Raw genomic sequence first — 113,466 nt, 5'->3', positions numbered from 1 at the left:
CGCCGCTGGCGGCGAGCAAGGACGCGCTGAAGGAGTCCTACGGCCGCCACGACGAACTGCCCGTCCGGCCCTCCGAGTCGGCCCGGTCCACCGCCCGGGGCACCGACGGCGGCAAGGCCGCGGCCGCCGCCGCGTGCGACGTCTCCGACTTCACCGGCCGCACCGGCAGCGCCCTGGTGCAGCAGATCAAGGCGTCCACGACCGACTGCGTCAACACCCTCTTCAACCTGACCGGCACCGACGCCCGCCAGGCCTTCCGCGAGGAGCAGATGGCCACCGTCGCCTACGCCGTGCGCGACGGCTCGGCGTCCTACCCGGGCGACGGCAGCACCGGTATGCCGCAACTCGTGCTCTACCTGCGCGCCGGCTACTACGTCCAGTACTACAACGCGGACGCCGTCGGCCCCTACGGTGCCTCCCTGCGGACCGCGATCCGTGCCGGCCTGGACGCCTTCTTCGCCGGTTCCCACTCCCGGGACGTGAGCGACGCCAACGGCGAGACGCTGGCCGAGGCCGTCATCCTCATCGACAGCGCGGAGGAGAACGCCCGCTACCTGTACGTCGTCAAGCGCCTGCTGGCCGACTACGACGCCTCCTGGAACTCCTCCTGGTGGATGCTGAACGCGGTCAACAACGTCTACACCGTGACCTTCCGCGGCCACCAGGTACCCGAGTTCGTGACCGCCGTCCAGTCCGACCCCAGTCTGGTCGACGCGCTGTACGGCTTCGCCAAGGGCCACCTCGGCCTGCTCGGCACCGACCAGTCCTACCTGACCTCCAACGCCGGGCGTGAACTGGGCCGCTTCCTCCAGCACTCCGCGCTGCGCTCCAAGGTCCGCCCGCTCGCCACCGGCCTGCTGAAGTCCAGCTCCCTCAAGGGCGCCACCGCCCCCCTCTGGGTCGGCGTCGCCGAGATGACCGACTACTACGACAAGGCCAACTGCTCCGCCTACGGCACCTGCGACCTCCAGGGACAGCTCGCCCGCGAGGTGCTGCCGGTGACCCACTCGTGCAGTTCCAGCATCACCATCAGGGCCCAGCAGATGACCTCGGGCGACCTGTCCGCGACCTGCACCAGCCTGCGCGAGCAGGACGCCTACTTCCACGGCATAGCCCGGGACAGCGGACCGGTGGCGAACGACAACAACACCACCATCGAGGTCGTGGTGTTCGACTCCAGCACCGACTACCAGACCTACGCCGGCGCGATGTACGGGATCGACACCAACAACGGCGGCATGTACCTGGAGGGCGACCCGGCCGCCGCCGGCAACCAGCCCCGCTTCATCGCCTACGAGGCGGAGTGGCTGCGGCCCGACTTCCAGATCTGGAACCTCAACCACGAGTACACGCACTACCTCGACGGCCGCTTCAACATGTACGGCGACTTCGGCGCCAACATCAGCACGCCGACCATCTGGTGGATCGAGGGCTTCGCGGAGTACGTCTCCTACTCCTACCGGGGTGTCCCCTACACGGAGGCGATGACCGAGGCCGGGCGCCGCACCTACGCGCTGAGCACCCTCTTCGACACCACGTACAGCCACGACACCACGCGCGTCTACCGCTGGGGCTACCTCGCCACGCGGTACATGCTGGAGAAGCACCGGTCGGACATGGACACGGTGCTCGGCCACTACCGGTCCGGGAACTGGGCCGCCGCCCGCACGCACCTGAAGAACACCATCGGCACCCGCTACGACAGCGACTGGTACTCCTGGCTCGCCGGGTGCGCGGCCGGCGACTGCGGCGGCGGCGGGGGCAACCCGCCGGGCAACCAGGCGCCCACCGCGGCGTTCACCACGGCCGTCGAGGGTCTGAAGGTCACCTTCACCGACCGGTCCACCGACGCCGACGGTACCGTCACCGCCCGCTCCTGGGACTTCGGGGACGGCACCACCTCCACCGCCGTCAACCCCACCAAGACCTACGGCACGGCCGGTACGTACACGGTGAGGCTGACCGTCACCGACGACAAGGGCGCCACGGCCACCGCGAGCCGGACGGTCACCGTGGGCGGCGGCACCCTCGCGGAGTGCACCGGCACCGACACCAGGGAACTGGGCAAGGACTGCCGGCGCAGCGGCCAGAAGGCCACCACCGGGAACTACGCCTACCTCTACCTCTACGTCCCCGCCGGCACGAGCAGGCTGGAGATCACCACCTCCGGCGGCACCGGTGACGCCGACCTGTACTACGGCCGGGACGGCTGGCCCGGCACCGGCAGCCACACGCAGCGTGCCACGGGTGCCGGCAACAGCCACACCCTCACCGTGAACAACCCGCACGCGGGCGCCCACTACATCAGCCTCCACGCGGTGAGCGGCTTCGACGGGGTCACCGTGAGCACCCGCTACTGACCCGGACACCGGAAGGACGGCACGCCCCGGCCCGGGGCGGCGGGGAGACCACCGCCGCCCCGGGCCGGGGGCCTGTCGTACGACGGGCCCCTCAGGGGTCAGTTCCGGTTCGCGCGGCGCCGGGCGGCCAGGACGAGGCCGGTGCCGCCGGCGAGCACCGCGGCGGCGCCGACGGCCAGCGGCACCATGCCGCTGCTGCCGGTCGAGGCCAGGTCACCCTCGGCGACGGGGGTCGCGCTCCCGTCGGGAGCCGGGGTGTCCGGCGCGCCGGTGGGCGAGGGGGAGTCGGCGGAGGGAGTCGCGGGGGAGGACGTGGTCGCGGAGGGGGTGCTCGCGGGCGTGGTCTCGGCCGGCGGCGTGCCGGTGGGCGTGGCGCTCGGCTCCTGGGGGGCGGGCGGGGTGACGCCGGTCTCGGGGAGGCAGCCGCTGAAGGGGAAGTGGTGCGTCTCCGCGCCGCCCGACCCGTGCAGCGAGGCGACCCAGACGGAGCCGTTGACCGGTGCGGCGGTGCCCAGTTCCAGGTGGGCCCGGGGCGCGAGGACGCTGCCCGGCCAGGCCGCCTTGCTGCTCTTGGTGACCGTGCGGGCCTCGGGGAAGTTCCACAGGAGCTTGGCGCGCACCGCTCCGTCGGCGGCGCTCTGGAGCTTGTCGTCCAGGACGTAGGGGCCGCCGCCGGAGAGGAGGAAGCCGGTGGTGCCCCCCTTCGCCATGTCGTAGTCGGTGCCGCTGACGTTGACGACCGTGGTCGCCCCGGCGGGCACCTTCAGGTAGACCTCCTTCGCCGCCTCCAGTTGGGCCGCGGTCACGGAGAAGACGTTGCGCGTGGTGTCGTCGCCCGTGAGGGTGAGCGCGGAGCCGTTCGCGGTGACCGTGGTGCCCTCCGTGGCCGGCTCCTCGGCGAGGGCCGCGGAATAGGCGCGGAGCTTGGCGAACTCGCCCTCGAAGTCGATCAGGTCGGCCTGCTTGCGGAAGGTGCCGGCGTGCAGTTCGACGGGGCGGCCCCGGACCGCGCCACCGACCACGGCGTCGCCCTTCATCACCACCGTGGCGCCGTTGCCGCTGAGCAGGTCGCCCCGGACCACGAGTGCCGCCCGGCCGGGCAGCGCGGCGACCTCGCTCTCGGACAGTTCGTTGCCGACGCTGAAGCCGCGGCGGAAGTCGGCGTTGCCCCCGACGGCGACCGCGCCTTCCGCGTCGGGTGAGTGGACGTCGTCGCCGAGGACGAACTCGCCGTACTTGCCCGCGACGCCGAAGACGTCGGTGCAGACGGCCGGTGCGGCGGGAGCCGCGTGGGCGACGGGGGCCGCGAGGCCGAGGACGAGGGACCCGCCGAGCACGGCGGCCGCGGAAATACGCATGGGTGGGCTTCTCTCGCAACGGTGGATGTGAACGTTTTGTGAGGGCTGCGCCCATGCTTGCCTGACGGAAAATCATTGGTCAAGACCAATGGGTGACTTGTGAAGTACGCCCGGAGAAAACGGACTTTGTCCGCGTGTCGTGCCGATGGGTAGTCAGCCGACAGCCGTGCGTCCACTCCTGACAGGAAGTCAGTGGCGGCCGTTCTCCGCGCGCTCCCGGATTCGGCTGCCCGGTGCCCCGCGCCCGCGCGCGGGAGATGCCTTCCGGTGCCCGAGGTGACCGTTTCCCCGTGTTTCGTTTGTCGGCCTTCGGCCCTTCGTCCTGTGGATAGCCCCTTCCGTGCACACCCGCTTAGTTTGGCGTCACGAATTCCGCACCCCGCCGCACGCGGGGTCGCGGCGAAGCACACAGGAGAAGACATGACCACGACCGCCCCCGGGCTTTCCTACGAGGAACTCGTCGCGGCACGCCGTGCCAGCGGTGTCGCCATGTTCAACGACAACAAGATGAAGCTCGGGGTCTTCGGCTCGAACTGCAGCCACGGCCTGATGGCGACCCACGCCGAGTCGACCTACGAGCTTTCCTGGCAGCACACCCAGAAGATCGCCCAGATCGCGGACCGGCTCGGTTTCGAGGCGATGCTGCCGGTCGCCCGCTACCGGGGAATGGGCGGCGAGACCAACTTCAACGGCTCGAACTTCGAGACCCACACCTGGGCCGCCGGACTGGCGCAGGCGACCGAGAACATCATGGTGTTCTCGACCACCCACGTGCCGACCAAGAACCCCATCGTCGCGGCGAAGGAATCCGTCACCGTCGACCACATCTCCAACGGCCGCTTCGGTCTCAACATGACCATGGGCTGGTACAAGGCCGAGATGGAGATGTTCGGCGGCACGCAGCGCGAGCACGACGCGCGCTACCGCTACGGCTCCGAGTGGATCACCATCGCCAAGCGCATGTGGACCGAGGGCGAAGGCGTCGACTTCCAGGGCGAGTTCTTCGACATCAAGGACGCCTTCTCCGACCCCAAGCCGATCCAGCAGCCGTACCCGGTGCTCGTGAACGCCGGCAACTCGCCGCAGGGCCTGGAATTCTGCGCACGCGAATGCGACTTCAACTTCATCGCCTTCGCCGACCCGGACGAGGCGCGGGACACCGCCGCCCGGGTGCGTTCCATCGCCCATTCCCACAAGCGCGACCTGGGAATCCTCGGCTACGGCAACATCATCTGCCGTGACACCGAGAAGGAGACGAAGGCACTCCTCGACCACATCCTCGAAAAGGGTGACTGGGAGGTGGCCAAGATGGTCTCCAGCGGACTCGGCTCCGAAAGCGGTTCGTTCGACAAGATCAAGGCCCTCCAGGAGCGCTTCATCCTCGGCTACGGCGGATACCCGCTGATCGGCACGCCGGAACAGATCGTCGAGCAGTTGGCCGGCCTTTCCGAGGCCGGGATCGACGGCATGATGATCGGATTCCTCGACTACGTGGAGGAACTCCAGTACTTCGGCGAGCGCGTCCTGCCCCTGATGAAGGAAGCCGGCCTGCGGAGCTGACCGCGGCAGGGACAGGGAGGTCTGGAATGACGCATTCTTCCGGCACGGACGTGCGGGAATACAAGGCCGTTCTCGGTCACTTCTGCACCGGGGTCACCGTGGTGACGTCGATCGATCGCGGGGCTCCGGCCGGATTCACCTGCCAATCGTTCTCGGCGCTCTCCCTCGACCCGCCCCTGGTGCTGGTCTGCGTACGGAAGGAGTCGGCCACCTGGCCGGCGGTCAGGCGCTCGGGACGGTTCGCGGTGAGCGTGCTCGCCGCGCACCAGCAGGCGGTCGGCGACCGCTTCGCCCGCTCGGGCGTCGACCGGTTCGCCGGCGTCGACTGGCGGCCCTCACCGGCCGGGATGCCGCTCATCGACGGGGCCCTGGCCTGGATCGAGTGCGCGGTGTCCGAGGAGATCGACGCCGGTGACCACACCGTCGTGGTGGCCGCGGTCACCGCGCTGGAAGCCGGTACGGCCCGCGACCCGCTGCTGTTCTACCGCGGCAGGTACCTCGAACACGACCGGAGAGAAGCGGTGACCCGATGAGACTTGCGACCGTCTACGGAAGCCCCACCCCGCCCGGGAAGATGGCACGCGCCCTCGGGCTGATCGAGAGGGAGGTCCGCGAGCGGCACCCCGGCTGGAGCGTGGAGCGCCTCGCGCCCCGCGACCGCGTCGGCCCGGTGGTCGCCACCTGGGACGACGAGGCGGTCCGGCGGATCGGCGAGGCCGACGCCGTCGTCCTGGCCTCACCGGTCTACCGCGGATCGCTCACCGGCACCCTCAAGCTCCTGATCGACATGCTGCCCAACGAGGCGCTGCGCTCGAAGCCGGTGGGCATCCTCACCGTCGCCGCCGCGCCGCACCACTTCCTGTCGGCCGAGCGCCACCTGCGCGACATCCTCGGCTGGTTCGGCGCCCTCACCGCGCCCAACGGCGCCTTCTTCGTGGACACGGAGTTCCGCACGGACGACGTGTCCGACGACGTACGCGCCGCCCTGGGCGAGTTCACCGCGCAGGTGGTGACGCTCGCGGAACGTCTGGACGGCCGGGAGTTCGGCCCGGACCCGCTGACCGTCCGCTACGCGAAGAAGACCGCCGGATGAGGCGGCCGGGTGGTGCGGCACGGCTCGCCGCACCACCCGGCGACCGCCCGGCCCCTTGCGACCTGGAGAAAGAAGGAACGTCGTGACCAGTAACGTCGCCGAGGGTGCGCCCCTCGGCCAGGAGACGGGCCCCGCCCGGCACTACATCGGCGGAGAGTGGGTCGCCTCGGCCACCACCGGCGTCTCCCTCTCACCCGCCGACGGACGGACCCTCGGCACCTACTACGAGGTGGAGGAGTCCCAGGTACGGGACGCCATCAGGATCGCCCGGGACACCTTCGCCACCCACGCGTGGCGCACCGACCGCCAGTTGCGCGCCCGCGTGCTCAACGAGATGGCCGACCGCGTCGAGGCCGCGACCGACGAACTCGCGCACCTGCTCGCCGTGGAGAACGGCAAGATCCTTCCCGAGGCCGGCTTCGAACTGAGCCTGACGCCCTCCAAGCTGCGCTACTACGCGGCGCAGGCCCTCACCGACGCCGGCGGCGGCGGCCGGGTCCGCCCGGGGGTCTACTCCATCCTGCTCTCGGAGCCGGTGGGCGTCGCCGGGGTCATCGTCCCCTGGAACTCCCCGGTGGTGCTGTCCGTACGGTCCTTCGCCCCGGCCCTCGCGGCCGGCTGCACCGTGGTCATGAAGATGGCCGCGCAGACGGCGCTCGTGAACACCCGGCTCACCGAACTGCTCGCCGACTGCCCGTCGCTGCCCGCCGGGGTGCTCAACGTCTTCAACGAATCGGGCAGCGTGGGCGCGAAGACCCTGGTCTCCTCGCCCGACGTGGCCGCGCTCAGCTACACCGGCAGCACCGCCGTGGGCCGGCAGATCATGGCCGACGCCGGACCCACCCTGAAACGGCTCTCGCTCGAACTGGGCGGCAAGACCCCCATGATCGTCTTCGAGGACGCCGACCTCGACGCGGCCGTGGGCACGATCGTCGCCGGGATCACCACCTTCAGCGGCCAGTTCTGCATGACCGGCAGCCGCGTGCTCGTGCAGTCGTCGGTCGCCGACGAGGTGCGGACCCGGCTCGCCCAGGCCCTGAGCGCGGTCACGGTGGGGCCGGGCGACGCCCCGGACTCGCAGATGGGCCCGCTGATCGACATCGCCAGCCGGGACCGGCTGGAGGCGCTGATCGAGCAGTCGCTCGGCGACGCCGAGGTCATCGTGCCCGGTGGCCGCCCCGACGACGAGAGCCTCGCCCGGGGGGCGTACTTCCGCCCGGCGCTGCTCGGGGTGCGGGACACCGACTCGCCCCTCGTCCAGAAGGAACTCTTCGGCCCGGTCGCCACCTTCGAGACCTTCGACACGGAGGAGGAGGCGGTGCGCAAGGCCAACGCCACGGAGTACGGTCTCGCGGCCTCCGTCTGGACCGCCGACGGGGCGCGCGGGCTGCGCCTCGCCGACGCGCTGGAGGCGGGCACGGTGTGGACCAACGGCTGGGCCGTCGTCCTCGACCAGTTCGAGGAGGGCGGCTGCAAGCAGAGCGGCCTGGGCCGGCTGAACGGCAACCGCGCCGTGGCGGAGTTCCAGGAGTTCAAGCACATCGTCCAGGTGGTGTGAGCCCGCCGGACCCCGGCCTGACCGCCTGACCTGACGTATCGCACCCGAGGGCGCCCGCCCCGAATCCGCCGGCCGCGGTTCGGGGCCGGGCGCCCCGCGCGTACCGGGAGCGCCGGGCGGGGCCCGCCCTCAGGAGGCCCGGCTCCGGCGCAGCGTCTCCGACGGGGACTCCGCGTACACCGATTTGTAGAGCGAGGAGAACCGGCCCAGGTTGTGGAATCCGTGCGCGGAGGCGACCTCGGTGACCGTCGTCTCGGCCGAGCGCGGGTGCAGCAGTTCGTCGCGCACCCCGCGCAGCCTGAGGTCGCGCAGGTACTGCGAGGGGGTCCGGCCCAGGTGGTTGAGGAAGTGCAGTTGCAGGGTCCGGGCGCTCACCCCGGTCGCGGCGGCCACCTCGGCGGGGGTGGGGAAGTCCCCGGCGTGGTCGTGGATGTAGTCGAGGGCGCTCCTCAGCGTGCTCGGCCCGGGGGCGGGCTCGGTGCGCTGGAGCAGCGCCTGGTGCGGTCCGGAGGCGGCCATGAGGAGGTTGGTGAGGATCATGGACTCGAGCTGGCGGCGCGAGTCGGCGTTCCGCGCGAGGACCCCGTCCTCGTCCCACTCCGTCCGGACGAACTCGATGCAGCGCAGCAGGCCCCGGCCCGCCCGCGAGTCCAGGTCGACCACGAGGTCGAAGTCGATGGGGCCCCCGACCCGGGCGCGGGTCAGGGCGGCGAGGTGCCCCTCCAGGTCGGCCCGCGGGATCCGCAGGGCGAACTGGGCGGCGTCCGCGGCCCAGGCGATCGTCTGGGCGCGGTGCGGCAGCAGCATCGCCGCGTGGGCCATGCCCCGGGTCATGCCCCGGTCCCCGTTCTCCCGGGTGACCAGGCTGCTGCCGGCCAGCGTGATGTTGATGTGGTACCAGTGCTCGCTGGCCGGGAGGGCGATGTGCGCCTCGGTGCCGTAGGTGAGGTATCCGAGGGTCACGCCGCCGAGCTGCACGGCGTTGAGACGGGCGTCGAGCCCCTTGCGGTCCACCGGGGTGAGCGTGTGCGGCTCGTACACCTCGGCCACCACGTGCTGGGCGACGTCCACGTCACGCGTACGCAGCCGACCGTGCTGCCGGAGCGGTTCGGACGAGGGTGAGAACGACACGGACATCGGGACTCCCGGGCAGACGATCGGCATCCGGCAGGCGGGCTGCTGGTGGTGACTCCTGAAGGTGTGGTCGCTCGCCCGGCGGCGCGGGCGACGGCTCGGACGAGCCCGGCCGTGAGACCGGGCCCTCGACCTCTACAACGTACTCATCGCACGATTCGATCCCTTTCGCCCGCGGCTCCTGGCTCGGGGCGGTTCGTGCCGCTCCGTCCGCCGCGCTCAGCCCACCTCGGCCGGGGTGTCGTCCCGCCGGGCGGCGCCGGGCCCCACGAGGTCCCGGCGGGCCTCGCGGCAGATCCGCAGTAAGCCGTCGGCCAGCGCCTTCGCGTCGTCGGCGCCGGCGCGCACCGTGGGCAGGGCGACGGCCAGGGCGACATGGTGCCCGTCGACGAGGCCGACCGAGGCGCCCAGGGCGGTCACGCCGGGCTCGCTCTCGTCCTGGTTGAGGCCGAAGCCGTCACGGCGGACGGCGTCCAGTTCGCGGCGCAGCGCCGCGAGGTCGTGGACCCGTTCGCCGGGCAGGGGCGGCAGCCCGCCCGCGTGCAGCGCGTCGACGGCGTCCGGGTCCAGGTCGGCGAGCATGGCCTTGCCGCCGGAGGTGCGGTACGCGGGCATCCGCACGCCGATCCGCAGCCCCACCCGCAGCGACCGGACGCCCTCGACGCCGTCCAGGAACAGCACCTCGGTGCCGGTGCGCACCATGAGGTGGACCGTCTCGTTCGTCGCTCCATAGAGGCTCTCCAGGTACGGACGCATCCGGTCGGGCAGCGGTGGCACCTCGCGCGCCCCGGCCGCGTGCCACTGGGGGCCCGGCCGGTACACCCGGTCCTCGCCGCGTACGGCGAAACCCCGGTGGCACAGCGTGGCCAGCAGCCGGTGCGCCGTGGACGGCGCCACGGACAGTTCCCGCCCGGCCTCGGTCACGCTGAGCCGGCCGCGCTCCGCCAGCAGTGCCAGCAGGATCAGCGCGCGATCCACCGCCTCGACGCGGTAGGAGTTCGTATTCTGCTCCACGGAAGCAGAATAGGGAACCATTCCGTCACACGCAAAGATCCGTCGCGCTCGGTACGGCAGGGCGCACCGCGCCCGCACCCTGGCACGGAAGCGGAACGCGCGGTACCGGTCGCGGACACGGCGGAGCCCCGGCCGCGGAAGGTCCGCCGACCGGGGCTCCACCGGCACGGGCACGCGCCCGCCGGATCAGATCACGTTGCCCACATGGGCCAGGGCCTGCTTGAGCAGGACGCCGTGACCGCCCGGCATCTCGCTCTGCACCGCCGGGGACAGCGCCTCCCGCGGGGAGAACCAGACCAGGTCCAGCGCGTCCTGCCGGGGACGGCAGTCGCCGCTCACCGGGACGACGTAGGCCAGCGACACCGCGTGCTGCCGCGGATCGTGGAACGGGGTGACGCCGAGCGTGGGGAAGTATTCGGCCACCGTGAACGGCTGCAGCGAGGACGGCACCCGGGGCAGCGCCACCGGCCCCAGGTCCTTCTCCAGATGGCGCAGGAGCGCGTCCCGGACCCGCTCGTGGTGCAGGACCCGGCCGGAGACCAGCGTCCGGCTGACCGTCCCGTCGGGGCCGATCCGCAGCAGCAGGCCCACGCTGGTGACTTCGCCGCTGTCGTCCACACGTACGGGCACGGCCTCGACGTACAGGATCGGCATCCGGGCGCGGGCCATCTCGAGCTCGTCGGTCGGCAGCCAGCCGGGCGTGGTTTCGGTCATGTCAGCCATCGCTTGATCATACTTTCAGCGTCTCGTTCTTCCTGGGCGTCGCCACGGGACTGTGACCGTCCCCACGTCGCTCAGCCGTCGTCGGTGCTCTCCCCGGGCAGGCGGTAGACCCGCCGCGCGTTGTCCCGTCCCGTCCAACGCGCGATGCGCACCGCGTCCGCCGCGGACAGTTCGTCGGCGTCCACCCGGGCCCGCAGCAGACCCGCCAGCCCGCGCCGGAAGGCCAGGGCGCCGAGGTGGTGGAACTCGGCCGGACCGTAGGCGCCGGAGCCGTAGAGCAGCTTGCGGAACGGGGTGATCTCCAGCGCCTCCGCGAGGACCGCGCCCGCCCGCGCCGGCCCCACGTGGTGCAGGGTGAGGCCGACGTCGAGGTGGACCCGCTCGAAGACCACCGACAGGTACGCCGCCTGGCGCTGGTAGGGCCAGCAGCGCATCAGCAGCACCGGCACCGTCCCCGCCGTCAGCCGCAGCCAGTCGGTCAGCAGCGCGGGGTCCGAGCGGTGCAGGCGCAGGCCGCCGTCGCCGAACCCGGTGTGCAACTGGAGCGGCAGCCCCAGTTCCACCGCCGTCCACAGCAGGTGCCGCACCAGGACCGGCTCGTCCAGCCGGCCGCCGCGCGCCAGCCAGCGCCCGGCCGCCTCGGTCACCTCCGCCTTCCCCGGCCAGGACGGGTCCAGATCGAGACCGGTGCGGTACGCGGCGACCGACCTCACGGCCACCACGCCCGGCCGCCGCACCGCCTTCCACACCGCCGCGCGGAACGCCTCGCCGTACGCGTCCGCCTCCACACCGGCGGCGGCCACCGCCTCCGCCACCGCCTCCAGCCGCACCACCTCGTACGTCTCCGCGCCCGACGCCGCCGCCAGCTCCGCGGGCGTGGTCACGCGGTGCGGGGCGTGCCCCGTGTCCACGCAGAACGTGCCCACGCGCGCCGCGCGCAGGAAGCGCCGGTTCACCTCCTCCGGCCCCAGCGCGGCCCGCCGCGCCAGGTACACGTCGGCCGGCGCGTGGCGCGGCAGGTCCAGCAGCGGCGCGCAGTGCCGGCGCACGGAGATCCCGGCCGGGGTGTCGAACGGGGAGGCGTCCGGCCACGCCCCGCCCTCGGTCAGCAGGGACGCGAAGCCCTCCGGGTCCAGCGCGCGGGTGACGGCCCCGTGGCAGTGGTGGTCCACCAGCCCCAGGCCGTCCAGCGTCTCCTCCACGACGTCGGCGGCCATCTCAGGACACCCGGCCGAGGCCGGCCGTGTCCACGGAGGCGGGGACGAGGCCGTGCACGCCGTGGCCGGAGAGTTCGCCGCCGAGCGCGGTCGGCCGCTCGACGTCGCCGGGGCGCCCGCCCGGCACGGGGTGGGCAAGGGTGGTCATGTCGTCCTCCTGGACGAGGTGCGGCCCGGGGCGGATGCGGCCGGGCGCGGCACGGGTCAGTGCGTCGCGGCCACCGCGCGGGACCGCGGTACGGCCGCCGCGGCGTCGCTCCGCGGACGCCGCGCCGGGCGGGGGAGGGGGCCCGGCGCGAGCGGTCCGGGCCGGCCGGGGAACGCGGCCGTGCGGGTACGGCCGCGGGGGAGGGGCGGGGGTGTGGCGTACGCGGTCCCGTACGCCGCCGGTATCCGCCCTGCCGAGCCGCCCGCCTCGGCGTGGTGCGGGGGGCGCGGCGGGAGGACGAGCCCGCCCGGTGCCCGTACGGCCCGCCCGGCGGTGGGGCGGCGCAGCGCCGGGGCCGGGGCACCGTGGCCGGTGATCCCGGGGCCGGTCGCGTGGGCGTCCGCGCTGTCGACCTGGTGCCGCCGGATGCGCGCGGGGTGGGTGAGCGTGGTGCCGATGCCCCCGGAGCCGGTGCCCGGGATGCCGTCCGACGGGGCGCGGCTCCCGCCGCGCGCGGGCCGGTGCCCCGGGGTGCGGCTCTCGCTCACGTGTCGGCTCCTTCGCGCGCCAGTGGTCTCGACGCGCTCATTGTGCCGCCGGGTGACCGGGCTGTCCGGGTTTCGGCGGAGCTCCACCCGACGGGGTGGGCGGGGAGCGGGGCAGTGGCCCGGAGGAGAGCGGCGTGGCGGGGAGTGGCGCGGTGGGCTCCACTAGGCGTGCCGTCCGGTGTGGATCACGCCGGATCAGCACGTAAGACCTAGTCGGTGGGGGGATGCGGGGAGGGGGTGCGGCCGGCCAGGACGGTCTGGAGGCGTTCGGTGCCCTGCCGGGCGGCCTGTCGGACGGAGTCGCTCTCGCCGCCGTCGAGGCCGCCGCCGGTGACGACGACGGCGTCCGTGCCGACCCGGACGACGGCGACGTCCAGGGTGAGCGTGGTCGGCGTGCCCGCGGAGGTGCCCCGCACGGCGACGTGCACGCCCTGGCGGGCGTCGCCGACGTCCGGCACGGAGGACTCGGTCACCTGGACGGTCCGCTCCCCGCCCGAGGAACCGGTCGCGGTGAACTGGTCGCACGCGCCGGGCAGGGAGCCGAGCCACTTCAGCGCGTCGTCCAGCTTGCCGCGGTCGTGGGCGGCGACCTGTTCGAGCAGCCGGGACTCGCCCTGCTCGAAGCCGGTCACCGCGGACGGCCCGGACGGCTTGCCGAGCAGGTCCTGCGCGAAGAGGCCGTCGAGCAGTCGCTGGCAGTCGGCCGCCTGGGACTTGGCGGTGAGGAAGTCGGCCACGTCGACCTTGCCGACGAGCATGGTGTCCCGCCACTTGTCCGCGTCCGGCACCTGGTTCCACTGGTCCTCGACGTCGCCCTCGGTGATGAGGGCCGCCTTCGCCCCGGCCTCGGTGAGGGTGGCCGGGCTCGGGGACGTACCGGTGACCGGCTCGGCGGCCTCGCGGGCGGCGGCGGTACCGGCCCGCTCGGCGGCGTCCGCGGCGGCCGGGCCGCCGTCCTGCGAGCAGGCCGCCGTGGTCAGCAGCGCGCCCGCCGCCAGTGCGGAGGCGAACAGGCGTGCGGGGCGGGTCGGACGACGGCTCATCGCGGGTGCCTCCCGGGGATGCGACACGGTCTTCCCAGCGCACCACCGTGGGGCGGAGGTCACCAGCGCGGCCGGGCGGTCGGGTGACGGGTGCCGGCGGCCCGACACGCCGGGGCCACGTCCGCCGGGCCGGCGACACGCCGAGCCGCGACACACCGAGCCGTGGCACACCGCGTCGGCGACACGCCGACTCGGCGCGTCGCCGGGCCGTGTGCCGACACACCGTCCCCACCGCGTGCGCCCCGCCCGGGGCCGTTCAGCGCGCGGCGCCCGCCAGGGACTCCCGCGCGACCTCCTTGTCCACCGCCGCCCGCACCAGCGCGGCGGCGAGGACGGCCGGGTCGGTGTCCCCGGCCAGGGCGGCCAGGCGCCGGGGGTCCTCCGGCAGGTCCAGGCGGCCGGCGCCCTGGAGGGCCTTGCGGTCCAGGTACGGTGCCACGTCCGGCCAGACCCGCTGGGCCTCGCGCAGGAAGATGTCCGCGCCGGTCGGCCCCATGCCGGGGAACTCCTGGAGCAGCCGGCGCAGCGCGGACACGTCGCCGTCCGCCTCCTCGCGCAGCCGTCGCAGGTCGCCGCCCCAGCGGTCGTCGAGGAGCCGGGCGGCGTCGCCGAGCTGGGTGGCGGTGCGCTCGTCGTAGCGCCGGTAGCCGCCGCGGCCCAGCGCGTCGACCCGCTCCTGCCAGTCGGCGTCCGCCATGCGACGCGGGTCGCTCAGCCTGGCCTCGTGCAGGGAGCGCGCCGTGGCCACCGCGATCGAGCCGCGGATGCGGGCGCTGAGCAGGTGGGCGAGGACCAGCAGGCGGTACAGCGGCTGCGGGGTGTCCTTGAGCCGGATGCCCGCCTCCTCGGCGTACGTCCCACCGTGCGTGCGCAGCAGTTCCCGGACGACGTCCTCGGCGCGGGTCACGGCTGCGGCTTCAGCGGATCGTGGCCGATGGTCATCAGCCGGTGCCTGCGGCGGGTGTCCTCGGACTCCGGTTCGTTCTCCAGGTCGGCCTGGGTGGTGACCGTGTCCACGACCCGCCACATCACGCGCAGGTCGTCCTCGGTGAGGTCCATGCGCCGCTTCTGCAGGATGGCGAGGACGTGCTGCCCGGTGGGCGAACCGGCCTCGTCGGGCAGCGGTTCCACCTCTTCCCGCGAGTCGCGCACCCGCAGCCAGGAGGCGAGTTCCGCCGAGGTCATGTTGACCACGTGGTGGAAGTCCTCCCACAGCGCGTCCAGCTCGAGGGCGTCGGTCATGCGGTGCCTCCCGGACCGTTCTCGGCGACGAACATCCAGCGCTGCTTCTCCAGCTCCGCCGTGATGGTGATCAGCAGGTCCTGGGTGACCGGGTCCGGCTCGTCGGTGGCCGCGATCCGCTCGCGCAGCCGGGCGATCGCCGTGTCCAGGGCGTCGACCATGGCGGCCACGACATCGTCGTCGCGCACCCAGCCGTCCTTGGGACCGCCCAGCGAGTACGCCGACGCGACGGTCTCCGGCCGTCCGTCCGGCGGTACGCCCAGGGCGGACGCGCGCTCGGCGACCGTGTCGGCGAAGGACCTGGCCGCGGCGACCACCTCGTCCAACTGCAGGTGGATCGAACGGAAGCGCGGGCCCACGATGTTCCAGTGCGCCTGCTTCCCGATCAGGGAGAGCCCGAGAAGATCCACGAGCGTGCTCTGCAACGCGTCTCCGGTGACCTGGCGGGCCGACTCGGGAATCGTGCTCTTCACGACAGTCATACGGTGCTGCTCCTCGCGGCGTCGGTGGGGTGCTCGGTCGGCTGCGGGGCGGCGGCGCGGTGCGGCACGTCCGCCCCACGCTGCGGCGGGTGCCCCGGCCCCCACCCGGCAAACACCGGCGCGGAGCGGCGTCCGTACCCGGTGAGACCCGTCGCCCCCGGCCCGCACCGGCCGCGTGCGCCGCCCGCCCTTCCCGGACCCGGCGGGCGGGGTGCCCTCCCCGGCGGGGGATCAGCGGCCCGAGCCGCCGCGGTCCGCCCCGGCGAGGGCGCCGTCCAGGAACCGCGTCAGCTCCGTGAACGCCGCCGCCTTGCCCCATTCCTGGAACACCTCGTGCCGGGCGCCCGGCACGATCCGCTCGGTGACGGTGGCGCCGAGCCCCTCGACGCCGGGCCGGCTGCCGGAGAGCGGCACCAGGCGGTCCTCCTCGCCGTGGAACCACAGCACCGGGAGTCCGCCCAGGCCGGGGCCGTTCGCCACGGCCTCCAGGGTCCGGACGAACGCCTCCAGCGTCGGCCGCTTCATCGGACCGTGCCACACCAGCGGGTCCGCCGCGTACGCCGCGCCGACCTCCGGATCACGGGACAGCGCGGCCGGACCGACCGGCGTGTCGGGGATCTCCGCCAGGGCGAGCAGCCGGCGCGGCAGCGCCCAGTCGCCGAGGACCGGCCCGGACAGCACCAGCGCCGTGGCCTCGCCCGGGTGGAGCTGGGCGTACCGGGAGGCGATCAGCCCGCCCATCGAGTGCCCCACCAGCACCAGGGGCAGCCCCGGGTGGGCGGCACGCGCGAACAGCGCCGCCGCGTGCACGTCGGCGACCACGTCCTCGAAGTCCTCGATCAGCACCCGCTCGCCCGCCGACCGGCCGTGCCCGAGGTGGTCGGGGGCCAGGACGGCCGCGCCGTGCGCCGCGAGGACCCCGGCGAGTCCCGCGTGCCGGCCGGCGTGCTCCCCGTAGCCGTGCACCAGGAGGGCCACGTACCGGGGTCGGGCGGGAGCGGGCCACTCGTGGACGGCGAGCCGCCCGCGGGTTCCGTTCAGGACGTGCTCGCGGGTCGGGACGTGCTCGCGGGCGTCGGCCATGGGGGTGTCCTCCGGCGGGGTCGGGCGGGTCGTCCGGGATCTGCCGAGACGTCCGGGGATCTTCCCAGGGGGCGGCCCGGCGGTCTATAGTCCAAAACTAGCAGTGCTAGTTAGGGGTCGGGGAAGACCGGCCCCGCCGCGTGGAGCCCGGACGGGCGGCGGTGTGCCGCCCGCAGGCCCAGCGACGACGGTCAGGAGTCCCTCGTGCGTCCCGTCCATTTCGCAGCCGCCCGCCGCACCCCGATCGGCAAGCTCCGCGGCGCCCTCTCCACCGTGCGGCCCGACGACCTCGCCGCCGCCGTCGTCCGGGACCTGGTCGCCGGCGTGCCCGCGCTCGACCCGGCCCGCATCGACGACGTGTACTGGGGCGCCGCCAACCAGGCCGGCGAGGACAACCGCAACGTCGCCCGCATGGCCGCCCTCCTGGCCGGCCTGCCCGACTCCGTGCCCGGCGCCACCGTCAACCGCCTCTGCGCCTCCGGCCTGGAGGCCGTGACCACCGCCGCCCGCACCATCGCCGCCGGTGAGGCCGACATCGTGCTCGCGGGCGGCTCCGAGTCGATGAGCCGCGCCCCCTTCGTGCTGCCCCGCCCCGACGACGCCCTGCCGCACCGCATGGAGACCGCCGACACCCGGCTCGGCTGGCGGCTGGTCAACCCGGCGATGAGGGACCTGCACGGCGTCCTCTCCATGGGCGAGACCGCCGAGGAGGTCGCCGAGCGGTACGGCATCGTCCGCGAACGCCAGGACGAGTTCGCCCTGCGCAGCCACCAGCGCGCCGCGGAGGCGCGGAAGAACGGCCACTTCGACGCCGAGATCCTGCCCGTGGAACGGCCCGACGGCGTGATCGTCGACACCGACGAGTGCGTCCGCGAGGACACCTCGCTGGAGAAGCTGGCCCGGCTGAAGCCGGTCTTCCGCGCCGGCGGCACGGTCACCGCGGGCAACGCCTCCCCGATGAACGACGGCGCCGCAGGCCTGCTCCTCGTCAGCGAGGACGCCCTCGAAGAGCTTGGCCTGGAGTCCCTGGGCCGCTACGTCGCCGGCGGTTCGGCGGGCGTCCACCCCGACGTGATGGGCATCGGCCCCGTCCCCGCCACCCGCAAGGTGCTCGCCCGCGCCGGCTGGAGCGTCGAGGACGTCGTGGAGGCGGAGTTCAACGAGGCGTTCGCCGCTCAGGCCCTGGCCTGCGTCGACCAGTTGGGCTTCGACCCGGACCTGGTCAACCCGACCGGCGGCGCGATCGCGCTGGGCCACCCCCTCGGCGGCTCGGGCGCCCGCATCCTCACCACCCTGCTCCACCGCATGCGGCGTACGGGCGGCGCCCGCGGGCTCGCCACGATGTGCGTCGGCGTGGGGCAGGGAAGCGCGGTGCTCGTCGAGCGGGTGTGAGCGGGTGTCAGCGGGTGTGGACGGAGCCGCCGGGCCGTGTGTCCGGTAGGCGGGGCGGGGCGCCGGCGTGTGCCTCGCCCGTCGGCCGGGCGGGGTGCCCGGGGCGGCACGAGCGGCGGTGGGATCTCGTCCCTTCCCCGCACGGTCGCGCCCCGGATCGGCCGTGAGCGGTGCGGTCGCCCCCGGCGCGGTCGCCCCGCCGGCCGCGCCTTGTGGGAGCCGCCCCCGTACGGCCGCGCCCCGGGCGTCGCGGGGGCTGTGGCCAGGACCATCAGGCGAGACGGTCCTGACGGCCCGGGCCGGATGTGCCTACCATGCGTCTCCGCATGGACACGATGACACTCTGGCACCTCACCGGCTGGGAATTCGCCGCCCTCGCCTTCGCCGCCCTCCTCGTCGGCTTCTCCAAGACCGCCGTGAGCGGCGCCAACACGGTCAGCCTGGCGATCTTCGCGGCGGTGCTCCCGGCCCGCGCCTCCACCGGCATCCTGTTGCCGGTCCTGATCGCGGGCGACCTCCTGGCCGTCGCCACCTACCGGCGGCACGCCCACTGGCCCACCCTGTGGCGGCTCTTCCCCGCGGTCGGCGCGGGGGTCGTCCTTGGCACCCTCTTCCTGATGTGGGCGGACGACGCGATCGTCCGGACGTCGATCGGCGCGATCCTCCTGCTGATGGCGGCGGTCACGGTGTGGCGCCGCCGCGGGACGGAGCCGGCGGCGCGCCCCGCGGACGAGCCGGCCACCGAGGCTCCCGCCGGCTCCGGGGCCGGTCCCGACAGCCCCATCAGCCCCAGCAACGTGGACCCTGTCGGCCCCAGCCGCCCCGTGAACCCCACCGGCCCCACCGGCCCCACCGGTCCCGGTCCCACCGGTTCCGGGGACGGCACCGACTCCACCCGTCCCGCGGATCCCGCGACCTCCCGTTCCGCCCGCCTCACGGCCCGCTCGTACGGCGTCCTCGGCGGGTTCACCACCATGGTCGCCAACGCGGGCGGGCCGGTGATGTCGCTGTACCTGCTCTCCGCGGGCTTCCGGAAGCTGGGGTTCCTCGGTACCTCCGCCTTCTTCTTCCTGATCGTCAACGTTTCCAAGCTGCCGTTCAGCGCGGGCCTCGGCCTGATCGACGGCCGCTCGCTGCTCCTTGACGCCGCGCTCGTGGTGTTCGTGGTCCCCGGCGCGTTTCTCGGCAAATGGGCTGTGAGCCGCATCAACCAGCGTCTCTTCGAGCAACTGGTGATCGGCGCCACCGTCCTCGGGGGCCTCCAGCTCCTGCTCCGCTGACGACCCGTACGCTCGACGCCATGCCCCCGCACGTGCTGATCCTCGGCGGCACCACCGAGGCCCGCCGCCTCGCCGCCGCGCTGGCGGACCGTCCCGGGGTCCGCGTCACCACCTCCCTCGCGGGCCGCGTCGGCACACCGGCCCCCCTTCCGGGCGAGGTACGCGTCGGCGGCTTCGGCGGCGCGGACGGACTCGCCGCCTGGCTCCGCGACCGGCACGTCGACGCCCTGGTCGACGCCACCCACCCCTTCGCCGCGGCCATCACCGCGCACGCGAGCGCCGCCACGGCGGCCACCGGCGTCCCGGCCGTGATCCTGCGCCGCCGCGGGTGGCGCCCCGGCCCCGGCGACCACTGGCACTTCGCCGGCTCCCTCGCGGACGCCGCCGCGCTGCTGCCCGCACTGGGCCGCCGGGTCTTCCTCACCACCGGCCGCCTGGGCCTGGCCGCCTTCGCCCACCTGGACGACGCGCACTTCCTGGTCCGCTCGGTGGAGCCCCCCGCTCCGCCGCTGCCGCGCCACACGGAGACCCTGCTCGCCCGCGGCCCCTTCGACGTGGCCGGCGAGACCGGCCTGTTGCGCGCCCACCGCATCGACGTCCTGGTCACCAAGGACAGCGGCGGGGAGGCCACCGCGGCCAAACTCACCGCGGCCCGCGCCCTCGCCCTGCCGGTCGTCGTCGTCCGCAGGCCCCCGCCGCCCCCGGGCGCCCCCGTGGTCCGCGACGTCCCGGCCGCGCTGGAGTACCTGGAACCCTTCCTGGGCGGGCCCTGACACGCCGCGGGTGCCGGGGTGCCGGGATGCCCGCCGTCAGCCGTCGCCGGGATTGCGGCGCAGCAGGTACGTGTCCATGATCCAGCCCTTGCGCTCCCGCGCCTCGGCACGCAGCCGCTCGATCCGGGGCGCCGCCTCCGCGATCGGGCCCGAGACGAGGATCTCGTCCGGGGTGCCCAGGTAGGCGCCCCAGTAGATGTCGATGTCCTGGTCCGCGTAGCGCCGGAACGCCTGGTGCGCGTCGAGCATCACCACCACGTCGTCCACCCCCTCGGGCAGCCCCTCGGCCAGCCGCCGCCCGGTGGTGATCTGCACCGGCCGCGCCACCCGGTTCAGCCCGGTCCGGTGCCGGGCGACGAGCGAGGAGACGCTGCTGATGCCCGGCACCACGTCGTACGCGAACTCCACCCCGCCGCGCTCCAGGACCTCCTCCAGGATGCCCAGCGTGCTGTCGTACAGCGCCGGATCGCCCCACACCAGGAACGCCCCACTGCCGTCCTCGCCCAACTCGCCGGCGATCAGCCGCTCGTACAGGTCCGCCCGCGCGCTGCGCCAGTCGCCGACGGCCGGCGAGTACGCGGCGCCCCCCGCGGCCCGGTCCCGCTCGGGGTCGCGCACCTCGACCACGCGGTACGTCCCCTCCGGGACGTGCGTCTCCAGCATGTCCCGGCGCAGCCGCACCAGGTCCGCCTTCGCCTCGCCCTTGTCCAGGACGAAGAACACGTCCGTGCTCCGCAGCGCGCGTACCGCCTGGAGGGTCAGTTGTTCGGGGTCGCCCGCGCCGATACCGATGACATGAATCTTCCGCACGCCCCGAGTCTGCCGTACGCCGCCGACGCCGCCCGGGGCGGGCCGCCCCACCGGCCGTCAGCCCCGCAGCCGGGGCGCCCGCGCGCCCGCGTCCACCGCCTCACCGGCCTCGACGACCCCCGCGAGATCCCGCGCCCACCGCGCGACGCCGTCGAGGTCCATCCCGTACGGGCGCTGCCGCTCCGCGCCGGAGCCGGCCCACTCCGTCACGGCCCCGGCGCCGCGTCGCAGCAGCCGGGCCCCGCCGACCGCGTTGCCGCGCGCCGCGTGTGTGAGGCCGACGGCGAGCTGGGCGAGCCCCCGCCACAGCTCCCGCTCGTCCGGAGGGCCGGACTTCCAGGCGTCCTCGAAGACCTCGTGCGCGTGGAACGGCTTGCCCTCGTCCAGCAGGAGCTGCGCCTCGGCCACCGTCCGCTCGGGGGGCCGCACCACGCCCTCGGGCTGCCGGGCGACGCCGTCGGCGCCGTACGGCAGCGGGCGCCCGAGCCCGTCCCGGGGCCGCGCGTTGCGCGCCCGCCCCTCGTCGTCGCGGTCCCGCGGGTGCACCGGCCGGTTCGAGGATGAGCTGTCCATGCCCCGATTGTCCCGCCCGGCGCCCGCTTAGGCGCCACGGGGGGTGTGGGGTAAAGTGCTGTCCGCGTGATCGCGCGGTCCACCCGCCGCACGCACCGGGACGTGGCGCAGCTTGGTAGCGCACTTGACTGGGGGTCAAGGGGTCGCAGGTTCAAATCCTGTCGTCCCGACGGTGCAGAAACAGGTCAGAGGGGCCCTTCGGGGCCCCTCTTGATCGTTTCTGGAGACGCCGTCGCACAATTTGTCACGCACGCGGTTGCTTACGGTCACCCGAGCAGTTTGGCCCCCTCTCCGAGGCCCAACCGGCAACGTCTGCGGGTCGTTCCGTCGCACCTTCGGTGCGCTCATGCTGGGCATCAGCTTGTGTGCCTCGCGCCGGGACTTGTCCGTTTTCCACGGCCCACCCAGGTGGTCCACGAGTACGTATCCGCTCCCGCCGAACGCCCGGGCATATTCCTATGCAAGCAACAAGTGCCCGAAGTCGGCCAGCACTTCGTTCACCTCGGGTACGTCCTCGTACTCCTTCAACCGGTGCAGGACCGTCCGGGCCCGCTCCGCCGTGCGTTCCGAAGAGAGATCTCCAGACATGTCAATGACGCGGCGGGCCTGTTCGGCAGCCTGCTCGGGCTCGTTCGCGTCGGCCAGCGCTACGGCGAGCCACGAGCGGTACAGCGCGACCTCCCGGGCGTGCGCGGCGTCGTAGCGTCCCAGCACGTCCTGGAGCAGCGGCACCGCGCGCAGCGGGCGGCGCAACTCGGTGAACACCCGGGCGTCCATGACCTCCAGCTCCTCGCGGTTCACCCAGTAGGCCCACGTCGGCGCGGGAGGTCCGTCGGTGGTGTCCAGGGCGGCGTGTGCCTGCCCAAGCGCCCGCAGTGCCGGTTGCGTCTCTCCGGCGCGCGTGTGCGCCCACGCCACGCGGTCCAGGAACAGGGCGCGGGTTGCGGCCGGAGCGTCCGGCCCCGCCTCCGTAACGGCTGCCTTCGCCAGCTCCAGCCCCTGCCGCTCTTGACCCGTGTTCGTCAGGTGGTAGCCGAGACTGCCCGCGAGCTGTGCCACCAGCGGCGCGTCCCCGGCCTGGCGGGCGGCCGAGAGCCCGAGCCGGTAGGCGTGCTCCGCGTCCTCACCCCGACCGGCGTCTGAGGCGATCCATCCGGCGATCTGCCCCAACTCCCCGATCTGCACCAGCAAGCCGCGCCCCGTCTCATCGGAGTGCTCGGACTCGCGGTACAGGCGGACGGCGGCACACAGCTCACGGAAAGCGGGGGCGATCAGGTCCCCGCCGGACAGCACATCGTCCGCGAGTCGCAGGCCGTGCACGCGAGCTGCCAAACCGTCCACGGTGGTTGCGCCGATCCGGCGGCCACAGGGGGCCGTCAGCGGCTCCAGCGCATCTCCGTCGGGCAGCAGGTACGCGAGGGTGGCCGCGACCCCGGGAAGGGTGACCTGAGTGTCCCCCCGGGCGTACGCGGCGGCTTGCTCCAGCTCGTGCAACGGCACCCCGAGCACCTGGGCAAAGGTGGGCAGCCACACGTCCGGGATGCGCTCGCCACGCTCCCACCGGGAGACCTCGTTCCGCGTGATCGACTGGGCCCCCGACACGGCGCACAGCACGGCGGCGAACTGCCGCTGCGAGCGGCCGGAGTGCCGCCGCAGACCGGCGAGGTAGGCGCCGAACTCACGGCGTCGCTCGGTGGTGTCGTTCATGGTGACCCCCTTCGGTATCCAGTGTGGCCCCTCCCTGGCCCCCTGGTTGGCTCCTCCGCCTGATCACGCCCCCCGGTTACCTGAACGCGAAGCGCCCCGGCGACCGCGCGAACGGCCCCGGGGCTGGCCGATCTGGAGGAAGCAGACCGACATGCCGCAACCTGCAACCCAGGCCCGCCCGACCGGGCACCCCGGGTATCGCGAGACCCTGCCGCGCGAGCCTGGGAGCGCCGCCACCGCGCGTCGTCTGGTCCGCGTCGCCCTGTCTGCCTGGGGCCTGGAGGAACTGGCCGACGACGCGGCCCTGATCGTCTCCGAACTGGTGGCGAACGCCGTGCAGCATGCCCGGCGGGACTCCATCCGGATCACGATCGAACGGCCCGAGGCGCATCGGGTGCGCGTCGCCGTCGTCGACTGCTCCCGGCGGCACCCCGTACTCCGGGACGCGGGTCCCGAGAACGAGAGCGGGCGTGGCCTCGCACTCGTGGAGGAGCTGGCGGCGGACTGGGGTACCGACCCGCTGCCGTGGGGCAAGCAGGTGTGGGCGGACCTGGAGGGGCGCGGGTGACCACGGGGGAGCTGCCCGGCCGCAGCATGGCCCGAGCCCACCTGTCGCAGTTGATCGAGATGTTCGGTACGGACGGGTGGCTACAGGTGAGCACGACGTCGGCGTCCGGCACAGCCGAAGGAGCCTCGGACGTTGCTCCCGGTGATGACGCCGAGGAGGACGCCGGGCAGACCTGACTGCTCCGCAGGACGGCGAAGCCCCCGCCGGTGAACCTCACCGAGCCCGGCTTCGCCGTCCCACGGCCGTCAGCGGCCCCGGCCCGCTCCGTTGTCGGTTCCTCGACGAGTCGACCGGGCCACCACGGCGCTGCGTGAACGGCCGGCCGCCGCATCAGCTCCGGGGACCGTGACGTCCGCGGACAGGGGCGCTCACTCCGCCACCGGCACCAGTCGGGGCACCGCACGGACGTAGACGACCATGCCGACGACCTCGACCAGGGTCTGGGTGACCACCACGACCGCCGCGACGGCCAGGTCGTCCGGGAGGGCCAGGGCGAGGGGCAGCACGACCAGGGAGTTGCGGGTCGCGCCGGTGAAGACGATCGCCCGGCCGTCGCGGGGGGCCAGCCGGAAGGCGCGGGCCACCGCGACCCCGGCGAACGCCATCACCACGAGGAAGGCCACGTAGAACGGCACGACCGCGCCCACGTCGCCCAGACCGCCGCCGGCGCGCAGTCTGGGCACCTGGGAGGCCACCACCGCGAACAGGGTCGCGCACATCAGCGGCACCATCGCGGTGCCCAGGGCGTCGGCGGTCCGCTGCCCCGCCCGGCGCCGGGCGGCCCACGCCTGGGTCAGCCAGGCGAGCGCCAGCGGGATGACGATCAGGACGACGAACGCCTCGGCGAACGGACCGGCCTCCACCACGTCCGACAGCCCCGAGCCGAGGAACAGCAGCAGGTAGAGCGGGAGCAGGACCATCTGGGCGAGCAGCAGCAGCGGTGTCGCGGCGACCAGCCGCCGGCTGCCTCCGGCGAGCCCGGAGAAGACGATCACGTAGTCGACGCAGGGGGCCAGCAGCACCAGCAGCACCCCGACGCGGACGGCCGGGTCGCCGGGGAGGAAGGGGAACATCGCCGCGACCACCAGCGGCACCACCGCGAAGTTCACCACCAGCGCGGCGGCCAGGAACCGCCCGGCCCGCAGCGAGCGGAACAGCTCCGCCGCCGGCACCTGGAGGAACGTCACGTACAGCAGCGCGGCCAGCACCGGGTTGATCGCGTGCTCCAGGCCGGGGCCCCCGCCGGGAGCGAGCCGGCCTGCCAGGCCACCGGCCACCAGCGCCCCGACGTAGAGGGCGACCTGATGGCGTTCCATGGCCGCTGCCACGGCGGAGACCGGGGCCGGGACCGGGCCGGATGACGACGACAACGGAGAGACTCCTCGTACGGGTGACGGGTGACGGGTGACAGGTGACGGGTGAGGGCGGAGGGGCGACGGCGGACGACTGAGCCCCCGGCGTCCGGACCGGCCTGCGGAACCCGTCCGCCCGTCGGTGCCGGGAGGACCACCCGCCCGCCGGTGCCGGGGGACCCCGCCGGGCCGCCGGTGCCGTGGCCGGGCGGCCCGCGCCGTGCCCGCGCCGTGCCCGTGCCGTCGACGGTAGACGGACCGCCCGGGGCGCCGCCCGCGGGGGTGCCCCGGGCGGTCCGTCAGGGGCCCGGCCGGGGGTCGAGGCCGGTGTGGCCCATGCGTTTGGCCGACCACAGGCCGATGCGGTAGCCGATCCGGTTCTCTTCCAGGTACGGGTCGGCGCCGGTGATCTCGCCGATCTTCAGCAGCCGGTTGCGCAGGGTGTTGACGTGCACGTACAGCGTCGAGGCGGTCGCCGCCGGGTTGGCGTTGTGCTCCAGGAAGGCGTCCAGCGTCGCCACGAGCTGCGTGCGGTGGGTCGCGTCGTACTCGACCAGGGGGACGACGAAGTGCTGGACGAACGGCACCAGCCGCAGGCTCGGCACGGAGGCGAGCAGCGCCTCCAGGGTGTTGATGTCCCGGGCGTGGACCATGCGCGCCCCGCCCCGGGCCGCCCGCAGCGCCTCCAGCGCCTCCGGCACCGCGCGGCTGAGCGCGCCCGCGTCGGGGGCGACGGAGATGCCGCAGTTCAGGCCGGTGGCGCGGATGCGGTGCACCGCCGCGTCGGTGTGCGCGGTCAGCGCCATGACGACGTCGTCGAAGACGCCGACCGCCGCGCCGGTCTCCAGGGCGTCCCGGTGCACCCGCTCGTGCGTCTCCCGCGAGAAGGCGGCCACCAGGACCGGGGTCCCCTCCAGCCCGCCCCGGGCGAGCAGTTCCTCGGTGGGCCGGACGCCGAGGGTGCCCGAGGCGCACCACTTCAGCAGCGCGCCCAGCTCGCGTTCGCGCAGGTCCCGTTCGCGTTCGGCGTCCCGCCAGTTGCTCACCCAGTCCACCAGGGTGCGGAACGGCTTGCCGGCCTCGATCGTCACCAGCGGCAGGGACGCCTGCCGGCAGGCGTCGAGGAGGGCCGGTGGCGGCTCGGCGAAGTGCTCGCCCAGGCCGAGCCCGAGCGCGGTGACCCGGCTGCGGCGCAGCAGCCGTACGTAGCCGTCGATGTCGTCCGCGGCGAGGACGGGCATGCCCACGGTCAGGATCAGCTCGTGGCCCTGGAGGTACGGGCTCGGGTCGTGGAGCTCGGTCGGGTACAGGTAGTGGACGGGCCGGTCCAGGTCGGCGGGGCCGACACTGGTGCGCATGCCGAGGGACCGTTCGCCGACCAGGTCCCGCAGCGTGACCAGGCCGGCATGGGCGGTGTCGGATACCGGAGGCGTGTTCCCGGCCCCCGCGGGTGGCGGCACAACCATGTTCGTTCTCCCTGGCCAGGGCCGTGACGACCCGTGGGGCCGACCAGTCTGGCACATGCCGCCTCCCCGGGGTCAGAGGCGCAGGACGAGGCGTTCGCCGGGCCGGGCCCGGGAGACGCAGATCATCATGGACCGCTGCGCGTCGCGTTCCGCCTCCGTGAGGAGGTCGTCGCGGTGCTCGGCGGCCCCGGACAGCAGCCCGGTCTCGCAGGTGCCGCAGAACCCGCTCTCGCACGAGTACGCGACGTCCGGTAGCACCTCGCGGACCACGTCGAGGACGCTGCGGTCCGCCGGCACCTTCAGGACCTGCCCGCTCTCGGCCAGCTCCACCTCGAAGGCGCCGTCCTCCGAGGAGGCCGGCCGGGCCGGGGCCGCCGCGAACCGCTCGGTGTGCAGCACCAGGTCCGGCCGGCGGCCGCACAGCCCCGTGGCGTTCTCGATCATCGGCGCGGGCCCGCAGCAGTAGACGTGCGCGCCCTCGGGCAGCTCCGCGATCGCGGCGTCCAGGTCGGGCAGCCCCCGTTCGTCCTGGCAGACCACCTCCGCCCGGCCCTGCGGGAGCCGGGCCACCCGGTCCCCGAACGCCATGGCGTCCCGGCTGCGTCCCCCGTACACCAGCCGCCACGAGGGGTGGCCGCGGGAGGCGAGGTGCTCGGCCATGGTGAGGATCGGGGTGACGCCGATGCCGCCCGCGATCAGCAGGTGGTGATCGGCCTCGGCCAGCGCGAAGGTGTCCCGCGGCGCGGACACCTCCAGCAGCGTGCCCACCCGCAGGGTGTCGTGGATCTCGCGGGAGCCGCCGCGCCCGGCGGCCACCCGGAGCACGGCCACCCGGTAGCGGTCCGCGCGGGCCGGATCGCCGCACAGCGAGTAGTGCCGGATCAGACCGGACGGGAGCCGGATCTCCAGGTGGGCGCCGGGGCCCCACGGGGGCAGGGGCGCCCCCGTGGGATCGGCGAACTCCAGGGAGACGATCTGATCGGCCTCGTAGCGGACCGAGGTCAGACGCAGTCTCACGGGCCCGGCCTCCGGGACTTGAGGATGGTGTCGACGGCGAACTTGGTGGCCCGGCGGTAGTTGAGCGTGTAGATGTCCGCCGGGCAGGACACCTCCAGGGCCTGGTCCGCGAGCGGCACCTCGCGCGGGCGCAGCCCCTCCAGGATCGGGGTGTCCTCGTTGAAGACGACCGTCTCCAGGGCGAGGATCTCGTCCACCGAGCCGCCGGTGAAGTCCTGGTCGGTGGCGACGGCCCAGTAGATCACGCACTCGTCGTAGGAGACCGGCGACGGGAAGTCCATCAGGTACCGCTTGCCGATCTCCGGCCCGAAGTCGTACAGGATCGTGGCGATGCCGGGCGCGTAGGAGTGGTAGTGCATCCAGGAGTCGCCCGCGCTGGAGAAGTCGGCGCCGGGCACCCGCGGGTAGTGGTAGGAGGCCCGGACCTCGCGGCCCTCGCGCTCGACGGTCAGGTCGGGCACGACCGGGTTCACCTCGCCCATCGACTCCTCGTGGACGAAGGGGAAGTGGGCCATGTCGCGGAAGTTCTCCGTGGCCGCCATGAAACCGCACTTGGCCGGGATGGGCCGGGCCGCCCGCCACTCCAGGGTGAGGTCGGCGATCTCCGGCGGGTGCGGCAGGTCGAAGACCGGGTCCCCGAGGCAGGTCCACACGTGGCCGAACCGCTCCACCGCCGGGTAGCTGCGCACCGCCGCCTTCGGCGGGATGCGGCCCTCGCCGGCCAGCGAGGGGATGTGCGAGCAGCCGCCGCTCGCCCCGTCGAACCGCCAGCCGTGGTAGGGGCACTGCACGGAGGAGCCGATGACCTTGCCCATGGACAGGTCCCCGCCGCGGTGGACGCAGCGCCGGTCCAGCACGTGCGGGGTGCCGTCCTCCGCCCGGAAGACGACGAGCGGCTGGTCGAGGAGCTGGGCCGGCTGCGGGGTGCCGATGTCCTCGGAACGGGCGACCACGAACCACACGTGCCGGTAGGCCTCGCGCAGCGTCTCGGGGTCGTACGTGGTGGTGCTCATCTGGATGGCTCCTGTTCAGGCGTGGTCCGCGACCGCGGTCTGCGGCCGGGTGAGTGAACGGGGGTCGAGGCCCTGGGCCCGGACGTGCCGGGCGATCTCGTCGAGTCCGGCGATCCAGACGTCGTCGTGCTCGCGGACCCGGGCGATGAAGTCGCGCAGGGCCGCGGCGCGGCCGGGCCGGCCGCTGAGGAAGGGGTGGTTGGTGAGGATCCACAGGCCGCCGCAGGCACGCATGGCGTCCAGTTCGGCCTCCCACAGTTCGATCGCCTTGGCGGGCGTCTCGATCAGTCCGGTGCCGGAGAATCCGGGGACGAAGCAGTACTGCTGCCAGTCGTCCAGCGCCCAGCTCACCGGCAGCTCCACCAGGGACGCGCCGTCGTCGCCGACCGCCAGTTCGTAGGGGTGGTCGGCGTCCATGAGCGTGGAGTCGTACAGGAAGCCGTACTCGTGCAGCAGGCCCGGGGTGCGCCAGTTCATCTCCCACATCGGCGCCCGGTAGCCCGCCGGGCGGCGGCCGGTCAGCGACTCCAGCGCCTCCAGCCCGCGCTCCAGGTAGTCGCGTTCGGCCCGCTCGTCCACCCCTACCAGCGATTCGTGCAGGTAGCCGTGGTGGGCGATGTCGTGGCCGCCGTCGGCGATGGCCCGTACGGCGCCCGGGTGCCGGTGTGCCGTGTAGCCGGGTACGAAGAACGTGCCGGGCACCTGGAGGCCGTCGAGGACGTCGAGCAGCCGGGGCACCCCGACCAGCGGCCCGTACGCCTGGTGGGACATGACGCCCATCCGGTCGGCGAGGGACGGGTCGGTGGACAGCAGGGGCGACTCGGCGTCCACGTCGAAGGTGAACGCCACGGCGCAGCGCGCGCCGCCCGGCCAGGCGACCGGTACCGCCGGGGTGGTCTCCGTCATGAGCCGACCGCCTTCGCGTAGAGGGACAGGAATTCCCAGGTGACGTTGGCCGCGGCCACCGCCGTGATCTCGGCGTGGTCGTAGGCCGGGGAGACCTCGACGACGTCGGCGCCGACCACGGTGAGCGTGGACAGGCTGCGGATCACCTGGAGCAGTTCCCGGCTGGTCATGCCGCCGGCCTCGGGGGTGCCGGTGCCGGGGGCGTGGGCCGGGTCGAGGACGTCGATGTCGACCGAGACGTAGACCGGGGCGTCACCGACCCGGCGGTGGACGCGTTCGATGACCGAGCCGATGCCGTGCGTCTCGATGTCCCGGCAGTGCACGGTGGTGAAGCCGAGCCGTTCGTCGTCCTCGAAGTCGGCCGGGTCGTAGACCGAGCCGCGGATGCCGATGTGGCAACTGCGGTCCGGCAGCAGCAGGTTCTCCTCGAAGGCACGGCGGAACGGCGTGCCGTGGGTCAGCTCGGCCCCGTAGTACGCGTCCCAGGTGTCCAGGTGGGCGTCGAAGTGGACGAGGGCGACCGGTCCGTGCACCGCGTGCACGGCGCGCAGCGCGGGCAGCGCCACCGAATGGTCGCCGCCGAGGACGACCAGCCGGGTCCCGGCCGTGGCCAGCCGGGTCAGCGACTCCTCGATCTGGCTGATCGCGGCCCCGATGTCGAACGGGTTGCACGGCACGTCGCCGGCGTCGGCGGCCTGGCACACCTCGAACGGCTTGACGTTCAGCGCCGGGTTGTAGCCGCGGATCAGCCGGGACGCCGAGCGGATGGCGGAGGGGCCGAACCGGGCCCCGGGACGGTAGGTGACGGCGCTGTCGAAGGGCACCCCGACGACGGCGATGTCGGCGTGGCCGACGTCCTCCAGCCGGGGCAGGCGGGCGAAGGTGGACCAGCCGGCGTACCTGGGCAGGACGGTGGGGTCCTCGGGTGGGACGGGAGACGAGGTGGTCACGTGTCTGCTTCCTAGGTTCGGGTGCGGAGGTGTCCGCCGTTGACGTTGATGCTCTGGCCGACGGCCGCGCCGAGCCGCCCGTCCGCCAGGACCGCGACGGTGGCCGCGACCTGGTCGGGGGTGCCGAGCCGGCCGGTGGGGACGGAACGTCCCGGGTGCTCGCGCAGCGCCGCGGGGTCCGTGCCGAGCCCGGCGGCGTCGCACTCCAGCCACTCCCCGTCGACCAGCCCGGGGACGACGGCGTTGACGCCGACACCGAGCGGGCCCAGGTCACGGGTGAGGGTCTTGGTGAGGGCGACGATCCCCCCGGCGGCCGTGGCGACCGCCGCGAGCCCCGGCCCGCCCACGTGCCACATCGACGCGGTCAGCACGATCCGGCCGCCGCCGTCGCGGGACAGGTGCGGGGCCGCGGCGCGGGCGAAGAGGAACGCGCCGGTGAGGGTGTCGTCGACGTGCGCCCAGAACTCCTCGGGCCCGAGGGCGTCCAGCGGCGCCCGGTGCGGGCGGGCGTGGCAGACGGCGAGGACGTCCAGGCGGCCGAGGAGGTCCGCCGCCCGCCCGACGGCGTCCCGGACCGCGTCCGGGTCCGCGGGAGCGGCGGTGACCGTCCCCGCCAGGGGGCCGGTGTCCCCGGGGGCGGACCCCGGGCGGTGGTGGCCGACGACCCGGACGCCGTCGGCGCCGAGCCGGCGGGCGACCGCCGCGCCCAGGTCGGTGTCGACGCCCGTGACGAGGGCGACGCGTGGGGTGGACATCGTCAGATCACCGTCCCGCTGTTGACCGGCAGCACTTCGCCGTGGGTGTGGACGTCGTCCTCGACGAGGTGGCGGACCAGTTCGGCCACCTCGAAGGGCTGGGCGATCCGGCCGGCCGGCAGCCCGGACACGTACTCCTCCCGCCGCTCCCAGGAGTCGGCCGGCAGCAGCGGCGTGTCGCAGGGGCCGGGGGCGACGGCGTTGACCAGCACGCCGGTGCCGGCCGCCTCGGCGGCGACGCTGCGCAGCAGGCTCAGGGCCGCGGCCTTGGCCGCCGCGTAGTGGGCGTCGTGGTGCCCGCCGCCGACGGCGCGTTCGGAGGCGATGCCGACGAAGCGGCCCGAGCGGCGCGCCGTCATCTGCGGCAGCGTCGCCTGCGCCAGGTGGAGCAGCCCGCCGACGTGCACCCGGAGCATCCGGTGCCACCGCTCGGGGCTGATCTCCAGTGCCGGGATCTCCTCGTAGTGGCCGGCGCAGGCCACCGCGGCGTGCACCGGGCCGAGGGCCCGCCCGATGCCGGCGACGGCGTCGGCCATGGCCCGCGGGTCGGACACGTCGGCGACCGTGGAGTGGTCGGCGTCGGCGGCGGGTTCCAGCGCGATGGAGGCGACGATCCACCCGCGTTCGCGCAGCCGGTGGGCGACGGCGGCGCCGATGCCGCTCGCGGCGCCCGTGACGATGGCGGTCCGGGTGCTCATACGGGCTGCCTCTCCGGGTCGGGATCGTCCTGCTCGGCCTGCTCGGCGGGCCCGTCGTCGTCACTGAGGGTCATCAGGCCCCGGCGCGAGCGCAGGACGAACAGGCCGGCCACGACGAGGGTGCCCATCGCGACGAAGAAGGCCCAGTTGAGGTACCAGTGCTCGGAGACGGTGCGCGGCCAGACGATGTTGGTGAACTCGAAACCGGCCCAGAGCGCGGCGAGCACCGCCACCGGGGTGCCGAACCGGCCGAGGTTCCAGGGGCCCGGTGTCCAGCGGCCGGTGAGCCGCGCGATGACGCTGCCGACCAGCGGGAAGAGGAAGGCCAGGTAGTAGCCGCCCGCGGTGAAGGTGACCAGGACCGAGTAGATGTCGGTGGCGGAGACCAGGTAGACGAACATGCCCACCACGGCGGTCACGAGGATCGCGACGACGGGCTGCGCCTGCGAGACGGTCAGCCGGGCCAGGTGGCGGGAGGCCGGCAGCGCGTTGTCGCGGGCGAAGGACCAGATCACCCGGGACGCCGACGCCTGGAGCGCGAGGAAGCTGGCGAGGAAACCGATCACGAACATCAGCAGCACCGGTCGCACCACCGCCGGACCGAGCGCGCTCTCCAGCACGTAGTAGACCGGATCGCCGACCTCACCGGAGGTGATGGCGTCGAAGTCGGGAACGGCCAGGGTCACGGAGAGGGAGGCGAAGGCGATGACGAAGGCGATGAAGAGAATGGAGAAGATCATGGCTTTGGGAACGCTGCGCCGGGGGTCCTTGACCTCCTCGGCGATCGCTCCCGCGCTCTCGAATCCGAGCAGTGACCAGCCGGTGAACGCGAGCGCCGCGAGGAAGGGCCCCACCAGGTACGACATCGACCAGCCGGAGGTGAGGTCGGCGCCGTGGAACAGCACGCTGAAATCCTGGTGGCGGTGGAAGAGCAGCAGATAGACGCCGAGGCCGAGGGAACCGACGATCTCGGCGGCGATGCTCGCCATCATCAGCGCCTTGAGCAGCCCCCGGCCCCGCAGGTTGGCGAACGAGCCGAGCAGCAGCACCCCCGCCGCGATCAGGCTCTGCTGCACGGCCGTCGGCGAGTCCAGCCCGGTGGCCTGGGCCACGAAACCGGCCCCGGCGTAGGCGACCGTCGCCATGATGATGACCAGCGCCCACATGTAGACCCAGCCGGCCATCCAGCCGACCGCGTCGTTGTACAGCCGCCTGCTCCACTGGTAGACGGACCCCTCCAGGGGCCAGCGGGAGACCAGTTCGGCGAAAGCGAGGGCCACGAGGAGCTGACCGCAGCCGACGGCCACGAACGTCCACCAGAATCCGGGGCCGGCCGTGGACAACGACAGCCCGTAGATTCCGTACATGGCGACGATGGGTGAAATGAACGCGAACGCGAACGCGAACGACGACCACATCGTGAATTCCCGGCGCAACGCTCTCGGAGCGTCGGTTCCGTTTCCTGGCATCTCCACCTCCGTGCAATTTCCGGGGATTATCAGCAGCGTTTTCCGGCCATAACAACGGCCGGGGCGCAAACCCGGTGGGAACGCACAGCGGGGACGAGCCGCGGTTGTGGGCGGGCCCACTCTCACGGGGCGACGTCTTGCGGAAAGCGGCGGGGCACGGGCCATGCGGAACCGACGGTTCGGCCGCGGGGCGGTGCGTGCCGCGGCCGGCGGGGAGGGGACGCGGCGGTCTCCGGCGGGGCCGGTGCGGCGGGGGCCGGGGCGGTGCGGCGGGTCCGTCAGCCTGCGCCGCGGGAGGCGCGCAGCGCCGCGCGCAGGAGGGCGGCGGTCTCCGGGTGGGGGCCCTTCTCGGCCCATGCGAGGGCGGTCAGGCCCGTGCCGTGGTCCTCCCGCAGGCGCGGGTCGGCGCCGTGGTCGAGCAGGGCGCGCACGGCCTCGGTGTACCCCCAGCAGGCGGCCCCGCACAGGGGGAGGCCCTCGGAGCCGGTGCCGCTCTCCGCGTCGGGCGGGGCGCCGGCCTCCAGCAGGATCCGGACGGTCTCCGCGTCGCCCTGCACTGCGGCCTGGTAGAGCGGCGTCGTGCCGTCCGCGTTCGCCGACCCGGCCGGGGCACCGGCGCGCAGCAGCGCGCGGACCCGGGCGGACTCGCCGAGCAGCGCGGCCGCCACGAGCCGCGCCGACAGCTTCTTGCGCCGCCGTCTGTTCACGCCCCGAGACTACCGGTGCCCCGGCCCGTTCGGGCCGGGGCGGGCCGGGGCCGGGGCAGGTCCCGATCCGGAGCCGGGGCGCCGGATCAGGGCCTGACGAGGAGTTCGAAGTCGAAGGAGTAGAGCGAGGCGCGGTAGACGTGGGTGCCGTACTCCACCGGCCGGCCCGTGTCGTCGTAGGCGGTGCGGCGCATCGTCAGCAGGGCCGCGCCCTCCTCCTCGTCGAGGCGGGTGCCCTCCTCGTGGGTGGCCGAGCGGGCGCCGACCGTCTGGCGGGCGCTGTGCAGGGTGACGCCCGCCGCGCGCAGCAGCCGGTAGAGCCCGGTCGACTCCAGCCGGGCGTCCTCCACGTCGAGCAGGCCGGCCGGCAGGTAGTTGCAGAGCAGCGCCACCGGCCGGCCGTGGGTCAGGCGCAGCCGCTCCAGCACCGTCACCTCGGTGCCCGCCGTGAGCCCGAGGGCCGCGGCCGGCCCGGCGGGCGCCGGCACCGTCTCCCGGCGCACCAGCCGCGTCGCCGGTGCCTGACCGGCCGCCTCCAGGTCGTCGTAGAGACTGCTCAGTTCCAGCGGGCGCCGCACCCTGCTGTGCACCACCTGGGTGCCCACCCCGCGGCGCCGCACCAGGAGCCCCTTGTCGACCAGCGACTGGATGGCCTGGCGGACGGTCGGCCGGGACAGGCCGAGCCGCACCGACAGGTCGACCTCGTTGCCCAGGAGGTTGCCCGGGGCGAGGACGCCGCGCTCGATGGCGTCCTCCAGTTGCCGGGCGAGCTGGTGGTAGAGCGGCACCGGGCTGGCCCGGTCCAGGGTGAAGTCGAGCGAGCCGAGCGCGGGGGCGGTCGCGGCGCGTGCGGAGCCGCCGTTCTTCGCCATGGTCGTACCTCCCACGGGGAGCGGACGGGGGGTCAGAGGTGGCGGCGGCGGTCCGCGACCGCCCGTTCGTACCGCGCGCGGGCGCCGGTCGCGGCCTCGCGGGCGGACACCTCGGCCACCGGCACGTCCCACCACGCCTCGGCCGGCGGGGCCGTCGGCGCCGGGTCGGTCTCCACGTACACGCACACCGGCCGGTCGGCCGCGCGGGCCTCGCGCAGCGCCGCGCGCAGTTCGCCGGTGGTCCGGGCCCGCAGCACCGTCATCCCGAGGCTCTCCGCGTTGGCGGCGAGGTCGACGGGCAGCGGTGCGCCGGTGAAGCCGCCGTCGCCCGAGCGGTGGCGGTAGTCGGTGCCGAAGCGTTCGGCGCCGACCGCCTCGGAGAGGCCGCCGATGGAGGCGTAGCCGTGATTCTGGACCAGGACCAGCTTCACCGGCAGTTCCTCCTGGACCGCGGTGACGATCTCGGTCGGGTTCATCAGGTACGTGCCGTCGCCGACCAGCGCCCACACGGGGGTGCCGGGGGCGGCCTGCTGCACGCCGAGCGCGGCCGGGATCTCGTAGCCCATGCAGGAGTAGCCGTACTCCAGGTGGTACTGGCGCGGGGAGCGGGCCCGCCACAGCTTGTGCAGGTCGCCGGGGAGCGAGCCGGCCGCGTTGATCACCACGTCGTCGTCGCCGACCACCTCGTCCAGCGCGCCCAGCACCTGCGTCTGGGTCGGGGCCGAGCCGTCGTCGCCGGCGCGCAGGGCGGCCTCGGCCACCGCGTCCCAGCGCTCCTTGCCCGCGCGGTACTCCTCGATGTACGCGGGCGCCACCCGGTGTCCGGACAACTCCCGGGCGAGCGCGGCAAGACCCGCCCGCGCGTCGCAGACCAGGGTGCGCGCGGCGAGCTTGTGGGCGTCGAAGGCGGTGATGTTGAGGTTGACGAACCGGACCCCGGGGTGCTGGAAGAGGGTGCCGGAGGCGGTGGTGAAGTCGGTGTGGCGGGTGCCGACGCCGATCACCAGGTCGGCGGTGCGCGCCAGGTCGTCGCTGACGGCGGTGCCGGTGTGGCCGACGCCGCCCAGGTCGGCCGGGTGGTCGTGGCGCAGGGAGCCCTTGCCGGCCTGGGTGGAGGCGACCGGGATGCCGGTGGCGTCCACGAGCGCCCGCAGCGCCTCCTCGGCCTCGCTGTGGTGGACCCCGCCGCCCGCGACGATCAGCGGGCGCTCGGCTGCCCGGACGGCCCGGACCGCGTCGGCCAGTTCCGCCGGGTCCGGCTCGGGACGCCGGACGCGCCAGACCCGCTCGGCGAAGAACTCCCGCGGCCAGTCGTACGCCTCGGCCTGCACGTCCTGCGGGAGGGCGAGGGTGACGGCGCCGGTCTCGGCCGGGTCGGTCAGCACCCGCACCGCCTGGAGCGCGGAGGCGATCAGCGCCTCGGGGCGGGTGACGCGGTCGAAGTACCGGGAGACCGGCCGCAGGGTGTCGTTGACGGAGACGTCGCCCGCGCAGGGGTGCTCCAGTTGCTGCAGGAGCGGGTCGGCGGCGTGGGAGGCGAAGTAGTCGCCGGGCAGCAGCAGGACGGGCAGGCGGTTGACGGTGGCGAGGGCCGCGCCGGTGACGAGGTTGGTCGCGCCGGGGCCGATGGACGTGGTGACCGCCTGCGCGGAGAGCCGGTTGAGCTGGCGGGCGTGGCCGACGGCGGCGTGCACCATGGCCTGTTCGTTGCGGCCCTGGTGGAACGGCATCAGGTCGGCGTACTCGACGAGGGCCTGGCCGAGTCCGGCCACGTTGCCGTGGCCGAAGATGCCCCAGGTGCCGGTGATCAGCCGGCGCCGCACGCCGTCGCGTTCGGTGTACTGGGCGGCCAGGAAGCGGACCAGGGCCTGGGCGGTGGTCAGCCGGTGGGTGGGTTCGCGCATGGGGGACCTCACGGGGACGGCGCGGAGTAGAGGGGCAGGCGGGGGTCGACCGGCTGCTCGGGCCACGTCTCGCGGACCCAGGCGTGGTCGGGGTGGTCGCGGATCAGCCAGGCGCGTTCGGGCTCGGGGCCGGCCATGACGTTGAGGTAGTACATGTGGTGGCCCGGCACGGCCATCGACGGACCGTGCCAGCCGTCGGGGATGAGGACGACGTCCCCGTCGCGGACCTCGGCCAGCACGTCCGTGCCGCGGCCCCGGCCGGAGGGGGAGACCCGCTGGTAGCCGAGGCCCGGGACGCCCTCGTGGGCGGCGAACTCGAAGTAGTAGACCTCCTCCAGCACGGACTCCTCGCCGGGGCGGTGCTCGTCGTGCTTGTGCGGAGGGAAGGAGGACCAGTTGCCGCCCGGCGTGAGCACCTCGACCGCGATGAGCCTGTCGCACGCGAAGACGTCGGCCGCGGCGAAGTTGTTGACCTGCCGGGAGCAGGATCCGGTGCCGCGCAGTTCCACCGGCACGGCGGAGGCGGGCACGTACCGTGCGGGCAGGCGGCGGGCGCAGCGGGCCCCGGTGAGCGCGAACCGGCCGCCGCCGGCCGAGGTCACGGTCGTCCGGGCGTCGCGCGGCACGTACGCGAAGTCCGTGACGCCCTCGAACACGCCCGGCCGGCCGGTGAGTTCGAAGTCGGCGGGGCCGTCGACGCCGGTGGTGGCGACGGTGCAGCCGCCGCTCAGCGGGAGGACGATCCACTCGCTGTCGCCGCTGTGGAAGGTGTGTGCGCCGCCGGGCTCCAGGTGGAGCACGCGCAGGCTGGAGTGGGTCCAGCCGGCCCGCTCCGGTGTCACGTCGACGGCGTAGGCGCCGCTCGCCGCCCGGCCCGCCGGAAGGTGGTGGGTCATCTCGCTCCGTCTTTCTCGTATGCCGCGTATGCCTGCGTGGTGTCTCTTCCCCGGCCGCCGCGCCGGGTCAGCCCGGCGGGCCCCGGCCGTACGCCGCTCCGGTGGACCCCGGTGCCGGGCCGGACCGGGGCTCCCGCCCCGGGTACGTCCCTCACAGCAGCCCGACCGCCGTGTCCACCGCCTCCTCCACCGTGCCCTCGGCCGGGTAGAGCAGGGAGCGCCCGACGACCAGGCCCTGCACGGTGGGCAGCCGCAGCGCCTTGCGCCAGCGTTCGTAGGCGGCGGCCTGCCCGCCGGGGCCGGTGCCTATGTCGCCGCCGAGCAGCACGGCCGGCAGCGTCGACGTCTCCAGGACCTCGCCCATGTCGTCCGGGTCCTCGGTGACGGGCAGTTTCAGCCAGGTGTAGGCGGAGGTGCCGCCGAGCCCCGAGGCGACGGCGATGGACCGGGTCACCGCCTCCGCGGAGAGGTCGTTGCGGACCGCGCCCCCGGTGCGGCGGGCGATGAACGGCTCGACGAAGAGCGGCAGTCCGCGCTCCGCCATCGCGTCGACCGCCCGCGCCGAGGACTCCAGCGTGGCGAGCGAGCCGGGGTCCTCGTAGTCGATGCGCAGCAGCAGTTTGCCCGCGTCGAAACGGAGCCGGGCGATGTCCTCGGCGCGGTGGCCGGTGAAGCGGTCGTCCATCTCGAAGGCCGCGCCCGCCAGTCCGCCGCGGTTCATCGAACCCATGACGACCTTGTTCTCCAGCGCCCCGAGCAGCAGCAGGTCCTCCAGCACGTCGGCGGTGGCGAGCACCCCGTCGACGCCGGGCCGCGACAGCGCGGTGCACAGGCGCTCCAGCAGGCCGGCCCGGTTGGCCATGGCGAGCCGGCGGTCGCCGACGCCGAGCGAACCCCGCGCCGGGTGGTCGGCGGCGACGATCATCAGCCGGCCGGAGTCGCCGATCAGCGGGCGGCGCGTGCGGCGGGCGGCGGCCTCGGCGATCGCCTCCGGATGCCGGACGCGGACCGCGGTGAGGTCGGGGATGCTGAGGGACACGAAGGGGCTCCGTTCAGGGAGTGGCACGCGCGAGGAGGTCGTCGATCTCGGCTGGGGTGGGCATGGCGGAGGAACAGGCGAGGCGGGAGGCGACGAGCGCGCCGGCCGCGTTGGCGGCGCGCATGGTGCGCTCCAGGTCCCAGCCGCAGAGCAGCCCGTGGCAGAGCGAGCCGCCGAACGCGTCGCCCGCGCCGAGGCCGTTGACCACCTCGACGGGCACCGGCGGTACCTCGGCCGACGTCCCGTCGCGGTGCACGGCGAGGACGCCCCGGGGGCCCTGTTTGACGACGGCCAGTTCCACGCCGGCCGCGAGCAGGGCCTCGGCGCAGGCCCGGGGTTCGCGCACGCCGGTGGCGATCTCGCACTCGTCGAGGTTGCCGACCGCGACGGTCGCGTGGCGCAGCGCCTCGGCGTAGTACGGGCGGGCCTGGTCCGGGTCCTGCCAGAACATGGGCCGCCAGTCCAGGTCGAAGACGGTGGTGCCGGAGCGGGCGCGGTGGGCGAGCGCCGCGAGCGTCGCCGTACGGCTCGGCTCCTCGCACAGGCCGGTGCCGGTGATCCAGAAGACGCGGGCGGCGGCGATCGCGGCCATGTCCAGGTCCCCGGTGCGGATCTCCAGGTCGGGGGCCTTGGGGCGGCGGTAGAAGTAGAGCGGGAAGTCGTCCGGCGGGAAGATCTCGCAGAAGGTGACCGGGGTCGGCAGGCCGTCGACCGGGGTGACCCAGCGGTCGTCCACGCCGAACTCCTTCAGGGCCCGGTGCAGATACGTGCCGAAGGGATCATCGCCCGTCCGGGTGATGACGGCCGTGGTGCGGCCGAGGCGGGCGGCGGCCACGGCCACGTTCGCGGCCGAGCCGCCGAGGAACTTGCCGAACGTCTCCACCTCGGAGAGGGGGACTCCTGTGTGCAAAGGGTAGAGATCAACCCCGATGCGACCCATCGTGATCAGATCGAAATGCTGCGGTGACTCGGTCATGTGCGACGCTCCTGAGGCTGGGCGGGGCCTGCCGCCTCTCAGGTGTAGGACCCCGGGGCCGACCCTGTCAATAGTTTGTAGTTACATAAGGACATGCTAGTGAAATGATGTCTTGACAAAGTATTGACAGCGGGCGCCTCAAGGGCTTGTATCCGGTCCCAGCGCAACAGCCTTTTTCCCCTGGCACACGGTCTCCCGTCGCACAGTGAGGTACAGGAAAGATGGTCCGCTCGTCGCACCCCCGCTCCCGCCGAATCGCCCCCGCAGTGGCCGTGTTCGCGGCCGCCGCACTCACCCTCGCGGGCTGCTCCAGCAGTTCGGGCGGGAAGAAGTCCGAGGAAGGGGGTTCCACCTCCGCCGCGGGCACGGCGGACACCCCCCGGATGACCGTCGCACTCGTCACCCACCAGGGGCCGGGCGACACCTTCTGGGACATCGTCCGCAAGGGCGCCGAGGCCGCCGCCGCCAAGGACAACGTCAAGCTGGTCTACTCCGCCGACCCCAACGCCGGCAACCAGGCCAACCTGGTGCAGAACGCCATCGACCAGAAGGTCGACGGCATAGCCGTGACCCTCGCCAAGCCCGACGCCCTCAAGGGCGTCCTCGCCAAGGCCGGACAGGCCGGCATACCCGTGGTCGGCCTCAACTCCGGCCTCGCGGACTGGCAGGACCTCGGACTGCTGGAGTTCTTCGGCCAGGACGAGAGCGTGGCCGGCGAGGCGTTCGGCAAGAAGCTGAACGACGTCGGCTCCAAGAAGGCCGTCTGCGTCATCCACGAACAGGGCAACGTGGGCCTCACCCAGCGCTGCGACGGGGCGAAGAAGACCTTCCGCGGCACGCTCGACACCCTCTACGTCAACGGCACCGACATGCCGTCCGTGAAGTCGACGATCACCGCCAAGCTCAAGCAGGACGGCGGCATCGACCACGTCGTCACGCTCGGCGCCCCCTTCGCCATGACCGCCGTGCAGTCGGTCGCCGACGCCGGGAGCAAGGCGAAGATCGCCACGTTCGACCTCAACAAGGACCTCACCGGCGCCATCGAGAAGGACGAGATCGAGTTCGCCGTCGACCAGCAGCCCTACCTCCAGGGCTACTTGGCCGTCGACGGACTGTGGCTGCACAAGAACAACGGCAACTACAGCGGCGGCGGCGAGCAGCCGGTGCTGACCGGCCCGGCCTTCGTCGACAAGTCCAACGTGAAGTCCGTCGCCGAGTTCGCCGCGAAGGGCACCCGGTGATGAGCGTGACCCGACAGCCCGAGCCGGCGGTGACCGCACCGCCGGCTCCCGGCCCGGGGCAGTCCGACGGACGCACCAGGCGGCGCTCGCTGCCGGTGCGGCTGCTCGCCCGGCCCGAGGTCGGGGTCTTCCTCGGCGCCGTCGCCGTGTTCGTCTTCTTCCTGATCGCCGCGCCCTCGGTCCGCCAGGGCGGCTCGATGGCGACGGTGCTCTACCAGGCGTCGACCATCGGCATCATGGCGCTGCCGGTCGCGCTGCTGATGATCGGCGGCGAGTTCGACCTGTCGGCCGGCGTCGCCGTCGTCACCTCCGCCCTGACGGCGAGCATGCTCAGCTACCAGCTCACCATGAACGTGTGGGCCGGGGTGATCGTCGCCCTCGCCGTCTCCCTCGGCGTCGGCGCCTTCAACGGATGGGTGCTCGTCCGCACCGGACTGCCCAGCTTCCTGGTGACGCTCGGCACCTTCCTGATCCTCCAGGGCGTGAACCTCGCGGTCACCAAACTCGTCACCGGCAACGTTGCCACCGACGACATCAGCGACATGGACGGCTTCGCCCAGGCGAAGGCGTTCTTCGCCTCGTCCTTCGACGTCGGCGGCGTCCAGGTGAAGATCACCGTCGTGTGGTGGCTGGTCTTCGCCGCGCTCGCCACCTGGGTGCTGCTGCGCACCAAGTACGGCAACTGGATCTTCGCCGTCGGCGGCAGCCGCGAGTCCGCCCGCGCGGTCGGCGTCCCCGTCACCTTCACCAAGATCACGCTGTTCATGCTGGTCGGCTTCGGCGCCTGGTTCGTCGGCATGCACCAGCTCTTCTCCTTCAACACCGTGCAGTCCGGCGAGGGCGTGGGCCAGGAGCTGATCTACATCGCCGCGGCGGTGATCGGCGGCTGCCTGCTGACCGGCGGCTACGGCTCCGCCATCGGCCCGGTCTTCGGCGCCTTCATGTTCGGCATGGTGAACCAGGGCATCGTCTACGCCGGCTGGAACCCCGACTGGTTCAAGGCGTTCCTCGGTGTGATGCTCCTCGGAGCCGTCCTCATCAATCTGTGGGTCCGCCGCGCGGCGACCCGGAGGTGATCGGAAATGACCAGCACCACCCCCGGCGGTCAGACGGCCGTCCACCCGGCACCCGGGTCCGGGGAGGACGACGCCCCGCCCCTCGTCGAACTGCGCGCCGCCGGCAAGTCCTACGGCAACGTCCGCGCCCTGCACGGGGTCGGCCTCACCGTCCACCCCGGCCGGGTCACCTGCGTCCTCGGCGACAACGGTGCCGGCAAGTCCACCCTCATCAAGATCATCTCCGGGCTGCACCAGCACACCGAGGGCGAGTTCCTCGTCGACGGCGAGGCGGTGCGCTTCGCCAGCCCCCGCGACGCGCTCGCCCGCGGCATCGCCACCGTCTACCAGGACCTGGCGACCGTGCCGCTGATGCCGGTGTGGCGCAACTTCTTCCTCGGCTCCGAGATGACCAAGGGCCCCTGGCCCGTACGGCGCCTCGACATCGCCCGCATGAAGCGGACCGCCGACGAGGAACTGCGCAACATGGGCATCGTCCTGGACGACCTGGAACAGCCCATCGGCACCCTCTCCGGCGGACAGCGCCAGTGCGTCGCCATCGCCCGCGCCGTCTACTTCGGCGCCCGCGTCCTCATCCTCGACGAGCCCACCGCCGCCCTCGGCGTCAAGCAGTCCGGCGTGGTCCTCAAGTACATCGCCGCCGCCCGGGAACGCGGGCTCGGCGTCATCTTCATCACCCACAACCCGCACCACGCCTACATGGTCGGCGACCACTTCAGCGTGCTGCGCCTGGGCACGCTCGAACTGAGCGCGCCCCGCGACCGCATCACCCTCGAAGAGCTGACCAACCACATGGCGGGCGGCGCCGAACTCGCCGCGCTCAAGCACGAACTGGCACAGGTCGGCGGCGTCGACGTCGCCGCGCTCCCGGAGGCGGAGGAGGTGTCCGCGCCCGCCGGGGACACCCCCGGCGCCCCGTCGTCCGCCGCCTCCGCCGCGTCCACGAACGCCGAAGGGAAGCCCTGACATGCCCCCTGCCCTCGACCGCATCCGCGTCGGCTCGGCGCCCGACTCCTGGGGCGTCTGGTTCCCCGACGACCCCCTCCAGGTGCCCTGGGAACGCTTCCTGGACGAGGTCTCCGAAGCCGGCTACGAGTGGATCGAACTCGGTCCCTACGGCTACCTGCCCACCGACCCCGCCCGCCTCGTCGACGAGGTGGCCCGGCGCGGCCTGCGGGTCTCCGCCGGCACGATCTTCTGCGGACTGCACCGCGGCCCCTCCGAGTGGGACGCCACCTGGGAGCAGGTCTCCCGCGTCGCCTCCCTCACCCGCGCCATGGACGCCGGCCACCTCGTCGTCATCCCGTCCTTCTGGCGCGACGACAAGACCGCCGAGATCCTGGAGCCGCCGGAGCTGACCCGCGAGCAGTGGGGCCACCTGACCGAGGGCATGGAACGGCTCGGCCGCCGGGTGAAGGAGACATACGGGCTGGACATCGTCGTCCACCCGCACGCCGACACCCACATCGACACCGAGGAGCACGTCGAACGCTTCCTCGACTCCACCGACTCCGACCTGGTCTCCCTCTGCCTGGACACCGGCCACTACGCCTACTGCGGCGGGGACAGCGTCAAGCTGATCGAGACCTACGGGGAGCGCATCGGCTACCTCCACCTCAAGCAGGTCGACCCGGAGATCCTCGCCGGCGTCCGCGCCGAGGGGGTGCCGTTCGGGCCCGCCGTGCAGCGCGGCGTCATGTGCGAACCCCCGGGCGGCGTACCGGAACTGGGCCCGGTGCTGACGGCGGCGCAGCGCCTGGGCGTGGACCTGTTCGCCATCGTCGAGCAGGACATGTACCCCTGCGAGCCGGACAAGCCCCTGCCCATCGCCGTCCGCACCCGCCGCTTCCTGCGCTCCTGCGGCGCCTGAGAGCGGCCCGGCACGGGCCCGGTGCCGACCGCGACGGCACGGCCCCCGGCGTCGGAACGCCGGGGGCCGTGCCGTGCGCGGGACGCCCGCTCAGAGCGTACGCACCTCCGCGAGGGCGACCGGGCGGCGTTCGCGCAGCGACAGCGCGCACGCCTCCGCGATCCACCCCGCCTCCAGGGCGTCCGCCACGGTGCACGGCGAGGGGCGGGTGCCGGCGGCGACCTCGGTGAACGCGGCGAGTTCGGCCCGGTAGGCGGCGGCGAAGCGGTCCATGAAGAAGTCGTGCGGCACCCCCGCCGGGAACCGCGCACCGGGCTCCACCGACCGCAGCGGAAGCCGGTCCTCCAGCCCTACGGCGACGGAGTCCGTGAAGCCGTGCAGCTCCATCCGCACGTCGTAACCCCGGGCGTTGTGGCGGCTGTTGGAGACCACGGCGAGGGTGCCGTCGTCCAGGGTGAGCACCACGCCGACGGTGTCCGCGTCCCCGGCCTCCCGGATGTGGGCGGCGCCCCGGTTGCCGCCGGCCGCGTACACCTCGCGCACCTCGCGGCCGGTCACCCAGCGGATGACGTCGAAGTCGTGCACCGAACAGTCCCGGAAGATGCCGCCCGAGGCGGCGACGTACGCGGCCGGCGGCGGCGCCGGGTCGAGCGTGACCGCCCGTACGGTGTGCAACGGGCCCAGCGCGCCCGCGCGCACCGCCTCCCGCGCCGCCGTGAAACCGGGGTCGAAACGGCGCTGGTAGCCGATCTGCACGGGCACCCCGCCGCCCTCGACCATCCGGAGCACCTCGACGCCCTCCGCCATGGTGCGGGCGACGGGCTTCTCGCAGAAGACGGGCACCCCGGCCTCGACCGCCGCCCGGATCAGGGCCGGATGGGCGTCGGTCGCGGCGGCGACGACCACCGCGTCCACCCCGGCGGACAGCACCGCCTCGGGCGAGTCCGCCACCTCGGCCCCGAACCGCTCCGCCGCGGCCTTGGCGGCGTCCATGAGCGGATCGGCGACGACGAGCGAGTCGACCGTGTCCAGTGCGGAGAGGGTCTCGGCGTGGAAGGCGCCGATGCGGCCGAGGCCGAGAATGCCGATACGCATGCGGTGTGCTGCTCCTCGTGTGGGATCGCCGCCGGACGGTCCGGCGGACGGCGGCGTGGTCAGTGCGGACCCCGGCCCGCGCTCCGGGTGCCGCCGGGGCGCAGCGCCTCGCGCAGGGCCTCCGGCGTCCACTCCTCGCGCAGCGCCCGCCGCACCAGGTCCGCCTGCGAGGCCGGGGCAAGTCCGCCCACCGGCGGGTCGGTGTCCAGGTCGGTGGGGAAGGGATAGCCCTCGGCGCTCGCGGCCACCACGTTCTCCAGGCCGCGCGGGTCCGCGCCCGCGGCCCGGCGGCCCAGCAGCACCGGGTAGACGGCGTTCACCACCGCCTCCCGGTCCACGCGCTCCATCGCCCGGCCGAAGGCCGAGGAGACCTGGAGCAGGTTGGCCATGCGCCGCACGTCCGCGGACCGGTTGGCGCCCGCGCCGTGGAAGAGCGCCGGGTTGAAGAAGACCGCGTCGCCCTTGGCCAGCGGCAGTTGGACGTGGCGCGCCGCGAAGTAGTCGCGGAACTCCGGCCGCCGCCAGGCCAGGTAGCCCGCCTCGAACCTCTGCGAGTACGGCAGGTACATCGTCGGACCCGACTCCACCGGCATGTCGCGGTGCGCGACCGCGCCCTGGAGGGTGAGCACGGGGGAGAGGCGGTGCACGTGCGCCGGGTAGGCGGCTGCCACCTCGTCGGAGAGGAAACCGAGGTGGTAGTCGCGGTGCGGCAGTTGCGCCGCGCCGCCCGGATTGACCACGTTGACCTGCGAGGTGACCTGGTAGCCGGGGCCCAGCCAGGCCGTGGCGACCAGGGCGAGGGCGTCGTTGGCGTAGTAGTCGGCGAACGCCTCCGGATCGTGCAGTGCCGCCTTCTCCAGCGCGTTCCACACCCGGTCGTTGGCGCCGGGCGCGGCGAAGTGGTCCCCGGACGCGGTGCCCGAGGCCCGCTGGGCGGCGATGAGGGCGTCGAACACGGCGGTCGTCCGGTCGACGACGTCCGGGTCCGGGAAGGCGCCCCGCAGGACCACGATGCCGGGACCGTCGGCCAGGGCGTGGACCAGTTCGTCCGCCACCCCCGGACGCTCGCGCAGCCCGGCCGCCTCGTAGACCGGGACGTTCTGCTCGACGGACGCGGCCAGCGGGTGTGCGGCCGGGTCGGTGGTCCGCTCCACGAGGGCGCGGAAGGCGTCGAGGTCGCAGTCGCGCGCGGAGAACCGGGCGCGGCGGGCGGGGACGGAAGGCGAGGACATCGTCGTCCTTTCGGTGACAGGGCCCACGGAGTGGTGTCATTCTTGTCCGGACAAACGCTGCGAACAACCAGCAGGCGTCCATCAAAAACCCCTCAGAACGGCCGAGGGGGCGGAAGGAGCCGGTGATGGGCCACCCCTTCCCCATCAGGGAGATCGCACGTCAGGCCGGGCTGAGCGAGGCCACCGTCGACCGGGTCCTCAACCGCCGCGGCGGAGTGCGGGAGAGCACCGCCCACGAGGTCCGGCAGGCCATCGCCGACCTGGACCGCCAGCGCACCCAGGTCCGGCTCGTCGGCCGCACCTTCATGATCGACATCGTGATGCAGGCGCCGGACCGCTTCTCCGCCGCCGTACGCGCCGCCCTCGAGGCCGAACTCCCCTCGCTGCGCCCCGCCGTCCTCCGCTCCCGCCACCACTTCCGCGAGACCGGGCCGGTCGGCGAACTGGCCGGAGTCCTGGACCGGATCGCCCGGCGCGGTTCCCAGGGCGTGATCCTCAAGGCCCCGGACGTCCCCGAGGTGGCCGACGCGGTGGGCCGCCTGACGGCTGCGGGGATCCCCGTCGTCACGCTCGCCGCCGACCTGCCCGCCAGCACCCGGCTCGCCTACGTCGGCATCGACAACCGGGCGGCCGGCGCGACCGCCGCCTACCTCGTCGGGCAGTGGCTGGGGGAGCGGCCCGGTCACGTGCTCACCAGCCTCAGCAGCGGCTTCTTCCGCAACGAGGAGGAACGGGAGATGGGCTTCCGCGCCGTGATGCGGGCCCACCACCCCGAGCGCGCCCTCGTCGAGGTCACCGAGGGCCAGGGCCTGGACGCCGCCCAGTACGACCTGGTGCGCTCGGCGCTGGAACGCGACCCGGAGATCCGCGCCGTCTACTCCATGGGCGGCGGGAACATCGCCACGCTCCGTGCCTTCGAGGACCTCGGCCGCCCCTGTGCCGTGTTCGTCGCGCACGACCTCGACCAGGACAACACCCGCCTGCTGCGCGAGCACCGGCTCTCCGCCGTCCTCCACCACGACCTGCGGCACGACCTGCGCGAGGCGTGCCACACGGTGATGCGGGCCCACGACGCCCTGCCGCCGGCCGCACCCCCGCTGCCCTCCGCGATCCAGGTCGTCACCCCCCACAACATGCCGCCCGCCCCGGCGGGGTGACGGACGCCGGCGCGGACGGCAGCGGTGCGGGCGCGTCGGTGGCCGGGTTGGCGGGGCGGCGCGGGCCTCGGCGCCGGGGTGGTGGGGGAGCGTGGTGGCGCGGGCCTCGCCGGGGCCGGTCCACCGGCCGGTCAGGGCAGGGGCCGTTCCCACGCGCCGCCGGCCGCCGAGCGCGCCATCGCGTCCAGGACGGCCGCGCTGCGCACCGCGTCCGCCGGGGTGGCCCCGTACGGGGTGCCCTCGGCGACGGACCGCAGGAAGCGGTACGCCTCCACCACCTTGAGGTCGTCGTAGCCCATGGCGTTGGCGGCACCCGGCTGGAACGCGGCGAACTCGCCGTGCCCCGGGCCGACGTACACCGTGCTGACGGGCTGGTCCTGGTAGTCGGTGCCGCGGCTGACACCCAGTTCGTTCATCCGCCGGAAGTCCCAGAACAGGGCGCCCCGCGTGCCGTGCACCTCGAAGCCGTAGCCGTTCTGCTCGCCGACCGAGACCCGGCACGCCTCCAGGACCCCGCGGGCGCCGGAGGCGAAGCGGAGCAGGCAAGAGACGTAGTCCTCGTTCTCCACCGGTCCCTTCACCCCGCCGGCCGCACGGGCGTGACCGGCCGTCGCGGAGGCGGGGCGGGCCCGCTCGGGCAGGAAGACGGCGGTGTCGGCGCACAGGGAGTCGATGTCGCCCAGCAGGAACCAGGCCAGGTCGGCCCCGTGCGAGGCCAGATCGCCCAGCACCCCGCTGCCGCCGCGCTCCCGCTCGTAACGCCAGGTCAGCGCCCCCTCGGGGTGGGCCGCGTAGTCGCTGAAGAAGCGGAAGCGGGCGTGGGTGACGGTGCCGATGTCCCCGTCGGCGATCATCTCGCGGGCGGCCTCGACGGCGGGCGCGTTGCGGTAGTTGAAGCCGACGGCGCCCTGCACACCGGCGCGGGCGACCGCGTCGGCGACCGCGCGGGCGTCGGCGGTGGTCAGACCGACCGGCTTCTCGATCCACAGGTGCTTTCCGGCCTCGGCCATCACGACGCCGATCTCGCGGTGCAGGAAGTTCGGGGCGGTGACGCTGACGGCCCGCACACGCGGATCGGCGGCCACCTCGCGCCAGTCGCGGGTCGCGGAGGAGAAGCCGAACCGGTCGGCGGCCTCCTCGGCCCGCCCCGGCACCTCGTCGGCCACCGTCACCAGCTCCGGCCGCAGCGCGAGGTGCGGATAGTGGTGCCGTACGCGGGCGTACGCCTGGGTGTGCACGCGGCCCATCCAGCCGAAACCGACGACGGCGACGCCCAGCGCATCCACCATGAAGAGCCCCTCTGCGGACCGGTCCAGTCACTGACCCGCTCACCCTGAGCGGACCCCACCCGTCCTGTCAACCATTTGACAGGACATACTCCGGGCCTGCTCCGGGCCCCCTCGGCACCGCGCCCCGACTGGGGGGCGGGCCCGCGAGAGCCGTGCCCGCGGCGCCGGGCGCCGGGCGACCGACGGGGGCCCGACCCCTGTCGAACGGCGGGCGAAGGGGGCGTCTCCGCCGGCCATCCGCGTGCCCTGTCCCACCCTCCGTATGAGGTAGTCTTGACCAGCGTGATCGCGGGCAACCGTGATCCACACCGGGACGTGGCGCAGCTTGGTAGCGCACTTGACTGGGGGTCAAGGGGTCGCAGGTTCAAATCCTGTCGTCCCGACGGAAAGCCCTGGCGAGATCGTTTTCTCGCCAGGGCTTCGTCGTGTCCGGGCGGGGCCCCTGGCGTGCCGCCCGGTGGGCGGCCCAGGCGTGCCGGCGACGAGGATCCGCCGGGTGCGTGGTCCCCGGGCCGCTCGTGACGGCCGCGCGGCACCCGCCCCCTGCCCACCGCCGTCGGGGTGCTCGGCGTCCTCGCCTGGCTCCCCGCCTCCCGGGCCCGTGCGGACGGGAAGGCCGTGCGCCCGCCCCGCCGCGACCGTCCTGATCGTGCCGGGCGGGGGTGCCGCGCCGTGGGGCCGGTCACCCGGGACGCGTCCGGCGACACCGGTCTGCCGCCGACCCTGCCGGGCCGGTCATATCTGTGCCCGTGGGATGAGGTTTCCGTGGGTCGCCGCCCGGAGGTTCATTACCGCGACGGACGAAGCGGAATTGTTTACCACGCACCGGCCGTTCTCACGTGCTACTGTCGGTGTCGGTTGCAGTTGTGGTTCCCGAAAACCTCAGATGTTTTTCAGTCGGCCTCCAGGCCGCTGGGGGCATTTTTTGTTGTTCCGGTCTTCTCCGGGTGGGGTAATCATCGCGGCGACACGGTATCCGCACGGTGTGGATGCCGGTGCACTGCCCCGAAGGAGAGTGACATGGCCACTGGTACCGTGAAGTGGTTCAACGCGGAAAAGGGTTTCGGCTTCATCGCGCAGGACGGTGGCGGCCCCGACGTGTTCGCCCACTACTCGAACATCGCCGCCCAGGGTTTCCGTGAGCTGACCGAAGGCCAGAAGGTGAGCTTCGACATCGGTCAGGGCCAGAAGGGCCCGACGGCCGAGAACATCGTGTCCGTCTGAACCGGTTGACGCCGACACCGACGCAGACGTGTGGCTGGGCCCGTATCCTCCGGGGTGCGGGCCCCAGCCGCGTGCGCCTCACAGTGGCCCGGGGAGCCCCCGGGCCACTCCGCGCCCCCGCCGCGAGGCGGACCCCCGCCCCGGCCGCGCCGCGGACGACGCCCCGCAGGGCGTCTCCCCCTCGCGCCCGCCCTTCCCGGCGCCGGCGCCCGCGTGCACCGCAGGCGATCGCATTTTCTCTCGCATTCCATTCGGCCCCTTCTCGCAATTCTCGGTACCGGATCTCACCACGGGAATTCCTTGATGTGCGCCGCAACGAGGAAGGTTCCGTATGAACCGCACCCGTACGAACAATCGCTTCACCCGCACCCGTGGCGGCGGTAACGGCTCCGGAAAGGGCGGCGGCCGGTTCGGCGCGTCGCCGGCGCCGAAGCGCTCCGGCGGACAGAACGGGTCCCGTGGTCACGGCCGGCGGCCCGCCGCCGCACCCGGCGAGTTCGCCCTCCCCGAGACGATCACCCCCGCGCTGCCCGCCGTGGAGAGCTTCGCCGACCTCGACCTGCCCGCGGAGGTCCTGGCCGAACTGGGCCGCCAGGGCGTGACCGCGCCGTTCCCCATCCAGGCCGCGACCCTGCCCAACTCCCTCGCCGGCCGCGACGTCCTGGGCCGGGGCCGCACCGGCTCCGGCAAGACCCTCGCCTTCGGACTCGCCCTGCTGGCCCGCACGGCCGGGCAGCGCGCCGAGCCCCGGCAGCCGCTCGCCCTGATCCTCGTGCCCACGCGGGAACTGGCACAGCAGGTCGGCGACGCGCTCGCCCCCTACGCCCGCTCCGTCCGGCTGCGGCTGGCCACGGTCGTGGGCGGGATGTCCATCGGCCGGCAGGCGAGCGCGCTGCGCGGCGGCGCCGAGGTCGTCGTCGCCACCCCCGGACGGCTCAAGGACCTCATCGAGCGCGGCGACTGCCGGCTCGACCGGGTCGGCGTCACCGTCCTCGACGAGGCCGACCAGATGACCGACATGGGCTTCATGCCGCAGGTCACCGCGCTGCTCGACCAGGTGCGCCCCGACGGCCAGCGCCTGCTGTTCTCCGCCACGCTCGACCGCAACGTCGACCTGCTGGTGCGCCGGTACCTGAACGACCCCGTCGTGCACTCCGTCGACCCGTCGGCCGGCGCGGTCACCACGATGGAACACCACGTCCTCCAGGTCGACGAGGACGACAAGCGCGCCGCGACCACGGAGATCGCCGCCCGCGACGGCCGCGTGATCATGTTCCTGGACACCAAGCACGCCGTCGACCGCCTCACGAAGCACCTCCTGCGGAGCGGGGTGCGGGCCGCCGCGCTGCACGGGGGCAAGTCGCAGCCGCAACGCACCCGTACGCTGACGCAGTTCAAGACCGGGCACGTCGACGTACTGGTGGCGACGAACGTCGCGGCGCGCGGCATCCACGTCGACAGCCTCGACCTCGTCGTCAACGTCGACCCGCCCACCGACCCCAAGGACTACCTCCACCGCGGCGGCCGGACGGCCCGCGCCGGGGACTCCGGCAGCGTCGTCACCCTGGTCACCCCAGACCAGCGCCGCGCCATGACCCGGCTCATGGCGGCGGCCGGCATCGTCCCGCAGACCACGCGGGTGCGCGCCGGCGAGGAGGCCCTGCGCCGCATCACCGGTGCCCAGGCCCCCTCCGGCGTCCCGGTCGTCATCACCGCGCCGGCGGCCGAACGCCCCGAGAAGCGCGGTTCCGCCGCCCGCGGCCGGCGCCGCCCCGCCGCGGCGTCCCGCCGCACCCCGCGGCAGCGGTCCTCCTCGTCCTCCCCGTCGCCCCGGTCTTCCTCGTCCTCCCCGTCCTCCGACAGGGCGGCCTAGGACCGTCTCGCTCAGGAGGCTCACCCACATCTGCAGGAGGCATCTGGTGACGCTGGTCCGGATGCACGGCGGGCACACGGTCCCCGGCCCGCCGCCGCAGGCGCCGCCCACGCCCGACGGCGAGGGCAGTGCCCCGGACCCGCCCGCCCGATCCCGCCGACCCGCCCGGCCCGTCTTTCCTTCTCCCTGTGAGGCATCATGCGCTGTGTCATCGCCCGCTTCCCGTTCGACCTGACCAAGAGCGGCGTGCTCGAATCCATGAAGGGCGTCAAGCCCGAGCCGATCACCCACGAGTTCATCGTCATCGGGCGGCGGCAGTTCCCCGCCAAGCAGGTCGGGCAGGTCGTCACCCGACAGGACCGCCGCGACTTCAGCATCGCCGAGGTCGTGCGGGCCATGACCCAGCTCGGCTTCACCTGCGGCACCCTGCCCCCGGCCGAGCCCGAGCCCGAGTCGGTGGCCGGTTCCTACGAGCGGGCCTCGGCCCTGCTCGGCACCCCTCCGGCCCCCTGACGGGCCGCACGGACCCGGACGAAACGGTGAGGGCCCGATCGGCGGAGACCGATCGGGCCCTCACCCGTGCGGGCGGTGTCGAGGTCAGTGGTCGGAGTAGCTGAAGTCCCCCATGGTCCAGGCGCTCACGTCCTCGATCGCCACGCGGTACATCCCGCCCGTCTCCGGGATGCCCACGGCCCCCTGGAGAATGCGGGCGACGTGGAAGTGCAGGTGCGTGGGCGGCCCCTCCCTCTTCACGGGGGCGTCGAAGACGGCGGAGAACGCCCCCAGTTCGGCGGAGCTCTCCAGCACCTCCGACACCCTCTGCCGCCATACGGACTCGGGGGCGAGGCGACCGGTGATGACGGCCCCTCCGATGACCACGGTCAAGGACATCCGGCTGCTCTTCCCGGACTCCACGAGGGCGGCGATGTCAACGATCAGCTCGTCAGGCTTCGGCATGGCAGCGCATTCTATGCACCTCACCACCCGATCCGCCCGCCCGGCCTCCCACCCCGGCCACCGCCGGCCCGGCGAGCGGTGGAGCACGCCGAGCGCGGGCGTACCGTGGCCGCGTGGCAAACGAAGACCTCGGACGGACCCTGCGACGCCTTCGCCGTCTCGCCTCCCTCACGCAAGAGGAGCTGGCGGAGCGCTCCGACGTCTGCGTCGACGTCGTCCGTCAGCTCGAACAGGGACGCAAACACTCGGCACGCCTGCCGACTCTGCACGCGCTGGCGAACGGACTGGGCGTCGAACTCACCACGCTCCTCGGCGATCCGCCCGCCGTCGCCTCGACCGGCGAGAGCGACGGACCACGCTTCGTGGCCGTGCGCCGCGCCATCATGCCCGCCCTGCGGAGCCCGGAACCGGAACCGCCGGCCGGCGGCTTCTCCCCGGAGCGGCTGCGCGAGCGGATCGCCGAGGGCTGGACGCGGTACCACGAGGCGGACTTCGACACGGTGATGACGGCGCTGCCCGAACTGATCACCAACGCCCGCTCCGCCACCGTCGCGGACGGCGACGACGAGCGGGCCGCGGGCTTCGCGGCGCTGGGCAAGGCGCTGCAACTCGCCGGCCACGTCGCCGTACGCATGGGCAAGACCGACCTCGCCCTGACGAGCCTGGAACGTGCCGCCGACGCGGCCGGCCACTCCGGCGACCCGCTGCTCCTGCCGATGATCGTCAACTCCATGGCGTGGACGTACCAGCGGCAGGGGCGCCTGGAGGACGCGTTGGCCGTGGCGGTGCGCGCTGCCGCCGACGTGGCGGAAGGGGGCCTGGACGGGACCGCCGACGGGCTGAAGGTCTGGGGAGCGCTGACGATGAGCGCCGCCACGTCGGCCGCGCGGAGCGGCGACTACGAGCGCGCCGCGGCCATGATGGAGACGGCCGAGAAGCAGGCCGCCCGGGTCTCCAAGCTGCCCGACGGCGACGACCGCATGGTCAGCGTCTTCAGCCCGTCCTCCGTCCGTATCGAACGCGTCCGTCTCGCCGTGCAGTACGGGCATCCGGGGGACGCCCTCGCGCTGGCCAAGGGCATGCGGCTGAGCAAGGACACCCCGCCGTCCTGGCGGACGTGGCTGCTGCTGGACGTCGCCCGCGCCCATACGGACATGGGGGACGCCGCGGGGGCCGTGAAGACCCTGGAATCCCTGCGCCGGGTGGCACCGGCCTGGATGCGGCACCACACCCTCGCCGTGGCCATCGTGCGCGACCTGTGGGCCCTCCCGCGCCACCCGCCGGGACTCCGGCCGCTGGCGGAGTTCCTGGGGGTCACCGACTAGCACGCGGAAAGTAGGACGCGACGCCCCTGTCAGTCCTCCGGGCAGACCGGTTTCATGAACGGACAACGCCCCGGCGACCTCGTGCACGGTCCCGGGGCTCGGCCGATCCAGAGAGCAGACCGACATGCCGCACGTCCCCACGCGGACGCGTCCCACCGGTTACCCCGGATACAGTGAGACCCTGCCCCGTCGGCCGGAGAGCGCCGCCGCGGCGCGTCGCCCGGTGCGGGTCGCGCTCGCCGTCTGGGGACTGGACACCTTGGCCGAGGACGGTTCGCTGATCGTCTCGGAGCTGGTGGCCAATGCGGTGGAGCACGCCCGGCGCGAGTCCCTCCGGGTCACCGTCGAGCGGCCCGGGGCAGGACGCGTGCGCCTGGGCGTCGTCGACTTCTCGCGCGTACGCCCACTGCGCGGGGAGCCTGAACCCGGGAACGAGAGGGGACGCGGGCTCGTGCTGGTCGACCTGCTCGCCGAGGAGTGGGGCACCGAGCTGTTTCCGTGGGGCAAGCGGGTCTGGGCGGAGCTGCGGAGCGGGGGAGAGGGCTGAGCGGGGACAGGCCCTGGGTGGGTGACCTGGTCTTCGACGAGGACGTCCGACGGCGTGGGACCGTCACGGACGTGCGCGGTGCCGTGCTGTGGAGCGTACGGCCGGAGCACGGTCCCGGTTCGTGGACGTCCGGGGTGCCGGAGCGGCTCACCGTGGTGGCGGCGCGTGCAGGTGCCCGGTGGGCCGTAGTGGCCCGACGGGGCCGCAGGCTCGTATCCCTCCCCCGGAGGCTACGTGCCCGCGGCCCGTTCCGGCGCCGGTGTGCCGCCGGTTCCGGCCGGGTGCGGCGGGGGTGCCGTCACCAGCACATGACCGCCGTCTCGCCCGCCCCCCACGAGGAGTACAGGCGCACCCGGACGACGTAGCGGCGGCCCTTGACGAGCCGGACCCCGAGCGCCGCGTTGCCGGGCGTCCCCCCGTCGTCCCGCCCGGCGAGGTAACGGGGCTCCCCGTCCCGCTCCTCGAAGACCACCAGCACCGCGTCGCCGTCGCCGAAGGTCCCCACCGTGTACGTACGCGTCTGCGGCGGATCGAGGCGGAAGTCGGCCTGCTGGCCCGGCCCGAGCCCCAGCGGCACCGAGCGGAACGGCACCAGCGGCCCCGGCCGGCGCAGCGGCGGATACCAGCGCAGCGCGAACTCCTTGTCCGCCGCCGACAGCGTCCCCGGCGGACGCAGCCCCGCCCGGTAGCGCTCCGGCTCCAGTATGAGCCCCGGCGGGAACGCGTACTCCATGATGGACAGCGGGTCCCACACCGGCGAGTTGGCCTCGTCCGCGTCGAGCCGGCGCAGGATGTTGTCGTAGGTCCGCTCCCGGCCCCAGTGGTTCGGCGGCCCCGCCAGCTCCGCGTAGACCGCGTCCTCGTCCCACAGCAGACCGGCGTACGGGCTCTGGTGCTCGTGCAGCATGCCGAGCGCGTGCCCGATCTGGTGGAGGGCCGTGCCGCGCTCCCCGGGCGCGGTCAGGTCCCAGCCGAAGTTCATCGTGCGGTCGTGCAGCCCCACCCGCAGCGCGTCCCTGCCGACCGCCGACCAGGACCCGTCGTCCGGCCGGAAGCCGATCCGCAGTTCCGCCTCGGACCGGTCGCCGACCTCCCGCAGTTCGAGGCCGATCCCGAGGTCCTGCCACTCGGCGAAACAGTCGCGGACCACGTCGCGCTGCGCCCGCGCGCCCGGCCACGGCTCCCGGCGCGGCCGGCCGGTCCCCGGCATCGGCACGACGGAGGCGTCGGTGTCGGCGCCGAGGAAGCAGTAGTGCAGCACGGTGCCGTTGACCCACATCCGCTGCCCGCCCGCGAGCGCGGCTGCGCGCTCGGCGGCCATCCCCGGCGCGAACGCGGGAGCCGGCCGCGGCGCGAGCGAGCAGTACCGTGCGGTCATGGGCCCCAGCCTGCCGCGCCGCCCCCGCCGGGCGCCTGAGTCGGGGGCTACTCAAGTCGCCCTGTATCAGGGGTGAGCAGGGCGACTCCTGTTGCCGTGAGGACTGACGCGCGAGACGAGACGCACCCCGGCACGCCCTGGCCGTTCACCGGGCGCACGGCCGAACTCGACCTGGTCCGCCGGTCCGTGGCGGCCGGGCGGCCCGGCGTCGCCGTGACCGGACCGGCCGGACGCGGCAAGACCCGGCTGCTGACCGAGGCGCTGCGCGGCACCGGCTGCGCCCGCGTCACCGGGACGCCGGGGGCGCGCGGCATCGCCTTCGCCGCCTTCGCCCACCTGCTTCCCGACTCCGTCACCCTGCACCGCGCCGTGCGCCTCCTGTCCGGAGTCCGGCTGCTGTTCGTGGACGACGCGCACCTGCTCGACGACGCCTCCGCCGCCCTCGTCCACCAGCTCGCCGTGCACGGACGCACCCGCCTCGCCGTCGCCGCCACCACGGACGGCGAGGTACCGGCGGCCGTGTCCCGGCTCTGGTCCGGCGAACTGCTGCCCCGCCTCCACCTGGAGCCCCTGCCCGCCCCGGAGACCGCCGGCCTGCTCACCGCCGCCACGGGCGCCGCCCCGGAACCGCTCACCGCCGCACGGCTGCACCGCCTCGCCCACGGGGACCTGCGGCTGCTGCGCGACCTGCACGCCGCCGTGCTCCGGCACGGGCCGCTCGACCCCGTCCCGGGCACGCGGGAACGGGCCTGGCGGGGCCCGGTGCCGGTCACCACCGCCGTACGGGAACGCGTGGCGCCCGTCCTCGACCGCCTCCGGCCCCGGGAGCGGGAGGCCCTCGAACGGCTCGCCTTCGCCGAACCCCTCCCGCTCGACGCCGACGCCCTCGGCCCGCTCGCCACAGAGTCCCTGGAGGCCCACGGGCTGGTCCGCGTCGACGACCGGGGCGCCGCCCACCTCGCCCACCCCCTGCACGGGGCCGTGCTGCGGGAGGGCGCCGGGCGGCTGCGAGCCCGGCGCTTCACCGGCGCCCCCGACCGGTGCGGGCCGGCCCTGGCGGCGGAGCGGGCCGCGCTGCTGGGACGGATCGCGCGGGCCGACGTACGGGAGCCGCGGGCGCCCGTGGGGGAGTGGCTCGCGGGGGAGGGGCTGCCGGTGCCGGGCGGGTACGCCGCCGTCCGCGCCCGGTTCGCCCGGCTGGGCGGCCTGCTGCGCGAGGCGGCGTCCTGGGCCCGCGAGGGGCTGCGGCACGACCCGGCCGACCCGTCCTGCCGCGCCGAACTCGCCCTGGCCACCGCCCAGTCCGGCGTGATCCCGCCCGCGGTGAGCGCGGCGGCCGGGAGCCCGGCCGCACCGGGTGACGGGGGGCCGGGGCCGGCGGCGGACGGTGCGCCGGGTGCCGGTGAGGGGGCGTACGGCACCGAGACCGGCGGGGCCCGCCCTTCCGCGGAGCCCGGGCGCACCGGCCCCCGCGCGGTCCCCGGGCCCCGCCCCGCCCCCTCCGTCACCGCCTGGGCCGCCGCCGCACGCGGTGACCTCGACGGGGCGGCCCGTACGGCGGCCGACGGGGACCCCTACGACGCCGTCCGCCTCGGCGTCCCGGAGCGCGCCACCGGCCGGCTCACCGGCGTCTTCGCCGACCACGCCGACGCCCTGGCCCGCGCCGACGGACCCGCTCTCGACCGCGTGGCCGGGGAGCTGGAACGGCGCGGCTTCCTGCTCTTCGCGGCGGAGGCGCACGCCCAGGCCGCCCGCGCGCACCGCGCCCCCCTCGCCGCCCGTACCGCCCGCGCCCGCGCCGCCGCACTCGCCCGGCGCTGCCAGGGCGCCCGCACCCCGGCCCTGTCCGCACCCGCCCTCGGCGAACTCACCGCACGGCAACGGCAGGTCGTCACGCTCGCCGCGGCCGGCCTGAGCAACCGGCAGATCGCCGAGCGGCTCACCCTCTCCGTCCGCACCGTCGGCAACCACCTGTACGGCGCCTACGCCCGGCTCGGCGCGGGCGACCGCACGGCCCTGCCCTGCCTGGTCGGCGTGCCCGAGGCACAACCCGCCTGACGGCTCACGCGGCGCCGAAGGCGCTGAACGCCCACCCCGTCGCCTGGTGCAGCGCGTCGCCCGGCAGCGCGGCCCGCGCGTCGCGCAGCGCCTCCGCCAGGGACAGCCCGGCATCGAGCCCCTTGTGCAGCGCCAGCATGAGCGGGACCACGGCCGCGTCGTTGACCGGCGCGCTGCACGCCACCACCCCCGCCGTGCCGAGCGGCAGCAACGCCGTGACCAGGCCGAGCAGTTCGTCGGCGCCGACCGTGGCGAACCGCGCCGTGTCGCAACAGGACAGGACGATCCGGTACGGGCTGCGCCGCAGGCGCTCCAGATCGTGCGCGATGAGCGGCCCGTCCGCCATCCGCAGCGAGGAGAACAGCGGACTGTCCGCCCGGAAGGTGCCGTGCGCCGCGATGTGCGCCAGCGCGGCCCCGTCCAGCTCCCGCAGCACCCGCGGCACCCGCGCCGCGTCCCCCTCCAGCACGATCCGCCGGCCGGGCGGAGGACCGTCCCGCCCCGCTCCCGCCTGCCCGCCGCCGGGCGCCCCGGGGCCTTCGCCCGTCCCACCGCGGTCCGCGAGTTCGGTCACCTCCGCGCCGCCGCCCGCCAGGCCGGGGCCGCGGACCAGGACCTCGCGCCCGCCCGGCGGCGGAGCCGTCTCGTGGGCGCGGAGCCAGCTCGTCGCCGACGGGGAGACGCTGAGCACCCGCTCCCGCAGCGCCGGCAGCAGCGCCCACGGCACCCGGTGCAGCCGGGCCGGCGGCACCACCACGACCGGGCCCGCGCCCAGCCGGTCGGCCGCCGGGCCGAGCAGCAGTTCCTGGAGCCGGCGTCCGGCCGCCTCCACCAGCGGCAGCCGCGCCTCCGCCCCCGGGTGGGCCAGCCGCCGCAGCCCCGCCTGGACGTGCTCGGCCTCCCGCTCCGCCTCCGCCAGCAGCCCCGCCTCGTACCGCCGCACCCGGCCCCGGCCGCACAGCAGGACGTGCACCCGGCCGTCCAGGACGACCAGCTCCACCAGACGGACGCCCTCGCCCAGCCGTTCCAGCAGCCGGGCGACGTCGAAGCGGTCGCCGCCGCCGGGCGCCTCGCCCCGCATGTGCAGCGTCCGCGACCTGATCTCCCGCTCCAGCCGCCGCTGTTCCCGCTCCAGCGCGGGCACCGGACGGCCGCCGTCCCGGCGGGCCTCCTCCGCGCGGGCGGCGATCTCCCGGAACGCCGTCATCCCGCTGAGCAGCGCCGGATCGGCGGGCGGCCGGGCGGGTGGCGCCGACAGCACCGTCGCCCGCCACCGCTCGCTCCACACCAGCAGCCGCCGCGGCCCGCCCGAGGCGAGGCTCGCCCGCTGCGCCAGCGCCGCCAGTTCCGCGCCCTGCGCCGTGGCCCGCGCCCGCAACTCGGAGGCGCCCAGCGTCATCCGGTGGTCGTCGAGCACGTCCAGTCCCCGCCGGCACGCCTCCAGCACGCCCCGGTGCGAACCGGCCGCCCGCGCCCGCAGCGCCTGCGCCGCCCAGCCGGTCATCCGGGCCAGCGGCGGACCGGCCCCCCGGCTGCGGGCGGCGACCGCCAGGTGCCGTTCCGCGTCCTGCGTCCAGCCCAGCTCCAGCGCGATCCGGCCCGCCAGCAGCGACGCCTCCGGTGCCGCCGGGGCCCCGGCCGCGGCCAGCCGCCGTGCCACCGCCGCCGCGTCCGCCACCAGCCGGCCCGAGCCGCGCCCCGCCGCCCGCCGCGCCTCCGCCAGCACCAGCCGGGCGTGGCTCTCGTACCAGGTGCGGCGCTGCCCGGCGAAGAGCCGCACCGCGAGCGCCGCACGGGCGATCGCGGCCTGCGGATCGTCCGCCAGCCGGGCCGCCCGCGCGGCCACCAGCAGCAACTCGGCCTTGCGGGTGGACTGCCCGCCCATGCCGTCCAGCGCGGTGATCGCCCCGTCCGCCTCGGCCAGCGCCTCCGGCGCCAGCCCCGCCGCCATCAGCACCTCGCAGCGCCGGATGGTCAGCATGAACGTGGGCGTGCCGAGCTTCGCGTACCGCTCCTCCGCCTCGTCCAGCAGCCGCAGCGCCGCCGGCACGTCCCCCGAGCGGAACGCCGCCAGACCCCGGCTCTCCACCGCGTCGGCCTTGTCGTGCTCCTGGCCCGTCGTGTCCCACAGGGCCTCCGCCGCCGTGAAGTCCGCGTCCGCCCGCTCCACCGCCCCCAGAGCCAGGTGCACGGTGGCCCGCAGGGTCAGCGCCCGCGCCGTCCAGATCACGTCGGCCGCCTGCCGCAGCACCGGGATCGCCCGCCGTACGTCGTCCAGCGCCTCGCCGTGCCGGCCCAGCACCCACCAGACGTACGCCCGCCGGAACAGCACCCGCGCCCGGGTGTGCCCGGTGCCGCGCGCCACGCCCCGCTCGAACGCGGCCAGCCCCTGCCGGGTGCGTCCCGAGTGCACCAGCGCCACCCCGAGCGTGGCGAGCACGTCCGCCTCCCGCTCCGGCGACTCGGCGCGGGCGGCCAGGTCACGGGCCCGGCGCAGATGGGCCAGGGCACGCCGGGTGTCCCCGAAGTCCCGCTGCCAGATGCCGATCACCTGGTGGGCCACGGACGCGTGCAGCGGCGGCGGACCGGAGGCGAGGACCTTCTCGGCCCCCGCCAGTGCCTCGCCGGGCGCGGCGAACACCATCGGCAGCAGCCGCAGGACCGTATCGTCGTCAACAACCGCCGTCACACACACGGATGGTAGTGCTCCGCCACCTTCCCCCACAGGTGCGAGCCTGTATCAGCCCGGCCGCCGGCGACTCTGGTTGACGACCGGCGCACCAGTGGGAGGACACGCATGGCACCCCAGCGATTCCGCGAGCAGTTCGCCCAGATCCAGCGCTCGATGCCGGACGTGCCGCTGGCGATGGGCCCGGACGACTCCGGCGAGTTCCTGTACGAGAAGGGCGTCGTCCTCGCCCGCGACGGCGAGGAGGCCCGCCTCGTCGAGGACACCGTGCGCGAGCACTTCACGGCCACCGCCGGACTGAGCGCGGACCGGGTGCGCCGGGCCGGCCCGCGCACCAACCGCTCCGGGATCACCCGCATCCGGGTCGCCGACCCAGGCGAGGGCGGCGCCGAGGGCGATCCGGCGGTCGCCGGGGCCCTGCGCTCGCTGCGCGCCCTGGAGGGCCGGGCCGGCCGCCGGCTGGTCAGCCGCAACCACATCGTCTCCATCGCCGTCAACGCCTGCCCCGGCGACGAACCCGTCCCGCTGCCGCGCACCACGCCGCCCAACCCGGCCCCGGCCAGCACGCCCTACGACCCGGCCACCGCCGTCGGCGTCCTCGTGGTCGACACCGGCCTCGTGCGCGACCACCGCGACTGCCCGCTGCTCGCCCGCACCGACGGCGACCCGGAGACCGACGAGTGCGACGAGGACGGCGTGCTGCGCCAGTACTCCGGACACGGCACCTTCATCGCCGGACTGGTCGCCGCCGTCGCCCCGAACACCGACGTGACCGTGCGCGGCACCCTCAACGACGCCGGGGCGATCCTGGAGTCCGAGTTCGGCGAGAGGCTCTTCGAGGCCGTCGACGAGGGCGGCTGGCCCGACATCCTCAGCCTCTCCGCCGGCACCTCCAACGGCCGCGCCGACGGACTGCTCGGCGTGCACGCCTTCATGGAGGAACTGCGCGCCCGGCGCACCCTGCTGGTCGCCGCCGCCGGCAACAACGGCAGCGCCACCCCCTTCTGGCCCGCCGCCTACGCCGGCCTGCCCGGCTGGGAGGACAGCGTGCTCTCGGTCGGCGCGCTGCGCGCGGACGGCGAGGGGGCCGCCTGCTTCAGCAACCACGGCCCGTGGGTGCGGGTCTGGGCCCCCGGCGAGCGGCTGACCGGCCCCCTCACCGGCTTCACCACCCCCGTCCCGTACGTGTACCAGCACTCCACCTACGACGACTGCCGCTACGGGTTCCCCTACGCCTGCACCTGCCGGCACCCGCGGCACAGCGGGGTGCTGAGCGAGCCGGGGCAGGGGCCCGCCAAGGCGGACCAGGTGATGTTCGAGGGGCCCGCGCAGTGGAGCGGCACCTCCTTCGCCACCCCCGTCGTCGCCGGCCTGGTCGCCTCCCGCATGACGGACCGCGGGGAGGACGACCCCCGGGCGGCCGGCGGACGGCTCCTCGCGGAGGACGCCGGCGTCGCCGGGGTCCGGGGCGAGGACGTCCCGGCCCTGCTCCCGCCCACGTGGAGCCCGGTCGCCGCCGACGCGTCCGGGGACGGCGCGTGATCGCCCTCGCACGGGACGGAACCACCTCTTCCGCGGCGTACGATGACCTGTCGTACACGAGGGGTGGGACCGTGGACCGTGCAGAGGTCGGGGTGCTCGTCCAGTCCGCCGCCGACGGTGACGCGGCGGCCTGGAAGGCGTTGGTGGACGGGCTGGGCCCGCTGGTGTGGTCGGTGGTGCGGGCGCACGGGCTCTCCGACGCCGACGCCCACGAGGTGTACCAGACCGCCTGGTTCCGCTTCACCCAGCACCTCGGGCGCATCCGCGAACCGGAGAAGAGCGGCTCCTGGCTGGCGAGCACCGCCCGCCACGAGTGCCTGAAGGTGATCAGGGCGTCCCAGCGGTGGACGCCGACCGACGACGTGCACCTGCTCGACCGGGCCAGCGAGGACCGGACGCCGGAGGAGTCGGTGCTCGACTCCGAGGAGGCCGCCGCCCAGACCGAGCGGGTCCGGCGGCTGTGGCAGGAGTTCGAGGAACTGGGCGAGCGGTGCCGGCAGTTGCTGCGGGTGCTGATGGCCTCGCCGCCGCCCAGCTATCAGGAGGTGTCCGCCGCCCTCGGTATCGCGGTGGGCAGCATCGGCCCGACGCGCCAGCGCTGCCTGCGCCGGCTGCGGGCCCGGCTGGAGACCCGGGGGACGACATGAGCACGGCACACGAGGACGACGACGAGGGCCTGTTCCCGGACGGGGCGGCCGACGACGACCTGCTCGCCGACGGCCTGCTGGAGGAGGAGCTGCGGCAGGCCGCCGCGATCCTCGACCCGGTCCCGGCCGCCCTGCGCACGATCGCCGTGGAGTCCTACGCCCTGCGCGACCTGGACGCCCGTCTCGCCGAGCTGACCTTCGACTCGCTGGTCGACTCGCTGCCCGTGCGGGGCGAGGAGGCACCGCCCCGGATGCTGACCTTCCAGGCCGGTGCGGTCACCGTCGACGTCGAGGTGGGCGCCGAGGGGCTGATCGGGCAGGTGCTGCCGCCGGGCCCTGCGGAGGTCGAGGTACTGGCCGGGCCGCGCCCGTCGGCCCGGCTGACCGCGGACGACCTGGGCCGCTTCTCCGGCGGGACCCCGCCCGCCGGGCCGTTCGCGCTGCGGCTGCGCACCGGCGGCGAGGTCGTCGTCACCGAGTGGCTGCGCGCCTGACCGGCGTGCCGTCACCCGGCGGGAAGCCGTCGCCGACCGCGTCGATTAGCGCCGCCAGGCAGCCGGCGAGGCGTTCCAGGCCCGGCCCGGGGGCGCCGCCCGGCTCGCTCATGTAGGTGTCCCGGCGGATCTCCACCATCAGCGCGGCGACCTCCGGGCGCCGCCCGTGGAACTCCAGCGGCACGTAGGCCCCCGCGAACGGGGTGTCCGGCACGGTCTCCCCGCACGGGGCGAAGGCGTCGCGGGCCGCCGCGAGCAGGGCGGGCGGGGTGTGGAAGGCGTCGGTGCCCAGGCAGACCGGCGGGCGCGGGCCGTCGCCGTGCAGTTCGTAGGGCAGCGGCCGGCTCGGGTAGGAGTGCACGTCGACGACGACGGCCCGGCCGGTGGCGGCGAGCCGGCCGGCCACCGCCTCGGTCATCGCCCGCGCGTACGGGCGGAAGTAGCGGGCGAGCAGCGGCTCCGGATCGGTGTCCTCCGGCCGCAGCACACCCCGGTGCGCGGTGCGCGTGTACACGGCGCCCATGCCCACGGCGAGCATCTCCTCGCGCTCGTCGGGGAAGCGCTCCGGGTCCACCACCAGCCGGGAGAGCCGGTTGACGAACCGCCAGGGCGTGACGCCCGCCCGCGCGGCCGCCGCCTCGGCGATCCGGGCCGTGTGGGCGTCGGTGAGGTGGTCCAGCTCCCGTTCCAGCGCCGCGTCGTCCAGGGCGATGCCCGTGCGGACCCCGGGCGGGATCGCCCGCGCGTCGTGCGGCACGTGCAGGATCACGGGGGAGTGCGGGGCGCCGGGCAGCAGAGAGAAGGAGGACGGGCCGTCGGTCACGGGCTGCTCCCTGGGGATGTGGTCGGAGCCGGGGCGTTGTCAGTGGTGTGCGGCAGCATCATGGCACCGGGGCGCGGACCGCGCCCCGGGCCCGGGACCACGAAGAGGGGCGCCATGACCGTCACCGATCCGCGCGCGAGCGCGCACCCGTTCCTGCGCGAGCTGTACCGGGACCCGTACTTCCCCGACGAGGTGGTGGACCGGGGCCGCGCGATCCTGCGGCGGCTCTGCGCGCGCATCGAGGCCGAGCGGCCCGCCGGCCTGGCGGAGCTGTACGCGCTGACGCACGCGGCGACGGAGGAGTTCAACGCCCTGGAGGAGGCGTTCGAGGCGGCCGGCAGCGAGATCGAGACGGTGGCCCGGGAGGCCATAGCCGAGGACTTCTGGCACATCTCCCGGATCTACGGCTTCCCCGGGGCGGACGCCGAGGAACTGGTCGCCACCCGCGCCTGGTGAACGGCGGGCACCCCGCCCGCGCCGGAGCGGGGACGGGGTGCCGGTGTCGCCGGGAGCGGTGCGGATCAGGCCAGCGAGGCCAGCGCCGCGTTCCAGGTGGCGGAGGGGCGCATGACCTCGGCCGCCTTGGCCGGGTCGGGCTGGTAGTAGCCGCCGATCTCGGCCGGGCTGCCCTGGACGGCGACCAGCTCGTCGACGATCTTCCGCTCGTCGGCGGCGAGGGTCTCCGCCAGCGGCGCGAACGCCTTGGCGAGGTCCGCGTCGTCGGTCTGCGCGGCCAGCTCCTGCGCCCAGTACAGGGACAGGTAGAAGTGGCTGCCGCGGTTGTCGATGCCGCCCACGCGCCGGGTCGGGGACTTGTCCTCGTTGAGGAAGGTCGCCGTGGCGCGGTCCAGGGCGTCGGCGAGGACCTTGGCGCGGGTGTTGCCCGTGGTCGAGGCGTACTGCTCCAGGGACGGCACCAGGGCGAAGAACTCGCCGAGGGAGTCCCAGCGCAGGTAGTTCTCCTTGACGAGCTGCTGCACGTGCTTGGGCGCGGAGCCGCCGGCACCGGTCTCGAAGAGGCCGCCGCCCGCCATCAGCGGCACGACCGACAGCATCTTGGCGCTGGTGCCCAGCTCCAGGATCGGGAACAGGTCGGTCAGGTAGTCGCGCAGCACGTTGCCGGTCACGGAGATGGTGTCCTCGCCGCGGCGGATGCGCTCCACCGACAGCTTGGTCGCCTCCTCGGGGGACAGGATGCGGATGTCCAGGCCCTCGGTGTCGTGCTCGGGCAGGTACTGCTCGACCTTGGCGATCAGGTTGGCGTCGTGCGCGCGGCCCTCGTCCAGCCAGAAGACGGCCGGGGAGCCGGTGGCGCGGGCACGGGTGACGGCCAGCTTGACCCAGTCGCGGATCGGGGCGTCCTTGGTCTGGCAGGCGCGGAAGATGTCGCCGGCGGACACCGTCTGCTCCAGCACGGCGGTGCCGTGGGCGTCGACCACACGGACCGTGCCGGTGGCGGGGATCTCGAAGGTCTTGTCGTGGCTGCCGTACTCCTCGGCCTTCTGCGCCATCAGGCCGACGTTGGGCACCGAGCCCATGGTGGAGGGGTCGTAGGCGCCGTGGGCGCGGCAGTCCTCGATGACGGCCTGGTACACGCCGGCGTAGCTGGAGTCCGGCAGGACGGCGAGGGCGTCGTGCTCCTTCCCGTCCGGGCCCCACATGTGGCCGGAGGTGCGGATCATGGCCGGCATGGAGGCGTCGACGATGACGTCGGAGGGCACGTGCAGGTTGGTGATGCCCTTGTCGGAGTCGACCATGGCCAGCTCCGGGCCCTCGGCCAGCTCGGCGTCGAAGGACGCCTTGATCTCGGCGCCCTCGGGCAGCGACTCCAGGCCCTTGTAGATGCCGCCCAGACCGTCGTTCGGGGTCAGGCCGGCCCGCGCGAGGACCTCGCCGTGGCGGGCGAAGGTCTTCGGGAAGAAGGCACGCACCACGTGGCCGAAGATGATCGGGTCGGAGACCTTCATCATCGTGGCCTTCAGGTGCACGGAGAAGAGGATGCCCTCGGCCTTGGCGCGGGCGACCTGCGCGGTGAGGAACTCGCGCAGCGCGGCGACCCGCAGCACGGAGGCGTCGACGACCTCGCCCGCCAGGACCGGTACCGACTCGCGCAGCACGGTGGTGGTGCCGTCGTCGCCGACCAGCTCGATGCGGAGCGCGCCGTCCTCGGCGATCACGACGGACTTCTCGGTGGACCGGAAGTCGTTCTCGCCCATGGTGGCCACGTTGGTCTTGGAGTCCGCGCTCCAGGCGCCCATGCGGTGCGGGTGGGTCTTCGCGTAGTTCTTGACCGACGCCGGGGCGCGGCGGTCGGAGTTGCCCTCGCGCAGGACCGGGTTGACCGCGGAGCCCTTGATCTTGTCGTAGCGGGCGCGGACCTCGCGCTCCTCGTCGGTCCGCGGGTCGTCCGGGTAGTCCGGCAGGGCGTAGCCCTGGGCCTGCAGCTCGGCGACGGCGGCCTTGAGCTGCGGGATGGACGCCGAGATGTTCGGCAGCTTGATGATGTTGGCGGCGGGGGTCTTGGCCAGCTCGCCCAGTTCGGCGAGGGCGTCCGGGATGCGCTGGTCCTCGGTGAGGTACTCCGGGAACACGGCGATGATGCGTCCGGCCAGCGAGATGTCGCGGGTCTCCACGGAGACTCCGGCCTGCGCGGCGTACGCGCGGACCACCGGCAGGAAGGAATACGTCGCCAGGGCCGGGGCCTCGTCAGTGTGGGTGTAGATGATGGTCGAGTCAGTCACCGGGTGCTCCGCTCCACGTCTGCAACATTGCTCGACATCAAGATATCCCGTGGCCGTCCCGGGTTCGACAGGGGTCGCGCGCGGCGCCGTCCGCGGTGCCCGCGCGACCCTCCTCGTCGAACAGGTGAGCGAGGTCGGGTGGGTGCTCCGGTCCCGTGGGCGGCGCCGGGCTACGGGGCGGCGTGGGGAGGCAGGTCCTGTTCGGCCCAGACCACCTTGCCGTCCGGGGTCCGGCAGGAGCCCCACCGCCGGCAGAGCATGTTGATGAGCTGGAGGCCGCGCCCGCTCTCGTCGCTCACGTCCGCGTGCTGGATCTGCGGCAGGTCCGGCCCCGAGTCGGAGACCTCGACCGAGAGCCGCCCGTACCGCAGCAGCCGCAGCTCGCCGGGCGCGTTCCCGTACCGCAGGGCGTTGCCGACCAGTTCGCTGACGACCAGCTCCGTCGTGTCGGTCAGCTCCTGCAGCCCCCACGCCGCCAGCCGCTCCCGCACCATGGCGCGGGCCTGGCCGGCCGCCTTGCCGCCCGGCGGCAGCGTCCGTACGTACACGTCCCCCTCGGGGGCGAGCGGCCGGACCCCGGCGACCAGCACGATCGCGTCGTCGGACCGGTCCCCGCCGACCCGCTCGACGACCTCCTCGCACACCTCGCCGTCGCCCCGCAGGTCCCCGCCGACCGCCTCCCGCAGCCGCTCCAGCCGTGCGTCCAGACCGGCGGTGCGCGAGCGGACCAGCCCGTCCGTGTACAGCGTGAGCCGCACCCGCTCGGGCACCTCGAAGTCCACCGGGTCGTACGGGATCACGCCCGTCCCCAGCGGCGCCCCGGCCGGCACCGGCAGGAAGGAGGCGGTGCCGTCCGGCCCGGTCAGCAGCGGCGGCGGATGACCGGCGCTGGCGATGCGGAAGGTGCCGCCGTAGGGGTCGTAGACCGCGCACAGGCAGGTGGCGACCTGGTCCTCCTCCAGATCGCGGGCGGCCAGGTCCAGCCGGGCCAGCAGTCGTTCGGGCGCGATGTCCAGGGCCATCAGCGTCCGCGCCACGGTGCGCAGCCGGCCCATGGTCGCCGCCGCGGCCAGACCCCGCCCCATCACGTCCCCCACCATCAGCGCCGTACGGCCGCTGGGCAGCGCGACCACGTCGAACCAGTCGCCGCCCACCGCCGCGGGGTCCCCGGCGGGGGCGTAGCACGAGGACACGTCGAGTCCGGGGGTGTCGGGGCTGGTACGGGGCAGCAGCGCGCGTTGCAGGGTGACCACGTGCTCGTGCTCGCGCATGTACAGCCGCGCGTTGTCGACGCAGACCGCCGCCTTCGAGGCCAGCTCCGTCGCCAGTTCGGCGTCGGCCCGGGTGAACGGGGGCCGGCCGCCGGCCCGCACGAAGTCGGCCAGGCCCAGCAGCACCCCGCGGGCGATGAGCGGCACGGCCAGGTACGAGTGCACGCCCGCCCGGCGCAGCACCTCCGCCTCGCCGGGGCCGGGCGCCACCGCCGCGTAGTCGGAGCGCTCCATGCGGCTGACCAGCACCGGGCGGCGGGAGGTCAGGCAGCGGTGGGCGAGCCGGTGGGCGGCGTAGACGAAGACCTCGCCGACCGGGTCCGGGGCCAGCGACAGCCCGTCGACGTGCGAGACGGCCATCGCCCGCAGCCGCAGGCCGTCGGCATCGCCGTCGCGGGAGTCCTCCCGGAAGCCGGCGCGGTCGCCCTCCCGGAACCGGAGCACCGACTCCAGCAGGTCCACCGCGCAGCCGTCGGCCAGTTCCGGCACGGTGAAGTCGGCCAGTTCCTCGGCGGTGCGCCCCAGGTCCAGGGTGGTGCCGATGCGGATGCCGGCCTCGTTGAGCCAGGCCAGCCGACGCCGGGCGCCGAGCGCGTCCGCCATCGGCCGCAGGGCGCTGCCGAGGGCCCGGCGCACGCCGACGAGGGGGTGGGGAGGCCGCCGTGCCCCGAGCGGCCACTGTCGGTCCCGCACGCGTGTCCTCCTCCCGCGGCCTCTTCCCCGATTCTCCCTCCGCCCACCCGGCCGGCGCCCGTCCACGGAGCCTTCCGGCGCGGAAACGATGCCGGGCCGGTGCCCCGGCCGGGGTCGGAGCCGGGGCTCGGGCCGGGAGCGGCGCGTGCCGGGAGGAAGCGGGGGGAGCCGGGGCCGGTCCACGGCCGGCGGGTGCCGGGGCGCAGAGGGACCCGGACGGGCACGGGCCGGAGTCGGCCGCCGCCGGATGCGCGGTCATGGTGGCGGTGGCGGCGGTGAACGCCAGAACGGCCGCGGCGGCCCGCAGACGCGGGGGCGTCTGCCGGGTGTCCTTCGCCCTCACCGACTCCCGGCACGGGCCCGCCGGTTTCCCCGCCGGGCCGGGAACCGTACGGCCCCGCCACGTTCCCGCGACCCGCCCCGGACACGACCCCGGGGCCGACCGGCCCGCGATACGCCCTGTCCGGCCCCTGGGCCCGCGCGAACGCGCGCCGGATGCTCGACAGTGGGAAGAGGCCGCGGCGGGCCGAGGGTCTTCCGCGCGCCGGTGCCCGCGGCCCCGCGCCGCCCGCGCGTCCGCCGGGGCGGCCCCCGTACGGCGGGGTCCCGCGGCGGTCGCGCCCCGGACGGAGGGAAGGTGAACGGCGATGCCGGACAGGGTGCTGGTCGCCTACGGGACGACCAACGGGTCGACGGCCCGGATCGCCGAGACCGTCGCCGAGGTCCTGCGCGACCGGGGGCTGGACGCGGAGGCGGCGCCCGCCGCCACCGTGGCGGACGTGACGCCGTACCGCGCGGTCGTCGTCGGCGGCGCGCTCTACACCGGGCGCTGGCACCGGGACGCCCGGCGCTTCGTCCGCCGGCACCGCCGCGAGCTGGCCAGGCGGCCGGTGTGGCTCTTCAGCAGCGGTCCCCTCGACTCCTCGGCGGGGCGGCGGGACATCCCGCCCGTGCCCGGGGTGAGGCGGGTCGCGGCCCGGCTGGACGCCGTCGAGCACGTCACCTTCGGCGGCTGCCTCCAGGAGGGCGCCCGGGGGCGGATGGCGCGGATGATCCTCGAGGACGGCAGGGGCGGTGACTTCCGCGACTTCGAGGCCATCGCGGGCTGGGCCGCGGGGATCGCCGACCGGCTCGTGGCGGCCCGGCGCGGCTGAGGGGGCCGGAGCGGCCCGGCCGGCCTGAGCGTGCCGCGGCCCGCCCGGGGACGGGTCTCCCCGCTCCCGGGCGGCCGTCGTCAGGGCACGGCCTTCTCAGCGCACGGCCGGGGCCGGCGCCGGGATGGGCCGGTCGAGGTGGGCGGCGAACCAGCCCCGGGTCAGGCGGGCCACCGCCGCCGCGGCCGAGGGGTCCGTGTCGGGGGCGGCGGTGCCGGGCACCGCGGCCACCTGGCGCGGGCAGCACAGCCAGTCCGCGGCGAGGCGGTTGAGGCCGGGGCCCCGCGCGTCGAGGCCGCCGACGACGAACAGCGTCGGTGCCCGGACCCGGGCCAGCGCTGACGGGCCGGCCAGCTCCGGCCGGTCGCCCACGCAGACGACGGCCCGTGCCCCCGGGTCCGCCGCGGCGGCCGCGAGGACGGCGGGCGCGCCCGCGCCCTCGCCGTAGTAGCCCACCGGCAGCGGGCTCAGGGCGCGGAGCCGGTCGCGTGCCGCGGCGGTCCGGCGGGCCAGCAGGACGATGTCGAAGAGGTTGTGCCGGTCGTCCCGCTCCTCCTCGGTCAGCAGGTCGAGGGAGAGCGTGCCGAAGCCCTCGCGGCCGAGGGCCGCGGCGAGGGGCCCGACGTCCCGGCCGGGCCGTTCCCCGCCCCCGGCTCGGGCGAGGACGACCAGGGCGCGGGCCGCGCGGGGCAGGACGAGCCGGGCGGGCAGCGCGACCGCGCCCGTCGCCACCTCGATCCGCTCCGCGGGCGGGCCCGGGGCGGGGGCCGGGGGCCCGGCGGCGCCTTGGTGCGGGACGCCACCGGCCGTCCCGGCACGGGCCAGTGCGGGCCCCGTGTCCGTACGGTTCCGCCAGCGCATACGCCACCTCCTGGCTCGGTGTCCCGGCGGCGCGGGGGCGGTGCGCCGCCGCACCTCCAGTGGACCGCGCGGGGCGGCCCGGGGGCAGGGGGCGAGCGACCCCCGCGAAGGGCCGTCCGGCCCCGGCCCCCCCCCGCGAACCGGCCCCCCGCGAACCGGCCTGACCCGGCCCCTTCGCGGGGCGGGGCCCGGGAGGCCGCGCTCGTGGTGGCCGGCGTCCCCGCGACGGCCGCCTGCCCCGCTCCGGCGCCCTCCCGCACGCCCCGCCGCACCGCGCCCCTGAACCGGCGCCGCGCCGGCCGGGAACCGGGCCGGGGCCCTCCGGCCCGTGCCGGATGCCGCGAGGCAGGGCAGTCTGGAAGGGAGCCGCGGTATCCCGTCCCCGCAGGAGGACGCCATGGGCACCCCGTACACCGTGAGCGACGTGATGACCCGCACCGTCGTGGCGCTGGCCGGCGGGGCGGGGTTCAAGGACATCGTCCGCGCCATCGAGACCCGCGGGATCAGCGCCCTGCCCGTGGTGGGGCCGGGACACGAGGTGATCGGCATCGTCTCCGAGGCCGACCTGCTGCGCACCGAGGAGGGCCGCGACCGCCACGCCCGCCCGTCCGGCGCCCCTCTGCGGGGTCCCGGGGCCGCGGTCACCGCGCGGGACCTGATGACCTCCCCCGCCGTCACCGTCCACCCCGGCGCGCCCCTCGCCGAGGCGGCCCGCCTCATGGCCCGCCACCGGGTCAAGCGGCTGCCCGTGGTCGGGCCGGACGGGGCGCTCGTGGGCCTGGTCAGCCGTTCCGACCTGCTGCGGGTCTTCCTCCGCCCGGACGCGGAGATCGCCGAGGAGGTACGCCGCGAGGTCGTCGCCGAGCGGCTGCCGGACCCCGCCGACGGCATCCGTGTGGACGTGCGCGAGGGCGTCGTCACCCTGACCGGGCGGGTTCCCGACCCCGCCGTCGTCCCGCTCGTCGTCCGCCTGGTGCGCTCCGTCGAGGGCGTCGTCGACGTGCGGTGCGCGCTCACGGGCCCGGACGGCGCGGCCGTCCCCTGACCGGGCCGGTGCCGCCCGGAACGCCCGGACGGCGTACGCGCTCCGGTGCGCGGCCGGCCCCCGGCCGCGCACGGGCCCCTCGGCCGTCGGCTACCGGGGCCCGCCCGGGGCTCCGCTGGGCTCGGCGGCGTCCGTCAGACGGAACTCGACGTCCACGACCCCTTCCACGGCGCGCACCAGCCGTGCGGCGACCGGCACCAGCGAGGTGTCGGGGACCCGCCCGGTCAGCGTGACCCGGCCGTCGCGGACGTCGACCCGCACGGGGGAGGACGTCGCGGGGAAGAGTGAGGTGACCACCTCGCGGCGCACCTCGTCGGCGATCTCCTCGTCGGAGCGCAGGAAGACCCGCAGCAGGTCGCCGCGGCTGACCACGCCCTCCAGCAGCCCGCCGGCGCTGACCACGGGCAGCCGCTTCACCTTGTGCCGGGCCATGATCCGGGCGGCCTCGGCGAGGGTCGCGTCCGGGTGGACGGTGACGGCCGGCGCGGTCATCACGTCCCCGGCCACGAGACCGCCCGCCTTGGCGAGGTCGGCCAGCCGCCGCCGCTGGGTGAAACGGTCCGGGTCGCTGTCGCGGAACTCCTCCTTCGGCAGCAGGTCGGCCTCGGAGACCACGCCGACGACCCGGCCCTCGCCCTCCAGCACCGGCAGGGCGCTGATCCGCCACTGGCCCATGAGGCGGACGATGTCCTTGAACGAGGCGTCCCGGCCCACGGCCACCACGGTGTGGGTCATCACGTCGCTCACCACGCGCGGTCCCGGGTTCAGCATGGTCACTCCTCAGATCGCACTTCCGCTGCCGTAGGGGGCGTACAGGTCGAGCAGCCGCACCCGGGCCGCGTGCAGCCGCTGGGCGGTCACCTTGCCCACCCACACGGCGACGGCGCGGCCGAACTCGGGGTCCTCGTCGCACAGGCGCTTCACCTCGTCGGCGTCGAACTCCCAGGCGCGCACCGGGCTCATCGCCTCGGCGCCCAGGTGCCACACGTAGGGCGGGAAGTGCCACGACCAGCCGACGAGTTCGTTGTGGCCCAGCGACTCGATGACGGCCGGGCGGCGGCCCGGCACCCGCAGGTCCAGGGTGACGGTGCCGGTACGGATGATCCAGAACCGGTCCGCGCGGCGGCCCTCCTCGAACAGGCGGGTGCCCGCGTCGACGGATACCTCGCGGGCGAGCCGCATCAGCCGCTCGCGGTGCTCGGAGCTGAGGGCCGTGCCCAGGGTGGTGGAGGTCATTGCTCGGGCTCCTTCCGTGCCGTGCGCGCCGCGACCGGTCGGCCGCGCCCCGCCGCTCCCGCTCCCCGCCGGCCGGGCGAGGGGACCGCGGGGCCGCGCTCCCCGCCGGGACGCGGGGCCGCTGGTTCCAGGGTGGCCCCGCCGGGCGCGGCGCGCGACGGGCCGGTCGGCTCCCGCCCCGGGCCGGTCGGCCCCGGTGCGGGCGCGGCGGGCGGTCGGACGGCCCCCGGGAGGGGGCCCGGACGGCCCTGGTGGGCGGGCCGGCCCGGTGGTGTGCTGGGGGCGACGGGAAGGACCAGGGAAAAGGACGCGGAGCAGCGGCCGTCCACCGCGCACCGCGCGATCGGGTTCCGCGAGAAGCGGAAGAGTCCTTCCCGTCACCACTCTCCTGCGGCACCCGCCTCCGTCAGGGAACCGGCCGCCCGGTCCGGCACCCGCCTCCGGTGCCGGACCGGCCGCCGGTACGGGACCGGGAGCGCCCGCTGGCGACCCGGAGCCCGCGCCACGGCACCGGGCACCGTCCTGGCCGACCGGGGGCCGGTGCCGGGCATGGCCAGCGCCCGCCGGACGCCGGGCATGGCCACGGCGCACGCCGCCGCCCGCCGCTCTCCGCCTGCCGCCCCGCGCCGCCACGGCGCCGGGCGGCCCCGAGGTCAGCCGTCCCCGTCCGTCACCGCCGCCCGCCCGGCCTCCAGCCGGGCCACCGGGACCCGGAAGGGCGAGCAGGAGACGTAGTCCAGGCCCGCCCGGTGGAAGAAGTGCACCGAGTCGGGGTCGCCGCCGTGCTCGCCGCAGACGCCGATCTTCAGGTCCGGCCGCGCCGCCCGCCCCTCCTCGACCGCGATCCGCACCAGCCGGCCCACGCCCTCGCGGTCCAGGGTCTCGAAGGGCGAGGCGGGGAAGACTTGCCTGTCGAGGTAGACGGAGAAGAACGCGGCCTCCACGTCGTCGCGGGAGAACCCCCAGGCGGTCTGCGTCAGATCGTTGGTGCCGAAGGAGAAGAACGCGGCCTCCTCGGCGATCCGGCCCGCCGTCAGCGCCGCCCGGGGCAGCTCGATCATCGTGCCGACCGGGCACTCCACCGGGACGCCGGACTCCTCGGACACCTCGGCGAGCACCCGGTCCACGACCTCCCGCACCAGTCGCAGTTCGCCGACGTCCCCGACCAGTGGCACCATGATCTCCGCCTGCGGGGAGCCGCCCGCGCGGACCCGGTCCACCACGGCCTGGGCCACCGCGCGCACCTGCATCGCCACGAGTCCCGGCACGACCAGACCGAGGCGGACCCCGCGCAGGCCCAGCATCGGGTTCTCCTCGTGCATCCGGTTCACGGCGTCCAGCAGCGCGGCGTCGTGCGGATCGGGCCGTTCGCCCCGGGCCTCCGCGGCGGCCCGGCGGGCGATGAGGGAGGTCCGGTCGGGCAGGAACTCGTGCAGCGGCGGATCGAGCAGCCGGATGGTGACCGGCAGCCCGTCCATCGCCGCCAGGATCCCGGCGAAGTCCCGCCGTTGCAGCGGCAGCAGCGCGTCGAGCGCCCGTCCGCGCCCGGCGTCGTCCCGGGCCAGGATCATGTCCTCGACCAGCTTGCGCCGCTCCCCGAGGAACATGTGCTCCGTCCGGCACAGGCCGATGCCCTGGGCGCCGAAGCCGCGCGCCCGCGCCGCGTCCTCCGGCGTGTCCGCGTTGGCCCGCACCTCCAGCCGGCGCACCCGGTCGGCGCGGTCCAGCGCGCGGGCCACCGCCCCGACCAGCTCGGAGGCGGCGCCGTCGCGGTGCCCGGTCTCCAGGTAACGCATCACGGCGGAGTCGACCAACGGCACCGGGCCCGCGTACACCGCCCCGGCGGAGCCGTCCACGGAGAGCACGGCGCCCTCCTCCAGCACGGTGCCGTCCCGGGTGGTCAGCCGGCGCGCCCCGGTGTCGACGAGGAGGTCCTCGGCGCCGCACACGCAGACCTTGCCCATGCCGCGGGCGACGACCGCCGCGTGCGAGGTCTTGCCGCCGCGGCTGGTCAGCACGGCCTGCGCGGCCACCATGCCCGGCAGGTCGTCGGGGGTGGTCTCCCGGCGCACCAGCACCACCCGTTCGCCGTCCGCGGCCCGCCGGACCGCCTCGGCCGAGTCGAAGACCGCCGCGCCCACCGCGGCCCCCGGCGAGGCGGGCAGCCCCCGGGCGAGGGGGTCGCCGGCCGCCGAGGCGTCGAAACGGGGGAACATCAGCCGGGACAGGCCCTCCCCGCCGACCCGGGCAAGCCCCTCGTCCGGCGTGATCAGGCCCTCCTCGGCCAGCGCGTCGGCGATGGCGAACGCGGCCTCGGCGGTGCGCTTGCCCACCCGGGTCTGCAGCATCCACAGCCGGCCGCGCTCGATGGTGAACTCGATGTCGCACAGGTCCCGGTAGTGGCGTTCCAGCGTCCCCATGTACTCCCGCAGCCGGTCGTGGGAGTCCGGGTCCAGATCGGCCAGCTCGGCCAGGGAGACGGTATTGCGGATCCCGGCGACGACGTCCTCACCCTGGGCGTTCGGCAGGTAGTCGCCGTACAGGCCCGGCCGGCCGGTGGCCGGGTCGCGGGTGAAGGCGACCCCGCTGCCGGAGTCCGCGCCGAGGTTGCCGAAGACCATGCGCTGCACGGTGACGGCGGTGCCGAGGTCGTCGGGGATGTGCTCGCGCCGCCGGTAGAGGCGGGCCCGCTCCCCGTTCCAGGAGTCGAAGACGGCCCGGACGGCCCGGCGCAGCTGCTCGGCCGGCTCCTGCGGGAACTCCTCGCCCGTCTCCCGCCGGATCAGTTCCTGGTACGTGCGCACCAGCCGGGCCAGGTCGGCGGCGTCGAGCCGGACGTCGTCGGGGACCCCCCGCTCGTCCTTGAGCCGGGTCAGCTCCGTCTCGAACAGGTCCGCGTCGACGCCCATGACGGTGCTGCCGAACATCTGGACCAGACGGCGGTAGGAGTCCCAGGCGAAGCGCTCGCTGCCGGACGCCTCGGCGAGGCCCGTCACGGAGTCGTCGTGCAGGCCGATGTCGAGGATCGTCTCCATCATCCCGGGCATCGAGAACCGCGCGCCGGACCGGACGGAGACCAGCAGCGGGTCGTCCGGCTGCCCCAGCCGCCGTCCGGTCTCCTCCTCCACCCGGGACAGGTGCGCCGAGACCTCCGCGGCCAGCCCCTCGGGTTCGGTGCCGGTGGCGAGGTAGGCCCGGCACGCCTCGGTGCTGAGGGTGAAGCCGGGCGGTACGGGCAGACCGAGACGGGTCATCTCGGCCAGGTTCGCGCCCTTGCCGCCGAGCAGTCCGGCCTGGTCACGGCTGCCCTCGCTGAAGTCGTACACGTAACGGACCATGTCGCTGCGCTCCTCGGCTGGGTGGCCCTGTCCTTCCAGAGTCCTCCCGCCGGGCCGTCCCGGCACGCGCTCCGCGGGCGATCCCGCGGCACGCGCCTCACCGGCGGCCCACGGCGGCACGGTCCGGTGGTCTGCCCACCGGACCGTACCGGCGGACCGCCGCGTCACCCGCGGGTGCGCGCGGGGCCCGGGGCCGTCACACGTTGCGCCGGTACTGGCCGCCCACCTCGAAGAACGCCTCGGTGACCTGCTGGAGGGTGCAGACCCGGGCGGCGTCCATGAGCACCGCGAACACGTTCTCCCCGCCGATCGCCGCGTCCTTGAGCCGGGCGACCGCCTCGGCGGCCTCCTCGCCGTGGGTGGAGCGGTAGGTGGTGACCCGTTCGAGCTGGGACTCCTTCTCCGTCTCCGTGGCGCGGGCCAGCTCCAGCTCCGGGGCCTCGCCGGAGTCACCGGGCCGCTGGAAGGTGTTCACGCCGATGATCGGCAGCGACCCGTCGTGTTTGCGCTGCTCGTACAGCATCGACTCGTCCTGGATGCGCCCGCGCTGGTAGCCGGTCTCCATGGCGCCGAGCACCCCGCCGCGCTCGTTGATCCGGTCGAACTCGGCGAGTACCGCCTCCTCCACCAGGTCGGTGAGCTGGTCGATGACGAACGAGCCCTGGAGCGGGTTCTCGTTCATGGCGAGGCCCCACTCCCGGTTGATGATCAACTGGATGGCCAGGGCCCGGCGCACCGACTCCTCGGACGGGGTGGTGACCGCCTCGTCGTAGGCGTTGGTGTGCAGCGAGTTGGCGTTGTCGTAGATGGCGATGAGGGCCTGGAGGGTGGTGCGGATGTCGTTGAAGTCCATCTCCTGCGCGTGCAGGGAGCGCCCGGAGGTCTGGACGTGGTACTTGAGCTTCTGCGAGCGCTCGTTCGCGCCGTACTTCTCGCGCATGGCCACCGCCCAGATGCGGCGGGCGACGCGGCCGAGGACCGAGTACTCGGGGTCCATGCCGTTGGAGAAGAAGAAGGACAGGTTCGGCGCGAAGTCGTCGATGTGCATGCCGCGCGCGAGGTACGCCTCGACGTAGGTGAAGCCGTTGGCGAGGGTGAAGGCGAGCTGGCTGATCGGGTTCGCGCCGGCCTCGGCGATGTGGTAGCCCGAGATGGAGACCGAGTAGAAGTTGCGGACCCGGTGGGCGATGAACCACTCCTGGATGTCCGCCATCATCCGCAGCGAGAACTCGGTGGAGAACAGGCAGGTGTTCTGGCCCTGGTCCTCCTTGAGGATGTCGGCCTGCACCGTGCCGCGCACGCCGGCGAGCGCGCGGGCCCGCAGTTCGGCGGCCTCCTCGGCCGAGGGGTCGCGGCCCTCGGCGGCGCGGAACTTCTCGGTCTGCTGGTCGATGACGGTGTTGAGGAAGAAGGCCAGCACGGTCGGGGCCGGGCCGTTGATCGTCATCGAGACGGAGGTGGTCGGCGCGGTCAGGTCGAAACCGTCGTAGAGCGCCTTCATGTCGTCCAGAGTGGCCACCGAGACGCCGGAGGTGCCGACCTTGCCGTAGATGTCGGGGCGCCGGTCGGGGTCGCGGCCGTAGAGCGTCACCGAGTCGAACGCGGTGGACAGGCGGGTGGCGGGCTGGCCCTCGGAGAGCAGCTTGAAGCGCCGGTTGGTGCGGAACGGGTCGCCCTCGCCCGCGAACATCCGGGCCGGGTCCTCGCCGTCCCGCTTGAACGGGAAGACACCGGCGGTGAACGGGAAGCGGCCGGGCAGGTTCTCCCGGCGCCAGAACCGGACCAGTTCGCCGTGGTCGGCGAAGTGGGGGAGCGCGACCCGGGGCACCTTGCTGCCGGAGAGGGACTCGCGGGTCAGCGCGGTGCGGATCTCCCGGTCGCGGACGGTGACGACCTGCTCGTCGCCGGAGTACGCGGCCACCACGGCGGGCCAGCCGTCGATCTGCTCGGCGACCTCGTACGGGAGCCGGGCGCGCGCCTCGTCGAGCAGCGCCTCCACCCCGCCGGCGTCCGCACCGGCCTCGGCGAGGTCGCCGCGGACCGCGTCCAGGCGCTGCACGCGCCGCGCCGCCGCCACGAGCCGGTCGGTCTCGCCGTGGTAGGCGCGGACCGTCTCGGTGATCTCCGCGAGGTAGCGGACCCGCTCGGCCGGGACGACCTGCCGGATGCCGGAGGAGTGGCGTACGTCGACCGTGGGCAGGGCGCCCTCGGCGAGCGGCAGCCCGTGCTCGGCGAGGGCGGCCGACAGGTGCTGGTAGAGGGCGGTGACGCCGTCGTCGTTGAAGGTGGCCGCCGAGGTGCCGAAGACCGGCATGTCCTCGGGCTTCTTGCCGAACGCCTCGCGGTTGCGCACCATCTGGCGGCCCACGTCGCGCAGCGCGTCCTTGGCGCCGCGCCGCTCGAACTTGTTGATGGCGACCAGATCGGCGAAGTCGAGCATGTCGATCTTCTCCAGTTGGGAGGCCGCGCCGAACTCGGGCGTCATCACGTACATCGACGTGTCGACGAACGGCACGATCGCGGCGTCGCCCTGGCCGATGCCCGGGGTCTCCACGACGACCAGGTCGAACCCGGCGGCCTTGACCACGGCGATGACGTCGCTGAGGTGCTCGGGCAGCTCACGGCTGCCGCGGGTGGCCAGGCTGCGGAAGAAGACGCGGTCCCCGTCGAGGGAGTTCATGCGGATGCGGTCGCCGAGCAGGGCGCCGCCGCCGCGCCGCCGGGTCGGGTCGACGGCGATGACGGCGATGCGCAGCTTGTCCCGCTGGTCGACGCGGAAGCGGCGGACCAGTTCGTCGGTGAGCGAGGACTTGCCGGAGCCGCCGGTGCCGGTGATGCCGAGCACCGGCACCACCCGGGCCGCGGCGGCGGTGCGCAGCTCCTCCAGCAACTCGGCCGGGAGGGTGCCGAGTTCGGCGCCCGTGAGGGTGCGGGCGAGGGCGAAGCGGTCGCCGGACAGCACGCCCGCGGCGTCGGCCGGACCGGCGGCCCACAGGTCGAAGTCGCAGTCCCGGACGACCGAGTTGACCATCCCGGCCAGGCCCATCCGCTGGCCGTCCTCGGGGGAGAAGATGGTCACGCCGCTCTCCCGGAGCCGGGTGATCTCGGCGGGCACGATCACCCCGCCGCCCCCGCCGACCACCCGTACGTGCCCGGCGCCCCGCTCGCGCAGCGACTCGACCAGGTACTCGAAGTACTCGACGTGGCCGCCCTGGTAGGAGGAGACGGCGACGCCGTGCACGTCCTCCTCGATCGCCGCGTCGACGACCTCGCGCACCGACCGGTTGTGTCCGAGGTGGATCACCTCGGCGCCCTGGGACTGGAAGATCCGGCGCATGATGTTGATCGAGGCGTCGTGCCCGTCGAACAGGGCCGACGCGGTGACCAGGCGGACGGGGTGCGCGGGGCGGTGGAGATCGCTCATGGGGGCCTTCCCGGGCGGCTCGGGCGGATGGTGCTGAGAAGATAGTAGGACGTCCTACTAAACGCCGGGAGGTGCCACGCGTGTGAGCAGACGCACAGCTTTCGTGAGCCGGGCCACAGGGAAGGGGGCGGACAGGCGCCGGCGGCACCCCCGCCCGCCGCTCACAGCGTCGCGGTCAGCCGCCGCAGCATCGCGTGCGCCTCGGGCAGCGAGGGCCCGTACCAGGTGAGCAGCCGCCCGTCCACCAGCCGGACCGGCGTCCGCCGGAAGGACTCCGGTCCGTCGTCCGGCCCGAAGGCGTACGGCTCGTCCGGCAGCAGTACCGCGTCCACCTCCGGCCGGTCGATCCGCTCCAGCGGGACGTGCGGATAGCGGCCCTCGTGCGCGCCGAAGGCGTTGACGAGGCCGGCCCGGCGCAGCAGGTCGCCGGTGAACGTGGACCGCCCGACCACCATCCACGGATCGCGCCAGATGGGCACCGCCACCGTCGCCACCGGTTCGGGCACCGTCCCCGACCACAGCGACCGGGCCCGCTCCACCCACGGCGGCACCGGGGCGCCGAGCGCCTCGGTGAACAGGCGGGCGATCGACTCCAGCGCCTGCGGCACGGTCTCGATCACCGTCACCCACACCGGCACGCCCGCCGCGCGCAGCCGGGTCACGTCCAGTTCCCGGTTCTCCTCCTTGTTGGCGATCACCAGATCCGGCCGCAGCCGCTCGATCGCCGTCCGGTCCGGGTTCTTGGTGCCCCGTACCCGGGTCACGTCCAGCCCCGCCGGGTGCGTGCACCAGTCCGTCGCGCCCACCAGGACCCCGGGGCGGTCCGCCGCGACCGTCTCGGTCAGCGACGGCACGAGGGACACCACCCGGCGCGGCGGCCGGTCCAGGTCGAGGACGGTGCCCATGTCGTCAGCGAGCGGCGGCATCACGGGGCTCCAGGGGTCGGGAACGGCGGACGGTCACGGTCCGCGCCGGTACGGCGCTGCCGCTGGAAGCCTGCCACGGGCGGCGGCATCCGGAACACCGGGGAGGGGGACGGCGCCCGGTCCGCGGGCTGCCCGTGGCCGCCCTCGGCGCGGCCGGTGCCGTCGCCGGGGCCCCGGACCCGTGGCCGCCACCGGCCTTCACGCCGGAGGTGCCCCGCGCCCCGCTCCCGCGCCGCCCTTCCCGCTCCCGGGCCTACGTCACTTGTCCCGCAGGGGCCGCGACGCTCGCCAAGGGCAGGTCCGGTCATCCGCGCGTTTCCGGGCGTGGCCCGGCCTCCTAGCGTCTTAGCAGGTCCGGAGCCCGGACCCGGGCCACCCGCCGCCACGTGCCGCACCGGCCCGCCCGCACCCCCCGGATCATCCAGCGAAGGGTCCGCACCACATCATGGCCTCGGAGAATCCGGCGGTCACCGCCCGCACCGGGCACCGCGGGCGTCCCGCCACGCCCGGCCCCGCCGCCCGGCGCCCCGTACCGGGCGCCACCGCGCGGCAGCCGTCCGCCGCACCGGCCCCTCCTGTCCAGTACGCCCGCACCCAGCAACGGAGCACGCGATGACGTCGGTGAGAAACGCCGAGGACTCCACCCCCCGCACCGCGGGCCGCAGACCCGCCCGCCCGGCCGCGGCGGCGGTGGCCGACGCGCTGCGTGACGCCACCTACGAGATCCTGCCGTTCAAGAGCGCCGAGGAGAAGGTGCTCGCCCACGTCCCGCGCGACGTGGCGCTCACGGTGACCACGACCGAGGCCAAGGGCCTCGACCCCACCCTCGGCCTCGCGGCCCGCCTCACCGAGCAGGGCTACCGGGCCGCCCCGCACATCGCCGCCCGGCTGGTCCGCGACCGGGTCCACCTCGGCGACCTCGTCGACCGGCTCGCCGACGCCGGTGTCGACCGGCTCTTCGTCATCGGCGGGGACGCCGCCGAACCCGCCGGGGAGTTCCCCGACGCGCTGAGCCTGCTCGAAGCCCTGCGCGAGCGGGACCACCACTTCGCCTCCGTCGGCATCGGCGGCTACCCCGAGGGCCACGGCAGCATCGGCGACGAGCTGATCGACAAGGCCCTCGCGGACAAGGCCCCGCACGCGGACCACGTCATCACCCAGCTCTGCTTCGACGCGGCCACCACCGTCCGCTGGGCCCGCGCCGTCCAGGAGCGCGGCGTCGGCCTGCCGATACGCGTCGGCATCCCCGGCGCGATCAGCCGGCAGAAGCTGGTCCGCGTCTCGGCGGGCCTCGGCCTCGGCCAGTCGGCCCGTTTCCTGAAGAAGCAGCAGAACCTCCTGTGGCGCTTCTTCCTGCCCGGCGGCTACAGCCCCGACAAGCTGATCGAACGCCTCACCCCCGCCTTCGGCGCCGCCGACAACCGCCTGCACGGCTTCCACGTGTTCACCTTCAACGACCTGGACAGCACCGAGTCCTGGCGGCAGGAATGGCTCGCCCGCCTCTCCTGAGCGCCGCCCCGCGCCCCTCACCACACCCCGTCGCCCGTCCGCCGCGCCGGATCTCGCCCGTCGCCGCTCTCCCGGCGGACGCGCCGCCCCGCCCCGCCGTGCCGCGGACACCGCCACCCCCCGCCTCTTCGTACGCCGCCCACCGGAGGAGTTGCAGAACTGATGAGTGCCCAGGTCATCGACGGCCGGGCGTGCGCCCGCGCCCTCACGGAGGGCCTGGCCGACGAGGTGTCGCGCCTGGCCGGCGAGGGGATCCGGACCGGCCTGGCCACGGTCGTCGTCGGCGACGAGTACGCCTCGGCCGCCTACGAACGGCGCCTGCGGCGCCTCGCGGACCGGCTCGGCGTCGCCTACCACCCCCGCTCCCTGCCCCCGGGCACCACCCGGTCCGAGCTGACCGGCACGATCGCGGAACTGAACGCCGACCCGGCCGTCTCCGGCGTCCTCGTGCTGCGCCCGCTGCCCCCGCACATCGACGAGTCGGCCGTCTTCGGCACCCTCGACCCGCGCAAGGACGTCGAGGCGGTCCACCCCGAGAACGCCGGCCTCCTCGCCCTCGGCGTCCCCCGCTACGTCCCCTCCACCGCCGCCTCCGTCTTCCACCTGCTGGACACCTGGCTGGACGCGGTGGGCGAGGACCGCGCCGACTTCTACCACCGGTCCCGCATCGTCGTCGTGGGCCGTTCCAACACCGTCGGCAAGCCCGCCGTCGCGCTCGGCTACCAGCGCGAGGCCACCGTGGAATCGGTCGACGAGTGGGCCGACCGCACCCACGGGCTCGGCCGCCACACCCGGCGCGCGGACGTCCTCATCGTCGCCGCCGGCAAGGCCGGGCTGATCCGGGCCGAACACGTCCGCGAGGGCGCCGTCGTCATCGACGTCGGCATCAACCCCCGCCGGGACGCGGACGGCACCGTCCGCATGGTCGGGGACGTCGACCACGACGCCGTCGCCCCCCGGGCACGCGCCCTCACCCCGGTCCCGGGCGGCGTCGGCCCGGTGACCGACGTGTGGCTCTTCCGCAACACCGTGCAGGCCGCCCGGCTCCTCGCCGGCCGGCCGCCGCTGCCCGGCCCGCTCTCCCGCCCCAGCCCGACCGACCCCCTCCTGGAGGCGTCATGACCTCGCCCGCTGCCGCCCGGCGCGGCGTCCTGCTGCTGTCCTGCCCCGACGCGCCCGGCATCGTGCACGCCGTCACCGAACCGCTGGCCAGGGAGCACTGCACCATCCTGCAGAGCCAGCAGTTCGGCAGCTCCACCAGCGACACCTTCCACATGCGGGTCGAGTTCGCGCACGCCGACGGGGACGCCCTCGACCTCGACGCGCTGCGCCGCGGCCTGGCGCCCGTCGCCGAGCGGTTCGGCATGACCTGGCGGCTCACCGACGCCGCCCGGCGGCCCCGTACGGTCCTGATGGTCAGCCGGTTCGCGCACTGCCTGAACGACCTGCTGTTCCGCAACTCCCTCGGCGAACTCAACCTCGACGTGGTCGCCGTGGTCTCCAACCACCCCGACCTCGGCCGGATCGCGGACAGTTACGAGGTGCCCTTCCGCCACATCCCGGTCACCGCGCGGAACAAGCCGCGCGCCGAGGAGGAACTGCTCGCCCTGGTCGAGGAGGAGAGGGTCGACCTCGTCGTCCTCGCCCGGTACATGCAGATCCTCTCCGACGACGCCTGCAAGCGCCTCGACGGCCGGGCGATCAACATCCACCACTCGATGCTGCCCAGCTTCAAGGGCGCCCGGCCCTACCACCAGGCGCACGCCCGCGGCGTCAAGTACATCGGCGCGACCGCCCACTACGTCACCGCCGACCTGGACGAGGGCCCCATCATCGAGCAGGAGCTGATCCGCGTCGACCACTCCCTCGACCCGGCCCAGCTCGCGGCCCGTGGCCGGGAGGCGGAGACCCGCGCGCTCGCCCGCGCGGTGCGCTGGCACTGCGAGAACCGGGTCGTCGTCAACGGCAACCGGACCGTCGTCTTCCAGTGATGTCCGGCGTCCGTCGTCCGGCGTCCGTCCTCCCGTGGCCGGCTCCCGGAACGCCCGGGGCCCGATTCCGGTGACGTCCGGCAGGGGGCCGGCGCGGCGGGCGGGCGCCCTCCCGGCCCCGCCGGCACACCGGCCGCCGCCCCGCTTCGGCGGTCCGTCCCGACCTGGTACGGGACATTCGACGTAGGTGCGCGTTCGGGGCGAAACGGGACGTTGTCGCGGGGTGACGTATCCGCTTCCGGCGTGCATGCTGTGACACGACATGCGACGACGCCCGGCACGACCCGCCGCGTCGGGGGCGGGGTAGGGAGGGCCGTATGCCGAGCCGGGACCGAGGGGCGACCGACGCGCCGCACGCGCCGCGCGAACCGGACACGGCCCACGCGCCGCGCACCGCGGACGACCCCGCCGCCGGGGGCGTGGCCTGGTCCGACCTCGCGGAGCACGCACCGGACGGGCTCGCCGTCGTCGACGAGCACGGCCGCTTCCTCCGGCTCAACGCCGCCGCCGTCGCCCTCTGCGCCCGCCCGGCCGCCGAACTGGTCGGCCGCCCCGCCCCGTTCGACATCGCGCTCGGCTTCACCGCCGGCTCGCCCGGCCTGCTCGACGACGGCGCCGCCGAGCAGATGTGCACCTGGACCCCCGGGAGCGGCCCCGCCCGCGAGTTCGCGTACCGCACCCGGCCCCTGCCCGGCGAACCGCCGCGCACCGTGGTCGCCTTCCGCGACGTCAGCGCCGAGCGGCACCGCCAGCGCCGGGTCGCGGCCATCGCCCGCACCGCCGCGAAACTCGCCTCGGAGGGCTCGCTGACCGCGATGCTCGACGCCCTCGCCCAGGAGGTGCTGCGGGCCGACATGCTCGCCGCGGTGCAGATCCTCACCCTCGACGAGTCCGGGGAGAGCCTCCAGATCATGGGCTCGGCCGGCTTCCCGCGCCGCTCCGACTTCTTCGACCTCCTCATGGCCTGCCGCGACCGCGGGGCCACGCTGCGCATGCTGGACGCCTTCGAACTGGCGGAACCCGTGGTGATCGCGGACCGCGGCGACGCCATCCAGGCCGACCCGGCCTGGGAACCCCTCCACGCCCACATGGGCGCGCTGCGCTGGGACTGGTTCGCCAGTGTCCCGCTGCTGCTGCGCGGCCGGGCCATCGGCATCATCAACGCCTACTTCGCCCCCGGCCAGGTGGTGGGCCGCCAGACCCTGGAGTTCCTGGAGGCCATGGCCGACCAGGCCGCCGTCGCCGTCGACTACGTGGCCCTCCTGCGCGACGAGCGGGAACTCGCCCGCCGCGAGGAACGCCAGCGGCTCGCCCGCGACCTGCACGACTCGATCGTCCAGCAGGTCTTCTCCATCTCGATGCAGGCCAAGGTGATGGGCGTGCTCGGCGCCCGCACCGACACCGTCCCCGCCGACAGCGTGCGCCGGATCGCCGACGAGGTGGGCGCGCTCTCCAAGACGGTGCTGACCGACCTGCGCGCGATGGTGCACGAACTGCGGCCCTCCCTCTCCACCCAGCTCGGCCTGGAGGAGGCGGTGCGCGCCCTGACGGAGAGCACCACCAACCGGACCGGACTCCGCTTCGACCTGGTGGTCGGCGCCGGGCTGGAGCAGATCGGCGCGGAGACCGCCGAGGACGTCTACCGGGTCGTCGCCGAGGCCATCCACAACGTCGTCAAGCACGCCGGGGCCCGCTGGGTGACGCTGCGGATGGGGGTGCGCGACCACAGCCTCGTGGTGACGGTGGCCGACGACGGCAAGGGCCTGCCCGACCCCGTCGGCACGGGCACCCCGCCGGGCGGCGGCTACGGACTGACCAGCATGCGCGAGCGGGCCGAGCGCTGGGGCGGCACGGTCCGGGTCGCACCGGGCCCCGGCGGCGGCACGGAGGTCAGGCTCTCCGTGCCCCTCGCCGTCTCCGTCCCCCGCGACCCCACCGCCGTACCGGACGACGCCGCTCCCGCCGCCGGCCGCACCCGGGCCCACGGCCGCACCCACCCCACCCCGACGGACCCGACGGAGGACGCGACATGAACGCCCCCACCCCGACCGCCCCGGAGACGACGGCGCTGCGCGTGATGATCGTCGACGACCACGCGGTGGTCCGCCGCGGCATCCGCGCCTACCTGGAGGTGCTGGACGACGTCCAGGTCGCCGCCGAGGCCCCCGACGGGCAGGAGGCCGTCGACCGGCTCCAGGAGATGTCGGTACGCGGCGAACTGCCCGACGCCGTCCTCATCGACCTCTTGATGCCCCGGATGGACGGCGTCGCCGCCACCGCGCACATCACCCGCAACCACCCCGGCGTCAAGGTGGTGGTGCTGACCAGCTTCGGCGAGATGGAGCGCGTCCACGCCGCCCTGGCCAACGGGGCCTCCGGCTACCTGCTCAAGGACGCCGAACCGCACGAGGTGGTGGCCGCCCTGAGGGCCGCCGCGCGCGGCGACGTCTTCCTGCACCCCTCGGTCGCCCGCCGCCTGACGCAGGAGATCGTCTCCCCGCCCACCGGCCTGAGCACCCTGACCAACCGGGAGCGGGACGTCCTCGCCCTGGTCGCCCAGGGCTGCTCCAACCAGGAGATCGCCGACGAACTGGTGATCAGCGAGCGCACCGCCCGCACCCACGTGAGCAACGTGCTGCGCAAGCTCCAGCTCACCTCCCGCACCCAGGCGGCCCTGGTCGCCGTCCACGAGGGCCTCGTCCCGCAGCAGCGCTGACACCGCGCCCCGGTCCGCGCCGGGACGCGCGGACCGGGGCGCGGCGTGCCGGACGCGGACGGACCGGCGTGCGAGGCACCCGACGCCCCGCGCACGAAACGGCCGGGGGCGGCCGGCACCCGGTGCCCGCCGCCCCCGGCCGTCGCGCCGGTGTCCCTCAGACCGTGCCGGCCGTGCGCCAGCCCGGCTGGTAGCTGTCCCGGGCCATCGCCGTGTACGGGGCCGGGGAGACGATCGCCCGCACCGGGAACTGGACGTGCGGCTGCACCGTGGTCTTGCCCGAACCGCCGTCCGGCTCGCCCCAGACGACCTCGACCTCGGCGCCCAGCGGCACGTCCGGGTTGACCGTGGCCAGCGACAGCGCCTTGCGCTCGTTGGCGCTGTAGCCGGTGAACAGCGACAGGCCGACGGTGTTGCCGTCCGCGTCCCGCACCGTGTCGTAGTTCGAGGAGCCGTAGTTGGCGTTCGGCAGGTCGAAGAACTGGTAGCCGGGGCCCTCCTGGACCGGCGAGGCCAGCAGCTTGGACACGTCCTCCGTGTTCCACTCCAGGGTGACCTTGCGGCGCTGGGCCGCCGGGTCGATCGCCTCCAGGGCGCTGCGGCCCACGAAGTCGTGGTCGAACTTCACGAAGCCGCCGTAGCCCAGCTCCCACGGGTTGAGGTAGTAGTCCTCGATGTCCCGGGAGACGAAGCTGCCCGCCAGGGCGTTGGTCGCCTCGTAGCCGTCCGCGGCGAGCCACTCGCGGTACGGGCGCATCTCCTCGCCGGTGTACACGGCGGGCAGCGGCGAGGGGATCCAGCCCGACTCCAGCGTGTTGCAGGAGTAGGCGCGGCAGCCGGCCGGCTCCAGACCGAACTCGCGGCCCGCCTCCAGGATCGCCTCGCGCACCTTGTCGTAACTGCCGTACGGGCCCCAGATCTCCAGACCGGGGGCGCCCGCCATGCCGTGGCGCAGGGTGCGGATGCGCTCGCCGGCGATGTCCATGTAGCCCATCCGGAAGAACTTCACCTTGTCGACCGGGCCGCCGTTGACCTTCTCGATGACGTCCCAGGCCCGCGGGCCCTGGATCTGGAAGCGCCAGACGTCCCGGGTGACCGGCTTGCCGTACGGACGCGACGGCGAGCGGTCGTCCTTGCGGATGTCGACGTTGTACCCCCGGCCGCCCTTGTACGTCAGCCAGTTGGCGACCGGCGCGCGGCCGACGAAGACGAACTCCTCCTCGGCCAGCCGGAACAGGATGCCGTCGCCGATGACCCCGCCGCCGGGAGACACCGGGACGAACTGCTTCGCCGAGTCCACGGGGAAGTTGGCCGTGCTGTTGATGCCCGTGTCGGTGAACAGCTTCAGCGCGTCCGGGCCGGAGACCCACAGGTTCACCATGTGGTGGGACTGGTCGAACAGCACCGCCGTGTTCTGCCAGGCGGTCACCTCACGCCGGAAGTTGGTGAACTCGGCCGGCACGACCGGGTAGATGTACGCCCCGAGCTGGGAGTTGCGCAGCAGTTCCACCGTGTCGCCCGAGCGATCCAACACGTCCTGCAGGTTCTTGGCACTCATGTGCAATCCGTCCTCACTCGCGGTTCTCGGCCACCCGGCCCCAGGCGGGAGCGGCCGTCTTCGGCTGTACTGCGATGTCGCGCCGCGGTCGCTGCGTCCGGCGGAGCGGCGCGGGTGGGCGCGGGCCCGCCGACAGGGCCGGCAGCCGTCCGCCTCACGCTAGGGACCCCGGCCGCCGAGCGGCACAGAGGAATGGCGGGACCCTGGCGGCCGGGCCCGGCCATAGGAGGCGAGTCATATGACGTAGCCGCCGCCGGGTACGTCAAATGTCGCGTCGCGGCCTCGACAGGAAGCCCGCGTGGTCGGGACGTGTGGGCGATGGCCCGGCCCGCGCCGCGCCCTACGGTCGAAGCCATTCGGCGCCGGCCGCGCCCCCGCGCCGGGCCCCGAGCCAGGGAGCACCGTATGACACGCCAGCACGGGCTGGAACCTCCGGGAACGTACGTCTTCGACGGTCCCACCAGCCGCCGCGGACACCCGATGAACAAGCTGTTCATGTCGCTGCGGGAGGAGACCGCGCGCCGGGAGTTCCTGGCCGGCGAGGCCGCCTACTGCGCGCGCTTCGCGCTGTCCGGCCCGCAGACGGAGGCCGTCCTGCGGCGCGACTGGCAGGCGATGCTCGACCTGGGCGGCAGCATCTTCTTCCTCTACAAGCTCGCCATGATCGACGGGCTCTCCATGCAGTACCTCGGCGGCGTCTTCACCGGCATGACCGAGGCCGAGTTCAAGGCAGCGATGCTGGCGGGAGGACGGACCGATGTCTGAGGTGATCTGGGGACTGGCCACGTCGCACGTGCCGTCCATCGGGGCCGCGATGGACCGGGGCATGACCGCCGACCCGGTCTGGTCGCCCCTCTTCGAGGGGTACGCACCCGCCCGCGAATGGCTCGCCCGCAACAAGCCCGACGTCGCCATCCTCGTCTACAACGACCACGCCAACGGCGTCGACATGGACATCGTCCCCACCTTCGCCCTCGGCACCGCCGAGCGCTACCGGGTCGCCGACGAGGGCTTCGGCCGCCGCCCGGTGCCCGACGTCGAGGGCGACCCCGACTTCTCCTTCCACCTGCTGCGCCACCTGATGGACGACGGCTTCGACCTCACCGTCTTCCAGGAACTCGACGTCGACCACGGCTTCACCGTCCCCCTGTCGGTGTGGACGCCGGAGCCCGGCGACGCCTGGCCCTGCCCGGTCGTGCCGATCGTGGTCAACGTCATCCAGTACCCGCAGCCCACCGCCGCCCGCTGCTACGCCCTCGGGCAGGCGCTGGGCCGGGCGATCGCCGCGTACGAGGGCGCCGGGACCGTCGGCATCCTCGGCACCGGCGGCATGTCGCACCAACTGGCGGGCGCGCGGGCCGGGTTCATCAACCCCGAGTTCGACCACATGTTCCTCGACGCCATCGAGGAGGACCCCGGGAAGCTCGCCGCGCTCACCCGCGAGGACTTCATCCGCGAGGCCGGCGCCGAGGGCATCGAACTGATCATGTGGCTCGTGATGCGCGGCGCGATGAACGAGCGGGTCCGCCGCGTGCACCGCGCCTACCACGTGCCCGCCTCCAACACCGCCGCCGGACTGGCCCTGTTCGACAACCGCCCCGGGCCGTCCGCCTGACCGTCGGGCGCCCCGGACCCCGAGCCGGACAAGCGCTCCCGACGTCCGCCGACCCGACCGCGCCGGCACCCCCCGGCGCGAGCACGGTGCCCCGCCCGGGGCGCCGCGTGCTGCCGGTCGCCGCCGAACCGGCGGCGGCCGGCGTGCGGGTCGGTGTGGACACCACCCGGCCCGTCGATGCCCCGGTCGGCGCGGGCGCCGCGCTCGTCAACGTCGGCGGCGGCCCCGCCGACCCGGCGATGGCCCGCGTGCCCGCCCGCGCCGGTGCGCCCCGGGCGCCCGGTCACCGGTGCGGCGCCGGCCGCACCGTGTACGCCGGTGCCGTCCACGGCGACGTGGCCGCCGAGGCCCGTACCGAACTGCCGTCCCGTGCCGATGCCGCCGATGCCGCCGTCGCGGCCGGGGTGGACGCCGGGCGGCTGATCCTCGCCCCCTGCCCGTGCTTCGCCACGCCGGCCGACCACGACGGGGTACTCCTCAGCCTGCCTGGACACCCCGGCCCCGCGCGGACCGCCGGTGCCGCTGGGCCCCTCCCGCAAGCGGTTGCCCGCCCCGTCGGTGACCGGCGGCGCGGCCCGGTCCACGGCCGGGGCGCGGGGAGGGGCGTACGCGTGCACGACGTGGATGCGGTCCCCGTGCCGTCGGCCGCAGGCCGGGCGGCGGCCTGAAGCGCCGTCACCGGCGGGACACCGGAAGCGCGGTGGCCGCGCGGAGGAATCGGTAAGGGGCCCCTCGACGGCGAGGGGCCCCTTACCGTGGTGGCGGCCGGTCACCTCTCCTGGGGGTGGGTGGCGAGCGCCTCCACGGTGACGTCCATCCACTTCCACAGGGGCAGCGACACCAGCGCGTCGTGCAGCGCGGCCGGGTCCGCCGCCTCGTACAGGCCGACGGTGGCGTTGCGGCCGGGCACGCGCCACAGCCGCTTCAGGACGCCCGCCTCCCGCAACTCCGTGGCGCGGACGCGCTCGGCCCGGCGCAGCTCCTCACGGACCTCGTCCGGGGTGTCCGGCGGCAGCAGGTTCTCGGTACGGACCAGGAACTCCACGGTTCTTCCTCCTCCTCGACCGGGTGGGTACGGCGTCCGGTGCTCAGGCCGCGGCGATGCCGAGCAGCAGCTCGGCCAGCTCGCCGGGGGCGGTGACCATGGCCTCGTGTCCGGTGGCGATCTCGTGGACCGGCCAGCCACGGGCGGCGGCGCGCTCGGCCTGCCCCGTGAAGACCCGCATCCAGTCCACGCACTCGACGAAGACGCCCGGCACCCGGCCGGCGCCGCCGGTCAGCCGCAGCGGCTCGGTGTAGGTCAGCCAGGGGTGCGGGGTCAGGCGCGGCGCGAGCCAGTCGAGGTCGGCCCGCTCGCTCACGCCGAGCCGTTCCAGCGGCCGGACCGGCACGAGCCAGCCGAAGCCGGGACCGGCGACCGCCTCCCGGTAGTGCCCGGCGACGGTCTCGGGCAGCAGGTCGATCGCGGCCTCGCCGTCGTCGCCGACGAACGCGTCCAGGTGGACGCGGCGGGCCAGCCGCTCCGGCACGCGGTCGGCGACACCGGTGACGACCTGGCCCGCGTAGCTGTGCCCGACCAGCACCACGTCCCGCAGGTCGTGGGCCTCCAGCAGCGCGACGACGTCCTGGACGTGCGTGGCGAGGCCGACCTGGGGGGTCAGCAGGTGGGCCCGGTCGCTGAGGCCGGTGAGGGTGGGGGCGTGCACCTCGTGGCCGGCGGCCCGCAGGGCCGGGACGACGCGCTGCCAGGCCCAGCCGCCGTGCCAGGCGCCGTGGAGGAGGACGAACGTGCTCATGCGGGGTCACCCTTCGGGGTTCGGTGGTGCGGTGGTTCGGGAGTCTTCTTCGGGGGCAGGGGGCAGGGGGCAGGGGGCAGGGGGCGGGGGCGCGCGTGACGGGGCGCCCGCCCCGGGGGCCGCCGGCGGTGGTGTGGCCGGTGCGCGCCGCCGGGCGCATGGCTCGCGCGGGGTCGGCGGGGCCCGCCGCGCGCGGGCCACGGCCCGGGGTGCGGCCCGCCCGTCCCGGGCGCGGCGGCCGGGGCCGCCGTGGTGGTCACGATGGCGACGGCACCGACGTTAGGGAGCGGGGGAAGATCCCGTAACACGCGAATGACCGGACCCGCGCGGAGCGTTGTCCCGGCGCCGCTACGTCATCCGTCGCGGGGCCCCGCGCGCGCGACGGCCGACGGTCCGGCGCCCCTGTCGGGCGGGCCGGCCGTCGGCCGTCGGGGGAGTGCCGGCCCGGGGCGGCGGGACGTGCGGGTCCCCGCGCGGCGGACCGGCACCGGTCAGGCGGTCGTCCCGCTCGGGACGGACGTCGCCGAGGTCTCCGACTCACCGCCGGAGGAGGGCGCCGAGCCGCCGCGCAGACCGAGGATCGCCACCAGGCTGACCGCCGAGAGGGCGGAGACGTAGCAGGCGATGACGGTGGAGGAGTTGTACGCGTCGAACAGCGCGGTGAGCGCGATGGGCGTCACGGCGCCGCCGATCACACCGCCCATCTGGTAGGCGATGGAGATGCCGCTGTAGCGGACCTTGACGTCGAAGATGTCGGTGAACAGGCCGCCCTGCGCACCGGCCATGATGCCCTGCACGATGGCCGCGACCATGAAGGCGACCAGCGCCATGCCGACGCTCTTGGTGTTGACCATGGCGAACATCGGGATCGGCCACAGCGCGGCGGTGAGCGTGCCGATGGTGTAGACCCGCTTCGAGCCGAACCGGTCGGAGGCGAGCGCGGAGACGGCGATGGCGATGACCCACACCACCGTCGACAGCAGGATCAGCGTCAGCAGCGTGGTCCGCTCGAAGCCGACCTGCTGGGTGCCGTAGGTCAGCATGTAGACGATGACCGTGTAGCCGACCGCGGGCGGCGCGATGGATGCGAGGGAGGCCAGGACCAGGGTCCGCGGCTGACGGCGGAACAGCTCGGCCACCGGCACCTTGCTGACGCTGCGCTCCTTCTTGACCTTCTCGAACTCGGGCGCCTCCTGGAGCCGCGAGCGCACCAGGAAACCGACCACGACCATCAGCGCGCTGACCAGGAACGGGATGCGCCAGCCGTACGAGCGGAAGGCGTCGTCGCCCAGGCTGGAGACCAGCAGGAACGCCAGGTTGGAGGTGAGCACGCCGATGGGCAGGCCGAACTGCGCGAAGCTGCCGTAGAGCGCGCGGCGGCGCGGCGAGGCGTGCTCGGTGGCGATGAGGATGGCACCGCCCCACTCGCCGCCCACGCCGAAGCCCTGGATCAGCCGCAGCGCCACCAGCAGCAGCGGGGCACCGACGCCGATCGCCGCGTAGGTGGGCAGCACACCGATGAGGAAGGTCGAGCCACCGGTCAGCATCAGCGTGAGCACCAGCATCGACTTGCGGCCGATCCGGTCGCCGTAGTGGCCGATGACCGCGGCGCCCAGCGGCCGGGCGATGAAGCCGACGGCGAAGGTGGCGAAGGCGGCGAGGGTGCCGGCCACGGGGGAGAACCCGGGGAAGAACAGGTCACCGAAGATCAGCGCGGCGGCGGTACCGAAAATGTAGTAGTCGTACCACTCGATCGACGTGCCGACGAAACTGGCCGCGAATATGCCCTTCTTGTTCTTGGTTGGCGTGGTGCTGGGTGAGGGGGTCACGACGGGTACTCCTCCGAAACGCCGGACGGCGGGGTGAGGGTGCTCCTCCCGGGACGGTGAGGACGCACGGCGGGCTGGGGCGGGCGGGTCCGGGCCCCGGCCGGTGGCGTGGGCGGCCGGAACGGCCGGCCGGGGCGCGGGCCGGTGGCGACGCCCGCCGCACGGCCCGCGCGAAGGCCCGGCGGGTCGCCGCCGAGCCGGCCCCGCGGTGCCGCGCGGTGAGGCCGGACTCGGTCTTCCGGACTCGCTCGTCCAGGGAATGTAAGTGAGGACGGCTGCCGCGTCGCGGGTCTTCTGCGGCATGACGCCTACGTCATGTGTCGCACCGCACGGCCGAGGGCCGGTCAGCCCAGCGGACGGGTCTCGTGGACCAGGGGGAGTTCGAGCAGCCGGGGCCCGCGGCCCGGTGCCACGGCGGCGAGTTCGGCGGCGAGTTCGGCGCCGTCGGTGATCCGCCGGGCGGGCAGCCCGTACCCCTGCGCCGTGCGCACCGCGTCGAGTCCGGGCAGGTCCAGGCCGGGCGCGTGCGCCACGCCGAGCTGGTCGACGAAGCCGCGCAGCGCCCCGTAGGTGCCGTTGCGCAGCACCAGGAACGTGACGGGCAGGTTCTCCCGCACCGCCGTCCACAGTCCGGCCACGCCGTACTGCACGGCGCCGTCGCCGAGTACGGCGACCACCGGCCGGGACGGGTCGGCCAGCGCGACCCCGGCCGCGGCGGGCAGCCCGAAACCGAGGCCGCCGGCGGCGGGGAAGAAGAGCCCGCGCGGGCGGTCCAGGCGCAGGTGCTGCCAGAACTGGGTGGTGTTGGACGTCGACTCGTTCACCAGACGCACCCCGGCCGGCAGCGTGCGCGCCATCAGCGCGAACACCTGGTCCGCGGTGAACGGCGCGACCGCCCCCACCGGGTCCGCGCCGCCTACCGGGCCGGAGCCCGCGCCGGTCCCGGTCGTCGGGTGCGTGGCGGTGGCGGTGCGCGGGACCGTGCCGGTGACGGTCGCCGTGCCCGCGCCGCCTCCCGGTCCCGTGCCGTCTCCCGGCCCTGTGCCGTCCCGCGGCCCCACGCCGTCCCCGGGGCCCGTGCCGCCCCCTGTCCGCGTGTCCGTGCCGGTGCGCACCCCGGCCGCCGGCGCCCCGCCGGCCGGCAGCCGCCCCGGCGCGGGGGCCAGCGCGTCCAGCAACTGGCCCGTGACCGCCGCGACGTCGCCCACCAGCGCGTCGCCGAAGGCGGACCGCGCCGCCGCGTACGGGTCCGCGCCGACCGCCACCAGCTCCGTGCCCTCGGCGAGCCACGGCCCCGGCCGGTACGCGTGGTACCGGAACACCGGGGCGCCCAGCACCAGCACCAGGTCGTGGCCGGACAGATGCTCGGCGACCCCCGCGATGCTCGGCGGCAACACCCCCCGGAACAGCGGGTGCCGGGTCGGGAACGGGCAGCGCGGCGGCGTCGGCGCCACCCACACGGGCAGCCCGAGCCGCCCGGCCAGCTCCACCACCCGGTCGTAGGCCCGCTCGTCGTCCACCTCCGGGCCCACCACCAGCGCCGGGGACACCGCCCGCGCCAGCCGCCCGGCCAGCTCCGCCACCACCTCCGGCCCGGCCGCGCCCACCGACCGCACCCGGCGCCCCGCCAGGTGAGCGACCTCGTGCGCCGCCACCTCGGCGCCCCAGTCATCCATCGGCAGCGACACGAACACCGGACCCGCCGGCGCCAGCGTGGCCAGGTGGAACGCCTCCGACAGGGCCCGCGGCACGTCCTCGGCGCGGGCCGGTTCACAGGCCCACTTCACGTGCGGCTCCGGCACCCGGGTCATCGCCGGCTCCGCGAGCACCGACCCCAGCCCGATCATCGCGCGGGCCTGCTGACCCGCGGTCACCACCAGCGGGGTCCGCGAGGCGTGCGCGTTGGCGAGGTTGCCCATCGCGTTGCCCAGTCCGGCCGCCGAGTGCAGGTTGACCAGCGCCGGACGCCCCGTGGCCTGCGCGTAGCCGTCCGCCGTCGCCAGGACGGCGCCCTCGTGCAGCCCGAGGACGTACCGGAAGTCCGCCGGGAAACCGTCCAGGAACGGCAGCTCGTTGGAGCCCGGATTGCCGAACACGGTGGTCAGTCCCCAGGTCCGCAACAGCTCGTACGTGATCGCGCGAACGGTCGGCATGGCGTCCTCCAGGGGATCGGAAAGGCCCGGGGGCCGTCGCTCCCCGGGAGCCGCGCACGTTACGCGCCGTTTCGACCCCGGCCGAGCGCCCGGCCCCGATCTACGTCGGATGTCTCGGGCGTACTTGCCGCAACGGCCCGGAAGGATCGGGTCCCATGCCCGGGGGCCCCGGCCGCGCCCGCGGTTACGGTGGCCCGACGCCAGCCGGGAGACGGCCGATCCCACGCCCCGCCCCCTCCCGTGCGACGACCGGAGGTACGCCGATGGCACCGTTGGACCAGCTCGCCCAGCTCCCCGAGATCAGAACCGGGCTCTACGTCGACGGCGAGACGCACGAGACCCGGCAGACGCTCCGCGTCGTCGACCCGGCCGACCGCGAGTCGGTCGTCGGGCTCGCCGCCGCCGCGGACGCCGGCCAGGCCACGGCCGCCGTCGCCGCGGCCCACCGGGCCTTCCCCGCCTGGGCCGCCCGCGGCGCCGGGGAACGCGCCGAACTGCTCACCGCCGCGCTCGCCCCGCTGGAGGGCGACCGTGAGGCCACCGCCGAGATCCTCACCCGCGAGAACGGCAAGATCCGGAGGGAGTCGTTCGTCGACTCCCTGGTCTTCGAGCACCGCTTCCGCCTCGCCGCCGCTCTCGCCGAGGAGGTCGAGCGGGTCACCACCCTGCCGGCCCCGCCGTACCGCACCGAGGTCTCCTACCTCCCCCTCGGCGTCGTGACGATCATCGTGCCCTTCAACTGGCCGCTGGCCATCCTCGCCGCCGCGCTGCCGCAGGCTCTCCTCGCGGGCAACACCGTCGTCGTCAAGCCGCCGCCCACCGCGCCGCTCGCCACCACCCGCACCGTGGAGAGGGTCGCCCGCTCCCTGCCGCCCGGCGTGCTCAACGTGGTCACCGGCACCGACGCCGAGATCGGCGCCCCGCTGGTCCAGGACGACCGAGTCAAGAAGGTCTGCTTCACCGGCAGCTCCCTCGGCGGCCGGCGGATCATGGCGATGGCCGCCGAGTCCCTCACCCGGGTCGCCCTGGAACTGGGCGGCAACGACCCCGCACTGGTGCTCGCGGACGCCGACCTCGGCCCCGAGGCGATGCGACGCCTGTTCACCGGCACCTTCGACTCCACCGGCCAGATCTGCATGGCCACGAAGCGGCTCTACGTCCACCGCTCCCGGTACGAGGAGGTCGTGGAGGGCCTCACCGCCCAGCTCGCCGAGGTCCGGCTCGGCCACGGACTCGCCGAGAACGTCACCATGGGCCCGCTGCACAGCGCCGCCCAGCGCGCCTACGTACGGGAACTGCTGGACGAGGCCCGCGCGGCCGGTGCCGAGGTCCGCGAGTTCGGGGAGGCCGCCGACGGACAGGACCCGACCCGCGGCACCTTCCTGCGGCCCTCGCTGGTGCTCGACCCGGCCGACAACGCCCGCGTGGTCGTCGAGGAACAGTTCGGGCCCACGCTGCCGGTGCTGCCGTTCGACGACGAGGACGAGGCCGTCGGCCGCGCCAACGACACCTGGTCGGGCCTGTGCTCCTCGGTGTGGACGCGGGACCTCGACCGTGCGGCGGCCGTAGCGGCCCGGCTGCGCACCGGCTACACCTTCGTGAACGCGCACGGCGCCGCCCACCTGGACGAGCGCGCCCCGTTCGGCGGCTTCGACCACAGCGGCATGGGCCGCGAGATGGGCGTCGAGGGGGTCCGCGAGTTCATGGACACCCACGCGGTCGGCTTCCCCGCCTGATCCGCCCGCGGCCCGCGGCCCCTCCCGGTCCGGTCCGGACCACCCGGCCGGACCGGGAGGCCACCCCGCGGGTGACCCGGCGGCGGGCCTCCGCGGCGCCCGGCTCTAGCGGGACCACCGGCAGGAGCGGCGCCCGCGGGCGGAGCGGCGCGTCCCGCAGGACCCGCGCGCGATCTCGTCGGTGACGAACCCGAGCCCGATGCCGAGCATCCACGCGTCCTTCGCCAGCGCCGTCCCCTGCTGCGTCGGGCGCAGGCTGCCCTCCTGCCGCATCCCGGGGGTGCGCAGGTACAGGCCCAGCAGCCCGGCGGAGAAGGCGGTCAGCCCGGCGCCGGCCACGACGGTCGGCACGACCGGCAGCAGCAGCGCGGCGCCGAGCGTGATCTCCCCGGCGGAGAGGAGCTTCACGAACTTCGTCGCCGGCAGTTTGCCGAGGAACGGGTACGTCATCGTCGCCATGCCGTGCAACTGCGAGGCGGTCTCCTCGTCGGCCTTGCGCTTGGCGAGACCGGAGTTCAGGATGAACGCCCCGGTGGCCAGGCGCGGCGCGATGTGCCGGGCTTCGACGGGCAGACGCATGACGGCTCCCTGGGGATGGGGGGAAGAGCGGGGGGAAGGGCGGTGCGGACGGGCCCGTTCGCCAGCGTAAGGCGACCGCGGGCCCGGCGCAGTCCGGGAGGGCCGACAGTGGGGCGGGCGGGCTCCGGCGGGGAGTTCCGCCGGGGGCGCGACCGCTGAGACCGGCGCGAGCGGCGGCGCGACGAAGGCGCCCGGCGCGACGGCCGCGCGGTGCGGCGCCGTGCCGCCGGCGCGGCGGGGGACGCGGGGCGCGGCGAGGCCGTCCTGCACCCGCCACCCGCGTACGCCCCCGACGGTAGGCACGGTTACTCCCGCCGCCGGACGCGTCCGCGGCCCCGCCCCGGCACCGTGGGGGCCGTGACACTCAGCCGACCCGTACGCCGGGCCACCCTCGCCGTCCACGTCGTCGCCTCCGCCGCCTGGCTCGGGCTCACCCTCGGCCTGCTGGCGCTCGCCCTCGCCGCGACCACCGCCCCGTCCGCGGCGAGCGCCGAGCCGAGCGTGCGGGCCATGCGGCTCTTCGCCGACCTGCTGCTGCTCCCGGTGGCGCTCACCACCCTCGCCTCCGGCCTGGTGCTGGCCCTCGGCACGCCCTGGGGGCTGGCCCGCCACCGGTGGGTGTGGACCAAGTTCTGGCTGACGCTCGCCGCCACCATCGCGACGGCCTTCGCGTTGCGGCCGGGCGTGCACGCCGCCCTCGCCGCCGTCACCGCTGGCGAACCACTTCCCGGGCCCGCCGACGTGTCGGCCGGACCGTTCGTCTCCCTCACCGCGTACGTCTTCATGACGGTGATCTCGCTGCTCAAGCCCTGGGGGCCGACCCGGCGCGGACGCAGGCCCCGGCGCCCGTCCCGCCGTGGGGAGGCCGTCGCGCCGGCCGCCCGCGCCCGGTGATCGGCTTTCGGGCCGCCGCCGGGCGTCCCAAGATGGACGAGACGCCCGAGGGACAGAGCCCACCGTCGAGAACGCCGGGAGTGAGACATGCGCCGTGACGATCTGCCCGCCCCGGAGTCGGGGATACTGCTCACCCACTTCCTCACCGTGGCCGACGTGCCGCGCTCACGTGACTTCTACGCCGGGGTCCTCGGCGGGGAAGTGGTCCTCGACGAGAACCCCTGCATCGTCAGACTGGCCAACAGCTGGCTGATCATGAACCCGGGCGGCGGGCCCACCCCCGACAAGCCCGACGTCACCCTGCACCCGCCCGACGACCCGCACACGGCCACCAGCTTCCTCAACCTGCGTGTGGCCGACATCGCGCGCTGCTACCGCGAATGGACCGAGCGGGGCGCGGAGTTCCTCACCCCGCCCATCGACCGCAAGGCCGAGATCCGCTGCTACCTGCGCGATCCCGACGGCTACCTCATCGAGGTCGGCCAGTCCACCGGTCTGCTGCACGGCATCCTCGCCGACCCGCCCGCCGGGGACCGCTGACCGCGACGGCCGTCCCGGAGCACGCCCCGTGACCCTCCCCCCCCTGGAGCGTACGTTCGTACGCTCTGCGGGTAGGGTCCCGCTCATGACTGTCGAGACGCTGCGGCGGCCCACCCTGGCCGACCGGCGGGCCCGCGTGGCCGTGGCCGTGCTGTTCTTCACCAACGGGGCGCTGTTCGCCAACCTGCTGCCGAGGTATCCGCAGATCAAGGCGGACCTCGGCATCGGCAACGCGGCCTACGGGCTGGCCGTCGCGGCGTTCCCGACCGGCGCCATCGTCGCCGGGCCGGCGGCCGGCGTCCTCGTCCGCCGGTTCGGCTCGGCGCGGGTGGCCGTCGCGGGCACGCTGTTCACCGCCGTCGGCATCCTCGCGGCCGGACTCTCCGGTTCGGTCGCGGTGTTCGCCGCGGCCCTGTTCCTCGCCGGGGCGATGGACGCCGTCACCGACGTCGCGCAGAACGCCCACGGCCTGCGCGTCCAGCGCCGCTACGGACGCTCCGTCATCAACTCCTTCCACGCGATCTGGTCGGTCGGCGCCGTCACCGGCGGTGCGATGGCCGCCGCGGCGATCGCCCTCGGACTGGCCCGCGGCCCCCATCTCGTCGTCTCGGGCCTGCTGTGCGTGGCCGCGGCCTGCGTCGCCCTGCGCTTCTGCCTCCCCGGTCCGGAGACCGGGGCCGACGGGGAAGAGACCCCCGGCGGTGACGCCCGCCCCGCCGAGGGGGGCGCGTCGCCGGGCCGTCGGGTCGCCTGGGTGCTGACCGCCCTGGTCCTCATCGCCACCGCGGGCACCGTCGTCGAGGACGCCGGCAACTCCTGGGCCGCCCTCTACCTCTCCGACTCCCTGCGGTCGACCGCGGCCGTGGCCGCCTCCGGCTACATCGCCCTGGTCGGCGCCCAGTTCGTGGGCCGCCTGATGGGCGACCGACTCGTCGACCGGTTCGGGCAGCGCGCCGTGGCCCGCTCCGGCGGCCTCATCGTCGCCGTCGGCATGGGCCTCGCGCTCGCCGTGCCGACGGTCCCGGGGACGGTCCTCGGTTTCGCCGCCGCCGGATTCGGCGTCGCCACCCTCGTCCCCGCCGCCATGCACGAGGCCGACTCGCTGCCCGGCCTCAAGCCCGGATCGGGGCTGACCCTCGTCTCCTGGCTGATGCGCCTGGGCTTCCTGCTGCCGCCGCCGCTGGTCGGCCTGGTCGCCGACGCCACCAGCCTCCGGGCCGGGCTGCTCGTGGTGCCCCTCGCCGGGCTCCTGGTCGTGTCCCTGGCGGGGGTGCTGCGCACCCGGCGGCCGTGAGGTCAGGGTCGTGAGGTCAGGGGAGTGAGGGCGGGCGCGGGTGGGGCGGGCCGGGGCCATGACGGGGGGAGCGGGGCGGGTCGGCCGGAAAGCCCACGGCGGACGACTCGCGCGGCGAGGGTACGTACGTACACTCCCGGGTGTACGGTCGTACGCATGCCGACGGACCACTTCGCCGGGGACCCGCGCACCCAGCTCGAACGCATGCGTGCGGGCGACCTCTACCTCGCCGACGACCCCGAGATCGCCCGCATGCAGCAGCGGGCGGTACGGCTGGCCGCCCGCTACCAGGCCGCCTTCGCCGAGGACGCGGACGCCGCCCGGCCGCTGCTCGCCGAACTCCTCGGCTCGCTGGGGGAGGAGGCCCAGGTCCGGCCGCCCCTGTACGTCGACTACGGCACCCACATCAGCATCGGTGCCCGCACCTTCGTCAACTACCAGTTGACTGCGCTGGACGTCGCCGCCATCACCATCGGTGAGGACTGCCAGATCGGGCCCAACGTCCAACTGCTCACACCGACCCATCCGTTGGAGCCGGGGCCGCGCAGGGACAAACTGGAGGCCGCCCGGCCCATCGTCATCGGCGACAACGTGTGGATCGGGGGCGGCGCCATCGTGCTGCCCGGCGTCACCATCGGCGACGACTCCGTCGTGGGCGCCGGAGCGGTCGTCACCAAGGACGTGCCGCCCGGTGTCGTCGCCGTCGGCAACCCGGCCCGCACCGTCCGGACCCTGTGAGCCCGCTGCCGTGGCCACCGGACACACCGACCCCCAGCGCCGCGAACGCATCATCGCCGCCACCCTCGACCTCATCGCCGAGGAGGGCATCGCGCGGGTCTCCCACCGGAGGATCGCCCAGCGCGCCCAGGTGCCGCTGGGGTCCATGACGTACCACTTCAACGGCATGGACCGGTTGCTGCGGGAGGCGTTCGGCAGGTTCATCGACCACATCGTCGCCGTCTTCGACGCCCACCTCGACGGCGTCGCCGACCAGGACCATGCCCGCGAGGCGGTGGCCGACCTCGTGCACGCCCTGTCGGAGGGCAGCAGGCGCGACCTCGTCCTCACCCAGGAGCTGTACACCCTCGCGGCCCGCTCCCCCTCCTACCGCGAACTCACCCACACCTGGATGCGGCACAGCCGGGTCCGCCTGGAAGCGCACTTCGACCCGGACACGGCCCGCCAACTCGACGCCCTCATCGAGGGGCTGACCCTGCACCGGGCCCTGGACCGGGAACCGCACGACCGTGCCCTGACGCTCGAAGCCGTCACCCGGATCACCACGCGGGGCGGTCCGGCCACCTGAGCGGGACCGGGCCCGCCGCGGAACACACGGGCCCGCTGAACCGCCCGTGCGGCATGGTCCTGACCGCCGTGCCGCACGGGCTCCCTCCCCGAGCCCGCCCCGGCGTGGGATGTGAGCCCCGGGACGGTCGGGAGGGTGCCCGGGGCGGGGCGGGGCGGGGCGGGGTGGGGTGGCGCGGGGCGCGTGCACCGGGCCGGGCGTGCGTCCCCAGGGCCGGACTTCCGTGCCGGGCCGGGAACCGGGCGGGGTCCGGGCGTGCGCCCCGAGGTTGGTCTGCCGCGCCGTGCCGGTCCGGGCGTGCGCCCCGAGGGGCGCCGGGCCGGGAACCACCGCGGGCCGGTGTGCGGAAGGAACCGGGCGCGGGTTCGGGTAGGGCACCCCGGGCCGGAAGCCACGCCGGACCACGGTCCCGCCGTGCTCGGCCCGTCCCGTCCCGCCGGTACGGCTCGCCCATCCGGATGACGCGGAGCCGTACCGGATGCGAGGATGGCCCGCGACAAGGCGACGGCGAACCGAGGAAGCCGGTGGAAATCCGGCGCGGTCCCGCCACTGTGATCGGCGAGCGGACCCCGTTCGAGGCCACGGCCCGCACACCCGCGGGCGGGAAGGCCGGGGCGAGCATCGACCCGAGAGCCAGGAGACTCACGCGGTCGCCCCTCCACGGACGCCGGGGCGGATCTCCCCGGGGAGAGGACCGATGCGCCATGCCCGCGTCACCCGGCGAGGCGGCCCCCGCCGCCCACTCCGCCTCCCGCACGACCCCCTCCACCGCCTACGGCGCCCCGCCCTGCCGGGTCGTCGTCTGCCGGGACTGCTGCTGCGGCACGCCCAAGGTGAGCGGCGACCACGCCGCACAGACCGCACGCCTGCGCGCGGAGGTCCCCGTCCGCGTCTCCACCTGCCTGGACGTCTGCGACCAGGCCAACGTCATCGTGGTCCAGCCCTCCGCCGCCGGCCGCGCGGCCGGCGCCCGCCCCGTCTGGCTGGGCCTGGTCAACGACCCGTACGCCACCGAGGACGTCCTCGCCTGGATACGCGCGGGCGGCCCCGGCATCGCGGACCGCCCCGAGATCCTCGACCTGTACGCCTTCACGCCGCCGCGCCGCGCGGCCCGTTGAGGCCGCGCCGTGTCCGCGTCCCCGCCCGCCGCCGCCCGCGCCGACGAGGCGAGCGTGACCGCCGCCCTGGCCGACGTCGCCCGGTACGGCGGCTTCTTCGCCCTCACCGTGGGCGGCCCCGCCGAGGGCTGGCACCCCGTGGGCGCCGCCTACGCCCGTGGCTTCGCCGACCTGGCCCGCGCGGTCGCCGAGCGCCACCGCGCCCCGGAACCCCGCGTCGGCCTCTCCATCGCCCACCTCGGACACGTCGCCCGGCTGTGGTCGCCCGCCCTGGCCTGCACCGTGGTCCACGGCATCGTCCCGGACCTCACCGCACTGCAACGCGCCGACGACGGGCCCGCGCTGCGCCTGCCCCGCGCCGCCGGCTGGCACGCCGCCGCCCTCCCGGACCCCGCCGGCGCGCTCGCCGGCCAAGTCCACGCCCACCTCCGGGCCTTCGCCGCCGGGCCGCACCCGCGCATCGCGCACCGCCTGCTCGACGGCAACGCCGCCTCCGCGCTCGCCGAGGCGGCCCGCGCCCTGCTCGCCGCCCATCCCGGCCTCCGTGGCGTGCTCGCCGCCCTCACGGCCGACCTGCTCGGCAGGCCGCCGCTCACCGGCACGGGCCGGCTCGCCGGGGCGAACCTCGCCTTCCGCCGCCGGAGTTGCTGCCTCTACTACCGGGCCCCGGCGGGACGCCCCTGCGGCGACTGCTGCCTGACCGCGCCGCACGACACGGCCCGCGCGGAGGACGGCACGTGAGGGAGGCCGGGGATCAGGCGGCCCGAGCGGTCGCCTCGTGGCGCCAGAAGCCCGAGAAGGTGATGCGGTCCTTCGGCAGACCGAGCCGGTGCAGGTGGCGGCGGCCCTCCGTGGCGAGGGTCGACTCGCCGACGACGAAGGCGTACCCGGCCGCGTCGGCGGTGGTGAGCCGGCGCAGCGCCCCGAGAGCGGCGGCCCCGGGCACGGAACGCCGGTCCTCCCGCACGATCCAGGACACGGCGACCCCGTCCGGCCCGCCCAGCGGACGCCGGTCACCCTCGGTGGGGACCTCCTGGATCACGCGGCCCACGGTCTCGCGGGGCAGGGAGCGCAGGATGCCGGCGGTGGCGGGCAGCCCCGTCTCGTCGGCCACGACGACCACCTCGGACGCGTCGGGCGGGCAGTCGAAGAGGACCCCCTGGTCCAGCACGGCCAGCGCGTCCCCCGGCCGGGCGGCGCAGGCCCAGATCGCCGCCCGCCCCTCGATCTCTCCGGTCGGCCCGTGGTGCACCACGAAGTCGATGTCCATCTCCGCCGCCTGGGCCCGGAAGCCGGCGACCGTGTAGTTGGCGCAGTGCGGGCGCTCCTCCTCGGGGATCGCCAGATACGGCTGCCACCACGCCGACCCGGTGAACTCGGGCAGCCGCAGTCGCCGCTGGTGCGGAAGCCGGAGGAAGAGCCGGAACCAGTGGTCGTACCCCAGCCACGCGAACTCGCCCAGTCGCTCACCGCCGACGGTCACCCGCTGCAAGGACGGCGAGACGCGCTCACTGCGCAGGACACGGGCACGGAACATCCGGGGATTCTGCGGCACCAACCGCCGACTCTTCGCCATGAGGTAAGGCTAACCTAACCCGTGCTCGATGCCGCTTGCCGGGCCGAGGACACCGGGTCCTCACCGGATGCGGGCCACCGCGTACCCCCCCTCGCCGTTCGTCTGCTGGCTCCAGGCGCGGGTGGTGAACGTGTGCAGCCGCCCTCGCGTCAGCGCGTGACGCGGCAGGCCGACGCCGAACTCCCCGGCCACCGCCGCCAGCAGCGCACCCTCCGCCGCCTTGGCGCTGGCGACGTCCGCAGCGTCCTTCGCGTCACCGAAGTGGTGGTCCGGGTCCAGCGCCTCCGGTATCCGCCCGCTCCGCCGGACCGCACCGTCCTCGTACGTGAAGGCGTACCGCTCGACCCCGCCCTCCGCCACCGACAGGTGGAAGAACGGTGACCTGCCGACGACCTTCAGCCCGCCCCACACCACCACCGCGCGCATGCCCGGCCCGGCGCCCGCGACCGGGGAGACGATCGGCCGGCCGTCGAAGGGGAAGGGCTCGCCGTCGAAGGCGAAGCTCCACCCGGGGCCGGCCCGGCCGACCGCCACGAGAGCCCGCTCCTCCCAGGGCGCGAACGCCCGTTGACGCGGTCGCTGCCTCATCCGTGCCTCCTGGAGGGGCAGGGGCTCACTCAGCACGGCGTCCCCGTCCGCGAGGAGACCGGGCAACTCGTCCGGCTCCGCCCCCTCCACCAGCACGAACCGGTACGCGGTGAGGTGGTTGCCCGGGGCCGGCTCCGCCAGCCACGCCAGACCGCCCGGATCGGCCGCGGGCGCCGGAGCCGGGACCCGCCCGCTCTGCCCGCCCCTCGGGGTGGACAGCAGCTCGCGCCCCCGCTCCGGGGTCAGCAGCGGTCCGAGCAAGGGGTCGGCCAGCCACCCCAGCGGCGCCAGGTGGTCCGGGCCCAACGGCTCCCACCGGGGCACGGCGCCCATCAGCGTCCGCCACGCCCGGTCGCCGTCCCCCCACCGTGCCAGCTCCCGCGCCCGGTCGACCGCCTCGCCGAACGGTCCGGGTGCCGTGTGGCGGTAGGTGCCCTTCCGCATCTGGTCCAGCAGCGCGCGGACCGTCGCCGCCATCGCGTCGTCGGCGCCCGCCAGGCCGAACGGCGGCGCGGCATCCCCCTGCGAGTGCGCGGCGTGCGCGGCGATGAGCGGGGGCAGCAGATCGGGCGCGTACCGCGGGTCCGTCACCAGGCCCTGGAAGCGCACCGCGGAGCCGTTCCCGAGCAGCCCGCGTACCTGATCGCCCAGCCCCGCGGCACGCGGCCTGCCGTACCCCTTCGCCTCGTCCAGCGCCTTCAGGGCCCGCTCCCAGTCGCCGCGCAGCGCCTCCAGCCGGGCCTGGTCCACCCGGGCGTCCAGCGTCCGCGTCGTCTCGTCGACGAACACCGGGCCGCCGTCCGTCTCGCCGGCGGCCCGCAGGAGGTGGAACTCCCGGTGCATGTCCCGCATGAACTCCAGGAAGTTCGCGTACCGCTTCGGCGGCGCGGCCCGCCAACCGGCCCAGGTGTACACCGCCCACTCGCCGTCCTCGTCCGCGTCCTCCGGGTCCATGAGCACGTAGACGGCGTCGGACTCCACGTCGAGCTGGAGACCGGTGCGCCAGATCTCCGCCTCCCGCCGCTCCCCGGGCCCGGCGTCCTCGTCCAGGTACTGCGCGAACTCCGACGCGAGCCCGTACGCGTCGTCGTGCCAGTGCGCGTCCGCGGTCCCCGCCAGCAGCCACACGAACCCGCCCGCCCGCCGCCACCCGTCGGACACCTTGAGGAACGCCCGGTACGACGGCGGCATCCGATGACCGAGCCGCTTCTCCATGGCGACGATCCGCTCCTCGGACGCGCCCGGGAAGCCCAGCCACCGCCCCTCCGGCCGCTCCTCCTCGTCCGCGCGCGAATCCACCCATTCCTCGCTCCACCGCAGCAGGAAGGAGCGCCAGTCGAACCCCGTGGTATCCGTCATGCCCCGATGCTGTCACCCACCACTGACAGTGCGCCGTGTCGGCGGCGCCCACCTGCGCGGAGAGCCCACCACGCCACGGCAGCGGACGGTCGGCCGCGTTTCTCCCGCAGGTCGCATGCCGCAGGCCTTGCGGCTTACCTGTCACACGCGTCCGAGGTCTCCACGGTCTCGGTGAAGGAGACGATCAGCCGCTTCATGGCGTCGGCGTCCCGGTGATCGGAACCGTAGGCCTGGACTCCGGTATAGAGCTCCTGCCCGTAATTCTTGTCGACGCAGTCCTTCGTCTTGCCGAACGCCTGCCAGCCGGAGTACACGTACCGCCCCCCGTCTGCGCTCTGCTCCACCCGTTCCAGGGTCTGGCCGCGGAGGAAGTGCGCCGTGTCATGGCCACCCTGCCACCACTTCTGGACGGTCCTGACCGCGAGCTTTCCGTCCACGGACACATCGCACCAGGTCGACGCCGGGTTGACGACGGGCTTGACGGAAAGCTTCTTCCCCGGTGGCAGGAACGGCGTGAGTTCCTGGGCATCGACCCGGACACCACACAGGGCACCTGGCACGGAGTAGTCCCTGCTCTCCTCCTCCGCACCGCACCCCGCGACCGCGGGAACCAGGACGGTGAGCAGGGCGGCGACGAGGGCGGAACCGGAGCGGGCTCCGGTCACCGGTCGACGGCGAGTCATGGTGGTACCTCTCGGGGGCTGCTTGGTTTCTGTGTGGCGTTCGGCGGCTCTGTCAGAAGGGTGTCCTGCTGCCTGGTGTACGGCCGTCGACAATCGACCGGGCATTGTAGAAGCCCTGTTCACCGCTGTCCCGGGCCCAGAACTCGGCGTGCGCGGGGTCAATCTTTCCGTGCGCTTCCGCGGCCAACCGCGCCGCTTGACCCGCGCGGTTGCCGTTGCTTTCCATCGCCTTCTGCCAGATCTCTCCCATCGCGTCTTCCGAATCCTTCAGTTCCGTGCTTTCGAAATCTTGGAACATGGATTCGAGGACGGTGCCGGTGACGGTGGAGGCGGCTCCACCCGCGAGGGCCCCGACCCACGGTGTGGCGACGAAGGAGGTTCCCACGCCGACCGCCGTACCGAGCCCTCCGGAGATGCTGCTCTTGACCAGGTCCATCGAGTTCTTGTAATCCTCGTCCCGCTCCTTCCCGCCGGCCGCCAGCTCCTCCTGGCGGCCCAGGGCCACGGTGCCGGAGATTTCTCCCGACTTCTGAGCGATCTGCCGCACGACGCCCTCCGTGTCGTCGTCCACGACGAAGCCGGCGGGAAGTTCGGGATTGAGGTGGTACTCCATCAGTTGGCTCATGTACGCCTTCTGGCCGGCTTCCACCGCCGCGTAGCCGTCCGGGTTCTGGCCGACGGTGAAGAGCAGCTTCGTCACGTCCCGCGGATCGAGTACGGCCTCCTCCCCGTACATGGGATACATCTTCTGCGTCCGCTCCCACGACGTCGACTGCGGATCGTTCCGATCCGCGCTGCTGATGGACCGGTTGATGTCCGGGAGGTACTCGGAGGTGATCTGGCCGATGCTGTCGAGCATGTGTCCGTGCTTGAGCAGACGCTCTTCCGGATCCTCGCCGATGGACGACACGAGGCGTTCCATGAGCTTGGTCTGCTCGGCGTTGTGGTGCGGCGTGTCCGGCGTCGGCTGCTCACCGGCCGGGTGACCTGTGGTGGCAGCCTCGAGGGCCATCGCCAGGTTGTTCCGTCCTGCGATGCTCTCCTTGTGTTCGGAGTCGAAGTCGGTGGGCCAGTCGCGTTCCTCGAAGAGGTAGTCGAAGTTGGTCAGTGACTTCTTGACCTCCTTGCCGTCCTTCTCTTCGGTGAAATCGTGATCCTCGTCCTTGGTGAGGAAGGTGTCGTTGAAGAAGGAGGTCGCGGCGTCGGGGTTGTTGGCGAGCGCCTTGAGGTAGCCCGTCATCGGGTCCCAGCCGGTGTCCGTACCCGTGTGGTTGAGCGTCGCGTCGGGGCCCAGACGCTGCCAGGCGCCGTGCTGCCCGTTGCCCGTGAACTTCTTCTCCGTGGCCATGAGCTTGGCGCCGTAACTGTGCAGGAACTGGTCGTCGTAGTCGCCCCAGCGCATCAGGTTGCTCATCACCTGACCGCCCAGGGGGAAGCCGCCCCCGCGGCCCACGGGCTGGTCGACCAGGGCCACCATGTTGCTCTTCCAGGTGGTCATCGCGGCACTGTCGCTCTGGGTGGCGCTGGCGAGGGTGAGACTCAGGTTCTTCTGGAGATCGTCGAATTGCTCGCGACGTTCTCGGCGCAGGTCCCACCCCGTATGCGGGTCGGTGACGCCGGACCAGAAGTCCAGTGTCTTCCGCGGCCCCAGCGTGGTGGCGAAGTGCTCGGCGAACAGCGGATCGGCGGCGTACTGCTTCAGGCCCGCGTTGAGCCGGTCGAACTCGGCGGTGGAGAGCTTTTCGGGGTCCTTCTTGGCGAGTGCTGCCAGGTCCTCGGCGGCCTGGAGCGCATCGGCCGCTGTGTCGCGGTCGCTGTAGCTGGCGTCGCCGAATCCGTAATTGGTCTGGTTCGCCAGTGCCCTGAGGACCTTGCCTGCGGAGTTGTCGCTCTCGGTCGCCTTGCTGAGGATTTCCTGAATCTCGTCGCGCAGGGCGTCGACGTCGTTCTGGGTGTGGGAGGGCGGAGTGTGGCCCTCTGCGGCGCGGTCCGGGTGGACGTTCATCGTGACGGTGAAGCCGCCGTCGCCGGTGCCCACCACGGTGAGGTTCTTCTTCACACCCCGGTCGATCGCGTCCTTCAACTGGGTGTGGTAACTCCTCAGTTCTCCGGCGGTGTCCTTGAGGACGCCGTGGATGGACTTGGCCTGGGTGTGGGCGTCCTTGATCTCGCCGGCCGTCTTGCCGATGAACTCCTTGGTGACTTGTGAGTTCTCGCCGGCCCAGTTCGCCTTGTTGGCCGCCTGGCGTAGGCCCTTTTCGGCGTCCTCGGCGAGGGTTTTGAGGTTGCGGACGATGTGCGACCAGTCCTCGACAGCGTCGTCGAGCAGTTTGAGATTGGCGTGACGGAGAGTGTCGAGATCCATGATGGGGCCCCCGTTGTGCGGTTACTTCTTCTTCTCGCCGTAGATCGGGTTCCTGCCCCCGGGCGGTCCGACTCGCTCGTCGAAACCGGCGTCGAGGGTGGCGATGCTGCTCATCTGTCCGGAGACGTATGCCTCGTCACCGGCATGGATCTTCTTGGACACCTGCATGTGGTTCGAGATGTGCGCGCAGGCGTCGAGGACGGTCTTCAACTGGGAGGACCAGCGGTTGGACACGTGCCGCAGTGCGGAGCCGAGCGCGAATCCCTGGGACGTCAGATCGCTTGCCGCCTTGTCGACGCTCGTGTTGTCCAGGCGTGCCTGGTCCCAGAGTTGGTCGTAGAGGCCGTGCGCGTGGCTGCCGATCTTCGAGAGGTCCTGCTGGTTGACGTTGAGGTCACCCGTCCTGTCGGGCACCGTGGGGGCCGGACCCGGTCCCGAGTCACCGGGGTACTGGTTGAGTTGCATACCGGTCGCGCCGCCCTGGCGGCGCTCCAGTGCCTCCGCCTTCAGTTGGTGCCACTCGTCCCACGCCACCGGCCCGCTCCTTCAGCCCCGACAACCCGCGCCGGGGCACGGCTGAACGCCCCCGGCGCCGCGAGCGTAGTCCACCGGGATCGGCCCCCGCGACGGGGCCCTCGCCCACCCCGCACAGGGGAGTCCCGGACCCGGCCGGGTCGCAGCGCCGTACCACCGGCCGCCGGCCGGACGGCCGTGTCACGTACCGTCGCGGCGTACGCAATCGCTGAACCGGGGGCGTGAAGTGGGCGAAGAGCGGGCGGACATGACGACGTGGGGACTGATCGTCGAGACCACCGTCGGCTTCGGGGAGCGCAAGCACACCGTGGCGTACGTGGTGGCCCACTTCACCGGGTCCCGCGAGGAGGCGTTCGCGGAGCTGGAGCGCCGGGCCCGGCGGCACACGCCCGAGCATCCGATGAGCCCCAAGCGCCGTCGGCTCCTGCGGTGGAGCGACGGCTTCCTGCTCGTCGTGGACGGGGCGTGGCAGTCGTTCGTCACCCGGTTCACGGTGGCGGAGCTGCTGGCGGACTCCGACACGCCCGTCGCGGAGGAACCCGCGGTGGTGGAGCAGCCGATCGGGCCCGCCGCCCCGGAACCGGTGACCGCGCAGGAGCCGGGCACGGCCGGGCTCGTGGCACAGCAGGACGAGTGGTACGCCGACGGGGTACCGGTCAAACCGTCCTGGCTGGGCCGCGAGGACCTCCCGTAACGGCAGTGCGACGGCGGCCGAGTGACACGCGGCTCCCCGCACCGGCAGTGGAGGGGGCGGAAGCAACCGGCAACCGGATGAGGGGAAGTGAGGGCTCGGAGTGACCGTTGATCGATGGCCGCGCCACGTGCTGTCGCGGCAGGACGGTGGACGGGGGCAGCAGTGGTCTGGGAAGAGTGCGAAAGGGCCGAGGCCGCGACGTCGGAGGGGCGAGTGCCCCGGACGCGGTGGAACGCGGCAGGATCTGGGCAGGTGGGGGACCCGGATCTCGTGGTGCACCACCATGACCTCGGGACCTCGAAGCCCGGCGAGGACCCGCTGCCGCATCCGGAGAACAGCGGGGACGGGCGCTTGAACCCCGGTCGGGAGCAGCAGCAAGGCCGCACGGCAGGCAGCCCTGCGGGGAGGGTGAGCGGTCGGTGAACGACGAGAATCCCTACCGAACGCGCGAAGAGGGCGCGAGCGCGGTAGGCGCTGGATGCCGCCCCCGACGGCGTGTCGCCGGTGCCGCCGCCGGTGCGCTGGTCATCGGGGGCGCCGTGGCCGCGGTGGCGTGGCTCCTCGGCGGACCGGACGGCGCCGGCGCCGGTGACCGGCTGACGGAACAGGCGGCGGGCGCGCGGTGGGCCGAGGGCATCACCCCCGAGTGGATGAGCGAGCGGATGGGCCTCGGCATCCCGGCCACGGCCCGGTCCCCGCAAGCCGCTTACGAGGTCACCTCCCGTTTCGACACGGGGCTTCTCACCTTCACCCTGACCAGTCCGGAGGCGGAGGCATATCTGAAGGAGAACCCCCCGGAGGGCAGGTGGCTCGAACCGGCCTCCGCACAGGCCGACGTCACCCCGCACGACTTCGCCCACCTCGGACTTCCGGAACCGGAGACGTTCGATGAGGGCATGCGCTACGGCGACGTCTGCGCCGGCCCCGCGGAGACCGCGGGAGAGCCGGGCTTTGGCGACGTGTCCGACAGGCGTTGCGTCAGCCTGTACGCCCACGAGTACGCACCGAAACGCACCCGCATCTACCTCCGAGCCCACTTCGACCCGGGCGTCAGCCCCCTGCCCGCGCCGACCGGGACGGGATGAGGCCCGCCGACGGGACGCGGAGGCCGCCGCCCCACCGTGACCGACCGCGCCGTCACCCCGTAGCACCACCCTCACCCCGGTGGTGGCGGAGTCCTCCCGCACGCCGTCGACGAACGGGCTGCCTTCCCGGGGACCTCGCCGGGGCCTTTCCGAGGCCCCGCCGGGGCGGTGTGGGGGTCAGGCGGGGGGAGGCGGAGCGGGGGCGCGGTGGGCCTCGGCGGCTGCCGCCCGGAGCTTCGCCGCGCGCTCGCTCGGGTGGTACCCGGGGCCGACACCGTCGGCCAGCACGGCGTCCCCGTCGATGTGACGGGTCCGCAATGGCAGGATCTCCTGGTAGGCGGGGGACGCGTACCAGGCGCGGGCCCCGGCCAGGTCGGGAAACTCGATCAGCACCATGCCGCCCGGCCAGTCCCCCTCCACCACCTCGGCCGGCGGGCCGTGGATGAGGAAACGGCCGCCGAACGGGTCCAGGGTGTCCTGGATGCGGTCGATGTACTCCAGGACGTCCCCGTGGTGGCGGCGGTCACGCAGGTGCGCGAAGGCGTAGGCGGGCATGTGCGCTTCCTTCCTTCCGTGAGGTGAGCTGCGGTGCGGTGATGCGAACGTAGTCGGGCGCCGGGCGCACCGCGATTACCCGCGAGGTAGGCGCCGCGCCGCACGGCGACCGGACGCGCGAGGCGCACCGAGCGGACCGGCCCGTCGAACCACCCGGAGGAACCATGACCGACACCACGACGCGCCTCGGCGCGTCGACATCGGCAAGCGGCACCCGGCCGCCTACCAGGCACTCATCGCCCTGTCGGCGGAGGCGGAGAAGGCCGGCGCGGCGGCGGGGCCTCGATCCGCTCCTGGTCGAGTTGCTGAAGATCCGCACGTCCCAGCTCAACGGCTGCGCGTTCTGCCTGCGCATGCACACCCGCGACGCCCTGAAGAAGGGTGAGAACCCCGACCGGATCGCCGTGCTGCCCGGGTGGGAGGAGACCGGCTACTTCTCCGCGACCGAGCGCGCCGCCCCGCGCCTGACCGAGGCGATCACCGGCGTGGCGGCCGGACACG

Annotated in this window: 101 protein-coding genes, 2 tRNA genes, 1 pseudogene and 1 riboswitch (2 of these 105 only partly in view); of the genes and pseudogenes, 47 read left to right on the top strand and 57 right to left on the bottom strand. The window is 74.4% G+C overall.

The features are described from left to right. A protein-coding gene (locus VM636_RS02605) for a collagenase (RefSeq protein ID WP_037858535.1) crosses the window boundary here: on the top strand, positions 1-2,360 show its 3' portion. Its footprint begins 226 nt before the window's first position; only the last 2,360 of its 2,586 coding nucleotides appear in the window; its start codon lies off the left edge, out of view; it ends in the stop codon at positions 2,358-2,360. Between the two features lie 98 nt (positions 2,361-2,458). On the opposite strand, the gene VM636_RS02600 is transcribed toward VM636_RS02605, so the two are convergent. Next, positions 2,459-3,718, bottom strand: a complete 1,260-nt coding sequence (locus VM636_RS02600; RefSeq protein WP_338483101.1) for a choice-of-anchor A family protein — start codon at positions 3,716-3,718, stop codon at positions 2,459-2,461. Between the two features lie 420 nt (positions 3,719-4,138). Here VM636_RS02600 and VM636_RS02595 point away from each other — a divergent pair, with 420 nt between their 5' ends. The 4 genes from VM636_RS02595 to VM636_RS02580 all read left to right on the top strand — a co-directional run bounded on the left by VM636_RS02595 (position 4,139) and on the right by VM636_RS02580 (position 7,929). After that, positions 4,139-5,278, top strand: a complete 1,140-nt coding sequence (locus VM636_RS02595) for an LLM class flavin-dependent oxidoreductase (RefSeq protein ID WP_338483100.1) — start codon at positions 4,139-4,141, stop codon at positions 5,276-5,278. Positions 5,279-5,304: 26 nt separating this feature from the next. Beyond that, a complete protein-coding gene (locus VM636_RS02590; protein WP_338483099.1) occupies positions 5,305-5,811 on the top strand; it encodes a flavin reductase family protein in 507 nt (168 codons plus the stop codon). Beyond that, complete coding sequence (locus VM636_RS02585; protein WP_338483098.1) at positions 5,808-6,371, top strand: NAD(P)H-dependent oxidoreductase; 564 nt, start codon at positions 5,808-5,810, stop codon at positions 6,369-6,371. The genes VM636_RS02590 and VM636_RS02585 overlap by 4 nt, the downstream gene beginning before the upstream one ends. Positions 6,372-6,453: 82 nt before the next feature. Then, positions 6,454-7,929 carry an aldehyde dehydrogenase family protein gene (locus tag VM636_RS02580; RefSeq protein WP_051821403.1) on the top strand — a complete coding sequence of 492 codons (1,476 nt, stop codon included), beginning with the start codon at positions 6,454-6,456 and terminating at the stop codon, positions 7,927-7,929. Between the two features lie 129 nt (positions 7,930-8,058). Here VM636_RS02580 and VM636_RS02575 read toward each other — a convergent pair whose 3' ends face one another. The 11 genes and pseudogenes from VM636_RS02575 to VM636_RS02525 form a co-directional block, all read right to left on the bottom strand. After that, a complete protein-coding gene (locus VM636_RS02575) occupies positions 8,059-9,066 on the bottom strand; it encodes an AraC family transcriptional regulator (RefSeq protein WP_158786468.1) in 1,008 nt (335 codons plus the stop codon). Between the two features lie 216 nt (positions 9,067-9,282). Next, a complete protein-coding gene (locus tag VM636_RS02570; RefSeq protein WP_199809401.1) occupies positions 9,283-10,077 on the bottom strand; it encodes an IclR family transcriptional regulator in 795 nt (264 codons plus the stop codon). A gap of 186 nt (positions 10,078-10,263) precedes the next feature. Next, entirely contained in the window at positions 10,264-10,791 is a 528-nt protein-coding gene (locus tag VM636_RS02565; RefSeq protein WP_030421135.1) for an NUDIX hydrolase family protein, read from the bottom strand. 80 nt (positions 10,792-10,871) lie between these two features. Beyond that, positions 10,872-12,017 carry an amidohydrolase family protein gene (locus VM636_RS02560; RefSeq protein ID WP_338483097.1) on the bottom strand — a complete coding sequence of 382 codons (1,146 nt, stop codon included), beginning with the start codon at positions 12,015-12,017 and terminating at the stop codon, positions 10,872-10,874. Continuing rightward, positions 12,002-12,165, bottom strand: a pseudogene (locus VM636_RS02555) (glutamine synthetase); the annotation flags it as partial. The pseudogene VM636_RS02555 and the gene VM636_RS02560, both read right to left, overlap by 16 nt. 56 nt (positions 12,166-12,221) lie before the next feature. Further along, complete coding sequence (locus VM636_RS02550) at positions 12,222-12,713, bottom strand: hypothetical protein (RefSeq protein WP_338483096.1); 492 nt, start codon at positions 12,711-12,713, stop codon at positions 12,222-12,224. 209 nt (positions 12,714-12,922) lie between these two features. Continuing rightward, positions 12,923-13,756: a hypothetical protein gene (locus tag VM636_RS02545; protein WP_053912865.1), complete on the bottom strand. Its 834-nt coding sequence runs from the start codon at positions 13,754-13,756 to the stop codon at positions 12,923-12,925. Positions 13,757-14,012: 256 nt separating this feature from the next. Continuing rightward, the gene (locus tag VM636_RS02540; RefSeq protein ID WP_338483094.1) at positions 14,013-14,663 is read right to left on the bottom strand and encodes an endonuclease; all 651 of its coding nucleotides are present in this window, start codon (positions 14,661-14,663) and stop codon (positions 14,013-14,015) included. Then, positions 14,660-14,998, bottom strand: coding sequence for a DUF3140 domain-containing protein (locus VM636_RS02535; RefSeq protein ID WP_338483092.1), 339 nt, complete (start codon positions 14,996-14,998; stop codon positions 14,660-14,662). The genes VM636_RS02540 and VM636_RS02535 overlap by 4 nt, the downstream gene beginning before the upstream one ends. Further along, complete coding sequence (locus tag VM636_RS02530; RefSeq protein ID WP_030421141.1) at positions 14,995-15,480, bottom strand: DNA starvation/stationary phase protection protein; 486 nt, start codon at positions 15,478-15,480, stop codon at positions 14,995-14,997. The genes VM636_RS02535 and VM636_RS02530 overlap by 4 nt, the downstream gene beginning before the upstream one ends. 231 nt (positions 15,481-15,711) lie before the next feature. Then, positions 15,712-16,563: a lysophospholipase gene (locus VM636_RS02525; protein WP_338483090.1), complete on the bottom strand. Its 852-nt coding sequence runs from the start codon at positions 16,561-16,563 to the stop codon at positions 15,712-15,714. Between the two features lie 204 nt (positions 16,564-16,767). Here VM636_RS02525 and VM636_RS02520 point away from each other — a divergent pair, with 204 nt between their 5' ends. The 3 genes from VM636_RS02520 to VM636_RS02510 all read left to right on the top strand — a co-directional run bounded on the left by VM636_RS02520 (position 16,768) and on the right by VM636_RS02510 (position 20,008). Then, positions 16,768-17,955, top strand: coding sequence for a thiolase family protein (locus VM636_RS02520; RefSeq protein WP_030421143.1), 1,188 nt, complete (start codon positions 16,768-16,770; stop codon positions 17,953-17,955). A 326-nt stretch (positions 17,956-18,281) separates the two neighbouring features. Then, positions 18,282-19,235 carry a sulfite exporter TauE/SafE family protein gene (locus tag VM636_RS02515; RefSeq protein ID WP_338483089.1) on the top strand — a complete coding sequence of 318 codons (954 nt, stop codon included), beginning with the start codon at positions 18,282-18,284 and terminating at the stop codon, positions 19,233-19,235. A 20-nt stretch (positions 19,236-19,255) separates the two neighbouring features. Next, positions 19,256-20,008, top strand: coding sequence for a cobalt-precorrin-6A reductase (locus VM636_RS02510; RefSeq protein WP_338483087.1), 753 nt, complete (start codon positions 19,256-19,258; stop codon positions 20,006-20,008). A gap of 36 nt (positions 20,009-20,044) precedes the next feature. On the opposite strand, the gene cobF is transcribed toward VM636_RS02510, so the two are convergent. Continuing rightward, positions 20,045-20,818 (bottom strand): precorrin-6A synthase (deacetylating), encoded by a 774-nt coding sequence (cobF, locus tag VM636_RS02505; RefSeq protein WP_338483085.1) that lies wholly within the window; start codon positions 20,816-20,818, stop codon positions 20,045-20,047. Positions 20,819-20,875: 57 nt separating this feature from the next. Next, positions 20,876-21,391, bottom strand: a complete 516-nt coding sequence (locus VM636_RS02500) for a DUF309 domain-containing protein (RefSeq protein ID WP_030421147.1) — start codon at positions 21,389-21,391, stop codon at positions 20,876-20,878. 96 nt (positions 21,392-21,487) lie between these two features. Here VM636_RS02500 and VM636_RS02495 point away from each other — a divergent pair. Further along, positions 21,488-21,561: transfer RNA gene (locus VM636_RS02495), tRNA-Pro, on the top strand. Positions 21,562-21,847: 286 nt separating this feature from the next. Here the strand turns inward: VM636_RS02495 and VM636_RS02490 are convergent. Beyond that, positions 21,848-23,098 (bottom strand): helix-turn-helix transcriptional regulator, encoded by a 1,251-nt coding sequence (locus tag VM636_RS02490; protein ID WP_338483084.1) that lies wholly within the window; start codon positions 23,096-23,098, stop codon positions 21,848-21,850. Positions 23,099-23,249: 151 nt separating this feature from the next. Here VM636_RS02490 and VM636_RS02485 point away from each other — a divergent pair, with 151 nt between their 5' ends. Beyond that, positions 23,250-23,666 (top strand): ATP-binding protein, encoded by a 417-nt coding sequence (locus tag VM636_RS02485; RefSeq protein ID WP_030421149.1) that lies wholly within the window; start codon positions 23,250-23,252, stop codon positions 23,664-23,666. A 368-nt stretch (positions 23,667-24,034) separates the two neighbouring features. Here VM636_RS02485 and VM636_RS02480 read toward each other — a convergent pair whose 3' ends face one another. The 15 genes from VM636_RS02480 to iolC all read right to left on the bottom strand — a co-directional run bounded on the left by VM636_RS02480 (position 24,035) and on the right by iolC (position 39,686). After that, complete coding sequence (locus VM636_RS02480) at positions 24,035-24,982, bottom strand: bile acid:sodium symporter (RefSeq protein ID WP_030421151.1); 948 nt, start codon at positions 24,980-24,982, stop codon at positions 24,035-24,037. 335 nt (positions 24,983-25,317) lie between these two features. Continuing rightward, positions 25,318-26,484, bottom strand: a complete 1,167-nt coding sequence (locus tag VM636_RS02475) for a PucR family transcriptional regulator (protein ID WP_158786469.1) — start codon at positions 26,482-26,484, stop codon at positions 25,318-25,320. 72 nt (positions 26,485-26,556) lie between these two features. After that, positions 26,557-27,501, bottom strand: a complete 945-nt coding sequence (locus tag VM636_RS02470) for a PDR/VanB family oxidoreductase (RefSeq protein WP_030421153.1) — start codon at positions 27,499-27,501, stop codon at positions 26,557-26,559. Further along, positions 27,498-28,514, bottom strand: coding sequence for an aromatic ring-hydroxylating dioxygenase subunit alpha (locus VM636_RS02465; protein ID WP_037858540.1), 1,017 nt, complete (start codon positions 28,512-28,514; stop codon positions 27,498-27,500). Before VM636_RS02465 ends, VM636_RS02470 begins: the two co-directional genes overlap by 4 nt. A gap of 15 nt (positions 28,515-28,529) precedes the next feature. Then, positions 28,530-29,420, bottom strand: coding sequence for a polysaccharide deacetylase (locus tag VM636_RS02460; RefSeq protein ID WP_053912861.1), 891 nt, complete (start codon positions 29,418-29,420; stop codon positions 28,530-28,532). Further along, positions 29,417-30,370 carry an agmatinase gene (gene speB, locus VM636_RS02455; protein WP_030421156.1) on the bottom strand — a complete coding sequence of 318 codons (954 nt, stop codon included), beginning with the start codon at positions 30,368-30,370 and terminating at the stop codon, positions 29,417-29,419. The genes VM636_RS02460 and speB overlap by 4 nt, the downstream gene beginning before the upstream one ends. Before the next feature lie 11 nt (positions 30,371-30,381). Continuing rightward, positions 30,382-31,125 carry an SDR family oxidoreductase gene (locus VM636_RS02450; protein WP_030421157.1) on the bottom strand — a complete coding sequence of 248 codons (744 nt, stop codon included), beginning with the start codon at positions 31,123-31,125 and terminating at the stop codon, positions 30,382-30,384. A gap of 2 nt (positions 31,126-31,127) precedes the next feature. Continuing rightward, entirely contained in the window at positions 31,128-31,823 is a 696-nt protein-coding gene (locus VM636_RS02445) for an SDR family oxidoreductase (protein WP_030421158.1), read from the bottom strand. Next, complete coding sequence (locus tag VM636_RS02440) at positions 31,820-33,241, bottom strand: APC family permease (protein ID WP_199809402.1); 1,422 nt, start codon at positions 33,239-33,241, stop codon at positions 31,820-31,822. Before VM636_RS02440 ends, VM636_RS02445 begins: the two co-directional genes overlap by 4 nt. 329 nt (positions 33,242-33,570) lie before the next feature. Beyond that, positions 33,571-33,999, bottom strand: a complete 429-nt coding sequence (locus VM636_RS02435) for an ankyrin repeat domain-containing protein (RefSeq protein WP_030421160.1) — start codon at positions 33,997-33,999, stop codon at positions 33,571-33,573. 86 nt (positions 34,000-34,085) lie between these two features. Beyond that, positions 34,086-34,871, bottom strand: a complete 786-nt coding sequence (locus VM636_RS02430) for a GntR family transcriptional regulator (protein WP_053912860.1) — start codon at positions 34,869-34,871, stop codon at positions 34,086-34,088. Positions 34,872-34,903: 32 nt separating this feature from the next. Continuing rightward, positions 34,904-36,775 (bottom strand): 3D-(3,5/4)-trihydroxycyclohexane-1,2-dione acylhydrolase (decyclizing), encoded by a 1,872-nt coding sequence (gene iolD, locus VM636_RS02425; protein WP_338483080.1) that lies wholly within the window; start codon positions 36,773-36,775, stop codon positions 34,904-34,906. A gap of 8 nt (positions 36,776-36,783) precedes the next feature. After that, the gene (gene iolB / locus VM636_RS02420; protein WP_053912859.1) at positions 36,784-37,671 is read right to left on the bottom strand and encodes a 5-deoxy-glucuronate isomerase; all 888 of its coding nucleotides are present in this window, start codon (positions 37,669-37,671) and stop codon (positions 36,784-36,786) included. Between the two features lie 151 nt (positions 37,672-37,822). Beyond that, complete coding sequence (locus tag VM636_RS02415) at positions 37,823-38,710, bottom strand: hypothetical protein (RefSeq protein ID WP_030421164.1); 888 nt, start codon at positions 38,708-38,710, stop codon at positions 37,823-37,825. A 13-nt stretch (positions 38,711-38,723) separates the two neighbouring features. Then, complete coding sequence (gene iolC, locus VM636_RS02410; protein ID WP_338483078.1) at positions 38,724-39,686, bottom strand: 5-dehydro-2-deoxygluconokinase; 963 nt, start codon at positions 39,684-39,686, stop codon at positions 38,724-38,726. Positions 39,687-39,907: 221 nt separating this feature from the next. Here iolC and VM636_RS02405 point away from each other — a divergent pair, with 221 nt between their 5' ends. The 4 genes from VM636_RS02405 to VM636_RS02390 are packed head-to-tail and all read left to right on the top strand — an operon-like array spanning position 39,908 to position 43,873. After that, positions 39,908-40,927 carry a sugar ABC transporter substrate-binding protein gene (locus VM636_RS02405; RefSeq protein WP_030421166.1) on the top strand — a complete coding sequence of 340 codons (1,020 nt, stop codon included), beginning with the start codon at positions 39,908-39,910 and terminating at the stop codon, positions 40,925-40,927. Further along, the gene (locus tag VM636_RS02400; protein WP_030421167.1) at positions 40,927-42,003 is read left to right on the top strand and encodes an ABC transporter permease; all 1,077 of its coding nucleotides are present in this window, start codon (positions 40,927-40,929) and stop codon (positions 42,001-42,003) included. Before VM636_RS02405 ends, VM636_RS02400 begins: the two co-directional genes overlap by 1 nt. Before the next feature lie 6 nt (positions 42,004-42,009). Further along, positions 42,010-42,969 (top strand): ATP-binding cassette domain-containing protein, encoded by a 960-nt coding sequence (locus VM636_RS02395; RefSeq protein WP_030421168.1) that lies wholly within the window; start codon positions 42,010-42,012, stop codon positions 42,967-42,969. Between the two features lies 1 nt (position 42,970). Beyond that, entirely contained in the window at positions 42,971-43,873 is a 903-nt protein-coding gene (locus VM636_RS02390) for a sugar phosphate isomerase/epimerase (RefSeq protein WP_030421169.1), read from the top strand. Positions 43,874-43,963: 90 nt separating this feature from the next. Here VM636_RS02390 and VM636_RS02385 read toward each other — a convergent pair whose 3' ends face one another. Both VM636_RS02385 and VM636_RS02380 read right to left on the bottom strand, forming a co-directional pair. Next, positions 43,964-44,968, bottom strand: a complete 1,005-nt coding sequence (locus VM636_RS02385) for a Gfo/Idh/MocA family oxidoreductase (protein ID WP_030421170.1) — start codon at positions 44,966-44,968, stop codon at positions 43,964-43,966. 59 nt (positions 44,969-45,027) lie between these two features. Then, positions 45,028-46,200, bottom strand: a complete 1,173-nt coding sequence (locus tag VM636_RS02380) for a phytanoyl-CoA dioxygenase family protein (protein ID WP_338483076.1) — start codon at positions 46,198-46,200, stop codon at positions 45,028-45,030. 125 nt (positions 46,201-46,325) lie between these two features. Between VM636_RS02380 and VM636_RS02375 the strand changes: the two genes are divergently transcribed. Next, positions 46,326-47,357 carry a LacI family DNA-binding transcriptional regulator gene (locus tag VM636_RS02375; protein ID WP_030421172.1) on the top strand — a complete coding sequence of 344 codons (1,032 nt, stop codon included), beginning with the start codon at positions 46,326-46,328 and terminating at the stop codon, positions 47,355-47,357. A 131-nt stretch (positions 47,358-47,488) separates the two neighbouring features. Here the strand turns inward: VM636_RS02375 and VM636_RS02370 are convergent, their stop codons facing one another. Further along, complete coding sequence (locus VM636_RS02370; RefSeq protein WP_053912857.1) at positions 47,489-48,646, bottom strand: Gfo/Idh/MocA family oxidoreductase; 1,158 nt, start codon at positions 48,644-48,646, stop codon at positions 47,489-47,491. 309 nt (positions 48,647-48,955) lie between these two features. Here VM636_RS02370 and VM636_RS02365 point away from each other — a divergent pair. The 4 genes from VM636_RS02365 to VM636_RS02350 all read left to right on the top strand — a co-directional run bounded on the left by VM636_RS02365 (position 48,956) and on the right by VM636_RS02350 (position 52,256). Further along, positions 48,956-49,029: transfer RNA gene (locus tag VM636_RS02365), tRNA-Pro, on the top strand. A 637-nt stretch (positions 49,030-49,666) separates the two neighbouring features. Then, entirely contained in the window at positions 49,667-49,870 is a 204-nt protein-coding gene (locus VM636_RS02360; RefSeq protein WP_030421174.1) for a cold-shock protein, read from the top strand. Between the two features lie 331 nt (positions 49,871-50,201). Continuing rightward, a complete protein-coding gene (locus VM636_RS02355; protein ID WP_051821406.1) occupies positions 50,202-51,743 on the top strand; it encodes a DEAD/DEAH box helicase in 1,542 nt (513 codons plus the stop codon). Positions 51,744-51,941: 198 nt separating this feature from the next. Next, positions 51,942-52,256, top strand: a complete 315-nt coding sequence (locus VM636_RS02350; protein ID WP_030421176.1) for an SCO5918 family protein — start codon at positions 51,942-51,944, stop codon at positions 52,254-52,256. A gap of 84 nt (positions 52,257-52,340) precedes the next feature. Here the strand turns inward: VM636_RS02350 and VM636_RS02345 are convergent, their stop codons facing one another. Beyond that, positions 52,341-52,700 carry a hypothetical protein gene (locus VM636_RS02345; RefSeq protein ID WP_030421177.1) on the bottom strand — a complete coding sequence of 120 codons (360 nt, stop codon included), beginning with the start codon at positions 52,698-52,700 and terminating at the stop codon, positions 52,341-52,343. Positions 52,701-52,813: 113 nt separating this feature from the next. Here VM636_RS02345 and VM636_RS02340 point away from each other — a divergent pair, with 113 nt between their 5' ends. Both VM636_RS02340 and VM636_RS02335 read left to right on the top strand, forming a co-directional pair. After that, positions 52,814-54,025, top strand: coding sequence for a helix-turn-helix transcriptional regulator (locus VM636_RS02340; RefSeq protein WP_338483072.1), 1,212 nt, complete (start codon positions 52,814-52,816; stop codon positions 54,023-54,025). Between the two features lie 124 nt (positions 54,026-54,149). Beyond that, on the top strand, positions 54,150-54,572 hold the full coding sequence (locus VM636_RS02335) for an ATP-binding protein (RefSeq protein ID WP_338483070.1): 423 nt from the start codon (positions 54,150-54,152) through the stop codon (positions 54,570-54,572). 298 nt (positions 54,573-54,870) lie between these two features. On the opposite strand, the gene VM636_RS02330 is transcribed toward VM636_RS02335, so the two are convergent. Next, positions 54,871-55,950, bottom strand: coding sequence for a hypothetical protein (locus VM636_RS02330; protein WP_338483069.1), 1,080 nt, complete (start codon positions 55,948-55,950; stop codon positions 54,871-54,873). Positions 55,951-56,046: 96 nt separating this feature from the next. Between VM636_RS02330 and VM636_RS02325 the strand changes: the two genes are divergently transcribed. Then, the gene (locus VM636_RS02325; RefSeq protein ID WP_338483068.1) at positions 56,047-58,008 is read left to right on the top strand and encodes a helix-turn-helix transcriptional regulator; all 1,962 of its coding nucleotides are present in this window, start codon (positions 56,047-56,049) and stop codon (positions 58,006-58,008) included. 4 nt (positions 58,009-58,012) lie between these two features. Here the strand turns inward: VM636_RS02325 and VM636_RS02320 are convergent, their stop codons facing one another. After that, on the bottom strand, positions 58,013-60,652 hold the full coding sequence (locus tag VM636_RS02320) for a CHAT domain-containing tetratricopeptide repeat protein (protein WP_030421182.1): 2,640 nt from the start codon (positions 60,650-60,652) through the stop codon (positions 58,013-58,015). A 153-nt stretch (positions 60,653-60,805) separates the two neighbouring features. On the opposite strand from VM636_RS02320, the gene VM636_RS02315 reads away from it, so the two are divergent. From VM636_RS02315 to VM636_RS02305, 3 genes are all read left to right on the top strand, one after another. Continuing rightward, the gene (locus tag VM636_RS02315) at positions 60,806-62,239 is read left to right on the top strand and encodes a S8/S53 family peptidase (protein WP_338483067.1); all 1,434 of its coding nucleotides are present in this window, start codon (positions 60,806-60,808) and stop codon (positions 62,237-62,239) included. 71 nt (positions 62,240-62,310) lie between these two features. Then, on the top strand, positions 62,311-62,886 hold the full coding sequence (locus VM636_RS02310; RefSeq protein WP_030421184.1) for a sigma-70 family RNA polymerase sigma factor: 576 nt from the start codon (positions 62,311-62,313) through the stop codon (positions 62,884-62,886). Then, positions 62,883-63,380 carry a hypothetical protein gene (locus VM636_RS02305; RefSeq protein WP_030421185.1) on the top strand — a complete coding sequence of 166 codons (498 nt, stop codon included), beginning with the start codon at positions 62,883-62,885 and terminating at the stop codon, positions 63,378-63,380. The genes VM636_RS02310 and VM636_RS02305 overlap by 4 nt, the downstream gene beginning before the upstream one ends. Here VM636_RS02305 and VM636_RS02300 read toward each other — a convergent pair. Next, positions 63,358-64,203 carry an N-formylglutamate amidohydrolase gene (locus VM636_RS02300; RefSeq protein WP_051821408.1) on the bottom strand — a complete coding sequence of 282 codons (846 nt, stop codon included), beginning with the start codon at positions 64,201-64,203 and terminating at the stop codon, positions 63,358-63,360. The two genes, VM636_RS02305 and VM636_RS02300, sit on opposite strands and share 23 nt — an antisense overlap. A 114-nt stretch (positions 64,204-64,317) precedes the next feature. Between VM636_RS02300 and VM636_RS02295 the strand changes: the two genes are divergently transcribed. Further along, a complete protein-coding gene (locus VM636_RS02295) occupies positions 64,318-64,659 on the top strand; it encodes a DUF5713 family protein (protein ID WP_030421187.1) in 342 nt (113 codons plus the stop codon). 65 nt (positions 64,660-64,724) lie between these two features. On the opposite strand, the gene VM636_RS02290 is transcribed toward VM636_RS02295, so the two are convergent. Next, positions 64,725-66,944 carry an NADP-dependent isocitrate dehydrogenase gene (locus VM636_RS02290; RefSeq protein WP_338483062.1) on the bottom strand — a complete coding sequence of 740 codons (2,220 nt, stop codon included), beginning with the start codon at positions 66,942-66,944 and terminating at the stop codon, positions 64,725-64,727. Between the two features lie 170 nt (positions 66,945-67,114). Continuing rightward, entirely contained in the window at positions 67,115-68,908 is a 1,794-nt protein-coding gene (locus VM636_RS02285) for a SpoIIE family protein phosphatase (protein ID WP_338483061.1), read from the bottom strand. Between the two features lie 647 nt (positions 68,909-69,555). Here VM636_RS02285 and VM636_RS02280 point away from each other — a divergent pair. After that, positions 69,556-70,062, top strand: coding sequence for a flavodoxin domain-containing protein (locus VM636_RS02280; protein WP_030421190.1), 507 nt, complete (start codon positions 69,556-69,558; stop codon positions 70,060-70,062). 96 nt (positions 70,063-70,158) lie between these two features. Here the strand turns inward: VM636_RS02280 and VM636_RS02275 are convergent, their stop codons facing one another. Continuing rightward, complete coding sequence (locus VM636_RS02275; protein ID WP_338483059.1) at positions 70,159-70,923, bottom strand: alpha/beta hydrolase; 765 nt, start codon at positions 70,921-70,923, stop codon at positions 70,159-70,161. 397 nt (positions 70,924-71,320) lie between these two features. On the opposite strand from VM636_RS02275, the gene VM636_RS02270 reads away from it, so the two are divergent. Further along, on the top strand, positions 71,321-71,968 hold the full coding sequence (locus tag VM636_RS02270) for a CBS domain-containing protein (RefSeq protein ID WP_338483057.1): 648 nt from the start codon (positions 71,321-71,323) through the stop codon (positions 71,966-71,968). A gap of 90 nt (positions 71,969-72,058) precedes the next feature. On the opposite strand, the gene VM636_RS02265 is transcribed toward VM636_RS02270, so the two are convergent. The 5 genes from VM636_RS02265 to VM636_RS02245 form a co-directional block, all read right to left on the bottom strand. Continuing rightward, the gene (locus VM636_RS02265; protein WP_030423060.1) at positions 72,059-72,739 is read right to left on the bottom strand and encodes a CBS domain-containing protein; all 681 of its coding nucleotides are present in this window, start codon (positions 72,737-72,739) and stop codon (positions 72,059-72,061) included. A gap of 9 nt (positions 72,740-72,748) precedes the next feature. Next, on the bottom strand, positions 72,749-73,204 hold the full coding sequence (locus VM636_RS02260; protein ID WP_030423059.1) for a cyclic nucleotide-binding domain-containing protein: 456 nt from the start codon (positions 73,202-73,204) through the stop codon (positions 72,749-72,751). A 653-nt stretch (positions 73,205-73,857) separates the two neighbouring features. Beyond that, positions 73,858-76,542 (bottom strand): pyruvate, phosphate dikinase, encoded by a 2,685-nt coding sequence (gene ppdK / locus VM636_RS02255; RefSeq protein WP_053912855.1) that lies wholly within the window; start codon positions 76,540-76,542, stop codon positions 73,858-73,860. A 196-nt stretch (positions 76,543-76,738) separates the two neighbouring features. Beyond that, positions 76,739-79,966, bottom strand: coding sequence for a fused isobutyryl-CoA mutase/GTPase IcmF (gene icmF, locus VM636_RS02250; RefSeq protein ID WP_053912854.1), 3,228 nt, complete (start codon positions 79,964-79,966; stop codon positions 76,739-76,741). A gap of 161 nt (positions 79,967-80,127) precedes the next feature. Then, positions 80,128-80,892, bottom strand: coding sequence for a helical backbone metal receptor (locus tag VM636_RS02245; protein WP_030423056.1), 765 nt, complete (start codon positions 80,890-80,892; stop codon positions 80,128-80,130). Positions 80,893-81,504: 612 nt separating this feature from the next. Here VM636_RS02245 and VM636_RS02240 point away from each other — a divergent pair. The 5 genes from VM636_RS02240 (at position 81,505) to VM636_RS02220 (ending at position 87,108) form a co-directional block, all read left to right on the top strand. Continuing rightward, complete coding sequence (locus VM636_RS02240; protein ID WP_030423055.1) at positions 81,505-82,401, top strand: methylenetetrahydrofolate reductase; 897 nt, start codon at positions 81,505-81,507, stop codon at positions 82,399-82,401. 162 nt (positions 82,402-82,563) lie between these two features. Beyond that, positions 82,564-83,523 carry a tetrahydrofolate dehydrogenase/cyclohydrolase catalytic domain-containing protein gene (locus VM636_RS02235; RefSeq protein ID WP_078856266.1) on the top strand — a complete coding sequence of 320 codons (960 nt, stop codon included), beginning with the start codon at positions 82,564-82,566 and terminating at the stop codon, positions 83,521-83,523. Next, positions 83,520-84,392: a formyltetrahydrofolate deformylase gene (gene purU / locus VM636_RS02230; RefSeq protein WP_053912853.1), complete on the top strand. Its 873-nt coding sequence runs from the start codon at positions 83,520-83,522 to the stop codon at positions 84,390-84,392. Before VM636_RS02235 ends, purU begins: the two co-directional genes overlap by 4 nt. A 317-nt stretch (positions 84,393-84,709) precedes the next feature. Further along, positions 84,710-86,425 carry an ATP-binding protein gene (locus tag VM636_RS02225; RefSeq protein ID WP_338483053.1) on the top strand — a complete coding sequence of 572 codons (1,716 nt, stop codon included), beginning with the start codon at positions 84,710-84,712 and terminating at the stop codon, positions 86,423-86,425. Continuing rightward, a complete protein-coding gene (locus tag VM636_RS02220) occupies positions 86,422-87,108 on the top strand; it encodes a response regulator transcription factor (RefSeq protein ID WP_051821574.1) in 687 nt (228 codons plus the stop codon). The genes VM636_RS02225 and VM636_RS02220 overlap by 4 nt, the downstream gene beginning before the upstream one ends. 157 nt (positions 87,109-87,265) lie before the next feature. Here the strand turns inward: VM636_RS02220 and VM636_RS02215 are convergent, their stop codons facing one another. Next, a complete protein-coding gene (locus VM636_RS02215) occupies positions 87,266-88,666 on the bottom strand; it encodes an aminomethyltransferase family protein (protein ID WP_053912852.1) in 1,401 nt (466 codons plus the stop codon). A 405-nt stretch (positions 88,667-89,071) separates the two neighbouring features. On the opposite strand from VM636_RS02215, the gene VM636_RS02210 reads away from it, so the two are divergent. From VM636_RS02210 to VM636_RS02200, 3 genes are all read left to right on the top strand, one after another. Further along, a complete protein-coding gene (locus tag VM636_RS02210; protein WP_030423049.1) occupies positions 89,072-89,431 on the top strand; it encodes a protocatechuate 3,4-dioxygenase in 360 nt (119 codons plus the stop codon). Next, the gene (locus tag VM636_RS02205; RefSeq protein WP_053912851.1) at positions 89,424-90,281 is read left to right on the top strand and encodes a class III extradiol dioxygenase subunit beta; all 858 of its coding nucleotides are present in this window, start codon (positions 89,424-89,426) and stop codon (positions 90,279-90,281) included. Before VM636_RS02210 ends, VM636_RS02205 begins: the two co-directional genes overlap by 8 nt. A gap of 107 nt (positions 90,282-90,388) precedes the next feature. Continuing rightward, complete coding sequence (locus VM636_RS02200; protein WP_338483048.1) at positions 90,389-90,949, top strand: dihydropteroate synthase; 561 nt, start codon at positions 90,389-90,391, stop codon at positions 90,947-90,949. 101 nt (positions 90,950-91,050) lie between these two features. Here the strand turns inward: VM636_RS02200 and VM636_RS02195 are convergent, their stop codons facing one another. From VM636_RS02195 to VM636_RS02180, 4 genes are all read right to left on the bottom strand, one after another. Beyond that, positions 91,051-91,326, bottom strand: a complete 276-nt coding sequence (locus VM636_RS02195) for a muconolactone Delta-isomerase family protein (protein WP_338483047.1) — start codon at positions 91,324-91,326, stop codon at positions 91,051-91,053. 43 nt (positions 91,327-91,369) lie between these two features. Then, positions 91,370-92,077, bottom strand: a complete 708-nt coding sequence (locus VM636_RS02190) for an alpha/beta hydrolase family protein (protein ID WP_030423045.1) — start codon at positions 92,075-92,077, stop codon at positions 91,370-91,372. Between the two features lie 491 nt (positions 92,078-92,568). Then, positions 92,569-93,906 carry an MFS transporter gene (locus VM636_RS02185; protein WP_037860033.1) on the bottom strand — a complete coding sequence of 446 codons (1,338 nt, stop codon included), beginning with the start codon at positions 93,904-93,906 and terminating at the stop codon, positions 92,569-92,571. Between the two features lie 344 nt (positions 93,907-94,250). After that, the gene (locus tag VM636_RS02180) at positions 94,251-96,059 is read right to left on the bottom strand and encodes a thiamine pyrophosphate-dependent enzyme (RefSeq protein WP_234340362.1); all 1,809 of its coding nucleotides are present in this window, start codon (positions 96,057-96,059) and stop codon (positions 94,251-94,253) included. Positions 96,060-96,322: 263 nt separating this feature from the next. On the opposite strand from VM636_RS02180, the gene VM636_RS02175 reads away from it, so the two are divergent. Then, positions 96,323-97,795: an aldehyde dehydrogenase family protein gene (locus tag VM636_RS02175; RefSeq protein WP_338483046.1), complete on the top strand. Its 1,473-nt coding sequence runs from the start codon at positions 96,323-96,325 to the stop codon at positions 97,793-97,795. Between the two features lie 105 nt (positions 97,796-97,900). On the opposite strand, the gene VM636_RS02170 is transcribed toward VM636_RS02175, so the two are convergent. Continuing rightward, a complete protein-coding gene (locus VM636_RS02170) occupies positions 97,901-98,374 on the bottom strand; it encodes a hypothetical protein (protein WP_030423300.1) in 474 nt (157 codons plus the stop codon). 357 nt (positions 98,375-98,731) lie between these two features. On the opposite strand from VM636_RS02170, the gene VM636_RS02165 reads away from it, so the two are divergent. From VM636_RS02165 to VM636_RS02135, 7 genes are all read left to right on the top strand, one after another. Then, a complete protein-coding gene (locus tag VM636_RS02165; protein WP_030423299.1) occupies positions 98,732-99,268 on the top strand; it encodes a hypothetical protein in 537 nt (178 codons plus the stop codon). Between the two features lie 87 nt (positions 99,269-99,355). Further along, positions 99,356-99,808 carry a VOC family protein gene (locus VM636_RS02160; RefSeq protein ID WP_030423298.1) on the top strand — a complete coding sequence of 151 codons (453 nt, stop codon included), beginning with the start codon at positions 99,356-99,358 and terminating at the stop codon, positions 99,806-99,808. A gap of 85 nt (positions 99,809-99,893) precedes the next feature. Beyond that, on the top strand, positions 99,894-101,102 hold the full coding sequence (locus VM636_RS02155; RefSeq protein ID WP_030423297.1) for an MFS transporter: 1,209 nt from the start codon (positions 99,894-99,896) through the stop codon (positions 101,100-101,102). A gap of 156 nt (positions 101,103-101,258) precedes the next feature. Next, entirely contained in the window at positions 101,259-101,840 is a 582-nt protein-coding gene (locus VM636_RS02150; protein ID WP_030423296.1) for a sugar O-acetyltransferase, read from the top strand. A gap of 10 nt (positions 101,841-101,850) precedes the next feature. Further along, positions 101,851-102,408: a TetR family transcriptional regulator gene (locus VM636_RS02145; RefSeq protein WP_338483040.1), complete on the top strand. Its 558-nt coding sequence runs from the start codon at positions 101,851-101,853 to the stop codon at positions 102,406-102,408. Between the two features lie 514 nt (positions 102,409-102,922). After that, positions 102,923-103,052, top strand: a riboswitch (cobalamin riboswitch). A gap of 60 nt (positions 103,053-103,112) precedes the next feature. Beyond that, positions 103,113-103,526, top strand: a complete 414-nt coding sequence (locus VM636_RS02140) for a (2Fe-2S) ferredoxin domain-containing protein (RefSeq protein ID WP_234312784.1) — start codon at positions 103,113-103,115, stop codon at positions 103,524-103,526. A 9-nt stretch (positions 103,527-103,535) separates the two neighbouring features. Then, positions 103,536-104,267 carry a (2Fe-2S)-binding protein gene (locus VM636_RS02135; protein WP_030422651.1) on the top strand — a complete coding sequence of 244 codons (732 nt, stop codon included), beginning with the start codon at positions 103,536-103,538 and terminating at the stop codon, positions 104,265-104,267. Positions 104,268-104,280: 13 nt separating this feature from the next. Here VM636_RS02135 and VM636_RS02130 read toward each other — a convergent pair whose 3' ends face one another. From VM636_RS02130 to VM636_RS02110, 5 genes are all read right to left on the bottom strand, one after another. Beyond that, entirely contained in the window at positions 104,281-105,102 is an 822-nt protein-coding gene (locus VM636_RS02130) for a siderophore-interacting protein (RefSeq protein WP_030422650.1), read from the bottom strand. A gap of 60 nt (positions 105,103-105,162) precedes the next feature. Continuing rightward, a complete protein-coding gene (locus VM636_RS02125) occupies positions 105,163-107,049 on the bottom strand; it encodes an SMI1/KNR4 family protein (RefSeq protein ID WP_053912844.1) in 1,887 nt (628 codons plus the stop codon). A gap of 134 nt (positions 107,050-107,183) precedes the next feature. Continuing rightward, positions 107,184-107,732, bottom strand: a complete 549-nt coding sequence (locus VM636_RS02120) for a hypothetical protein (RefSeq protein ID WP_159042090.1) — start codon at positions 107,730-107,732, stop codon at positions 107,184-107,186. 52 nt (positions 107,733-107,784) lie between these two features. Next, positions 107,785-110,097, bottom strand: a complete 2,313-nt coding sequence (locus VM636_RS02115) for a DUF6571 family protein (RefSeq protein WP_053912842.1) — start codon at positions 110,095-110,097, stop codon at positions 107,785-107,787. 21 nt (positions 110,098-110,118) lie between these two features. After that, positions 110,119-110,631 (bottom strand): hypothetical protein, encoded by a 513-nt coding sequence (locus VM636_RS02110; RefSeq protein ID WP_030422646.1) that lies wholly within the window; start codon positions 110,629-110,631, stop codon positions 110,119-110,121. A 247-nt stretch (positions 110,632-110,878) separates the two neighbouring features. On the opposite strand from VM636_RS02110, the gene VM636_RS02105 reads away from it, so the two are divergent. After that, positions 110,879-111,325 (top strand): hypothetical protein, encoded by a 447-nt coding sequence (locus VM636_RS02105; protein WP_053912841.1) that lies wholly within the window; start codon positions 110,879-110,881, stop codon positions 111,323-111,325. Positions 111,326-111,864: 539 nt separating this feature from the next. Continuing rightward, a complete protein-coding gene (locus VM636_RS02100) occupies positions 111,865-112,410 on the top strand; it encodes a hypothetical protein (protein WP_051821537.1) in 546 nt (181 codons plus the stop codon). A gap of 177 nt (positions 112,411-112,587) precedes the next feature. On the opposite strand, the gene VM636_RS02095 is transcribed toward VM636_RS02100, so the two are convergent. Beyond that, positions 112,588-112,965 (bottom strand): DUF1330 domain-containing protein, encoded by a 378-nt coding sequence (locus VM636_RS02095; RefSeq protein WP_053912840.1) that lies wholly within the window; start codon positions 112,963-112,965, stop codon positions 112,588-112,590. Positions 112,966-113,267: 302 nt separating this feature from the next. On the opposite strand from VM636_RS02095, the gene VM636_RS02090 reads away from it, so the two are divergent. After that, positions 113,268-113,466, top strand: the 5' portion of a protein-coding gene (locus VM636_RS02090; protein WP_234340361.1) for a carboxymuconolactone decarboxylase family protein. Its footprint extends 134 nt past the window's final position; 199 of the gene's 333 nt are visible here — the first part of the coding sequence; its start codon is at positions 113,268-113,270; its stop codon lies off the right edge, out of view.

The organism is Streptomyces sp. SCSIO 75703 (genome assembly GCF_036607905.1).
Taxonomy (GTDB): Bacteria; Actinomycetota; Actinomycetes; order Streptomycetales; family Streptomycetaceae; genus Streptomyces.
This window is presented reverse-complemented; position numbering and strand designations above follow the sequence as displayed.

Bases quoted from the DNA above. Each gene is read 5' to 3' on its own strand.
- VM636_RS02215 (WP_053912852.1), bottom strand. From the start codon at position 88,666: ATGAGTGCCAAGAACCTGCAGGACGTGTTGGATCGCTCGGGCGACACG.
- VM636_RS02485 (WP_030421149.1), top strand. From the start codon at position 23,250: ATGCCGCAACCTGCAACCCAGGCCCGCCCGACCGGGCACCCCGGGTAT.
- VM636_RS02150 (WP_030423296.1), top strand. From the start codon at position 101,259: ATGCCGACGGACCACTTCGCCGGGGACCCGCGCACCCAGCTCGAACGC.
- VM636_RS02510 (WP_338483087.1), top strand. From the start codon at position 19,256: ATGCCCCCGCACGTGCTGATCCTCGGCGGCACCACCGAGGCCCGCCGC.
- VM636_RS02140 (WP_234312784.1), top strand. From the start codon at position 103,113: ATGCCCGCGTCACCCGGCGAGGCGGCCCCCGCCGCCCACTCCGCCTCC.
- VM636_RS02375 (WP_030421172.1), top strand. From the start codon at position 46,326: ATGGGCCACCCCTTCCCCATCAGGGAGATCGCACGTCAGGCCGGGCTG.
- VM636_RS02380 (WP_338483076.1), bottom strand. From the start codon at position 46,200: ATGTCCTCGCCTTCCGTCCCCGCCCGCCGCGCCCGGTTCTCCGCGCGC.
- VM636_RS02460 (WP_053912861.1), bottom strand. From the start codon at position 29,420: ATGACGGAGACCACCCCGGCGGTACCGGTCGCCTGGCCGGGCGGCGCG.
- VM636_RS02305 (WP_030421185.1), top strand. From the start codon at position 62,883: ATGAGCACGGCACACGAGGACGACGACGAGGGCCTGTTCCCGGACGGG.
- VM636_RS02245 (WP_030423056.1), bottom strand. From the start codon at position 80,892: ATGCCGCCGCTCGCTGACGACATGGGCACCGTCCTCGACCTGGACCGG.
- iolB (WP_053912859.1), bottom strand. From the start codon at position 37,671: ATGACCCACCACCTTCCGGCGGGCCGGGCGGCGAGCGGCGCCTACGCC.
- purU (WP_053912853.1), top strand. From the start codon at position 83,520: ATGACCTCGCCCGCTGCCGCCCGGCGCGGCGTCCTGCTGCTGTCCTGC.
- VM636_RS02600 (WP_338483101.1), bottom strand. From the start codon at position 3,718: ATGCGTATTTCCGCGGCCGCCGTGCTCGGCGGGTCCCTCGTCCTCGGC.
- VM636_RS02405 (WP_030421166.1), top strand. From the start codon at position 39,908: ATGGTCCGCTCGTCGCACCCCCGCTCCCGCCGAATCGCCCCCGCAGTG.
- VM636_RS02105 (WP_053912841.1), top strand. From the start codon at position 110,879: ATGACGACGTGGGGACTGATCGTCGAGACCACCGTCGGCTTCGGGGAG.
- VM636_RS02320 (WP_030421182.1), bottom strand. From the start codon at position 60,652: ATGGTGTTCGCCGCGCCCGGCGAGGCACTGGCGGGGGCCGAGAAGGTC.
- VM636_RS02390 (WP_030421169.1), top strand. From the start codon at position 42,971: ATGCCCCCTGCCCTCGACCGCATCCGCGTCGGCTCGGCGCCCGACTCC.
- VM636_RS02445 (WP_030421158.1), bottom strand. From the start codon at position 31,823: ATGAGCACCCGGACCGCCATCGTCACGGGCGCCGCGAGCGGCATCGGC.
- VM636_RS02465 (WP_037858540.1), bottom strand. From the start codon at position 28,514: ATGAGCACCACCACGTACGACCCCGAGACGCTGCGCGAGGCCTACCGG.
- VM636_RS02225 (WP_338483053.1), top strand. From the start codon at position 84,710: ATGCCGAGCCGGGACCGAGGGGCGACCGACGCGCCGCACGCGCCGCGC.
- VM636_RS02525 (WP_338483090.1), bottom strand. From the start codon at position 16,563: ATGGCCGACGCCCGCGAGCACGTCCCGACCCGCGAGCACGTCCTGAAC.
- VM636_RS02175 (WP_338483046.1), top strand. From the start codon at position 96,323: ATGGCACCGTTGGACCAGCTCGCCCAGCTCCCCGAGATCAGAACCGGG.
- VM636_RS02130 (WP_030422650.1), bottom strand. From the start codon at position 105,102: ATGGCGAAGAGTCGGCGGTTGGTGCCGCAGAATCCCCGGATGTTCCGT.
- VM636_RS02385 (WP_030421170.1), bottom strand. From the start codon at position 44,968: ATGCGTATCGGCATTCTCGGCCTCGGCCGCATCGGCGCCTTCCACGCC.
- VM636_RS02295 (WP_030421187.1), top strand. From the start codon at position 64,318: ATGACCGTCACCGATCCGCGCGCGAGCGCGCACCCGTTCCTGCGCGAG.
- iolC (WP_338483078.1), bottom strand. From the start codon at position 39,686: ATGACCGAGTCACCGCAGCATTTCGATCTGATCACGATGGGTCGCATC.
- VM636_RS02280 (WP_030421190.1), top strand. From the start codon at position 69,556: ATGCCGGACAGGGTGCTGGTCGCCTACGGGACGACCAACGGGTCGACG.
- VM636_RS02430 (WP_053912860.1), bottom strand. From the start codon at position 34,871: ATGGCGAAGAACGGCGGCTCCGCACGCGCCGCGACCGCCCCCGCGCTC.
- VM636_RS02260 (WP_030423059.1), bottom strand. From the start codon at position 73,204: ATGACCTCCACCACCCTGGGCACGGCCCTCAGCTCCGAGCACCGCGAG.
- VM636_RS02315 (WP_338483067.1), top strand. From the start codon at position 60,806: ATGGCACCCCAGCGATTCCGCGAGCAGTTCGCCCAGATCCAGCGCTCG.
- VM636_RS02530 (WP_030421141.1), bottom strand. From the start codon at position 15,480: ATGACTGTCGTGAAGAGCACGATTCCCGAGTCGGCCCGCCAGGTCACC.
- VM636_RS02335 (WP_338483070.1), top strand. From the start codon at position 54,150: ATGCCGCACGTCCCCACGCGGACGCGTCCCACCGGTTACCCCGGATAC.
- VM636_RS02355 (WP_051821406.1), top strand. From the start codon at position 50,202: ATGAACCGCACCCGTACGAACAATCGCTTCACCCGCACCCGTGGCGGC.
- VM636_RS02095 (WP_053912840.1), bottom strand. From the start codon at position 112,965: ATGCCCGCCTACGCCTTCGCGCACCTGCGTGACCGCCGCCACCACGGG.
- VM636_RS02350 (WP_030421176.1), top strand. From the start codon at position 51,942: ATGCGCTGTGTCATCGCCCGCTTCCCGTTCGACCTGACCAAGAGCGGC.
- VM636_RS02160 (WP_030423298.1), top strand. From the start codon at position 99,356: ATGCGCCGTGACGATCTGCCCGCCCCGGAGTCGGGGATACTGCTCACC.
- VM636_RS02560 (WP_338483097.1), bottom strand. From the start codon at position 12,017: ATGGCCGCCGACGTCGTGGAGGAGACGCTGGACGGCCTGGGGCTGGTG.
- VM636_RS02265 (WP_030423060.1), bottom strand. From the start codon at position 72,739: ATGCTGAACCCGGGACCGCGCGTGGTGAGCGACGTGATGACCCACACC.
- VM636_RS02235 (WP_078856266.1), top strand. From the start codon at position 82,564: ATGAGTGCCCAGGTCATCGACGGCCGGGCGTGCGCCCGCGCCCTCACG.
- VM636_RS02120 (WP_159042090.1), bottom strand. From the start codon at position 107,732: ATGACTCGCCGTCGACCGGTGACCGGAGCCCGCTCCGGTTCCGCCCTC.
- VM636_RS02590 (WP_338483099.1), top strand. From the start codon at position 5,305: ATGACGCATTCTTCCGGCACGGACGTGCGGGAATACAAGGCCGTTCTC.
- VM636_RS02490 (WP_338483084.1), bottom strand. From the start codon at position 23,098: ATGAACGACACCACCGAGCGACGCCGTGAGTTCGGCGCCTACCTCGCC.
- VM636_RS02475 (WP_158786469.1), bottom strand. From the start codon at position 26,484: ATGGTTGTGCCGCCACCCGCGGGGGCCGGGAACACGCCTCCGGTATCC.
- VM636_RS02565 (WP_030421135.1), bottom strand. From the start codon at position 10,791: ATGACCGAAACCACGCCCGGCTGGCTGCCGACCGACGAGCTCGAGATG.
- VM636_RS02205 (WP_053912851.1), top strand. From the start codon at position 89,424: ATGTCTGAGGTGATCTGGGGACTGGCCACGTCGCACGTGCCGTCCATC.
- VM636_RS02515 (WP_338483089.1), top strand. From the start codon at position 18,282: ATGGACACGATGACACTCTGGCACCTCACCGGCTGGGAATTCGCCGCC.
- VM636_RS02115 (WP_053912842.1), bottom strand. From the start codon at position 110,097: ATGGATCTCGACACTCTCCGTCACGCCAATCTCAAACTGCTCGACGAC.
- VM636_RS02270 (WP_338483057.1), top strand. From the start codon at position 71,321: ATGGGCACCCCGTACACCGTGAGCGACGTGATGACCCGCACCGTCGTG.
- iolD (WP_338483080.1), bottom strand. From the start codon at position 36,775: ATGCGCGAACCCACCCACCGGCTGACCACCGCCCAGGCCCTGGTCCGC.
- VM636_RS02535 (WP_338483092.1), bottom strand. From the start codon at position 14,998: ATGACCGACGCCCTCGAGCTGGACGCGCTGTGGGAGGACTTCCACCAC.
- VM636_RS02595 (WP_338483100.1), top strand. From the start codon at position 4,139: ATGACCACGACCGCCCCCGGGCTTTCCTACGAGGAACTCGTCGCGGCA.
- VM636_RS02575 (WP_158786468.1), bottom strand. From the start codon at position 9,066: ATGTCCGTGTCGTTCTCACCCTCGTCCGAACCGCTCCGGCAGCACGGT.
- VM636_RS02190 (WP_030423045.1), bottom strand. From the start codon at position 92,077: ATGAGCACGTTCGTCCTCCTCCACGGCGCCTGGCACGGCGGCTGGGCC.
- VM636_RS02500 (WP_030421147.1), bottom strand. From the start codon at position 21,391: ATGGACAGCTCATCCTCGAACCGGCCGGTGCACCCGCGGGACCGCGAC.
- VM636_RS02220 (WP_051821574.1), top strand. From the start codon at position 86,422: ATGAACGCCCCCACCCCGACCGCCCCGGAGACGACGGCGCTGCGCGTG.
- VM636_RS02345 (WP_030421177.1), bottom strand. From the start codon at position 52,700: ATGCCGAAGCCTGACGAGCTGATCGTTGACATCGCCGCCCTCGTGGAG.
- VM636_RS02330 (WP_338483069.1), bottom strand. From the start codon at position 55,950: ATGACCGCACGGTACTGCTCGCTCGCGCCGCGGCCGGCTCCCGCGTTC.
- VM636_RS02180 (WP_234340362.1), bottom strand. From the start codon at position 96,059: ATGCCGACCGTTCGCGCGATCACGTACGAGCTGTTGCGGACCTGGGGA.
- VM636_RS02450 (WP_030421157.1), bottom strand. From the start codon at position 31,125: ATGTCCACCCCACGCGTCGCCCTCGTCACGGGCGTCGACACCGACCTG.
- VM636_RS02400 (WP_030421167.1), top strand. From the start codon at position 40,927: ATGAGCGTGACCCGACAGCCCGAGCCGGCGGTGACCGCACCGCCGGCT.
- VM636_RS02125 (WP_053912844.1), bottom strand. From the start codon at position 107,049: ATGACGGATACCACGGGGTTCGACTGGCGCTCCTTCCTGCTGCGGTGG.
- VM636_RS02210 (WP_030423049.1), top strand. From the start codon at position 89,072: ATGACACGCCAGCACGGGCTGGAACCTCCGGGAACGTACGTCTTCGAC.
- ppdK (WP_053912855.1), bottom strand. From the start codon at position 76,542: ATGGTCCGTTACGTGTACGACTTCAGCGAGGGCAGCCGTGACCAGGCC.
- VM636_RS02480 (WP_030421151.1), bottom strand. From the start codon at position 24,982: ATGGAACGCCATCAGGTCGCCCTCTACGTCGGGGCGCTGGTGGCCGGT.
- VM636_RS02170 (WP_030423300.1), bottom strand. From the start codon at position 98,374: ATGCGTCTGCCCGTCGAAGCCCGGCACATCGCGCCGCGCCTGGCCACC.
- VM636_RS02370 (WP_053912857.1), bottom strand. From the start codon at position 48,646: ATGGTGGATGCGCTGGGCGTCGCCGTCGTCGGTTTCGGCTGGATGGGC.
- VM636_RS02545 (WP_053912865.1), bottom strand. From the start codon at position 13,756: ATGAGCCGTCGTCCGACCCGCCCCGCACGCCTGTTCGCCTCCGCACTG.
- VM636_RS02440 (WP_199809402.1), bottom strand. From the start codon at position 33,241: ATGTGGTCGTCGTTCGCGTTCGCGTTCGCGTTCATTTCACCCATCGTC.
- VM636_RS02585 (WP_338483098.1), top strand. From the start codon at position 5,808: ATGAGACTTGCGACCGTCTACGGAAGCCCCACCCCGCCCGGGAAGATG.
- VM636_RS02395 (WP_030421168.1), top strand. From the start codon at position 42,010: ATGACCAGCACCACCCCCGGCGGTCAGACGGCCGTCCACCCGGCACCC.
- icmF (WP_053912854.1), bottom strand. From the start codon at position 79,966: ATGAGCGATCTCCACCGCCCCGCGCACCCCGTCCGCCTGGTCACCGCG.
- VM636_RS02155 (WP_030423297.1), top strand. From the start codon at position 99,894: ATGACTGTCGAGACGCTGCGGCGGCCCACCCTGGCCGACCGGCGGGCC.
- VM636_RS02360 (WP_030421174.1), top strand. From the start codon at position 49,667: ATGGCCACTGGTACCGTGAAGTGGTTCAACGCGGAAAAGGGTTTCGGC.
- VM636_RS02275 (WP_338483059.1), bottom strand. From the start codon at position 70,923: ATGCGCTGGCGGAACCGTACGGACACGGGGCCCGCACTGGCCCGTGCC.
- VM636_RS02240 (WP_030423055.1), top strand. From the start codon at position 81,505: ATGACGTCGGTGAGAAACGCCGAGGACTCCACCCCCCGCACCGCGGGC.